This is a genomic window from Cellulomonas sp. zg-ZUI22 (assembly GCF_017353535.1).
GTDB lineage: Bacteria > Actinomycetota > Actinomycetes > Actinomycetales > Cellulomonadaceae > Cellulomonas > Cellulomonas wangleii.
The window spans coordinates 1-112,238 of sequence record NZ_JAFMUZ010000001.1 but is presented as its reverse complement, the minus strand read 5'-3'; the positions used below and the strand labels follow the sequence as shown (position 1 = coordinate 112,238).

The 112,238-nt window shown below is 75.2% G+C and carries 110 protein-coding genes, 1 tRNA gene, 1 pseudogene and 2 riboswitches; of the genes and pseudogenes, 70 read left to right on the top strand and 42 right to left on the bottom strand.

The window, feature by feature from the left end; translation table 11 throughout:
- The first annotated feature begins 71 nt into the window (after positions 1–71).
- The 5 genes from J1G43_RS00560 (at position 72) to J1G43_RS00540 (ending at position 5,571) form a co-directional block, all read left to right on the top strand.
- A tRNA-Gly gene (locus tag J1G43_RS00560) sits at positions 72–145 on the top strand.
- Positions 146–458: 313 nt separating this feature from the next.
- A complete protein-coding gene (locus J1G43_RS00555; RefSeq protein WP_207377732.1) occupies positions 459–1,142 on the top strand; it encodes a hypothetical protein in 684 nt (227 codons plus the stop codon).
- Positions 1,143–1,370: 228 nt separating this feature from the next.
- Positions 1,371–1,928: a hypothetical protein gene (locus J1G43_RS00550; RefSeq protein WP_207377731.1), complete on the top strand. Its 558-nt coding sequence runs from the start codon at positions 1,371–1,373 to the stop codon at positions 1,926–1,928.
- A 140-nt stretch (positions 1,929–2,068) separates the two neighbouring features.
- Positions 2,069–4,648 carry a circularly permuted type 2 ATP-grasp protein gene (locus J1G43_RS00545; protein ID WP_207340183.1) on the top strand — a complete coding sequence of 860 codons (2,580 nt, stop codon included), beginning with the start codon at positions 2,069–2,071 and terminating at the stop codon, positions 4,646–4,648.
- Positions 4,645–5,571: a transglutaminase family protein gene (locus tag J1G43_RS00540; protein ID WP_207377730.1), complete on the top strand. Its 927-nt coding sequence runs from the start codon at positions 4,645–4,647 to the stop codon at positions 5,569–5,571. Before J1G43_RS00545 ends, J1G43_RS00540 begins: the two co-directional genes overlap by 4 nt.
- A gap of 34 nt (positions 5,572–5,605) precedes the next feature.
- On the opposite strand, the gene J1G43_RS00535 is transcribed toward J1G43_RS00540, so the two are convergent.
- From J1G43_RS00535 to J1G43_RS00525, 3 genes are all read right to left on the bottom strand, one after another.
- Entirely contained in the window at positions 5,606–6,508 is a 903-nt protein-coding gene (locus J1G43_RS00535; protein WP_207340185.1) for a hypothetical protein, read from the bottom strand.
- 73 nt (positions 6,509–6,581) lie between these two features.
- Positions 6,582–7,142 carry a DinB family protein gene (locus J1G43_RS00530; RefSeq protein ID WP_207340186.1) on the bottom strand — a complete coding sequence of 187 codons (561 nt, stop codon included), beginning with the start codon at positions 7,140–7,142 and terminating at the stop codon, positions 6,582–6,584.
- Positions 7,143–7,557: 415 nt separating this feature from the next.
- On the bottom strand, positions 7,558–8,880 hold the full coding sequence (locus tag J1G43_RS00525; protein WP_207340187.1) for a GAF domain-containing protein: 1,323 nt from the start codon (positions 8,878–8,880) through the stop codon (positions 7,558–7,560).
- A gap of 151 nt (positions 8,881–9,031) precedes the next feature.
- Here J1G43_RS00525 and J1G43_RS00520 point away from each other — a divergent pair, with 151 nt between their 5' ends.
- The 4 genes from J1G43_RS00520 (at position 9,032) to J1G43_RS00505 (ending at position 14,480) form a co-directional block, all read left to right on the top strand.
- Positions 9,032–9,637 (top strand): TetR/AcrR family transcriptional regulator, encoded by a 606-nt coding sequence (locus J1G43_RS00520; RefSeq protein WP_207340188.1) that lies wholly within the window; start codon positions 9,032–9,034, stop codon positions 9,635–9,637.
- 290 nt (positions 9,638–9,927) lie between these two features.
- Positions 9,928–10,956 carry an RNA methyltransferase gene (locus J1G43_RS00515; RefSeq protein WP_307859427.1) on the top strand — a complete coding sequence of 343 codons (1,029 nt, stop codon included), beginning with the start codon at positions 9,928–9,930 and terminating at the stop codon, positions 10,954–10,956.
- A gap of 224 nt (positions 10,957–11,180) precedes the next feature.
- Positions 11,181–12,269, top strand: a complete 1,089-nt coding sequence (locus J1G43_RS00510; protein WP_207369615.1) for a lytic polysaccharide monooxygenase — start codon at positions 11,181–11,183, stop codon at positions 12,267–12,269.
- 291 nt (positions 12,270–12,560) lie between these two features.
- Positions 12,561–14,480, top strand: coding sequence for an NHL domain-containing thioredoxin family protein (locus J1G43_RS00505; protein WP_207377729.1), 1,920 nt, complete (start codon positions 12,561–12,563; stop codon positions 14,478–14,480).
- 123 nt (positions 14,481–14,603) lie between these two features.
- Here the strand turns inward: J1G43_RS00505 and J1G43_RS00500 are convergent, their stop codons facing one another.
- Complete coding sequence (locus J1G43_RS00500) at positions 14,604–16,061, bottom strand: diguanylate cyclase (protein ID WP_242635254.1); 1,458 nt, start codon at positions 16,059–16,061, stop codon at positions 14,604–14,606.
- A gap of 269 nt (positions 16,062–16,330) precedes the next feature.
- On the opposite strand from J1G43_RS00500, the gene J1G43_RS00495 reads away from it, so the two are divergent.
- Entirely contained in the window at positions 16,331–17,518 is a 1,188-nt protein-coding gene (locus J1G43_RS00495) for a lytic polysaccharide monooxygenase (RefSeq protein WP_207377727.1), read from the top strand.
- Positions 17,519–17,751: 233 nt separating this feature from the next.
- Here the strand turns inward: J1G43_RS00495 and J1G43_RS00490 are convergent, their stop codons facing one another.
- From J1G43_RS00490 to J1G43_RS00480, 3 genes are all read right to left on the bottom strand, one after another.
- The gene (locus J1G43_RS00490; protein ID WP_242635520.1) at positions 17,752–17,979 is read right to left on the bottom strand and encodes a hypothetical protein; all 228 of its coding nucleotides are present in this window, start codon (positions 17,977–17,979) and stop codon (positions 17,752–17,754) included.
- A gap of 44 nt (positions 17,980–18,023) precedes the next feature.
- Positions 18,024–19,193 (bottom strand): hypothetical protein, encoded by a 1,170-nt coding sequence (locus tag J1G43_RS18815; protein WP_242635180.1) that lies wholly within the window; start codon positions 19,191–19,193, stop codon positions 18,024–18,026.
- A gap of 187 nt (positions 19,194–19,380) precedes the next feature.
- Entirely contained in the window at positions 19,381–19,608 is a 228-nt protein-coding gene (locus tag J1G43_RS00480; protein ID WP_207340194.1) for a DUF6458 family protein, read from the bottom strand.
- 234 nt (positions 19,609–19,842) lie between these two features.
- On the opposite strand from J1G43_RS00480, the gene J1G43_RS00475 reads away from it, so the two are divergent.
- A complete protein-coding gene (locus tag J1G43_RS00475) occupies positions 19,843–20,304 on the top strand; it encodes a hypothetical protein (RefSeq protein ID WP_207340195.1) in 462 nt (153 codons plus the stop codon).
- Positions 20,305–20,375: 71 nt separating this feature from the next.
- A complete protein-coding gene (locus tag J1G43_RS00470) occupies positions 20,376–20,927 on the top strand; it encodes an NUDIX hydrolase (RefSeq protein WP_207340196.1) in 552 nt (183 codons plus the stop codon).
- 61 nt (positions 20,928–20,988) lie between these two features.
- Here J1G43_RS00470 and J1G43_RS00465 read toward each other — a convergent pair whose 3' ends face one another.
- Entirely contained in the window at positions 20,989–23,373 is a 2,385-nt protein-coding gene (locus J1G43_RS00465) for a beta-glucosidase (protein ID WP_242635179.1), read from the bottom strand.
- Positions 23,370–24,425 carry a LacI family DNA-binding transcriptional regulator gene (locus J1G43_RS00460; protein WP_207340197.1) on the bottom strand — a complete coding sequence of 352 codons (1,056 nt, stop codon included), beginning with the start codon at positions 24,423–24,425 and terminating at the stop codon, positions 23,370–23,372. The genes J1G43_RS00465 and J1G43_RS00460 overlap by 4 nt, the downstream gene beginning before the upstream one ends.
- Positions 24,426–24,616: 191 nt before the next feature.
- Between J1G43_RS00460 and J1G43_RS00455 the strand changes: the two genes are divergently transcribed.
- The 10 genes from J1G43_RS00455 to J1G43_RS00410 all read left to right on the top strand — a co-directional run bounded on the left by J1G43_RS00455 (position 24,617) and on the right by J1G43_RS00410 (position 34,281).
- Entirely contained in the window at positions 24,617–25,945 is a 1,329-nt protein-coding gene (locus J1G43_RS00455) for an ABC transporter substrate-binding protein (RefSeq protein WP_207369609.1), read from the top strand.
- Positions 25,942–26,889: a carbohydrate ABC transporter permease gene (locus J1G43_RS00450; RefSeq protein ID WP_207369608.1), complete on the top strand. Its 948-nt coding sequence runs from the start codon at positions 25,942–25,944 to the stop codon at positions 26,887–26,889. Before J1G43_RS00455 ends, J1G43_RS00450 begins: the two co-directional genes overlap by 4 nt.
- The gene (locus J1G43_RS00445; protein WP_207340200.1) at positions 26,889–27,770 is read left to right on the top strand and encodes a carbohydrate ABC transporter permease; all 882 of its coding nucleotides are present in this window, start codon (positions 26,889–26,891) and stop codon (positions 27,768–27,770) included. The genes J1G43_RS00450 and J1G43_RS00445 overlap by 1 nt, the downstream gene beginning before the upstream one ends.
- Positions 27,771–27,811: 41 nt before the next feature.
- Entirely contained in the window at positions 27,812–28,771 is a 960-nt protein-coding gene (locus tag J1G43_RS00440) for a sugar phosphate isomerase/epimerase (RefSeq protein ID WP_207369607.1), read from the top strand.
- Positions 28,768–29,655, top strand: a complete 888-nt coding sequence (locus tag J1G43_RS00435; RefSeq protein WP_207340202.1) for an NAD(P)-dependent oxidoreductase — start codon at positions 28,768–28,770, stop codon at positions 29,653–29,655. Before J1G43_RS00440 ends, J1G43_RS00435 begins: the two co-directional genes overlap by 4 nt.
- Positions 29,649–31,415, top strand: a complete 1,767-nt coding sequence (locus J1G43_RS00430; protein ID WP_307859426.1) for a dihydroxyacetone kinase family protein — start codon at positions 29,649–29,651, stop codon at positions 31,413–31,415. Before J1G43_RS00435 ends, J1G43_RS00430 begins: the two co-directional genes overlap by 7 nt.
- The gene (locus J1G43_RS00425; protein ID WP_207377726.1) at positions 31,412–31,921 is read left to right on the top strand and encodes a ribose-5-phosphate isomerase; all 510 of its coding nucleotides are present in this window, start codon (positions 31,412–31,414) and stop codon (positions 31,919–31,921) included. The genes J1G43_RS00430 and J1G43_RS00425 overlap by 4 nt, the downstream gene beginning before the upstream one ends.
- A 177-nt stretch (positions 31,922–32,098) precedes the next feature.
- Positions 32,099–32,171: riboswitch (guanidine-III (ykkC-III) riboswitch) on the top strand.
- A gap of 12 nt (positions 32,172–32,183) precedes the next feature.
- Positions 32,184–32,513 (top strand): multidrug efflux SMR transporter, encoded by a 330-nt coding sequence (locus tag J1G43_RS00420; RefSeq protein WP_249670685.1) that lies wholly within the window; start codon positions 32,184–32,186, stop codon positions 32,511–32,513.
- Positions 32,514–32,645: 132 nt separating this feature from the next.
- Positions 32,646–33,356, top strand: coding sequence for a YqjF family protein (locus tag J1G43_RS00415; RefSeq protein WP_207369605.1), 711 nt, complete (start codon positions 32,646–32,648; stop codon positions 33,354–33,356).
- A gap of 535 nt (positions 33,357–33,891) precedes the next feature.
- The gene (locus J1G43_RS00410) at positions 33,892–34,281 is read left to right on the top strand and encodes a hypothetical protein (protein ID WP_207340207.1); all 390 of its coding nucleotides are present in this window, start codon (positions 33,892–33,894) and stop codon (positions 34,279–34,281) included.
- 222 nt (positions 34,282–34,503) lie between these two features.
- Here J1G43_RS00410 and J1G43_RS00405 read toward each other — a convergent pair whose 3' ends face one another.
- Positions 34,504–34,734, bottom strand: a complete 231-nt coding sequence (locus tag J1G43_RS00405) for a hypothetical protein (RefSeq protein ID WP_207340209.1) — start codon at positions 34,732–34,734, stop codon at positions 34,504–34,506.
- A 91-nt stretch (positions 34,735–34,825) separates the two neighbouring features.
- On the bottom strand, positions 34,826–36,682 hold the full coding sequence (locus J1G43_RS00400) for an ABC transporter ATP-binding protein (protein ID WP_207378243.1): 1,857 nt from the start codon (positions 36,680–36,682) through the stop codon (positions 34,826–34,828).
- Between the two features lie 288 nt (positions 36,683–36,970).
- Here J1G43_RS00400 and J1G43_RS00395 point away from each other — a divergent pair, with 288 nt between their 5' ends.
- The 7 genes and pseudogenes from J1G43_RS00395 to J1G43_RS19750 form a co-directional block, all read left to right on the top strand.
- A complete protein-coding gene (locus J1G43_RS00395; RefSeq protein WP_207340309.1) occupies positions 36,971–38,413 on the top strand; it encodes an MFS transporter in 1,443 nt (480 codons plus the stop codon).
- A 57-nt stretch (positions 38,414–38,470) separates the two neighbouring features.
- The gene (locus tag J1G43_RS18810) at positions 38,471–38,989 is read left to right on the top strand and encodes a MarR family winged helix-turn-helix transcriptional regulator (protein WP_207340210.1); all 519 of its coding nucleotides are present in this window, start codon (positions 38,471–38,473) and stop codon (positions 38,987–38,989) included.
- A gap of 36 nt (positions 38,990–39,025) precedes the next feature.
- Entirely contained in the window at positions 39,026–39,805 is a 780-nt protein-coding gene (locus tag J1G43_RS00385; RefSeq protein ID WP_207340211.1) for a MerR family transcriptional regulator, read from the top strand.
- A gap of 79 nt (positions 39,806–39,884) precedes the next feature.
- Positions 39,885–40,454: a small multidrug efflux protein gene (locus J1G43_RS00380; RefSeq protein WP_207340212.1), complete on the top strand. Its 570-nt coding sequence runs from the start codon at positions 39,885–39,887 to the stop codon at positions 40,452–40,454.
- 105 nt (positions 40,455–40,559) lie between these two features.
- Positions 40,560–41,204 carry a hypothetical protein gene (locus tag J1G43_RS00375; protein ID WP_207340213.1) on the top strand — a complete coding sequence of 215 codons (645 nt, stop codon included), beginning with the start codon at positions 40,560–40,562 and terminating at the stop codon, positions 41,202–41,204.
- Positions 41,205–41,272: 68 nt separating this feature from the next.
- Positions 41,273–41,725, top strand: coding sequence for a VOC family protein (locus tag J1G43_RS00370; protein ID WP_207340214.1), 453 nt, complete (start codon positions 41,273–41,275; stop codon positions 41,723–41,725).
- 215 nt (positions 41,726–41,940) lie between these two features.
- Positions 41,941–42,282, top strand: a pseudogene (locus tag J1G43_RS19750) (serine hydrolase); the annotation flags it as partial.
- 26 nt (positions 42,283–42,308) lie between these two features.
- On the opposite strand, the gene J1G43_RS00360 reads toward J1G43_RS19750, so the two are convergent.
- Positions 42,309–43,190, bottom strand: a complete 882-nt coding sequence (locus tag J1G43_RS00360; protein WP_207377725.1) for an alpha/beta hydrolase — start codon at positions 43,188–43,190, stop codon at positions 42,309–42,311.
- Positions 43,191–43,327: 137 nt separating this feature from the next.
- On the opposite strand from J1G43_RS00360, the gene J1G43_RS00355 reads away from it, so the two are divergent.
- Positions 43,328–44,440, top strand: a complete 1,113-nt coding sequence (locus tag J1G43_RS00355; protein ID WP_207377724.1) for a DNA glycosylase AlkZ-like family protein — start codon at positions 43,328–43,330, stop codon at positions 44,438–44,440.
- Between the two features lie 97 nt (positions 44,441–44,537).
- Here J1G43_RS00355 and J1G43_RS00350 read toward each other — a convergent pair whose 3' ends face one another.
- Both J1G43_RS00350 and J1G43_RS00345 read right to left on the bottom strand, forming a co-directional pair.
- Positions 44,538–45,401, bottom strand: a complete 864-nt coding sequence (locus J1G43_RS00350) for a metal-dependent hydrolase (protein ID WP_242635178.1) — start codon at positions 45,399–45,401, stop codon at positions 44,538–44,540.
- A gap of 281 nt (positions 45,402–45,682) precedes the next feature.
- Positions 45,683–46,057 carry a helix-turn-helix transcriptional regulator gene (locus J1G43_RS00345; RefSeq protein WP_207377723.1) on the bottom strand — a complete coding sequence of 125 codons (375 nt, stop codon included), beginning with the start codon at positions 46,055–46,057 and terminating at the stop codon, positions 45,683–45,685.
- A gap of 100 nt (positions 46,058–46,157) precedes the next feature.
- Between J1G43_RS00345 and arsM the strand changes: the two genes are divergently transcribed.
- On the top strand, positions 46,158–46,943 hold the full coding sequence (gene arsM / locus J1G43_RS00340) for an arsenite methyltransferase (protein ID WP_207340219.1): 786 nt from the start codon (positions 46,158–46,160) through the stop codon (positions 46,941–46,943).
- Positions 46,944–47,057: 114 nt separating this feature from the next.
- Here the strand turns inward: arsM and J1G43_RS00335 are convergent, their stop codons facing one another.
- From J1G43_RS00335 to J1G43_RS00320, 4 genes are all read right to left on the bottom strand, one after another.
- Positions 47,058–47,477, bottom strand: a complete 420-nt coding sequence (locus J1G43_RS00335; protein WP_207340220.1) for an arsenate reductase ArsC — start codon at positions 47,475–47,477, stop codon at positions 47,058–47,060.
- A gap of 16 nt (positions 47,478–47,493) precedes the next feature.
- Entirely contained in the window at positions 47,494–48,510 is a 1,017-nt protein-coding gene (locus J1G43_RS00330; protein WP_207377722.1) for a metalloregulator ArsR/SmtB family transcription factor, read from the bottom strand.
- On the bottom strand, positions 48,507–49,604 hold the full coding sequence (gene arsB, locus J1G43_RS00325; protein WP_207340222.1) for an ACR3 family arsenite efflux transporter: 1,098 nt from the start codon (positions 49,602–49,604) through the stop codon (positions 48,507–48,509). The genes J1G43_RS00330 and arsB overlap by 4 nt, the downstream gene beginning before the upstream one ends.
- 115 nt (positions 49,605–49,719) lie before the next feature.
- Positions 49,720–50,202, bottom strand: a complete 483-nt coding sequence (locus J1G43_RS00320; RefSeq protein WP_207369592.1) for a hypothetical protein — start codon at positions 50,200–50,202, stop codon at positions 49,720–49,722.
- 138 nt (positions 50,203–50,340) lie between these two features.
- Here J1G43_RS00320 and J1G43_RS00315 point away from each other — a divergent pair, with 138 nt between their 5' ends.
- On the top strand, positions 50,341–51,108 hold the full coding sequence (locus J1G43_RS00315) for an alpha/beta hydrolase family protein (protein ID WP_207377721.1): 768 nt from the start codon (positions 50,341–50,343) through the stop codon (positions 51,106–51,108).
- 176 nt (positions 51,109–51,284) lie between these two features.
- On the opposite strand, the gene J1G43_RS00310 is transcribed toward J1G43_RS00315, so the two are convergent.
- Complete coding sequence (locus J1G43_RS00310) at positions 51,285–52,025, bottom strand: alpha/beta fold hydrolase (protein WP_242635177.1); 741 nt, start codon at positions 52,023–52,025, stop codon at positions 51,285–51,287.
- A gap of 90 nt (positions 52,026–52,115) precedes the next feature.
- Here J1G43_RS00310 and J1G43_RS00305 point away from each other — a divergent pair, with 90 nt between their 5' ends.
- The 10 genes from J1G43_RS00305 (at position 52,116) to J1G43_RS00260 (ending at position 63,661) form a co-directional block, all read left to right on the top strand.
- Positions 52,116–53,087: a YafY family protein gene (locus J1G43_RS00305; protein WP_207377720.1), complete on the top strand. Its 972-nt coding sequence runs from the start codon at positions 52,116–52,118 to the stop codon at positions 53,085–53,087.
- Positions 53,088–53,294: 207 nt separating this feature from the next.
- Positions 53,295–54,749 (top strand): aspartate aminotransferase family protein, encoded by a 1,455-nt coding sequence (locus J1G43_RS00300; protein ID WP_207377719.1) that lies wholly within the window; start codon positions 53,295–53,297, stop codon positions 54,747–54,749.
- Entirely contained in the window at positions 54,746–56,104 is a 1,359-nt protein-coding gene (locus J1G43_RS00295) for a lysine N(6)-hydroxylase/L-ornithine N(5)-oxygenase family protein (RefSeq protein ID WP_207377718.1), read from the top strand. Before J1G43_RS00300 ends, J1G43_RS00295 begins: the two co-directional genes overlap by 4 nt.
- The gene (locus tag J1G43_RS00290; RefSeq protein WP_207377717.1) at positions 56,101–56,808 is read left to right on the top strand and encodes a GNAT family N-acetyltransferase; all 708 of its coding nucleotides are present in this window, start codon (positions 56,101–56,103) and stop codon (positions 56,806–56,808) included. Before J1G43_RS00295 ends, J1G43_RS00290 begins: the two co-directional genes overlap by 4 nt.
- Positions 56,805–58,757 carry an IucA/IucC family siderophore biosynthesis protein gene (locus J1G43_RS00285; protein WP_207377716.1) on the top strand — a complete coding sequence of 651 codons (1,953 nt, stop codon included), beginning with the start codon at positions 56,805–56,807 and terminating at the stop codon, positions 58,755–58,757. Before J1G43_RS00290 ends, J1G43_RS00285 begins: the two co-directional genes overlap by 4 nt.
- Before the next feature lies 1 nt (position 58,758).
- Complete coding sequence (locus J1G43_RS00280; protein ID WP_207377715.1) at positions 58,759–60,969, top strand: penicillin acylase family protein; 2,211 nt, start codon at positions 58,759–58,761, stop codon at positions 60,967–60,969.
- A complete protein-coding gene (locus tag J1G43_RS00275; RefSeq protein ID WP_207369584.1) occupies positions 60,960–61,544 on the top strand; it encodes a GNAT family N-acetyltransferase in 585 nt (194 codons plus the stop codon). The genes J1G43_RS00280 and J1G43_RS00275 overlap by 10 nt, the downstream gene beginning before the upstream one ends.
- A gap of 90 nt (positions 61,545–61,634) precedes the next feature.
- Positions 61,635–62,243 (top strand): hypothetical protein, encoded by a 609-nt coding sequence (locus J1G43_RS00270; protein WP_207369583.1) that lies wholly within the window; start codon positions 61,635–61,637, stop codon positions 62,241–62,243.
- A gap of 198 nt (positions 62,244–62,441) precedes the next feature.
- On the top strand, positions 62,442–62,690 hold the full coding sequence (locus tag J1G43_RS00265; protein ID WP_207340233.1) for a hypothetical protein: 249 nt from the start codon (positions 62,442–62,444) through the stop codon (positions 62,688–62,690).
- Positions 62,687–63,661: an SRPBCC family protein gene (locus tag J1G43_RS00260; protein WP_207340234.1), complete on the top strand. Its 975-nt coding sequence runs from the start codon at positions 62,687–62,689 to the stop codon at positions 63,659–63,661. The genes J1G43_RS00265 and J1G43_RS00260 overlap by 4 nt, the downstream gene beginning before the upstream one ends.
- A gap of 46 nt (positions 63,662–63,707) precedes the next feature.
- Here the strand turns inward: J1G43_RS00260 and J1G43_RS00255 are convergent, their stop codons facing one another.
- Entirely contained in the window at positions 63,708–63,878 is a 171-nt protein-coding gene (locus J1G43_RS00255) for a LuxR C-terminal-related transcriptional regulator (RefSeq protein ID WP_307859425.1), read from the bottom strand.
- A 37-nt stretch (positions 63,879–63,915) separates the two neighbouring features.
- Here J1G43_RS00255 and J1G43_RS00250 point away from each other — a divergent pair, with 37 nt between their 5' ends.
- The 3 genes from J1G43_RS00250 (at position 63,916) to J1G43_RS00240 (ending at position 66,808) form a co-directional block, all read left to right on the top strand.
- Positions 63,916–64,626: an ABC transporter permease gene (locus J1G43_RS00250; RefSeq protein WP_207377714.1), complete on the top strand. Its 711-nt coding sequence runs from the start codon at positions 63,916–63,918 to the stop codon at positions 64,624–64,626.
- Between the two features lie 210 nt (positions 64,627–64,836).
- On the top strand, positions 64,837–65,397 hold the full coding sequence (locus J1G43_RS00245; RefSeq protein WP_207377713.1) for an RNA polymerase sigma factor: 561 nt from the start codon (positions 64,837–64,839) through the stop codon (positions 65,395–65,397).
- Entirely contained in the window at positions 65,387–66,808 is a 1,422-nt protein-coding gene (locus tag J1G43_RS00240) for a hypothetical protein (RefSeq protein WP_207377712.1), read from the top strand. The genes J1G43_RS00245 and J1G43_RS00240 overlap by 11 nt, the downstream gene beginning before the upstream one ends.
- A 45-nt stretch (positions 66,809–66,853) precedes the next feature.
- Here the strand turns inward: J1G43_RS00240 and J1G43_RS00235 are convergent, their stop codons facing one another.
- Positions 66,854–69,118, bottom strand: a complete 2,265-nt coding sequence (locus J1G43_RS00235) for a (Fe-S)-binding protein (RefSeq protein ID WP_207377711.1) — start codon at positions 69,116–69,118, stop codon at positions 66,854–66,856.
- Between the two features lie 461 nt (positions 69,119–69,579).
- On the opposite strand from J1G43_RS00235, the gene J1G43_RS00230 reads away from it, so the two are divergent.
- The 6 genes from J1G43_RS00230 to mnhG are packed head-to-tail and all read left to right on the top strand — an operon-like array spanning position 69,580 to position 76,306.
- Positions 69,580–72,708, top strand: a complete 3,129-nt coding sequence (locus J1G43_RS00230; protein WP_207340236.1) for a Na+/H+ antiporter subunit A — start codon at positions 69,580–69,582, stop codon at positions 72,706–72,708.
- A gap of 11 nt (positions 72,709–72,719) precedes the next feature.
- Positions 72,720–73,247 carry a Na(+)/H(+) antiporter subunit C gene (locus J1G43_RS00225; RefSeq protein ID WP_207378240.1) on the top strand — a complete coding sequence of 176 codons (528 nt, stop codon included), beginning with the start codon at positions 72,720–72,722 and terminating at the stop codon, positions 73,245–73,247.
- Positions 73,244–74,845, top strand: a complete 1,602-nt coding sequence (locus tag J1G43_RS00220; RefSeq protein WP_207340237.1) for a Na+/H+ antiporter subunit D — start codon at positions 73,244–73,246, stop codon at positions 74,843–74,845. Before J1G43_RS00225 ends, J1G43_RS00220 begins: the two co-directional genes overlap by 4 nt.
- Positions 74,842–75,417 carry a Na+/H+ antiporter subunit E gene (locus tag J1G43_RS00215; protein ID WP_207340238.1) on the top strand — a complete coding sequence of 192 codons (576 nt, stop codon included), beginning with the start codon at positions 74,842–74,844 and terminating at the stop codon, positions 75,415–75,417. The genes J1G43_RS00220 and J1G43_RS00215 overlap by 4 nt, the downstream gene beginning before the upstream one ends.
- On the top strand, positions 75,414–75,926 hold the full coding sequence (locus tag J1G43_RS00210; RefSeq protein WP_207340239.1) for a monovalent cation/H+ antiporter complex subunit F: 513 nt from the start codon (positions 75,414–75,416) through the stop codon (positions 75,924–75,926). The genes J1G43_RS00215 and J1G43_RS00210 overlap by 4 nt, the downstream gene beginning before the upstream one ends.
- On the top strand, positions 75,923–76,306 hold the full coding sequence (mnhG, locus tag J1G43_RS00205) for a monovalent cation/H(+) antiporter subunit G (RefSeq protein WP_207340240.1): 384 nt from the start codon (positions 75,923–75,925) through the stop codon (positions 76,304–76,306). The genes J1G43_RS00210 and mnhG overlap by 4 nt, the downstream gene beginning before the upstream one ends.
- 27 nt (positions 76,307–76,333) lie before the next feature.
- On the opposite strand, the gene J1G43_RS00200 is transcribed toward mnhG, so the two are convergent.
- The gene (locus J1G43_RS00200; RefSeq protein ID WP_207340241.1) at positions 76,334–76,606 is read right to left on the bottom strand and encodes a DUF4235 domain-containing protein; all 273 of its coding nucleotides are present in this window, start codon (positions 76,604–76,606) and stop codon (positions 76,334–76,336) included.
- 76 nt (positions 76,607–76,682) lie between these two features.
- Positions 76,683–76,804: riboswitch (TPP riboswitch) on the top strand.
- A 79-nt stretch (positions 76,805–76,883) separates the two neighbouring features.
- Here J1G43_RS00200 and J1G43_RS00195 point away from each other — a divergent pair.
- From J1G43_RS00195 to J1G43_RS00180, 4 genes are read left to right on the top strand one after another with little or no spacing between them, the layout of a single operon-like run.
- Positions 76,884–78,026 (top strand): thiamine ABC transporter substrate binding subunit, encoded by a 1,143-nt coding sequence (locus J1G43_RS00195; RefSeq protein ID WP_207377710.1) that lies wholly within the window; start codon positions 76,884–76,886, stop codon positions 78,024–78,026.
- Positions 78,027–78,028: 2 nt separating this feature from the next.
- Entirely contained in the window at positions 78,029–79,804 is a 1,776-nt protein-coding gene (locus J1G43_RS00190) for an iron ABC transporter permease (protein WP_207377709.1), read from the top strand.
- Complete coding sequence (locus J1G43_RS00185) at positions 79,801–80,871, top strand: ABC transporter ATP-binding protein (protein ID WP_207377708.1); 1,071 nt, start codon at positions 79,801–79,803, stop codon at positions 80,869–80,871. The genes J1G43_RS00190 and J1G43_RS00185 overlap by 4 nt, the downstream gene beginning before the upstream one ends.
- Before the next feature lie 57 nt (positions 80,872–80,928).
- Positions 80,929–81,675: a hypothetical protein gene (locus J1G43_RS00180; protein WP_207369572.1), complete on the top strand. Its 747-nt coding sequence runs from the start codon at positions 80,929–80,931 to the stop codon at positions 81,673–81,675.
- Positions 81,676–81,678: 3 nt separating this feature from the next.
- Here J1G43_RS00180 and J1G43_RS00175 read toward each other — a convergent pair whose 3' ends face one another.
- Positions 81,679–82,782: a GNAT family N-acetyltransferase gene (locus tag J1G43_RS00175; RefSeq protein WP_207377707.1), complete on the bottom strand. Its 1,104-nt coding sequence runs from the start codon at positions 82,780–82,782 to the stop codon at positions 81,679–81,681.
- Positions 82,783–82,862: 80 nt separating this feature from the next.
- Between J1G43_RS00175 and J1G43_RS00170 the strand changes: the two genes are divergently transcribed.
- Positions 82,863–83,519, top strand: coding sequence for a hypothetical protein (locus J1G43_RS00170; RefSeq protein WP_207377706.1), 657 nt, complete (start codon positions 82,863–82,865; stop codon positions 83,517–83,519).
- A gap of 40 nt (positions 83,520–83,559) precedes the next feature.
- Here J1G43_RS00170 and J1G43_RS00165 read toward each other — a convergent pair whose 3' ends face one another.
- The gene (locus J1G43_RS00165; RefSeq protein ID WP_207369569.1) at positions 83,560–84,018 is read right to left on the bottom strand and encodes a hypothetical protein; all 459 of its coding nucleotides are present in this window, start codon (positions 84,016–84,018) and stop codon (positions 83,560–83,562) included.
- A complete protein-coding gene (locus J1G43_RS00160; protein ID WP_207340249.1) occupies positions 84,009–84,590 on the bottom strand; it encodes an RNA polymerase sigma factor in 582 nt (193 codons plus the stop codon). The genes J1G43_RS00165 and J1G43_RS00160 overlap by 10 nt, the downstream gene beginning before the upstream one ends.
- A gap of 197 nt (positions 84,591–84,787) precedes the next feature.
- Between J1G43_RS00160 and J1G43_RS00155 the strand changes: the two genes are divergently transcribed.
- The 6 genes from J1G43_RS00155 (at position 84,788) to J1G43_RS00130 (ending at position 87,713) form a co-directional block, all read left to right on the top strand.
- Positions 84,788–85,294 (top strand): Asp23/Gls24 family envelope stress response protein, encoded by a 507-nt coding sequence (locus J1G43_RS00155; RefSeq protein ID WP_207340250.1) that lies wholly within the window; start codon positions 84,788–84,790, stop codon positions 85,292–85,294.
- The gene (locus tag J1G43_RS00150; protein WP_207340251.1) at positions 85,291–85,857 is read left to right on the top strand and encodes a hypothetical protein; all 567 of its coding nucleotides are present in this window, start codon (positions 85,291–85,293) and stop codon (positions 85,855–85,857) included. The genes J1G43_RS00155 and J1G43_RS00150 overlap by 4 nt, the downstream gene beginning before the upstream one ends.
- 72 nt (positions 85,858–85,929) lie before the next feature.
- A complete protein-coding gene (locus J1G43_RS00145) occupies positions 85,930–86,106 on the top strand; it encodes a DUF2273 domain-containing protein (RefSeq protein WP_207340252.1) in 177 nt (58 codons plus the stop codon).
- Complete coding sequence (locus J1G43_RS00140) at positions 86,099–86,488, top strand: Asp23/Gls24 family envelope stress response protein (protein ID WP_207340253.1); 390 nt, start codon at positions 86,099–86,101, stop codon at positions 86,486–86,488. The genes J1G43_RS00145 and J1G43_RS00140 overlap by 8 nt, the downstream gene beginning before the upstream one ends.
- Positions 86,485–87,135: a DUF6286 domain-containing protein gene (locus J1G43_RS19495; RefSeq protein WP_207369567.1), complete on the top strand. Its 651-nt coding sequence runs from the start codon at positions 86,485–86,487 to the stop codon at positions 87,133–87,135. Before J1G43_RS00140 ends, J1G43_RS19495 begins: the two co-directional genes overlap by 4 nt.
- Positions 87,132–87,713, top strand: a complete 582-nt coding sequence (locus J1G43_RS00130; RefSeq protein WP_207340255.1) for a hypothetical protein — start codon at positions 87,132–87,134, stop codon at positions 87,711–87,713. The genes J1G43_RS19495 and J1G43_RS00130 overlap by 4 nt, the downstream gene beginning before the upstream one ends.
- Positions 87,714–87,788: 75 nt before the next feature.
- Here J1G43_RS00130 and J1G43_RS00125 read toward each other — a convergent pair whose 3' ends face one another.
- The 5 genes from J1G43_RS00125 to J1G43_RS00105 form a co-directional block, all read right to left on the bottom strand.
- Positions 87,789–89,132 (bottom strand): DUF6596 domain-containing protein, encoded by a 1,344-nt coding sequence (locus tag J1G43_RS00125; protein WP_207377705.1) that lies wholly within the window; start codon positions 89,130–89,132, stop codon positions 87,789–87,791.
- Positions 89,129–89,470, bottom strand: a complete 342-nt coding sequence (locus J1G43_RS00120) for a YciI family protein (protein WP_207340257.1) — start codon at positions 89,468–89,470, stop codon at positions 89,129–89,131. Before J1G43_RS00120 ends, J1G43_RS00125 begins: the two co-directional genes overlap by 4 nt.
- Entirely contained in the window at positions 89,467–89,862 is a 396-nt protein-coding gene (locus tag J1G43_RS00115; protein ID WP_207377704.1) for a YciI family protein, read from the bottom strand. The genes J1G43_RS00120 and J1G43_RS00115 overlap by 4 nt, the downstream gene beginning before the upstream one ends.
- Positions 89,863–89,944: 82 nt before the next feature.
- Positions 89,945–90,709 (bottom strand): YciI family protein, encoded by a 765-nt coding sequence (locus J1G43_RS00110; protein WP_207377703.1) that lies wholly within the window; start codon positions 90,707–90,709, stop codon positions 89,945–89,947.
- 58 nt (positions 90,710–90,767) lie between these two features.
- Positions 90,768–92,354, bottom strand: coding sequence for an MDR family MFS transporter (locus tag J1G43_RS00105; protein WP_207369563.1), 1,587 nt, complete (start codon positions 92,352–92,354; stop codon positions 90,768–90,770).
- Positions 92,355–92,589: 235 nt separating this feature from the next.
- Between J1G43_RS00105 and J1G43_RS00100 the strand changes: the two genes are divergently transcribed.
- A complete protein-coding gene (locus tag J1G43_RS00100; protein WP_207340261.1) occupies positions 92,590–93,174 on the top strand; it encodes a type 1 glutamine amidotransferase domain-containing protein in 585 nt (194 codons plus the stop codon).
- 44 nt (positions 93,175–93,218) lie between these two features.
- A complete protein-coding gene (locus tag J1G43_RS00095) occupies positions 93,219–93,722 on the top strand; it encodes an NUDIX domain-containing protein (protein WP_207369562.1) in 504 nt (167 codons plus the stop codon).
- A gap of 52 nt (positions 93,723–93,774) precedes the next feature.
- On the opposite strand, the gene J1G43_RS00090 is transcribed toward J1G43_RS00095, so the two are convergent.
- From J1G43_RS00090 to J1G43_RS00080, 3 genes are read right to left on the bottom strand one after another with little or no spacing between them, the layout of a single operon-like run.
- Positions 93,775–94,284, bottom strand: coding sequence for a GNAT family N-acetyltransferase (locus tag J1G43_RS00090; protein WP_207377702.1), 510 nt, complete (start codon positions 94,282–94,284; stop codon positions 93,775–93,777).
- Positions 94,285–94,332: 48 nt separating this feature from the next.
- A complete protein-coding gene (locus tag J1G43_RS00085; RefSeq protein WP_207369560.1) occupies positions 94,333–94,932 on the bottom strand; it encodes a YdeI family protein in 600 nt (199 codons plus the stop codon).
- A 29-nt stretch (positions 94,933–94,961) separates the two neighbouring features.
- Entirely contained in the window at positions 94,962–95,534 is a 573-nt protein-coding gene (locus J1G43_RS00080) for a DinB family protein (protein WP_207340265.1), read from the bottom strand.
- A gap of 112 nt (positions 95,535–95,646) precedes the next feature.
- Between J1G43_RS00080 and J1G43_RS00075 the strand changes: the two genes are divergently transcribed.
- The 3 genes from J1G43_RS00075 to J1G43_RS19485 all read left to right on the top strand — a co-directional run bounded on the left by J1G43_RS00075 (position 95,647) and on the right by J1G43_RS19485 (position 100,050).
- Positions 95,647–96,279, top strand: coding sequence for a maleylpyruvate isomerase N-terminal domain-containing protein (locus J1G43_RS00075; RefSeq protein ID WP_207377701.1), 633 nt, complete (start codon positions 95,647–95,649; stop codon positions 96,277–96,279).
- Positions 96,280–96,376: 97 nt separating this feature from the next.
- On the top strand, positions 96,377–98,266 hold the full coding sequence (locus tag J1G43_RS19490; RefSeq protein WP_207377700.1) for an ABC transporter ATP-binding protein: 1,890 nt from the start codon (positions 96,377–96,379) through the stop codon (positions 98,264–98,266).
- The gene (locus J1G43_RS19485; protein ID WP_207369557.1) at positions 98,263–100,050 is read left to right on the top strand and encodes an ABC transporter ATP-binding protein; all 1,788 of its coding nucleotides are present in this window, start codon (positions 98,263–98,265) and stop codon (positions 100,048–100,050) included. The genes J1G43_RS19490 and J1G43_RS19485 overlap by 4 nt, the downstream gene beginning before the upstream one ends.
- A gap of 64 nt (positions 100,051–100,114) precedes the next feature.
- Here the strand turns inward: J1G43_RS19485 and J1G43_RS00060 are convergent, their stop codons facing one another.
- Positions 100,115–101,878, bottom strand: a complete 1,764-nt coding sequence (locus J1G43_RS00060) for a bifunctional diguanylate cyclase/phosphodiesterase (protein WP_207377699.1) — start codon at positions 101,876–101,878, stop codon at positions 100,115–100,117.
- A 104-nt stretch (positions 101,879–101,982) separates the two neighbouring features.
- Positions 101,983–102,789 (bottom strand): SDR family oxidoreductase, encoded by an 807-nt coding sequence (locus tag J1G43_RS00055; RefSeq protein WP_207377698.1) that lies wholly within the window; start codon positions 102,787–102,789, stop codon positions 101,983–101,985.
- Positions 102,790–102,978: 189 nt separating this feature from the next.
- On the opposite strand from J1G43_RS00055, the gene J1G43_RS00050 reads away from it, so the two are divergent.
- From J1G43_RS00050 to J1G43_RS00040, 3 genes are read left to right on the top strand one after another with little or no spacing between them, the layout of a single operon-like run.
- A complete protein-coding gene (locus J1G43_RS00050; RefSeq protein WP_207340271.1) occupies positions 102,979–103,518 on the top strand; it encodes a universal stress protein in 540 nt (179 codons plus the stop codon).
- On the top strand, positions 103,506–104,009 hold the full coding sequence (locus tag J1G43_RS00045) for a CrcB family protein (protein WP_307859424.1): 504 nt from the start codon (positions 103,506–103,508) through the stop codon (positions 104,007–104,009). The genes J1G43_RS00050 and J1G43_RS00045 overlap by 13 nt, the downstream gene beginning before the upstream one ends.
- The gene (locus J1G43_RS00040) at positions 104,006–104,368 is read left to right on the top strand and encodes a CrcB family protein (RefSeq protein ID WP_207340272.1); all 363 of its coding nucleotides are present in this window, start codon (positions 104,006–104,008) and stop codon (positions 104,366–104,368) included. The genes J1G43_RS00045 and J1G43_RS00040 overlap by 4 nt, the downstream gene beginning before the upstream one ends.
- A gap of 219 nt (positions 104,369–104,587) precedes the next feature.
- On the opposite strand, the gene J1G43_RS00035 is transcribed toward J1G43_RS00040, so the two are convergent.
- The 7 genes from J1G43_RS00035 to J1G43_RS19285 form a co-directional block, all read right to left on the bottom strand.
- Positions 104,588–105,916 carry a cellulose binding domain-containing protein gene (locus J1G43_RS00035; protein ID WP_207377697.1) on the bottom strand — a complete coding sequence of 443 codons (1,329 nt, stop codon included), beginning with the start codon at positions 105,914–105,916 and terminating at the stop codon, positions 104,588–104,590.
- A 136-nt stretch (positions 105,917–106,052) separates the two neighbouring features.
- A complete protein-coding gene (locus tag J1G43_RS19295; RefSeq protein ID WP_307859423.1) occupies positions 106,053–106,661 on the bottom strand; it encodes a class I SAM-dependent methyltransferase in 609 nt (202 codons plus the stop codon).
- Positions 106,658–107,122, bottom strand: a complete 465-nt coding sequence (locus J1G43_RS00025) for a GNAT family N-acetyltransferase (protein WP_207377696.1) — start codon at positions 107,120–107,122, stop codon at positions 106,658–106,660. The genes J1G43_RS19295 and J1G43_RS00025 overlap by 4 nt, the downstream gene beginning before the upstream one ends.
- Positions 107,123–107,195: 73 nt before the next feature.
- Positions 107,196–107,825, bottom strand: a complete 630-nt coding sequence (locus J1G43_RS00020) for an FMN-binding negative transcriptional regulator (RefSeq protein WP_207340275.1) — start codon at positions 107,823–107,825, stop codon at positions 107,196–107,198.
- A 78-nt stretch (positions 107,826–107,903) separates the two neighbouring features.
- Entirely contained in the window at positions 107,904–108,704 is an 801-nt protein-coding gene (locus tag J1G43_RS00015) for a class I SAM-dependent methyltransferase (RefSeq protein WP_207340276.1), read from the bottom strand.
- A 224-nt stretch (positions 108,705–108,928) separates the two neighbouring features.
- Positions 108,929–110,974: a glycoside hydrolase family 11 protein gene (locus J1G43_RS19290; protein ID WP_207377695.1), complete on the bottom strand. Its 2,046-nt coding sequence runs from the start codon at positions 110,972–110,974 to the stop codon at positions 108,929–108,931.
- Positions 110,975–111,312: 338 nt separating this feature from the next.
- A partial coding sequence (locus tag J1G43_RS19285; RefSeq protein WP_207377694.1) for a glycoside hydrolase family 11 protein occupies positions 111,313–112,238 on the bottom strand: 926 nt, incomplete at its 5' end.

The following is a 112,238-nucleotide window of genomic DNA, read 5'->3' as shown; positions in this document are numbered from 1 at the left end:
CGGCCGGCGGGTTGAAGAACCACGCCCGGTACCGGGTAGGATCGACGCCGCAGCGCCCGTGAGGGCGGCTGGCGGGTGTAGTTCAATGGTAGAACATCAGCTTCCCAAGCTGATAGCGCGGGTTCGATTCCCGTCACCCGCTCCACGCGAGGCCAGGCCCGGCGCACAGCCCGGACCTGGCCTTCGTCGTCCCGCGGGCCGTGCGCGCCCCGCCGCCTGCCCCGCGTGGGCAGCGCGGGTGAGAGGCCGATGTGAAAGCGCTGGTCATAAGCGTTTAGGCACCCTGACGGCGTCAGCCGCCGCGCTAGTTTCCGCACCGTCGACGCATGCGGAGCGTCGCGTCCCCCGTCGTCTCACCGGTGAGTCGCGCGCGCCCGCGCGCCCTCCCGACGGTGGGGGTCGTCCTGGCGCCCCGGCACGGCCGGCGGTCGCCTCCGCCGAACCCAGGGAGACACTGCGTGACCACCGAAGGACGTCGACTGCCGAGAGCGCTCCCACCGACCGTCGCCGCGGTCCCCACCCCCCGCTCGGGCACCCGCGCGGTGACCCCGGGGCTGCCCCTCGCCCTCGAGTCGCCCGCGGAGGAGCCCGAGCGGCGCAGCCGGTCCGTCCTCGCGGTCGGGGCGGTGCTCCTGGTCGTCACGGTCGCCGCGCTCGTCGTGGCCTTCCGGATCATCGTGCCGGCGGCACCCGCGGCCGCGCCGGCGCCGGAGCTCGTCGACACCGGCGTGACCGAGGTGCAGGAGCGTCCGGGGACGGTCGTGGGCTACGGCCAGGAGTACACCTACGGCGACGGCCTGGGCGTGGTCGTCGGGTACCCGCAGGTCTACGAGCCCAGCGACAACGCGACCGGGTTCGAGGGCGGCTCCCCGGTCAAGGCGCAGGTCGTCGTCACCAACTCGACGGGGGAGTCGTTCCGGCCCAACACCATCCAGGTGAGCGCCACCTCGGGCGGGCAGCCCGTGGCGGGGATCTGGGACCCGGACCAGGGTGTCGGGCTCACCGGCCCCGACGTCAACGTGCCCCCCGGCGGCATGATCAGCTTCGAGGTGGCGTTCGCCGTGCCGGACGGCGGCGACCTGCGTCTCGAGATCGTCCCGGCGCTCTACGGGTACGGGGCGATGGTCGTGGAGGCGCTCTAGCCGGTGCGGTGGTCCCCCCGGCGTCCGTCCGGAGGAACGTGCCCGCGATCCCGCCCCGTGGGAGCGCGACCATGCTACGTTGGCCGCGCCCTTCGGGAGTTGCGCGGTGCAGACCGTCGCGCCCCCGGCACCGCCGCACCGGGTCGTGGTCACGCCGCACGTCGCGGCGGCCGGTGCGTGCTGACCGCGCGCCGGGGCCGCCCCGGTCCTGGACTCCAGGAGCACCGCGTGACCCTCACCCCCCCGTCCGCCCGTCCCGCCCGCGCAGCCCGGCCGCGCCGCCTCCACCGGGCCGTGGTGGGCCTCGCGGCCGCGACACTGCTGGTCGCACCGGGCTGCGCCGCCGGCGCCAGCGCGGACGCCGGCCCGACGACCGCCACCGCCCACGCGGGTGCCGAGGTCACCTTCGGGACCCCGTTCGAGTACGCGGACGGCCTGCTCGTGGACGTCACGGCCCCGGCCCGGTTCACACCCACGGCGCAGGCGGAGTGGGACCGTGCCGTGCCGGGCGTGCTCGTGCGCGTGCGCGTCTCGATCACCAACGGCACCGACGCGGAGTTCCGGCCCAACACGCTGATCGCCACGGCCGTCTCCGGCGGGCAGGACGCCGTCGCGGTCCTCGACCCGGGATCGCAGATCGGCCAGACCGGTCCGGACGCCGCGGTGCCCGCCGGCGGCTCCGTCGCGTTCCCGCTGGCGTTCCTGGTCCAGGACCCCGCGGACGTCCGGTTGACCGTCGAGCCCGCGCTCGGCGGCTACGAGCCGCTGGTCCTCACCGTCGGCTGACCGTCGCACCGGGTCGGGGCGGACATGGCAGGGGCGGCCGACGTGTCCGGTGCGCGCGCCGCGGTGCGCCCTGTGCGCCACCGAGGGGCGCACCGGCCGCGTGCCGGGCGTCACGCCCCCCGGTGCGTCAGACTGCCCGGGTGACCGACCTGCTCTCGTCGCCGCGCCTGCTGGGCGACGGGACGACGATCGCGCACCGGCCCGACTGGGCGTGGCTGCCGCCCGGCGCCGCGCCGACCGACGCGGACCTGGCGCGCGCCGGCCGACAGGCCGAGCAGCTGCTCGCCGGGCACGGCGTCACGTACGGTGCCGACCGCCTCGACACCGACCACCACTGGCGGCTCGACCCCCTGCCCGTGGTGGTGGACGAGCGGGAGTGGGCGCGGCTCGACGCCGCGCTCGTGCAGCGGGCCGAGCTGCTCGACGCGGTGCTGCACGACCTGTACGGGGCCCGGCGGCTGCTGGACGACCGCGTGCTGCCGCCGACGGCCGTGCTGTCGCACCCCGGGTTCCTGCGGCCGGTCGACGGGCTGCGCCTGCCGGGCGGTCGCGAGCTCGTCCTGACCGCCACCGACCTGGTCCGCGACGCGTCCGGTGAGTGGTGCGTCCTCGCGGACCGCACGCAGGCACCGTCGGGTGCGGGGTACGCGATGGAGGACCGCCGTGTCGTCGCGCAGGTGCTCGCGCCCGTGTACCGCCAGGCGTCGATCGCCCGGCTCGGTCCGTTCTTCCACGCGCTGCGCAAGGCGCTGGTCGAGGTCGCCCCGCCCACCGCCGGCGACGCGCCGCGCGCAGTGCTGCTCTCGCCCGGGCCGGGCAGCGAGACCGCGTTCGACCAGGCGTACCTCGCCTCCATGCTCGGACTGCCGCTGGTCGAGGGCAGCGACCTGGTGGTGCGCGCGGGCCGGTTGTTCCTGCAGGGGATCGACGGGCTCGAGCCCGTGGACGTCGTGCTGCGGCGGGTCGACGCGGAGTGGTGCGACTCGCTGGAGCTGCGCGCCGGGTCGCGCCTGGGCGTGCCGGGGTTCGTGCACGCGCTGCGCCGCGGCACCGTGAGCGTCGTGAACCCGCTCGGGGCGTCGGTGCTGGAGAACCCGGCGCTGCTGGGCTACCTGCCGCGGCTCGCGCGTGCCGTGCTCGACCAGGACCTGACGCTGGCGTCGGCGCCGACCTGGTGGTGCGGCGAGGAGCGGGCGCTGCGCCACGTGCTCGGCCGCCTGGACCGCCTGGTGGTCAAGCCGACCGTGCACGGGCCGCGCACGACCACCGTGCTGGGCTGGACCCTGTCCGCCGCCGAGCGCGAGGAGCTGGCCGCGCGCATCACCGCCGAGCCGTGGCGCTGGGTGGGGCAGGAGCCGGTGGGTCCGGTCCTGGCGGACGAGGACGGCCCGCGAGCCGCGGTCATGCGGACCTTCGCGGTCGCGCACGCGGGCACGTACACCGTCATGGCCGGGGGCCTCGCGCGCGTGGCCGACGACGACCAGGTCGTCACCTCGTCCGCCGGGGCGTCCGCCAAGGACGTGTGGGTGCTGGCCTCGCAGCCGGCCGAGCCGGACGCCACCGTGCGGGAGGACGTCGCCGGGGCCGGCGGCCGTGCCGTGGGCTACGGCATCTCGCCGCGCGCCGCCGAGAACCTCTACTGGATGGGCCGGTACGCCGAGCGCGCGGAGGACGGCGTGCGCGTGCTGCGCGCGGTGGCCGACCGCTGGGACGACTACCACCGCACGCCGGGCAGCGCGGGCGGCCGCGCGCTCGAGGTGCTGCTGACGGCGCTCACACCGGCCGCGCTGGCCGACGGAGCGCAGGCAGCACCCGCGTCCGACGTCGACCCCGCCCACGTCGTGCCGAGCCCGCCGGCGCTGCGTGACCTGCTGCTCGACCAGGGCACCCCCGGCTCCGTCGCCCGGGCCGTGCGCCGCCTCGGGGCGTCCGCTGCCACGGTGCGCGACCAGCTCTCGACCGACACCTTCGGGCCCCTCGCCCGCATCGAGCGCACGCTGCGCGACGAGCGGACGCGGGTGCGGGCACGTCAGCAGCCGGGCGGCGGCCTCGACGTCGGCCCCGTGCCGCCCGGGTCGGTCACCGCCGGGCTGCGTCCCACGCTCGACCGGGTGCTGGAGAGCCTGCTCGCGATCTCCGGGATCGCGGCCGAGGGCCTCACGCGGGACGTCGGCTGGCACCTGCTCGACGCCGGCCGCCGGCTGGAGCGTGCCCAGCGGCTGGTCGCGATGCTGCAGGCCACGCTCGTGGTGCGGCGCCCCGGTGACGTCGAGGACCTGCTGCTGGAGTCGGTGCTGCTGGCCGCCGAGTCCGCCATCACGTACCGGCGCCGGCACCAGGGTGGTGCCGACGTCGCGAGCGTGCTCGACCTGCTGGTGCACGACCGCACCAACCCGCGCTCGCTGGCGTTCGCTCTCGACCGGCTGCTCGCCGACCTCGAGGCCGTGCCCGCTCCCCGCTCCGCCGCGCAGCGCGACCACCTGCTGCACGGTGTGGCGGGCCTGGTGGCCGAGCTGGACACCGTCGCCGTCGGCAACGAGGTGTCCGAGGACGGGCGGCGCGTGCGGCTGGCCGACGCGCTCGGCTCGATGCTGTGGCGGCTGCGGGAGGCGTCCGACGAGATCGAGCGCGTGCACTTCGTCCGGCCCGCGCCCAGCCGTGCCCTGGACGACCTGTGGGGGTCGACCTACGGCGACCCGGGCGAGGGGGGTGAGCGGTGAGCGTCCGTACGTACGACCTGGTGCACCGCACGACGTACGAGTACGCGCAGCCCGTCACGGACTCCTACGGCCGCACGACGCTGACGCCGCGGGACCTGCCGGACCAGCGCGTGCTGGCGACGTCGCTCACGGTGGACCCCGAGCCGGCCGACACCGGCGAGCACGTCGACTGGTTCGGCAACACGACCACCTACTTCGGTGTGACGCGCCCGCACACACGGCTGGTCGTCACGGCCCGTTCGACGCTCGAGGTCAGCCGCACGGTCCCGCCGCGCGCGGAGCTGCCCGACGTCGGGTGGCGTGCCGTCGCGCGCGCCGTCACCGCGGGCGACCTGGGGCTGCTGCGCACCGACGCCGCGGGCCTGGTGGCGCTGCGCGAGGCCGTCCTGCCGTCGGCGCACGTCACGTTCGTCGACGAGGTGCGCCAGTGGGGGGCCCCGTCGTTCGCCGACGAGCGCCCGCTGGCGGACGTCGTGACGGACCTGGTGCACCGCGTCCGCGCCGAGCTGACCTACCGGTCCGGGTCCACCACGGTGAGCACCACGCAGGCGCAGCTGCTCGCGCAGGGCGCGGGCGTGTGCCAGGACTTCGCGCACCTGATGATCGCGGCGCTGCGCGTCCACGGCGTGCCCGCGCGGTACGCGTCCGGGTACATCGAGACCCGTCCCCGCCCCGGGCGGCCCAAGCTGCGGGGCGCCGACGCGTCCCACGCGTGGGTGTCGGTGTGGTTGCCGGGGCACGGCTGGCTCGACGCCGACCCGACCAACGACCAGCTCGTCGACGACCGGTACGTCGTGCTCGGCTGGGGTCGCGACTACCACGACGTGCCGCCGCTGCGTGGCGTGATCTTCACCGAGGGCGGCGGTGCGACGCCGCGCGTCGAGGTGGACCTGGTGCCGGCCGGTTCCGAGCCGTTCGCCTGACCGGCGTCCTCCGACGCTGGTCCCGGACCGCCGGTCAGCGTGCCCGAGCGCGCGCGTCGAGCTCCTCGTGCGGGACCACGAACCCGCCGGCGTCGACGACCGTGCCGCCGGCTGCCCGCCACAGCGTCGCCACGACGCGCGCGATGCTCGGCGTGACGCGCTGCCGGGCGATGACGTGCAGCGGCGAGGGGTGCGCCTGGTCCAGCTCGTGCGGGTCGTGCGGCTGCCACGTCACGCGGTACGCCCACGGGCCGTGCTCGCGCCAGTCGAGCGTCGACAGCACGACGGGGACGTCCCGGGAGCGTGAGCAGCCGAGCTGCAGCGTGCCGTCGTACTCGTAGGTGGCGGTCAGCGCGAAGCCCTCGCCGGCACCACCCGGCGCCGGCGGCGTGAGCCGGCTGCCCGCCAGTGCGGGCCGCACCAGGGGCAGGACGTCCGCGGTGCTCAGCGGCACGGCGGACCACAGCGTCAGGTCCACGGCGGACGCCGGGTCGGGCACCACGGTGCGGTCGCGCGCCGCGGGCAGGATGCCGCCGGCGGTGCGCCGCGCCACCGCCGTGGCCCAGCCCGTCACCAGGTCGGGCGGGAGCGTCGCCCCGGGCACGGGGGACGCCGGCAGCGCGTAGAGGTCGCTGTCCTGCGGCGGCAGGGTGAGCGCCCGTGCCTCGGCCGCGTCGACGGGGTACGGGCCGACGACCTCGACCGAGCCGTCCAGGCTCAGGGCGCCGGCCGTGCGGACGGGTGCGACCGCGATGCCGCGGAACCGCGCACCGGTCATCGGCCGGGCGGCGGCCGCCTGCGCCGCGGAGACCGGCTCGCGCGCCCAGAGCGCCGAGGGGAACCAGGCGCGGGCCAGTGGCAGGAGGTCCGTGCCCCGGGGGACCGCGAGGACGTGGCTGCCGTCGAGGGCCGCGAGAACCGCGGACGGTCCGGTCATGGCCGGACAGTAGCGGGCGAATGCTGCAGGCGTGTTTCGGCGGTCGCCCGCCCGGGGATCCCGCGGCGAGGGGTCAGGCGCGCACGTCGTGCAGGTGGTGCACGACGTCGTGCAGGAAGTACTGGCCGAGCGTGCGGACGGTGAACTCCGACCCGTTGCTGCGCCGGCCGGTGCGCTCCCACGCGTCACCGCCGACCGCGTCGAACCGGTCGGCCGTCACCGCGGCGGCGGCGGCGAGCTCCTCGGCCACGACCACGGGGTCCTGCAGGTCGTAGCGGTCGTCGAGCGCCGTCGCGTCCTGGTCCCAGTTGTCGAACGGCGGGTCGTCGTGGTCGAGCATCAGCTGCACCCGCTCGCCGAACAGCCGCATGACGTCCCGCACGTGGGCGCCGTACTCCAGCGGCGACCACACGTCCGCCGCGGGTCGCACGTGCGCGTCGTCGCGGTGCAGCGCGGAGACCCACCGCGGCACGAGGTCGCGGACCGTGCCGCCGATGCCCGCGGGCTCGACGTCGGAGGCGGCGAACCCGCACTCCGGGCACCGCTCGCGCAGCACCCAGGTCCAGTCCTTGCCGTCCGGCGCGATCGCGGGCGGCAGGGTCGTGCCGGGCTCGGGATGGTGGTCGGTGTCCACGACCGCCACGCTAGCGGCACCCCACGAGGGTGGGAACCGCCCGGTTCGTCACGTGGATGCCCGTCGTCCCGACCGGTGATGGTCGGGCGACGCGCCCCCTCCCGCGCGCCGCCCGACCGGGCATCGGGGGCGACGGGCTCCCACGAGAGGCGTCGCCGTCGATGCCACCGGCGCCGACGTTAGCCGGACGACCGTTGCACGACCGTTGCACGACGAGATCCGTCACGGCGCGCGCCACGACGACCCGGCAGGGGGCGGACCCGCTCGTCAGCGGGGGTGCGCCGGGGATCGGTGCACCCGATCTCACAACCGCTTCGACGGCGCTGTGAGGGGGTCGTGACGCGGGACGACGACGAAATCCGTCGTGCGTGGCTGCGGGGCGCGGCGCCGGGCGGGTCGGCGGCGGGCGCCGTGCTCAGCGCAGGGTGCGGTTGAGCTGCGCGAGGCGGGTGTGGGCGCGCAGGTGGGCCGCCGACCCGATGGGCGCCACGCGCGCGAGCGTCTGCCACGCCTCCCAGTCGTCCGCGCCGGGGTCGCTCGCCGTCCAGCGCGCGACGAGACCCGGGTCGCCCGACGCGAGCGTGGCGGCGCGCACCTCGTCCTGCACCGTCGCCCGCACGCGCTCGACGCCCGGCGCGGTGGACCGCGGCAGCACCGAGCCGGCGTAGGCGCTCAGGGCGCCCGCGACGTCCCCGATCGCGAGCGCGTCCCGTACGGCGTCGACGTCGGTACGCAGCGGCGCGGTGAGCCGGTAGGGCCGGGACTCGGACAGCAGCGGCCCGACCAGGCGCCGCAGTCGCGAGATCTCGGCGCGCACCGTGACCTCGGACAGCTCGGACTCCGACAGCAGCACCGCCAGCTCGTCCCCGCGCAGCCCGGCGGGGTGCTCGGCGAGCAGCAGGAGGATCTCCGCGTGGCGGCAGGTCAGGCGGCGGCGGCCCGCGGGCGTGTGCAGCGTGCCGCCCTGGGTGCCGAGCACGGCCAGGCGTGCGCCGGGCGGTGCGCCCGCGCCGGCGGTGAGCGTGGCCTCCACGGCCGCGACCGTCGCGCGCACGAGCGCCAGGGCCATCCACGAGGCGGCGTCGTCGCGGCCCGTGACGTCCAGCACTCCCAGCAGCCGCCCCTCCGGGTCGTGCACCGGCACCGCGGCGCAGCTCCACGGGTGCACGACGCGGGCCCAGTGCTCGGTGCCCAGCACCTGCAGCGGCCGCCGGGTGGCCAGCGCGGTGCCGAGCGCGTTGGTGCCCACGGCGTCCTCCCGCCACGCGGCGCCCTCGACGAACCCGACGCCGTCGAGCTCGCGGCGCACCGCACGGTCGCCGTCGACCCACAGCAGCCGGCCCGACTCGTCGCTCAGGGCGGCGACCCAGTCCGGGCCGGGCTCCACCAGCAGCCGACGCACCGTGGGCACCGCACCCGACAGGGGGTGGGTGCTGCGCAGCTCGGCCAGGTCGGACCCCGCGACGTCGACGGGTGGCGTCGGCAGCTCCGGGTCGACGCCCACGCGACGGCTGCGGCGCCAGGAGTCGGCCACGACCGGCCGCACCTGGCGGCCGGGGTCGTCGCCGGAGACCACGAACCGCTCGTGGGCCGCCCGCACCACCGAGACGCGGCGCGTGCCGTGCTCGTCGAGGTGCCAGTCCCCGGGACGCTCCGCGGGGATGGGACCCGGCACGGCCGTGGCGCGCGCGCGACCCGCAGGAGGGCCCTCCTGCGGGTGGTGGGCGTGTCGGCTCATCGCGTTCGGGCTCTCGTCGGGCGGGGTCGTCCAGGTGACGCTGAGGCATTGTAGGCGAAAGCGACGAACCGTCGTGAGCAATGTCACACTTTGGCCCGTGTCACCCCTCTTCCCGGACGGTCTTCCTGACAGGATGTGTCAGGATGTCAGCATGCCGAAGATCATCGGGGCCTCGCTGCACGAGCACCGCGAGCAGACACGCCGCCGGCTGTTCGAGGCACTGTCGACGCTCATGAACGAGCGGGGCTTCGACGCGATCACCCTGGCCGACATCGCCGCCGCGGCGGGCGTGGGACGGACCGCCGTCTACAACCACTTCCCCGACAAGGAGGCGCTGCTCCTCGGTTTCATCACCCACGAGACCGAGCAGTACGCGGCCGGCCTGCAGGCGTCCCTCGACGACATCGACGACCCCGTGGACCAGCTGCGCGCCTACGTGCGGGCCCAGGCCTCGCTGACGCGGGTCTACCACGTCGCCCCCGGGCCGGAGCTGCGTTCCGTGCTCTCGCGCGGCGCCCAGCAGCGCGTGCGCGAGCACGTCCTCGTGGTCGAGCAGATCCTGCGCCGCATCCTCGCCGCCGGCATCGCCTCCGGCGCGTTCCCGGACCAGGACCTCGACACGACCGTCCCGCTCGTCAACGCGTGCCTGACCGGCCGGGGCCTGCCCGACGGCGGGCCGGAGCGCGAGCACGCGATCGCGCAGACCGAGGCGTTCGTGCTGCGCGCCGTCGGTGCGCGCGCCGCGGTGCCGGTCTGAGCGGGCAGCGGGGCCGCCGCGCCGGGGGGCGTGACGCGGCCGGACGCGGTGGTGCCGGGGCAGCCCGGGACGGTGGCGGCGGGCGCGGTGCTGCCGGTCGGGACGGTGGGGGAGCGCGCGCCGGCACCGGGCGTCCCGGCGCGAGCCGTTCCGGCACCGGTCGTGGCGGTCGCGCCACCGGTCGCGGGGACCGCGGGCCGTACGGGGACCGTCGTCCCGCGCGCGGCGCGGCCCCGGCACGCGAGCCGCTGACGTCGGTCGAGCTCACCTACCTGCCCGGCCTGCGGGACGTGCTCGCCGCCGAGGTCGCCGAGGCGCTGCCCGGCGCCCGCGGTCTGCGCGACGTCCCGGACCGGGACGACGCCCTCGCACTGGGCCTGCCCGGACCGCTCGCCGCGGTGACCGCGCTGCGCACCGCGGTCGCCGCGTGGGTCGTCGTGCACCTCGACGTGCCGCGTCCCCGGTCCTTCACCAGCCCCGAGCACCTGACCCGGATCGTCGACGCCGTGTACGCGTCGCTGCGTGTCGCCGGCTCGTCGACCTTCCGGTTCGAGGCGGCCGGTGCGGACTCCGCGGTCTTCGCGCGGCTCGCGGGTCTGCTGCACGAGGCGACCGGGCTGCGGCACGACCCGGAGGCGGGCGACCTGGTGGTGCGCGTGCGTCGCGGGCCGCGGCGGGGCGACGTCGACCCGGGGTGGGACGTGCTGGTCCGTGTCGGTCCCCGTCCGCTGTCCGCGCGCACGTGGCGCGTCGCCGACTTCCCCGGGGCGGCCAACGCGACGATCGCGGCGGCTGTCGCGCGCCTGGCCGGTGTGCACGACCAGGACCGGGTCCTGAACCTGATGGCGGGCTCGGGCACGCTGCTGGTCGAGCGGCTGCTCGTCGGTCCGGCGGCGGCGGCGGCGGCCGTCGACCTCGACCCGGCGGCGCTCGACGCCGCGCGCGCCAACCTCGAGGCGGCGCGGCTGCTGACGCGCCCGCCCCGTCCGGTCCTGCTGCGGGCCGACGCCACGGACGCGGCGGCGCTGCTGGACGTCGTCGGCGAGCCGCTCGGCGGTGCGGCCGACGTGGTCCTGGCCGACCCGCCGTGGGGCACGCTGCACGGCTCCCACGCCGACGCCCCCCGGCTCCACGCGGGCCTCCTGCGGGCCGCGCACGCCGTGAGCGCGCCCGGTGCCCGGCTGGTGGTGCTGACGCACGAGGTCAAGGTGATGGACCGGGTGGTGCGCGAGGCCCCGGACCTGTGGACGCCGCGCTCGGTGACGCGTGTCTACGCCAAGGGACACCATCCCCGCATCCACGTCCTCGACCGTCGGTGACCGGGTCGCGGCGGCCCCGGTGACGGGGTCGCCGGGCCGTCGGCGCTGCCCTCGCCTGGGACGCACGTCCTGCTGAAACGCTTAGCACTCTCGCGCTGCGCAGGGTGAGGCCGCACGGTGGTCGAGCCCTCGTGGCGCCCTGTCGTCCTCGGATCGCATCGTTGCGATCCGCCCGGGCGAGCGCGGACGGGGCTCCGTCGTCACCGACCCCCCAGGAGACATGCATGTCCATCCTCACCCGGAGCAGCAGCCGGTTCGGCCGGCTCGCCCGGCTCGCCCTCGCCGTCCCCCTGGCGGTCGCGGCCACCGGCCTCGTCGCCACGTCCGCGTCCGCCCACGGGTCGGTCACCGACCCGGCGTCCCGCAACTACAGCTGCTACGACCGGTGGGGCGACGACCACCTCAACCCGGCCATGGCGCAGCAGGACCCCATGTGCTGGCAGGCGTTCCAGGCCAACCCCAACACCATGTGGAACTGGAACGGTCTGTACCGTGAGGGCGTCGCCGGCCGGCACGAGGCCGTGATCCCCAACGGCCAGCTCTGCTCCGGCGGCAAGACGCAGAACGGTCTGTACGCGTCGCTCGACACCCCGGGCCCCTGGACGATGACGAACGTCCCCACGTCGTTCACGCTGACGCTCACCGACGGTGCCAAGCACGGCGCGGACTACATGCGCATCTACGTCTCGAAGGCGGGCTTCGACCCGACGACGGAGGCGCTCGGCTGGGACGACCTCGACCTCGTCAAGGAGACCGGGCGCTACGGCACCACGGGCCTGTACCAGACCGACGTGAACCTGGCGGGCCGCTCCGGCCGCGCCGTCCTGTTCACCATCTGGCAGGCCAGCCACCTCGACCAGCCGTACTACCTGTGCTCGGACATCAACATCGGTGGTGGCGGCGGCAACCCCGGCCCGACGCCCACGCCGACCCCGTCGGTGACGCCCACGCCGACCCCGTCCGTGACGCCCACGCCGACCCCGTCGGTCACGCCGACCCCGACGCCGTCCGTCACCCCCGCGCCCACCACGGCACCCGGCGGGGCGTGCACGGCCACGGTCAAGGCGGCCAACACGTGGTCGGGCGGCTGGCAGGGTGAGGTCGTCGTGACCGCCGGTTCGGCCGCGATCAGCGGCTGGAAGGTCACGGTCGGCGGCGCGACGATCACGCAGGCGTGGAGCAGCACGCACAGCGGCGGCGTCCTGACGAACGCCGACTGGAACGGCTCCCTGAGCGCCGGCGCCAGCACCACGGCCGGCTTCATCGCCTCGGGCGCCCCCGGCTCGCTGACGGCTACCTGCACGACGGCCTGACGCATCCCCCCGCCGGCACGCGCCGGCGGCAGCACGACCCCGCGGGGGCACGACCCGCGGGCGGCACGGCCTGACGGCCGGGCACAGCCACCCCTCCGGCTGCGCCCGGCCGTCGCACGTCCGGGGTCGGCCGACGGGCTGTCGGGCTCCCTGGACGACCACCGGTCGGTGGGGGACGGTCGACAGGGGGTCGACGTGCTTCCCCAGTGGTCTGCGGGTGCGTCGGGCGGGCCGGTGACCAGCTGGTGGCGGGTGCCTTGCGCGCCGGTGCGCGTCGGGGAGGATGTGCGCGTGACGTCGACCGCTGCCCCCCGTCTGCCCCGTGTGCGCGCGTCCGAGCTGGTCGGACGCGGCTGGCTCAACACCGGGGGCAAGGACGTGACCCTCGCCGACCTGCGCGGCAAGGTCGTCGTCCTCGACTTCTGGACGTTCTGCTGCATCAACTGCCTGCACGTCCTGGACGAGCTGCGGGAGATCGAGCAGCGGCACCGCGACGTGCTGGTGATCATCGGCGTGCACTCGCCCAAGTTCGTGCACGAGGCCGACCCCGTGGCGCTCGCGGCCGCCGTCGAGCGGTACGAGGTGCACCACCCGGTGCTCGACGACCCGGACCTGGTGACGTGGCAGGCGTTCACAGCGCGGGCGTGGCCGACGCTCGTCGTCATCGACCCCGAGGGGTACGTCGTCGCGCAGATGGCCGGCGAGGGGCACGCGCACGCCGTCGAGACGCTGGTGCGCGAGCTGGTCTCCGAGCACGAGGCGAAGGGCACGCTGCACCGCGGCGACGGCCCGTACGTCGCGCCGACGCCGCAGCCGACGACGCTGCGGTTCCCCGCCAAGGCGCTCGAGCTGCCGGGCGGCACGTTCCTCGTCGCCGACGCCGGGCACCACGCGCTCACCGAGGTCGCGGCGGACGGCGAGACGCTCGTGCGGCGCATCGGGTCCGGCGAGCGCGGGCTCGTCGACGGCGGGCCGGACGGGGCGCGCTTCAGCGAGCCCAACGGCCTGTGCCTCGTGCCGGGCGAGCTGCGTGAGCGGCTGGGCTACGACGTGCTCGTCGCCGACACCGTCAACCACGCGCTGCGCGGCGTGCGCCTCGCCGACGGGCACGTCACGACCGTCGCCGGCACCGGCGAGCAGTACATGGTCGGAGCGGTCGACAACGTCGCACCGTTCGAGGGCGGCCCCGCGCACCCGGCCGAGCAGGGCGTCGGCGACCGGTGGCCGGCGCGGCAGGTCAAGCTGTCCTCCCCGTGGGACGTCACGTGGTCGCAGCCGCTGGCCGCCTTCGTCGTCGCCATGGCCGGCAACCACACGCTGTGGTCCTTCGACCCGGAGCAGGGGTCGATCACGCGCCTCGCCGGCACGATGAACGAGGGGCTCGTGGACGGCGCGCCGGCGCAGGCGTGGTTCGCGCAGCCGTCGGGGCTGTCGGTCGACGCCGCCGGCCGCATCTGGCTCGCCGACGCCGAGACGTCCGCGCTGCGCTGGGTCGACCCGGCGGACGCGTCGGCCACGTCCGTCGTCGGGACGGGCCTGTTCGACTTCGGCCACCGCGACGGGGCGGCCGACCAGGCGCTCCTCCAGCACCCGCTGGGTGTCGCGGCGCTGCCGGACGGCTCCGTGCTGGTCGCCGACACCTACAACGGCGCGCTGCGGCGGTGGGAGCCGGGCGAGGGGGACGCTCCGGGCACCGTGACCACGCTCGCGACCGACCTCGCCGAGCCCAGCGGGCTCGTCCTGCCCGCGGGCGACACCGACCACGTGCTCGTCGTCGAGTCCGCGGCCCACCGCCTCACGCGCGTGCCGCTGCCCGCCGGTGCGGGCACGCAGGTCGACGGCGGCGCGCACCGCACGCAGCGCCCGGTGACCGAGATCGGCGCGGACGTCGCGCTCGAGGTGGTGTTCCACCCGGCAGCCGGGCAGAAGCTCGACGACCGCTGGGGCCCGTCGACGTCGCTGCAGGTCTCGGCCACGCCGCCCGCGCTGCTGCTCGACGGCGGCGGGGACGACGTCGCGCTCACCCGCACGCTGCGCCTCGACCCGGCGGTCGGCGAGGGCGTCCTGCACGTGACCGCCCGCGCCGCGAGCTGCGACGCCGACCCGGCGATCGAGCACCCGGCCTGCCACCTGGCCGCCCAGGACTGGGGTGTGCCCGTGCGCGTGGTGGCGGGCGCCCCGGAGTCGCTGACCCTGCCGCTGCACGGCTGAACGGCTGCACGGCCGACCCCGCGGCCACGGCCGCACGGCTGACCCTGCCGAGGCAGGTCACGGCTCCGACGACGCGGTTCCGACGGCGCGGTTCCGACGGCGCGGCCCCAGGCGCGCGGGGTCTCAGTCCGTGCCGACGCTCTCGGGCGTGCCGGCGCCGTCGACGGCGATCGCGACGAGCGCGCGCAGCGCCGTCTGCACCTGCCGGCCGGTCGACGCCGCGGCGGCGACCGCCACCTCGACGACCCACTCGTCGCGCTCGACCGTCAGCAGGCGCGTCTCGGACGCGTCGGCGGGGCTGCCGCCGCGGGCGACGGTCGTGAACCTCTGCGACCCGGGCATGCGCTCGCGGACGGCCCACGAGTCGCCGCCCAGCGTCTCGGTCGCCGCCGCCGCGAACGCGCAGAGTCGCGGGACCACTGCCGGGGCCGCGGCGCCGATCGCCACGGCGCCGCCGGCGGTGAGCCGCTCGACGGCCTGCACCGGGTCGGAGATGGGCGGGGTGGTGCGGGCGCGGGCCCGTGCCCGGCGTCGCTTGGCCTGGTACTGCGCCTGGTCGGCGCGCCGGAAGAGGTGCCGGGCCTCGACCGAGCCCATGACGGCCGTCGACGCGACCCCGTAGGAGATCGCGGCGCCGTGCGGCAGCGGGAACTTCGCCACCGTGGTGGCCATGGCCGTCGCGACCACCTCGCGCGGCTGGGAGACCGTGACCAGGCAGAACTCGTCCCCGCCGATCCGCGCGGCGGTGGCGCCCGGGATCGCGTCGGCGGCGCGCCGCAGGACGTCGGCCACGGCCCGCAGCAGGTCGTCGCCCGCGTCGTGCCCCAGCTCGTCGTTGACGCGCTTGAGGCCGTCCACGTCGCACATGACCACGCACGTCTCGCGCCCCGACGCCAGCGCCGCCTCGGCGGCCTGGTCGGCCGTGCGCCGGTTGGCCAGACCGGTCAGCGGGTCGTCGGCGACGATGTGGCGCATCTGCTGCTCGAGGTCCACCCGGGCGATCGCCCCGGCGGCGAGCGCGGCCAGCACCTCGGCGGTCGCCACGTCGTCGACGTGGAAGAGCGGGGAGTCGAAGTCACGGACGACCGTGATCTGGCCCCACACGGCGTCGTTGACGACGACCGGCGCGGTCAGGGCGGACGCGGCGCCGACCTCCCGCAGCATCTCGACCTCGACGCGGTCGCCCGCCGACGTGTCACCGGGGCGCACGGAGCGACCGTGCGCGTCGAACGCGTGGGCCACCCAGCTCTCGCGGTTGCGCAGCAGGGCGCGCAGCGCCGGACGGTCGTCGGCCCGGTAGGTGGTGCTGAGGAACTGGTGCCAGCGCGGGTCGTTGCTCGGGGGGTCGAGGTGGACGACGCGGCTGGTCTCCTGGGTGATCCGGGCGACCGCGCAGGCGTCGGCACCCAGCACGTCGACGGCAGCCTGGGCGGCCGCCTCGACGACCTCCTCGACCCGGCGGCAGGCGTCGAACCGGTGCGCGGCCACGGCGAGGCCACGCACGCCACCGAGGTCGGCGGCCGACAGGCCACCCCGGTGCGCACCCTTCGCCGTCGCGGCCCTACGCGTCACGGAGCCCATCATCGGGCCTGCGCCCCCCTTCCGCCGAGCACGGTCCGTGAGAGGTCCGTGAGATCACTCGTCCGCGCCGTCGTCCCCCCTCGCCGGGAGGCGGCGCCGCCGCGACGTCCTCGAGGGGCACGGGCAGCCGTGGGACGAGTGTCCCACGTGCTGGAAACGTTTCAGAGGGTTGTCGCCCCGGCCGCGGGTCCGCACCCTGAACGCCACACCGCACCGTTCGGTGCCCGCCCCCCGCGGCGACCTACGCCGCTCGCGTGAGAGGGACCTCCATGCCCCGCACCCTGTCCACACGCCGCGTGCTCGGGGGTACGGCCGCCACCGCGCTCGTGGCCGCGGCGCTCGTCGCCGTGCCGACCGCCGCACAGGCGCACGGCGGACTGACCAACCCGCCGACGCGGACCTACGTCTGCTACACCGACGGCCTGGCCGGCGGTCAGGCCGCAGGCGAGGCGGGCAACATGAAGCCCACGAACCCCGCCTGCGTCAACGCCTTCAACGACAGCAACTACTCGTTCTACAACTGGTTCGGCAACCTGCTCGGGACCATCGACGGCCGCCACGAGACCATCGCCGACGGCAAGGTCTGCGGCCCGGACTCCCGGTTCGCCGCGTACAACACCCCGTCCTCGGCCTGGCCGACGACGCGCGTGACGCCCGGCCAGACCATGACGTTCCAGTACGCGGCCGTCGCGCGGCACCCCGGGTACTTCACCACCTGGATCACCAAGGACGGCTGGAACCAGAACGAGCCGATCGGGTGGGACGACCTCGAGCCCGCGCCGTTCGACCGGGTCCAGGACCCGCCGCTGCGCGAGGGCGGCCCCGCCGGCCCCGAGTACTGGTGGAACGTGAAGCTGCCGTCGAACAAGAGCGGCAAGCACGTCCTGTTCAACATCTGGGAGCGCACCGACAGCCCGGAGTCGTTCTACAACTGCGTGGACGTCGACTTCGGCGGCGGCGGCTCGATCCCCACCCCCACGCCCACGGCCACGCGGACCCCGACGCCGAGCCCGACGCCGACCCCCACCCGGACCCCGACGCCGACGCCGTCCGTGACGCCGACCCCCACCCCCACGCCGTCCGTGACGCCGACCCCCACCCCCACGCCGTCCGTGACCCCCACGCCGACGGTCCCCGCGGACTCGGTGTGCGAGGTCGAGGTGGACGTCACCAACGCCTGGCAGGGCGGGTTCCAGGGCAACGTGACGGTCTTCAACGCCACGATGGAGCAGGTCGACGGCTGGGAGGTGAGCTGGGAGTTCACCAACGGGGAGACCGTCCAGCAGGCGTGGAGCTCCACGACCACGCAGTCCGGCTCGACGGTGACGGCGCGCAACGTGGCCTGGAACTCGACGATCGGTCACCACAACGCGGTGTCGTTCGGGTTCATCGGCTCCGGGACGCCCCAGGCCGTGAGCGACGCGACGCTGAACGGCAACCCGTGCATCGTCCGCTGACGACCGTCCGCTGACACCGTCCGACCGACGACCGTCGGCCGGGCTGCGACACCGACGCGTCCGCACCCTCCGGGGTGCGGGCGCGTCGTCGCGCTGCGGACCCCCCGGCGCCGGACGGCGCTCCGGCCCGGCGCGGTCGCGGCGCGTCACCCCGTGCCGGGCAGGCCCCGTCCCTGGGTCGGGCGTGCGCGTTCCCTCCGACCGGTCCGCCCGAGGACGTGGTCCCGCGGGCGTCAGCGCCGCGCCGTGACCGGCCCCGTCGCGCGGACGTGCACGCTCACGCCGTGCACGCTCGACGGCACGCCCAGCCGTCTGGCGGACGCGTCGTCCCCCAGGACGCGGACCAGGACGCCGTAGCCGTCCGCCTCGGGGGCGATCCCGACCGCCGCCACCCCGTCCCGGCCGGCCAGGGCGGCCTTGATCTCGTCCTTGGCCCGGCGGGCCTCGTCGAGGTCGGCCACTGCACACCTCCCGCGCCGGTCGGGCGCGCGGCCCGCGGCCTGCATCAGGCGAGCAGGGTCGCGTCGAGCGCCTCGAGGACGGCATCGATCGGGTTGACGTACGTCAACCCGCGACCATTGTCACCCCCGGTCTCCGACCCGGCAAAGAGCAGTCCCAGGGCGACCCCGTCCTGGCGGTAGACCAGCGAGCCGGAGTCGCCCCCGCGGGAGAACGGCAGGCGTCCGGCGCCCTCGATCTCGATCTGGTCGTCGAACCGCAGGTTGCCCAGCTCCTCGCCGTAGCCGACGACCACGTCGTCGAGCTCGATCGCCGTGACCACACCGGTCGTGACGGCCGTGGTCCGCCCGATCTTGCCGACGGTCTCCCCGCCGAGCGCCCGGGCCGTGCGGGTGATGCGACCCACCGGGTAGGTGGGGTCGACGTCCTGCTCGTCGAGCAGGGCGACGGCCGCGTCGACCACCGCGGTGCACCCCGCCGTGAGCGGGACGGCGCGCGCGAGCGTCCCGACGCGGTCGCCGGGCGGCCGGCCACCGTCCGCCGGGCCGGGCTGCAGGACCGTGTCACCCGGGCGGGCCGCCGGCGAGCCCGCGAGCACGTGGTAGTTCGACAGCGCGTGCACCACGCCCCCGACCAGCACGAACGCCCCGAGAGTGCCCGCCGTGACGTCGACGTGCGCGATGGACACCCCCGGGCGCAGCGGGCGCACGCGGCCGGTCTCGCCGAGCGCCTGCGCCGTGACCACAGGCGGTCGGGGACCCGGCACGGCGGGTGCGTCCCCGCCGGTGGCCGCACCCAGGTCGGTCCCGATCCGGGTGCCGCCGAGGTCCGTCCCCGGGCCGGTGCCCAGGGTCACGCCGGGCTCGGTGCCGACGCCGCTGCCGACACCGCTGCCGGGTGAGCTCTCGGTGCCGTCCGTGTCCCCGCTCCCGGGGGTGTCCCCCAGCGGACGGATGCGGCCGGTGCGCCGCACGTCGACGGTGGTGCCCACCTGGCCGACCTCGTCGGCGACGCGGCGCGCGAGCTCGCGGACCCCCGGCACGTCCAGCCGGTAGCGCAGCGCGACACCGTACCGGCCGTCGCCGCGCGCCGCGAGGCCGACGGACAGCGGGGCCACGTGCACCCCGCTGGTCGACGCCCGGGCGTCCTTCGCGATCAGCTCGCGTGCCACCGTCAGGGCGTGCGCCTTGGCCTGCCGTGCCTCGTCCCGGTCCATGCGGTCCCCTCCGTCGTCGCCCCCTGCTGACGCCCGCGGTACGGCTGCGGGCGGGCGCCCATTGTGTCCGGGTGGTCCGACATGCGCCCCTCGTGCCCGCAGCACGGACGCAGCACGGGTGCACGCACGCCGACGCCCCGCCCGGGTGGACCGGACGGGGCGTGGCTCGCGGTGCTGCGTCAGGCCGTCAGGCCGTCGGGGGGAGCGGGGGCTCCTCGCGGTGCTCGACGACCTGCCGGTGGGTCGTGTTGGTGCGCTGGGAGTTGAGCGCCACCGCCAGGATCAGCGCGAGGGCGCCGGCACCCATGCAGATGTACCCGATGACCGTGAGGTCGATGCCCTCGATCCGGTCGGAGACCCCGAACGAGAGGATCGCCCCGATCACCAGGAGTGCGATACCGCCACCGATGCCCATGTCGCTCCTTCGTCGTGCCCGGTGCGGACCACGGTGGCCCGCCTGGCAGGCGAGTCTGGTGCCGTCGGGCGGGTCCCGCACGTCGAACGCCCGACGCGACCCGGACGGGTGTCCTGCAGGAGCTCGCCCGGACGGGCGCCCCCAGCGGCCCCGGGTGCGCCGGGGCCCGGTGGGGACGGTCCCGCCGCACGCCGCCGAGATGCCGGTGCACCGCGGTCCCGGTAGACACGTCCCATGGGTGTTCTCGTGCGGTCCGTCGCTCTCGGTCTCGCGGCGGGCGGTCGTTCCGCGGTCGCCGTCGCCGTCCCCGTGCACGCCGCCACGCGCGGTCACCACGGCCCGGCGGCACGCGCGCTGCGCGGCCTGACCACCGTCGCCGTGCTCGGCGAGATGGTCACCGACAAGCTCCCGGCCACCCCCAGCCGCCTGGTGCCCGTGCAGATCGGCGGGCGCATCGTCGCCGGCGCGACCGGGGCCGCCGCGCTGGCGGTCGTCGACCGCCGGGGGCCCGGTGCCGTGCTGGTCGCCGTGCTCGCGGGCGGAGCGGGTGCGTTCGCGGGGTCGGTGGGCGGGGCGTCGTGGCGGCAGTGGGCGGCCGAGCAGGGCCCGGACGTGCTGCGCCCGGACGTGCGTGCGGCGCTCGTGGAGGACGCGCTCGTGCTGGTCACGGCCCGCACGCTCGCCCACGGTCGCTGAGCGGGGAGTCGGGCCGCGGAGCCCGACCTCCGGACCACGGGCCTCGGCCTCGGGTCCCCTACGGTGACGTCATGCCCTGGCAGACCGTCACCTCGCGCGTCGTCCACCGCAACCCCTGGATCACGGTGCGGGAGGACGACGTCGTCGCACCCGACGGCCGGCCCGCGCGGTACGGCGTGGTCGAGGTGCGGCCGTCGGTGTTCGTCGTCGCGCTGACCGACGACGACGAGGTCGTGCTGGTGACCACGGACCGGTACACGGTCGGACCCGGCTCGGTGGAGGTCCCCGCGGGTGGCACGGACGGTCAGGAGCCGCTGGTCGCGGCGCAGCGCGAGCTGGCGGAGGAGGCCGGTCTCACGGCGCGGGAGTGGACGGCCGTCGGTGAGGTCGACGCCCTCAACGGCGTCGCCCGGGCCGTCGAGCACGTGTTCGTGGCCCGCGGCCTGACGCCCGTGGCCGAGCCGGCTGCGACCGCGCGCGAGCAGGCCGCGGAGGGGATCACCGCCGTGCGGACGGTGCCGTTCGGTGAGGTGCTGGCGATGATCCGCCGCGGTGAGCTGCGGGACGCGGAGACGGTGACGGCCGTCGCGCTCGCGGCGCTGCACCTGGGCCGGCTCACCTGAGACCGACCCGGGGGCGCACGGTGCGGTCGCACCGCACGCCCCCGGGCCGCTCGGGGCGTCCTCAGGCCAGCGGGGTCACCACGGCGGTGCTGCGCAGCGCGCGGTCCGCACCGGGGTACCGGCGCGGGCCGGTGAGCTCGACCTGCGCGCTGAGCACGTCGCCCTCGCTGGAGCCGCCCACCTGCACGCCGACCGTGCCCGGGTCGACGACGCGGCGCAGGTCCACGCCCGTGTACGACGTCAGGTCGGCGGGCACGGCGAACGTGACGCGGGCCGCGGCGCCCGGCTCGAGCGGCACGCGCGCGTACCCGGCGAGCTGCTTGACGGGCCGCGCGACGTCGGCGACGGGGTCGGACAGGTAGAGCTGCACGACCTCGGTGCCCGCCCGCTCGCCGGTGTTGGTGACGGTCACGGCGACGTCGAACGCGCCGTCCGTCGGCACACCGCACGAGGTGACGCGCAGGTCGTCGTACGCGAACGTCGTGTACGACAGCCCGTGGCCGAACGGGAACGCCGGACCCGGGTCGAGGTTGCTGATCTTGTCGAGCCGACGGGTCAGCGGTGCGCCCAGGTAGGTCTGCGGGCCGCCGCCCGGGTCGCGCGGCACCTGCACGGGCAGCCGGCCCGACGGTGTGACGCGGCCGCTGAGCACCCCGGCGATCGCGCCGGCGCCCTCCTCGCCCGGCATGAACGCCTGCACCACCGCCGCGGCGCGGTCGAGGAACGCGCCCAGCGCGTAGGGGCGCCCCGAGACGACCACGAGGACGACGGGCGTCCCGGTGGCCAGGACGGCCTCGACCAGGTCGTGCTGGACGCCCGGCAGCCGCAGGTCGCTCACGTCGCAGCCCTCGCCGGACGTGCCGCGGCCGAACATGCCGGCGCGGTCACCGACCGTCAGCAGGACCACGTCGGCGTCGCGCGCGGCCGCGACGGCGGCGTCGAACCCGGTGCGGTCGTCGTCGACCACGGCGCACCCGGGCTCGTGCACGACCTCGACGCCGTCGAGCTCGGCGCGCAGGGCGTCCAGCAGCGACGGGACCTCCACGCCCATGCCGAGCTCGGGGTGCCGGGGCAGCACGTGGATCGGGTAGGAGTAGCACCCGAGCAGCACGCCGGGGTCGGCGGCGGACGGGCCCACCACCGCGACGCGCCGTGTCGTGCGCCCGTCGAGCGGCAGGACGCCCGCCGGGTTGGCCAGCAGCACCACCGACTCCTCGGCCAGGCGCCGCGCGAGGTCCCGGTTGCCGGGGGCGTCCAGGTCGATCGGGTCGTCGTCGGGGGCCCCGCCCGGGGGCGTGCCGTCCGCGGCGGGGGCGTCGAGCAGGCCCAGCTCGGCCTTCTGCCGCAGCACCCGGCGCACCGCGCGGTCGACGACCGCCTCGTCCAGCCCGCCGTCGGCCACCAGCGGGCCCAGCAGGCCGAAGCACATGGTGTTGGGCAGCTCGACGTCCATGCCGGCACGCAGCGAGCGGGCGCCCGCGTCCGCGGCGTCGGCGGCCGTCCCGTGCGCGGTGGCCAGGAACGCGACCGCCCAGTAGTCGGACACCACGGTGCCCTCGAAGCCCCACGTGTCGCGCAGCAGGTCGGTGAGCAGCGCCGACGACGCCGCGACCGGCTCGCCGTCGAGGTCGGCGTAGGAGTTCATGACCGAGCGGGCGCCGCCCTCGCGCACCGCCATCTCGAACGGCGGCAGCAGCACGTCGGCGAGCTCGCGCGGTCCGACGGACACCGGCGCGTGGTTGCGTCCGCCGCGTGAGGCGGAGTACCCGACGAAGTGCTTGAGCGTCGCGACGACGCCCTGCTCCTCCATGCCCCGCACGTACGCGGTCGCGATGGTCGCCACGGCGTACGGGTCCTCGCCGACGGTCTCCTCGACGCGGCCCCAGCGGTAGTCGCGGACCACGTCGAGCACCGGGGCGAGGCCCTGGTGGACGCCGAGACGACGCAGGTCCCGCCCGATGGCCGCGCCGACCTCGTGGACCAGGTCCGGGTCGAACGCGGCGCCCCACGCCAGCGGCGCCGGGTACACGGTCGCGCCGTACGACGTGACGCCCGTGAGGCACTCCTCGTGGGCGATGGCCGGCAGCCCCAGCCGGTGGTTCGCGACGAGCTCGCGCTGCGTGCGCGCGAGCTTGGCCCGGCCCTCGTCGGCCGGGACCGGGTCGGTGCCCAGCACGCGGGTCAGGTGGCCCAGCCCGTGCCGCGAGGCGGTGGCGAAGTCGGGTCGACGCGCGCCGAACGTGTCCTGCATCGGTGCGACGACCTCATCCGCGCCGCGCCGGTCGAACCAGTGGCTGCCGAGCTGGGCGAGCTTCTCCTCGAGGGTCATGGCCGCCAGCAGCAGCTCGACGCGCTCGGGCGTCGGACGGGTCGTGTCGTGCCACGGGTGCGTGGTGGTGCCGGTCGTGCCGGTGGTGCCGGTGGTGCCGGTGGTGCTCGTGCTCAACGTGGTCCTTCCCGAGGCGCCGGCGGCTGTGCCGGCGGGGCGGTGGAGTCGCGGACGACGAGGGACGTCGCCAGCTCGATGTGGTGCGAGTCGGGCATGCGGCCGGCGTCCATGGCCAGGACCGTGCGCAGCGCGACGCGCCCGATGTCCCGCAGCGGCTGGTGCACGGTGGTCAGCGGCGGGTTGGTCCAGGCGGCGACGTAGGTGTCGTCGTAGCCGACGACGGACAGGTCGCGCGGCACCACCAGACCGAGGCGGCGCGCAGCCTCGAGGACCCCCAGGGCCTGGGCGTCGCTGCTGGCCAGGAGGGCGGTGGGCGGGTCGGCGCGACGCAGCAGGTCGTCAGCGGCGCGCAGCGCGGCGTCGTGGTCGAACGCGACGTGCCGCACCAGCGCGGGGTCCAGGGTGACGCCCGCCGCCTGGCAGGCGGAGCGGAAGCCGTCGACACGCGCGACGGCGCTGATGGACGCCTCGGGGCCCGCGACGACGCCGATGCGGGTGTGCCCCAGGCCCAGCAGGTGCTCACCGGCGGTGCGCCCGCCGGTCCAGTTGGTCGAGCCGACCGAGACCAGCTCGGGAGTCGTCAGGTGCAGCGGGTCGATGACGACCACGGGCAGCCGCGCACGGGCGATGCTGTCGTACGTGGTGTCGGTGACCTGCGCCGTCACGACGATCGCGCCGGTGCGGCGTGCCGAGATCAGCCGCCGCGTCCAGCTGGACGGCGGCTCGGGCCGGTCGCCCCCGCCGCGCCGTACGCGCGAGACGGTGACGTCGACGTCCACCTCCTCGGCGGCGAGGGTGACGCCGCGCAGCACCTCCATCGCGTACGGGCTGTCGAGCTTGTCGACCATGAACTCGACCGTGCGCCGGGTTTCGGCGTGTCGCGCCCCGGGGGTGCGGTAGCCGAGCTCGGCGACCGCGGCCTCGACGCGCTCACGGGTGGCCGGTGCCACGTCGGTGTGCCGGTTGACGACCTTGGAGACGGTCGCGATCGACACGCCGGCGCGCTCGGCGACGGCGGTGAGCGTCGGGCGTCGTGCGGTTGCGGGCATGTGCCCCCCCTTCACGGTTCAGGCCGAACGTAACCGTCCCCGACCGAAAACTTCAAGGTGACCGTTGATCCGTTTCAGCGGTGCCGGTGGGTGAGATCGGCGCGTTGACACGGGCGACGGGCGAAACCTACGGTGAAAGCGTCGCCCCCCAGGGCGAAAAGTTTTCGACGAGGAGAACTGGAGTCTCAACGATGAGTTCCACCATTGCGCGGCGGGTGCGCGCGACCGCCGCCGTCGTCGGCGTCGCCCTCGCCCTGGCGGCCTGCGGATCCGGTACGACGCCCCAGCTCGGTGACGGCGGCACCGCCGCCCCCGGCGGCAGCGGCGACGCCGCGATCGTCTGGGGTCTCGAGGGCGGTCAGTCGGAGTCGTACCTCGCCGCGGTCGACCGCTGGAACGAGGAGCACCCCGACCGCCCCATCGAGCTGCAGATGTTCGGCAACCAGGGCTACAAGGACAAGCTCCGCATCGCCCTCGGTGCCGGCCAGGGCCCCGACCTGATGTTCAGCTGGGGCGGCGCGGCGCTGAAGACGTACGTCGACGCCGGCTACGTCGAGCCCATCGAGGACCCCGCGATCACCGACCGGTACCTGCCGTCGGTGCTCGACACCGTGACGTTCGACGGCAAGGTCTACGGGGCCGCGATCAACAACATCCAGCCCGTCGTCATCCTCTACAACGACGCGGTCTTCCGGCAGGTCGGCGCCGAGCCGCCCACGACCTGGGACGAGCTGCTCGACCTCGTGCCCGTGTTCGAGGAGGAGGGCATCGCCCCGATCGCCCTCGCCGGCCAGTCCAAGTGGCCGCAGCTGCCCTACCTGGGGTACCTCGTCGACCGCATCGGCGGGCCTGAGGTGTTCGACGCGATCGTGGCGAACGAGCCCGACGCGTGGTCCCACCCGGCGGTCACGCAGGCGCTCACCGAGATCCAGACCCTCGTGGAGGCCGGCGGCTTCGTCGACGACTACGCGTCGATCGCCTACGAGACCGGCGCGGCCGACGCGCTGCTCTACACCGGGCGCGCCGCGATGATGGTCGTCCTGTCGCAGGCGTACTCCAACATCAAGACCGCCGCACCGGACTTCGTGGAGTCCGGCGACCTCAAGGCCGTCCCCTTCCCCGCCTACGACGGCGGTGCCGGGGACCCGGCCAACCTGGTGGGCAACCCGTCGAACTTCTGGTCCGTCAACGCCTCGGCGAGCGACGAGCACAAGGAGACGGTGCTGGCGTTCCTCGCCGAGCAGGTGATGAACGAGGAGTACATCGGCGAGATCCTCGACCGGTCCGCGGTCCCGGGCGTCACCACCGCGCGCGACCAGATCACCGAGCGCGAGGACACGTTCGCCGAGATGGTCGTCGACCTCACCGAGGCCGCACCGCACTTCCAGCTCTCCTGGGACCAGGCGATCAGCCCGTCGCAGGCCGAGCAGCTCACGACCCACCTCGACCGCGTGTTCCTGCTGCAGACCACGCCGGAGGAGTTCGTGTCGGCGATGAACGCGACGCTGGACGCGAAGTGACGACCACCCTCCCTGCCGTCCCCGCGGGTGCCGCCGGCACCCGCGGGGGCGGTGCCCCCGCGCGGCGACGCAGCGAGCGGCAGCCGGTCTCGGCGTGGCTGCTCGCACCCGCACTGATCCTGTTCGGCGGGTTCGCGCTCGTCCCCCTCGGCGGCGCCGTCGCGCTGTCGTTCACCTCGTGGAACGGGCTGGGCACACCCGCCTGGCTCGGCCTCGACAACTGGGGCGCGGTCCTCACCGACCACGTCACCTGGCTCACCCTGTGGATCACGCTGCAGGTGATGGTCGGCACCTGGCTCGTCCAGACGCCGCTGAGCCTCCTGCTGGGCGTCTACCTGGCGCCGCGCGGCCGGTGGCGGGCGTGGATGGCCGCGGTGTACTTCATCGCCCTGCTGATGTCGTCGTCCGCCGTCGCGCTGGTGTTCAAGAACCTGCTGGACCCGAACTTCGGTCTCGCGGGGCCGGCCGGCCCGGGGTTCCTGCGGCACAGCTGGCTCGGTGACCCGAACACCGTGCTCATCGCCGTGATCCTCATCATCGCGTGGCACTTCGTGCCGCTGCACACGCTGCTGTACCAGGCGGGCGCGCGGCAGATCCCCGGCTCGCTGTACGAGGCGGCGCAGCTCGACGGCGCGGGCACCGTGCGCCGGTTCTTCTCGATCACGATGCCGCAGCTGAGGTACACGATCGTCACGTCGTCGACGCTCATGCTCGTGGGTTCGCTGACGTACTTCGACCTCGTCTTCGTGCTCACCGCCGGCGGCCCGGGCTACGCGACGCGGCTGCTGCCGCTGCACATGTACCTCACCGGCTTCACCGCCACCGAGATGGGCCGGGCCAGCGCGATCGCCACCATCCTCGCCGTCGTCGGCCTGGCGCTGTCCCTCGGCCTGACACGCCTGTCCGGCTTCACCCGGATGCAGAGCCAGCAGGAGGGCATGTGATGGTCACCACCGAGGCCGTGCGCCCCGCCACCTCCACCGCGGAGGCCCCGCCGCGCCGCCGCGACCGGATCCGCCCCAACCTGCCCGCCGGCGTCGGCTCGCTGCTGTGGCTCTCCGTCGTCATCGTGCCCGTGTACTGGGTGGTGGTGACGAGCCTGCGCACGCAGCAGCACTTCTTCACCGACCACCCGCTGGGGCTGCCCACCGAGCCGACGCTCGACAGCTACCGCCAGGTCATCGACAGCGGGTTCGACCGCTACCTGCTCAACTCGGTGGTCGTCACCGTGGGCGCCGTCGCCCTGACCATCGTCGTCGCGCTGCTCGCGGCGTACACGATCACGCGCAACACCTCGCGGTTCGTGGCCCGGTCGTTCTCGCTGTTCCTGCTGGGTCTGGCGATCCCGCTGCAGGCCGCGATCGTCCCGATCTTCTACATGATCACCAAGATGGGGCTGTACGACACGCTCCTGGCGCTCGTGCTCCCCACCGCGGCGTTCGCGGTGCCGATCACCGTGATCATCCTGGTGAACTTCCTGCGGGACATCCCCAAGGAGCTGTTCGAGTCGATGCGCGTGGACGGCGCGGGGGAGTGGCAGGTGCTCACCCGCCTCGTGCTGCCGCTGAGCCGCCCCGCCATCGCGACGGTCGCCATCTACGACGGCCTCAACGCGTGGAACGGCTTCCTCTTCCCCCTCGTGCTCACCCAGAGCCCCGAGCAGCGCGTGCTGCCGCTCGCGCTGTGGGCGTTCCAGGGCGAGCTCACCATCAACGTCCCCGCCGTCATGGCCGCCGTCGTACTGTCGGCCCTGCCGATCTTCCTGCTGTACGTCATCGGACGTCGTCAGCTCGTCGCCGGCCTCACCGCCGGCTTCGGCAAGTGACGACGCCCACCGTCCCGACAACCGAAGAAGGTCCGTCCACGATGTCCGACACCCGCCTCACCAGCGACCGGTGGCCGATCGCCGCCGCGATGCTCCCGTTCCCCGCCTCGCAGGACGCCCCGGCCGACACCTGGGTCGACCACCTCGCCCAGGTGGCGTACGAGGGGTTCACGGAGGTCGACCTCACCGACTCCTGGATCCAGCCGGGCGACCTGTCGCCGGCGCGCATCGAGGAGCTGCGCGAGGCGCTGGCGACCGTCGGGCTGGACCCGATCGCGCTGTCCGCGATCCGCCGCTCGGTGATCGACCCCGAGACGGGCGACGAGAACCTCGCGTACTCGCACCGCACGATCGACGCGGCGGCCGCGCTCGGCACCAAGATCGTCAGCGTCGGGCTGCACCGCCCGCTGCTGCCGGCGCAGCGCGAGGTGCTGTGGTTCTGGACCGAGGAGGGGCCGGCCGACTCGACCGACCCCGAGACGTGGGCGCTCGCGGTCTCCCGGCTGCGCGAGCTCGGCGAGCACGCCGCCTCGGTCGGCGTCGAGCTGTCGCTCGAGATGTACGAGGACACCCTGCTCGGGACCGCCGAGTCGGCCGTCCGCCTCGTGAAGGACATCGACCACCCGAGCGTCGGCCTCAACCCCGACCTCGGCAACCTCATCCGCCTGCACCGGCCCATCGAGGACTTCCAGGCGGCCGTCGCCGCGTGCCTGCCGGTGTCGAACTACTGGCACGTGAAGAGCTACTTCCGCGACGAGGACCGCAGCACCGGGTCGTACGTCGCGCTGCCCGCCCCCATGGAGATGGGCATGGTGAGCTACCGCACCGCCATCCGCACCGCCGTCGACGCCGGGTTCACCGGGCCGTTCTGCGTCGAGCACTACGGCGGCGACGGGCTGTCGGTGTCCGCGCGCAACGCGCGGTACATCCGCCGCATGCTCGCGGTGGCGACGGGCGAGGCGCGCGAGCAGGTCCTGCGCAACGCGGCGGCCGCCCGATGAGCGCCCGGGTCGCGGTCCTCGGGCTCGGGGCCATGGGGCTGCCCATGGCCACCGCGCTCGCGCGGACGTTCGACGTGGTCGCGTTCGACATCGCCCCCGAGCGCGTCGCGCTCGCCGTGGAGGCGGGCGCCACCGGCGCGGCGACGGTCGCGGAGGCGTGCGCCGGGACCGACGTCGTCGTCGTGGGGGTGCGGGACGGGGCCCAGCTCGACGCGCTCGTGCTCGGCGAGGGCGGGGTCGCGGACTCGCTGGCCGCCGGCGCCGTCGTGGTCGTGACGTCGACGGTGGGGGAGGCCGCGGTCGTGTCGGTCGCCGCAGCGCTCGCCGCGCGCGGCATCCTCACGGTCGACGCGCCCGTGTCCGGCGGCCCCGTGCGCGCCGGCAACGGCGACCTGCTCATCATGGTCGGCGCGGACGACGCGGCCCTCGCGGCCGCGCAGCCCGTGCTCGACGCGATGTCCTCGTCGCTCACCGTCGTGGGCGGCATCGGCGCAGGTCAGCAGCTCAAGACCGTCAACCAGCTGCTGTGCGGCATCCACACGGCCGCGGCGTCCGAGGCGCTGGCCCTCGCGCACCGCATGGGCCTCGACCTCGACGCGTGCATCGAGGTGCTCGGCCAGGGCGCGGCGGCGTCGTTCATGCTCGCCGACCGCGGCCCGCGCATCGCCGCGCAGCTGCGCGGCGAGACCCCGCCGCTGCGCTCGCGCCTCGACGTCATCGGCAAGGACATGGGGATCGTCGGGGACCTGACGCGGCAGCTGAAGGTCGCCACGCCCGTCGCCGCGGCCGCCGAGCAGCTCTACCGCACGGTGTCCGCCGCCGGCCACGACGCGTCCGACGACTCGGTCGTCGCGACGATGCTGGCCAAGGAGCGGACGTGGTGAGGCCCCTGGCCGACGACCCGGCACGGTTCGTCGACGACGCGCTGGACGGGTTCGTCGACCTGTACGCCGACCAGGTGCGGCGCGTGCCCGGCGGTGTCGTGCGGGCCACGCCCGCGCCGGCGTCCGAGGTCGCGGTCGTCGTCGGCGGCGGGTCGGGGCACTACCCGGCGTTCTGCGGCCTGGTCGGCCCCGGCTACGCGCACGGCGCGGTCGTCGGCAACGTGTTCACGTCGCCGTCGACGGCCGACGCGGTGTCGGTCGGCGCGGCGGCCGCGGGTGACGCGGGCGTGCTCCTGCTCACCGGCAACTACGCCGGCGACGTCATGAACTTCACGCTCGCCCGCGACGAGCTGCGCTCGCGCGGCATCCCCGCGGAGTTCCTCGTCGTGACCGACGACGTCGCGTCCGCACCGGCCGACGAGGCGCACCGCCGCCGCGGCATCGCGGGCGACCACGTCGTGTTCAAGGTCGCCGGGGCGGCCGCCGCGGAGGGCCTGTCGTTCGACGAGGTCGTCGCCGCGGCCCGCCACGCCAACGACCGCACCCGCACGCTGGGCGTCGCGTTCGACGGCTGCACGCTGCCCGGTGCCGAGCAGCCCCTGTTCACCGTGCCCGAGGGCACGGTCGGGCTGGGCGTCGGCATCCACGGCGAGCCGGGGATCGGCGAGATGCCCGCGTGCACCGCGAGCGAGCTCGCCGCCCTCCTGGTCGAGCGGCTCCTGAGCGAGAAGCCCACCGACGCGGGTCCGCGCGTGGGCGTCGTGCTCAACGGGCTCGGCCGCACCAAGTACGAGGAGCTGTTCGTCCTCTGGCGCGCCGTGCGCCCGCTGCTCGACGCCGCGGGGCTCCAGGCCGTGCAGCCGGACGTCGGCGAGCTCGTCACGAGCCTCGACATGTCGGGCTGCTCGCTGACGCTCGTGTGGCTCGACGACGACCTCGAGCGCTGGTGGTGCGCGCCCGCGCACACCCCGGCCTACCGGCGGGGTCAGGCCGGGGTCACCGGCACCACGGCCACGCCGCCCTCGGCGCCGGCTGCGGAGCGGACGGAATCGGCCACGACCACGCCGTCGCAGGACGCGGCCCGGGTCCTCGACCCCACGGACGCGGCCGAGGCGCAGATCGTCGTCGCGGCGCTGGCGCGCGTCCGCGAGGTCCTCACGGAGCTCGAGCCCGAGCTGGGCCGGCTGGACGCCGTCGCCGGCGACGGTGACCACGGCCGCGGCATGCTCCGCGGTGCGGGCGCCGCGGCGGACGCTGCCGCAGCAGCCGCCGACGCGGGCCACGGAGCGGTCGCGTGCCTGCGGGACGCGGGCCGCGCCTGGGCCGACCGCGCCGGTGGCACCTCCGGCGTCCTGTGGGGCGCGGGCATCGGCGCCGTCGCGCACGCGCTCGCCGCCCGACCGGTGGCGGACCCGTCCGCACGGGTGGCCGCGGCCGCCCGCGCAGGCGTCGCCGCCGTCGTCACGCTGGGTGGCGCGCAGCCGGGCGACAAGACCATGGTCGACGCCGCCGAGCCGTTCGCCGCCGCGCTCGAGCAGGCCGCGGGTGCGGGCCAGGCGCCCGCAGCGGCGTGGGACGCGGCGATCGAGGCCGCACGCACCGCGGCGCAGGCCACCGCGGACCTGCGTCCGCGCCTCGGCCGCGCACGTCCGCTCGCCGAGCGCAGCGTGGGCACGCCCGACCCCGGAGCCGTGTCGTTCGCCGCGATCGTGGCGGCCGTCCGGTCGACCGTGGTACCCGAGGGAGAGGAGACGTCATGAGCGTCGCGAGGATCGTGGTCGGTGCCGACGAGGCCGGCCTGACGTACAAGGACGCGCTCGCCGACCTGCTGCGCGCCGACCCGCGCGTCGAGGTCGTCGAGGACGTCGGCGTGCACGCCGACGACGACACCGCGTACCCGCACGTGGCGGTGGCGGCGGCCCGCAAGGTCGCCGAGGGCGCGGCCGACCGGGCCCTGCTGGTGTGCGGCACCGGCCTGGGCATGGCGATCGCCGCCAACAAGGTGCCCGGCGTCCGCGCGGTGACGGCGCACGACACCTTCTCGGTGCAGCGCTCCGTGCTGTCCAACGACGCGCAGGTGCTCTGCCTGGGACAGCGCGTCATCGGCCTGGAGCTCGCGAAGGTGCTGGTCCGCGAGTGGCTGGACCACGAGTTCGACACGACGTCGGCGTCCGCCGCCAAGGTCGACGTGATCCGCGGGTACGAGGCCGAGGGTGCGACGGCGCCGGACGCCGCTGCGGCCGAGAGCGGCACCGAGGGCTGCTGACCGAAGGACCCGGGCGTAGGAGCGGGAGGGGACTCCTGCGCCCGGGGTCCCGGTGGCCGGCGACGCCGTGAGGTCGGCGACGCCCTGGCCGTGAGGCCGGCGTCGCCACCCGCGTGCGGTCGGCGACGCCCTCGTGGCGGCGAGGGTCCCGCCTGCTGCGTGGCGTGCGAGCATGGGTCCGGGCCCGACTCATCGCACGGGCCCCCGGACGAGGGGCGCCGTACCCGGAGAGCGACAAGACGGCAGCCGCCGGAGGTCTGCCGTGTCCACCACGTCCGTCGCCTGGATCGTGCTCGTCGTGTCCGGGCTGTTCGAGGCCGTCTGGGCCACCGCCCTCGGCCGCTCCGAGGGGTTCACCCGGCTCGGCCCGACGGTCGTCTTCGGCCTCGGGCTGCTCGTGTCCATGGGCGGCCTGGCCTACGCGATGCGTGAGCTGCCCACCGGCACGTCGTACGCCGTGTGGGTCGGGATCGGCGCGTCCGTGACCGTCGCGTTCGCGATGGTGACGGGTGCCGAGCCCGCGAGCCTGGTGAAGATCCTGCTCATCCTCGGGATCGTCGGGTGCGTCATCGGGCTGAAGCTCGTGCACTGACGCCGAGCCGCAGCGCACCCGCGGCTCGTCGTGCCGCCGCCGCCGCGCCGCGCGACGATGGGGCGGGACGACGGCCGGCGACCGACGGGTGGTACCGATGGACGCGGCGCGGGGCGCACGGCGGGGCACGCGGTGAGCGGCCGGCTGCCCGACGCGCCCATCCGGGTGCCCGTCGCGCTCATGCGGTGGGAGACCCTCACCTTCGTCCACTGGGCGTACCCTCCGCAGGTCGTGGCCGCGCACCTGCCGCCGGGGCTGGAGCCGCAGGTCCTCGACGGCGCCGCGTGGGTGGGGATCACCCCGTTCGTCATGCGGGACCCGCGTGTCCCGGGGCTGCCGACCCCGCCGGCGTGGTCGCGGTTCGTCGAGGTGAACGTCCGCACCTACGTGCGCCACCCGGCGAGCGGCACCGACGGCCTGTGGTTCCTCCGGCTGCTGTGCACGCGGCCGGCCGTCGTGGTGGGCCTGCGCGCGGCGGGGGTGCCGTACCGGATGGCGTCGGGACGCGTCGAGGACGGCGGCGACGCGACGCGCTACCGCGCCCGCGGCCGGGACGGCGGCATGCTCGACCTGCGCGTGGTGCCCGGTGCGCGGCTGGCCCCCGACCCCTGGCTGGTGTCGGTCACGGGCAGGTGGAACGCCTACGGGCGCCGCGCGGGACGCCTGTGGCGGGCACCTGTCGCGCACCCGCCGTGGCCCCTGCACGCTGCGACGGTCGAGCGGCTCGAGACCGACCTGCCGCAGGTGTGCGGGCTGCCCGCGCCGTCCGGGGCGCCGCACGTGGTGTGGTCGCCCGGCGTCGACGTGCGCGCCGGTGCGCCGCGGCTGCTGCCGCGCACGTGAGCGACTCGATGATCAACGTGTTCGACGCCACCGGGGTGATCACCCCGCAGGAGGAGGTCCATGGCGAACGGGAGGACGAGCGCCCGCGGGGGTTCACCGCGGTCCTGCTCTACGTCCTGGTGCCGCTGATGACGGTGGCGTCTCTACGCCGCACTGAACGGTCACGCCACGCACCCGAGGGTCGTCGTCGGTGCGTTCGTGGGTGTGCTGGTCACCGGGGGTGTGGTGTTCAAGCTGCTGACGTCGTGGCGAAGGTAGGGGGCGTGTGGACATCACGACGGGGGCGTGTACGACGTGCGCGTCAGGCCCGCGTGGAGGCCGTCACGGCGTCTGGGCTACCGCCCTGACCGGTCCGAGGGGTCACTCGTCCGGGACCGTCGCGTTCGCGATGGCGACGCGTACCACGCCCGCGAGCCGGGTGAGGATCCTGCTCATCCTCGGGATCGCGGCCTGCGTGGTCGGGCTGGAGCTCGTCCACTGACGTGGGAGTCTTCAGCGGACCACATTCTGATCACCAGGGCACTGTCGAGGTGGCATGGGCACGTACTGGGACCTTGACGCTCTCAGGGATCTCTACCTGGAGGACAGCTGGATCCTGGACGTCGTCGCGCGGCCGGGCATCGTCGAGCTGACCGCGGACTTCGTGCTTCTGGAGTCCCATCCGCTGTACCGCACGCCCGCGGCCGGAGAGCAGTACTGCTATCAGCGCGGCACTCTGCGCTTCGCCGGCGTTCGGTCCCTCAGCTGGGAGCACCAAAGTGAGGTCTGCCCGGCTGTGGATGCCACTGGCGAGCGGGACTACGGTTCGATCGACACATTGGACCGGTCGGCCGACACCTTCACCCTGATCGGCGACTTCGGCCGCATGGTGATCGACGCACCCGAGCCTTCGGTCGAGCTGCGCAGCGGACGTCGGGGGCCTTGAGCGGCGTGAAGATCCTGCTCGTCCTCAGGGGCCTCGCCTGCGTGGCCGGGCTGTGACCCGTCCACTGACGGCCGCGCGCACGCCCCGTCGACGAGTGCCATGTCCTGCTCCCAGTCGGGGTCTTGCAGACCGGGGAACACCGCGGCGAGGTCACGTACGGGATCGCTCGCACCGACGAAGAGCGATGATCCCGGCGAGCGGTCATGCGAGGCCGTCTGCCGTTCACGAGGACGTCAACGGGATGTCCACCCGGACGTCGGTCGGCGGGCCCTCCCCGAGGAGGCGCAGGCGGGGCGATGTCGCGGACGCCTGGGTGAACACCTCCAGGGGCGCACCGTCGGCCGCCTCGTTCGCCCACTCGAGCACCTCGAGGACGTCTCTGGCATCGACGATCGTCCACTCGTCGACAGCCCAGGCCGCGTGCGGTGACCCGAGAGGGCTCCAGAGGCGCACGATGTAGACGTCGGGTTCCTCGGCCTCCGAGAGGTCGACGGGCAGCAGGGGTGGCTCTCATGGTGCACGTACCGCCGGCCCGTCCGGCGGGTCAGGCCACCGCCGCCGGCGCGAACTGCGTTCGGTACAGGTCCGCGTACAGCCCGCCGCGCGCCAGCAGCTCGGCGTGGGTGCCGGTCTCGACGACCTGCCCGGCGTCGACGACGACGATGAGGTCCGCCTGCCGCACGGTCGACAGCCGGTGCGCGATGACCAGGGACGTCCGCCCGACCAGCGCCTCGTCGAGGGCGGCCTGGACGGCGGCCTCGGACTCGGAGTCCAGGTGCGCGGTGGCCTCGTCGAGCACGACGACGTCGGGGGCCTTGAGCAGCAGGCGTGCGATCGCGAGGCGCTGCCGCTCACCGCCGGACAGGCGGTAGCCGCGGTCGCCGACGACGGTCTCGATGCCCTCGGGCAGGGACGCGACGAGGTTCCACACGTGCGCGCCGCGCAGGGCCTGCTCGATGTCGTCGTCGGTCGCGTCGGGACGCGCGAAGCGCAGGTTGCCCGCGATGGTGTCGTGGAAGAGGTGCGCCTCCTGGCTGACGACGCCGACCGTGTCGCGCAGGGATGCGGCGGTGACGTCGCGCAGGTCCTGCCCGGCGATGCGCACGGCGCCGCGCGTCGGGTCGTACATGCGCGTGACGAGCTGCGAGATCGTCGTCTTGCCGGCACCCGACGGCCCGACGAGTGCGACCATCGCCCCGGCGGGCACCTGGAACGTGATGTCACGCAGCGTGTCGGCCACCGGGTCCCGGCTCAGCGTCGCCACCGACTCCAGGGAGGCCAGCGAGACCTCGTCGGCGGACGGGTAGCGGAACCCGACGTGGTCGAGCTCGAGGGTCGCGCCGTGCGCCGCCACGGCCGCGCGCAGGTCCGTCGCGTCGGGCTTCTCGCTGACGGTGGGCTCGAGGTCGAGCACCTCCAGGACGCGCTCGAACGACACGAGGGCCGTCATGACGTCGACCTGCACGTTCGACATGGCCGTCAGCGGGCCGTACAGGCGGCCGAGGTACGCGGCGAGGGCGACGACGACACCGACGGTGAGCTCGCCCCGGATCGCGAGCAGGCCGCCGACGCCGTAGACGACGGCCGTGGCGATCGCCGCCACCGTGGTCAGGCCGATGCGGAACCACGTCGAGTACAGGGCGCGCTTGACGCCGATGTCCCGCACGCGGGCCGTCTGCTCGGCGTAGGCCGCGGACTCCCGGGCGGGGTCGCCGAAGACCTTGACGAGGTGCGCGCCGGCGACGTTGAACCGCTCGGTCATGGTCTGGGACGCGTCGGCGTTGAGCTCGTAGGACTCGCGCGTGATCCCGGCGATCCTGCGTCCGAACCACCGCGCGGGCAGCACGAACACCGGCACGAGGACGAGCGAGAGCAGCGTGAGCTGCCACGACATCGACAGCATCGCGGCGAGCACGAAGACGATGGTCAGGGAGTTGCTGACGACGTTGGACAGCGTCGCGGTGAAGGCCTGCTGCGCGCCCAGCACGTCGCCGTTGAGGCGCTGGACGAGCGCGCCGGTCTTCGCGCGGCTGAAGAAGGCCAGCGGCATGCGCTGCACGTGGTCGAAGACCGCCGTGCGCAGGTCGTGGATGAGGCCCTCGCCGATGCGGGCGGACACCCAGCGCTCGCCGACGCCGAGCGCGGCGGACACGACGGCGAGCGCGGCGACGACGGCGGCGATGCCGACGACGAGGCGGGTGTCACCGGCGGCGATACCGTCGTCGATGAGCCGCTGGAACAGCCAGGGGGTGGCGGCGCCGGCGGCGGCGCCGAGCGCGATGAGGACGAGGAAGACCGCGAGCTGGGCGCGGTACGGGCGGGCGAAGGTGAGGATGCGGCGCAGGGTGCCGGGGGCGAGGCGCTGGCGCGCGACGTCACGGTCCTGGCTGAAGCCACGCATCCCACGGCCGCCGGGGACGGGTCCGGGGTGGGTCAAGAGGACCTCCAGGGGTCGGAGGGCGGGGGTCGATCCGCGCAACATGCTGAGGTTACCTCACCATGAGCAATAGTCACCTCTCAGGTATTCCGTCGCCGTCCGGCCACCCGCATCCTGAGGATGTACGGGATCGGCACCGCCGAGGCGCCGGTACCCCGACGACTTCTGCGGCCGGCGACGGTCGACCCCGGCAGACGTCACCCGCCCAGGAGGTCTCCCGTGCCCGACGACGGCAGCTCCCCGCCGACCGCGATGCGCACCTTCGCCCACCTGCTCGCCAACACCGCGGTGGCCAACCTCACGACGAACTACCTGTGGTGGGCCCTCACGTTCTGGGCGTACCTCGAGACCCGCTCCGTGCTGGCCACCGGCCTCATCGGCGGGGCGTACATGCTCGCCGTCTCGTTCAGCGCCGTCTTCTTCGGCAGCTTCGTCGACCACCACCGCAAACTCGTCGTCATGCGGGCCTCGACGGTGTTCTCGTTGCTCGCGTTCTCGCTCGCCGGCGGGGTCTTCCTGCTCGTGCCGGAACGGACGCTTCTCGACCTCGGCGCGCCGTGGTTCTGGGTCTTCGCGGGCATCATCCTCATCGGTGCGGTCGTCGAGCACATGCGCAACCTCGCGCTGTCGACGAGCGTGACGATCCTCGTCCCGGACGAGGACCGCGCGCGGGCGAACGGCCTGGTCGGCACCGTGCAGGGGATCTCGTTCATCGCGACGAGCGTCGTCAGCGGCCTGTCGATCGCGCTGCTGGGCATGGGCGGCACCGTCGTCGTCGTCCTCGGCCTCCTCGTGCTGACGATCGCGCACCTGATGGTCGTGCGCTTCCCCGGTGACCGGGTCGCCGCCGCGACGGAGGGGACGGGTCGCGCGGCGATCGACCTGCGCGGGTCGATCGCCGTCGTGCGGGCCGCGCAGGGCCTGTTCGCGCTCATCGTGTTCGCGACCTTCAACAACCTCATCGGCGGCATCTACATGGCGCTCATGGACCCCTACGGGCTGGAGCTGTTCTCGGTCGAGATGTGGGGGTTCATGCTCGCGCTCGGCTCGACCGGCTTCCTCGTCGGTGGTGCGGTGGTGGCGGCCCGGGGCCTGGGGCGCAACCCGATGCGGACGATGCTGCTCGTCGTCGTCGTCATGGGGGTGCTGGGGGCGACGTTCACCGTCCGGGAGTCGGCGGTGCTGTACGTCGCCGGGCTCTTCCTCTACATGTGCCTCATCCCCGTCGTCGAGGCCACCGAGCAGACGGTGCTGCAACGGGTAGTGCCGTTCGAGCGGCAGGGCCGGGTGTTCGGCCTGGCGATGGCGCTGGAGAGCGCCGCCGCGCCGGTGGCGGCGTTCCTCGTGGCGCCCCTCGCCGAGGTGTGGATCCTGCCGTACGCACGCTCGGACGCGGGCCGGGAGGCACTGCGCCCGCTGCTCGGCGAGGGCGAGGCCCGCGGCATCGGGCTCGTGTTCCTCGTCGGCGGTCTGACGATGGCGCTCGTCGCCGCGCTCGGGCTCCGCTCACGGGCGTACCGGACGATCTCGCGGACGTACCGGGAGGCAGCGCCGCAGGACCCGGGGGACCCGGACGGCTCCGGTGGGGAAGGGGCCCCGGTCGGCGCGGCGTCGGTGGCCGGTGCCTCCGAGGAACGTGACGGCGAGGGCGGGCGGCCGGTGGTCCAGGAGGCCGCCCTGCCGAACGACCGCTGAGCGTGCCTCACCGTGAGTGATGGTCACCTCTCGAGGGTTCCCCGGTAACCTCGAGGCGTGACGGACGACGCGCAGGAACCGGACGGCGACCAGCCGCGCCCGGGTGACTGCGCGCCCCCCGCGGGCACCGCGGGACGGCCCCGACCCGACCGGAACCGTCCCTCCGAGCCGTCCGAGGAGCTCCTCGAGCTCCTGCACGACGTGCTGCGCACGGTCCGCCGGGACGCCGCCGAACGGCTCGGCGACGACATCACGCCCGGTCAGCTGCGCCTGCTGCGCACCCTCGACCGGTGCGACCGCCCGCAGCGCCTCGGCGAGCTGGCCGTCGCCCTCGACGTCGCGCCCCGCTCCGTGACCTCGAAGGTCGACCAGGCCGAGCAGGACGGCTGGGTCCGGCGCGTCCCCGACCCCGACGACCGGCGCGCGACGCTCGTCGACCTCACCGACGCCGGCCACGACCTGCTCGACCGCATGTCCGCACGCCGCCACGAGGGTGCCCGCGCGCGGCTCGAGGTGCTCGACGCCGACGAGCAGCGCACGCTGCTGGACCTGCTGCGGCGGGTCGCCCGCGACTGACAGACTTCGGCACCGCCGGCAGACGAGGAGCGCCCCATGGCCTGGAGCACCAGCGAGCTTGCCGACCTGGCGGGGACGACCGTCAACACGATCCGGCACTACCACCGGCTCGGCCTGCTCGCCGAGCCCGACCGCCGGTACAACGGGTACAAGAAGTACGGCGTGCCGCACCTGGTGCGCCTGCTGCGGATCCGGCGCCTCGCCGAGCTGGGCGTGCCGCTCTCCGAGGTCGACCGCGTGGCCGACAGCGCGGGCACGGCGGATCGGCTGCGCGAGGTGGACGCCGACCTCGCCGCGAAGATCGAGCAGCTGCAGCAGGCGCGGGGCGAGATCGCCGCGATCCTCAGCAACAACGCGCCGCCCGACGTGCCCGCGGGGTTCGCGTCGGTGGCGGAGCACCTCTCGGAGGTCGACAGGTCGGTCATCCACATCTACTCCAAGCTCTACGACGAGAGCGCGCTGGCCGACCTGCGGGACATGGTCGCCGAGGACGCCGAGGCCGGCGACGACGGCAAGGAGCTCGACGCGCTGCCCCCCGACGCGGACGAGCCGACGCGCCAGCGTCTCGCCGAGACGATCGCGCAGGGCATCGCGCGCAACCTCGTCGACTACCCGTGGCTCAGCGACCCGGCCGGGCACCTGGCGACGAGCGGGCGCGTCGCGCAGGAGACGTTCGTCGAGGCCGTGACGGCGCTGTACAACCCGGCGCAGCGGGACGTGCTGACACGCGCCGCCGTCCTCGGGCACCAGATCGCGCAGGAGGTCCTGGCGGCGCGCGGCGACGCCGACGGGGAGGGGTCGCCACCCACCCCTTGACCCTGTTCCGAGAACACGGTGTCTCCTCGGGTCGTGATCGAGAACCGCTCGATCCGTGACTCGCACAGGAGACGACATCATGACCTCGTTGCAGGAGCTCATCGTCAGGTTCCAGGAGCTCGTGGCCCAGGTGCCCGAGTTCTTCCAGCCCTTCATCGTCGCGCTCGCCGGCGCCATCCCATTCGTCGAGGGGGAGCTCGGCGCGATGGTCGGGCTCGTCGGAGGGCTGCATCCGGCCGTCGCGGGCGTCGCCGCCGCCACCGGCAACTTCCTGTCCGTGGCCCTCGTGGTCGCGTTCACCGCACGGGCCCGCACGGCCGTCGTCCACCGGACGCGCGTGAAGGCGACCGTCGGCGGCCCGGCCACCCCGGACATCCAGGCGGTCGACGGGTTCGCCGAACCGGAGCCCGCCCAGCCGCTCTCGAAGGGGCGCCAGCGCGTCCTCACGTGGCTCAACCGCTTCGGCGTCCCCGGGGCGAGCATCCTCGGTCCGTTCGCGATCCCGACGCAGTTCACCGCGGCGATCCTCGTCGCCGGCGGGAGCCCCCGCCGCTGGGTCCTGCTCTGGCAGGCCGTGGCCATCGTGCTGTGGACGACCCTGACCACGGTGGGGCTCTGGCTCGCGCTCACCCACGTCGTGGGGGTCTGACGACATGAGACCCCGGATCGGGAACTCGCAGCGATGTCGCCGTCGCGGCCCCTGTGGCCGCGGCGGCACCCGCACACCCGAACCGGAGGACAACGAGGAGGACCCATGACACGCAGGACCGCGACGGTGCAGCCCGGCGACGGGCACGCGCTGACGCCCTACCGCCCCTGGCAGCTGCTCACCCGCTCCCTGTTCCACCTGCACCTGACTGACCCGGCCGGTGCACCGCGCACCTGGTCCGTCGACGTCCGGCACGGCGGTGACGACGACGGCGAGGTGCGGGCCGAGCTCTACCTCGACGGTCTGCGCCACGCCACGGCGACGCTCCCCGCGGCCTTCCCGGTGCCGGACGGCGCGATCGAGGTCGCGACCAGCGGGTACGGGCTGCGGCGCATCCACCACGTGCGGCACGACGGGTCGGTGCGGCAGCTCGTGCCCGACCCGGCCTCGGCCGAGGGGTGGCGTGCCCGCCTGGACCGGAACCACCCGGCGCTGAGCCGCGCGCTGGCGCTCGCGTCGGTGAGCGTGCTGCTCGTCGCGCTCGTGCTGGGCGCCCCGCAGATCGTCGAGCAGCTCACCGCGATCCCGCCCGTCGCGCAGGTCATCGGCCCGTGGACCGGCCCGTTCCGCCTGCCGGAGACGGCGAACATCGCGCTCGTGGTCGCCACGATCGCCGCGAGCACCGAGCGCGCGCTGCGGCTGCGCTACAGCCGGATCCTCGACGGCGGGTTCTTCAGCGGCGGCGAGTAGCGACCGGGAGGTGACCACGGCCCGCCGGGTCGGGTGCGGATGCCGCACCCCGGTGCCAGCATCGGGCCATGAGCGACGACACCTTCGGCACGATCCCGCCCGGTGAGCACGTCTCCAGCGGGGCGCCTCGCCTGCGCGCCACGTCGATCAGCATCAGCACACCGCGTCCGCACGAGGCCGCGCGGTTCTACGCGCGGCTGCTCGGCGGGCGGATCACGCACCTCGACGAGGCGGCGCCCGACGACCCGCTCGGCATCAGCTGGGCCCAGGTCCAGCCCTTGCCGGGGGACGTGGGCATGACGATCAACCTCGAGCACGAGCGTGAGTGGAGCCCACCGGTGTGGCCCGCGCGCCCCGGCGAGCAGCGCTCGACCCAGCACCTGGACATCCAGGTCGACGACCTGCCCGCCGCCGTCGCGTGGGCGCTGGAGTGCGGCGCGCGCGAGGCGTCACCGCAGCCGCAGGACGAGGTGCGCGTCATGCTCGACCCGGACGGCCACCCGTTCTGCCTGTTCCTGTGAGCGAACCGACGCGTCGTCCGCCGACGCGTCGCGGCGTGCTGGGGATCGGCCTCGTCGCCGCCCTCGCGGCCGCGTGAGCCCCGGCCCGTCCCGACGCGGGCAGGACGCCGCCGCCCACGCGCGCGCCCACCGCGTCGGCGGCCCCCACGCCGCCGTCGTCGCTCGACCTCACCGCCGCGCTTGCGGACGTCGAGGCGCGCCACGGCGTACGGCTCGGGCTGCACGCGCTGGACACCGCGCAGGGCCGGACCGTCAGCCACCGCGCGGACGAGCGGTTCGCGTTCTGTTCGACGTTCAAGCCGCTCGCGGCGGTCGCCGTGCTCGCGTCCCGGGGCGTCGGCGGGATGGACGAGATCGTGCCGGTCACCGCGGACGACCTGGTGACGTACTCGCCGGTCGCCGAGACGCGCGTCGGTGCCGGCATGTCATGGCGCGAGCTGGGCGACGCGGCCGGCCGGTACAGCGACAACACCGCGGGCAACCTGCTGCTGCGCGGCGCCGGAGGGCCGGAGGGCCTGACGGCCTGGCTGCGGGGCGTCGGCAACGACGTCACGCGCAGCGACCGCTGGGGGGGTGGCGGCGCTCAGCGCCCGAGGCGGTCGGCGAGGAACCGGCCGGCGCGGTCGAGGGCGAGGTCCGCCTCCTCCAGCCGTCCGGCGAAGTGCTGGAAGACGTGCGGCGCCCCGGCGACGACCTCCAGCACGACGTCGACGTGCGCCGAGGCGGCGCGTGCCGCGAGCCGGGTCGCGTCGTCGAGGAGCACCTCGTGGGAGCCCACCTGCACGAGCAGCGGCGGCAGTCCGTGCAGGTCGGCGTGCAGAGGGCTCGCGGTGGGATCGGACGGGTCGGCGCCCCCGAGGTAGAGGGCGGCGATCTGCGCGATCCCCGCCGCATCGAAGATCGGGTCCAGCGCCTCATGGGTGCGCAGGCTCTCGCCGGTCAGCGTGAGGTCGACCCACGGCGACATCGCGACGACGGCGGCCGGTAGCGGCAGGCCGGCGTCCCGCGCGCGCAGCAGGACGGCCAGGGCCAGGCCGGCGCCGGCGGAGTCGCCGGCCATGGCGAGGCGCTCCGGCGGGTCCTGGTCGAGCAGCGCCCGGTAGGCGGCCAGTCCGTCGTCGACCGCCGCCGGGAACACCGCCTCGGGCGCCAGCCGGTAGTCGAGCGAGACGGCGCTCGTCCCCGCGCGCCGGGCGAGGGCGGTGGCCAGCGCGAGCCCGGAGCGCGCCGAGCCGATCGAGTAGCCGCCCCCGTGCAGGTAGAGCAGCGTGCCTGCCGTCGTCGTCGGAGGTTCCGCCCTCAGGCCGGGGACGCCGCCGACCGTCACGGGAGTCACCGTGACGTCAGGTGCGGCGGGTCGCGCGCAGTAGGCCTCGAACCCCGCCCGCTGCTCCGCGAGGGACGCGGCCGCCGCGTCCCCGCCGCGCAGCTCGCGGTCGATCTCGAGGAGCTGGTTCTCGGACATGCCGCCCCCGGACGTCGTTCCGATCTGTCCGTCCGACCGTACGTGCGGGCACCGACACGAGCTGCCAGCGGGCCCGGAACAGCAGCGCCGGCACCCGGCACTTCCGTCGAGCCCGGGCCTGCGGCACGCTGATCGATATGCGCGACGACGAGTCGGTGGGAACCGTGACGCGAGCCCAGGCCCTCGCGTGGCGGTTGGGGCGCCACGGGCTGGTCCCGCCCGGGGGGTCCACGGCCGAGGACGTCGTCGGTGGGCTCGTCGCGCTCCCCGCGCAGTCCGACGTCGACCTCGCGGTGCGGACGCGGCAGGCGGCGCCCGCGGAGGGGGAGGTCGCCGCGGCGCTCGCGGACGGCCGGCTGATCCGGACGTTCACCTTCCGCGGCAGCGTGCACGTCATGACGCCGGACGACGCCGCGGTGCACCTGGCGGTCCGGGGCTCCGGGCGGCAGTGGGAGCTGCGGAGCTGGCGCGAGCACTACGGCCTCGAGCCGCAGGACTGGCCGGCCTTCCGTGCGACCGTCCGCGAGGTCCTGGACGACGGCCCGCTCACGCACGACGAGCTGGTCGCGGCGCTCACCGCGCGGCCCGCCTACCGGCACCTCGGGCCGGCGGTCGAGGGCGGGGCGTGGGCGCTGCTGAAGGCGCTCGCCTGGCAGGGTGACCTCTGCCTGGGACCCACCCGCGACCGTCGGACGACGCTGCAGACGCTCGCGCACGTCCCCGGGTGGTCGGGCATCCCGGACCTCGACGACGCCGGGCCCCGCGCGGTGGAGGCGTACGTCCGCGCGTACGGCCCGACGACGCCCGACGGCCTGCAGTACTGGCTCGGGAACGGGCTGAGCGCGGGACGACGGCTGGCGCGGTGGACGGCCGACGTCGGGGACCGGCTCACCACCGTGCAGGTCGGCGGCCGCGACGCGCTGGTGCTGCGCGAGGACGTCGACGACCTGCTCGCCGCCGAGCCGACCGATGCGGTGCGGCTGCTGCCCGGGTACGACCAGTGGGTGCTCGGCCCCGGCACGGCGGACCGCGACGTCGTCCCTCCCGCGTGGCGGACCGCGGCGACCCGCGGGACGCCGCTGGTGGTCGTCGGCGGCGTGGTCGTCGGGACGTGGGCCGAGCGCGACGGCGACCTGACCGTGCGGTGGGCGCACGAGGGCCCGGCGGCCCGGCGCGCGCTCGACGACGGCGTCGACCGGCTGGCGGTGGGCCTCGGTCGTCCGCTGCGGGTCACCGTCGAGGCGGGGTAGCGCGAGCGGGCCGACCTGCCAGGGACGGCGGGTCGGCCCCCGGGTGCGGTGTCACGGGCGCCCACTGTCGACGGTGGCGCCGGTGGCCGCAGGCCCGTCAGCCCGGGAGCGGCGCCGTGCCGATGACCGCGGCCGTCGCGACCACGGCACCGGCGAGCTCGACGACACGGCCGAGGACCGCGTCCGCGTCGTAGCCCAGCGAGGTCAGGGTGCCGGCGGCCACCGCGGTGGTGACCCCGTACGTCGCGTACAGCCCGACCGGTACGACCATCAGCCACTCGCGCCACGACCCGGCCGACCCCAGCACGGGCAGTGCGACGTTGCCGCCCGAGCGCCACACGTCGCGCAGCACCGGGGTGCGTCGCCACCAGCGCGGCGGGCGCGGCTCCCACGGCCACAGCAGCGGCACCCCGCCCGTGGTGAGCAGGTCCCCGACGACGTGCACGCTCGCCCCGAGCCCGACGGCCACCGGCAGCCACGTCCACTCCGTCGGCGCGGCGACGGTGACGAACCCGGCCAGGGCGAGGGCCAGCGCCCACGCGTGCAGGCGTCGGTTCCCCCCGAGCCGCAGCGCCTGCGCCGCGAACGCCACCAGCAGCAGCGACAGCACCCCGGCCCCGAGCGCGAGCTCGCCCAGCGCCTCGGTGTCGACGGTCAGGTGCCCGGCCGCCCACGCGACACCGGTGAGCACCGCGACGCCCAGCAGCGAGTGCGTGCCGTTGCGGTGCCCGCCCGCGACGGCGCCGACGGCGTCGCACACCCACTGCGAGACCGGCGGCAGCGAGTTCGCGATCGTCGCGTCGTGGTGGTCGGCGTCCGGGGCGAGCGCGGCACCCGCGCACACGAGCGCGCCGGCCACGACGCCCAGCGGCGACACCGGGTACCACCCGAGGGTGTACGGCGCGGTCGACGCGACCGCGACCCACGCGGCCGCCCCGCACGCGGCGTGGTGCGCCCCCATCATCGTGCGGCCGGTCCCGTCGCGTCCGTGCGGCGGGGCGGGACGGTGGCGGCGAGCACGCGGACCTCCGGTGCAGGTCAAGGGGGTGGGTGACGCCCCACCTCAGCCGTTCGGGTGACCAGCGTCAAACGCCCGGTGTGTCCCACCGGGGCGTGTCCCACACCGGCACGCTGCCACGCCCGGCGGGTGCGGCCACCGTGCACGCCTCGGGTCGCGCCCGGCCTCCTGGGTCGCGGACTACGTCGTCGGTGACGTCGGGAGCGCGGACCGGTGCAGCGTCGTCATGCGTCGACCGCGTCGAGCAGGTGCGCACCGAGGTGGGCGGTGAGCGCCCGGACCGCGTCGGGGACGAGGGTGTAGTACGACCAGACCCCGCGCTTCTCCCGGGTGACGAAGCCGGCGTCGGTGAGCACCCTGAGGTGGTGGGACACCGTCGGCTGCGACAGCCCGACCGGCTCGGTGAGGTCGCACACGCACGCCTCGCCGCCGTCGTGGGCGGCGATGAGCGACAGCAGCCGCAGACGCGCCGGGTCGGCCAGGGCCTTGAGCGTGCGGGCGGTGCGCTCGGCGTCCTCGGTGCTCATCGTCGAGCCGGTGGCGGGGCTGCAGCAGCCCGTCGACGCGGTCGAGGTCACCGGGAGCAGGTCGAGAGCCATGCAGGCATCATGCGCCACGCATTGACGCCTGTCGATGTTGACAGCCGTCGATGCCTGGTCCACTCTCGGGTATCGACGGGCATCAATATGAGGAGAAGTGATGGCACAGGACATCCGGGAGCAGGTCCGGGCGCGCTACGCGCTGGCAGCCGTGCAGGGCAGCGGGGACGCGGGCTGCTGCGGCGGGGACCCGGTCGGGGGGTGCGGGCCGACGGACGGGCCGACGGACCTGGTGATCGACGAGCGGTTCGGCGCCGCGCTGTACGGGGCGCAGGACGCGGCGGCGGTGCCGGCCGAGGCGCTGGCGGCGTCCCTGGGCTGCGGCAACCCGCTGATGGTCGCCGAGCTGCGCGAGGGTGAGCGGGTGCTCGACCTGGGCTCGGGCGGCGGGATCGACGTGCTGCTGTCCGCCCGGCGGGTCGGAGCGACCGGGTTCGCCTACGGCGTCGACATGACCGACGAGATGCTGGACCTGGCCCGCGCCAACGCGGCCAAGGCCGGTGCGACGAACGTGGAGTTCCGCAAGGGCACGATCGAGGACCTCCCGCTGGACGACGCGACGGTCGACGTCGTCATCTCCAACTGCGTGGTGAACCTGTCCCCGGACAAGCCGGCGGTGCTGGCCGAGGCGTTCCGGGTGCTGGTGCCCGGCGGCCGGTTCGGGATCTCGGACGTCGTCGCCGAGGACCATCTCACTCCCGAGCAGCGCGCCGAGCGCGGGTCCTACGTCGGGTGCATCGCCGGGGCGCTGTCGCGCACCGAGTACCTCGAGGGCCTGGCGGCGGCGGGGTTCGTCGACGCCGAGGTCGAGTTCACCCACACCGTGGCCGACGGCATGCACGGCGCGATCGTGCGCGCCCGCAAGCCCGCACCCCAGGACGCGTGATCGACGGCGGTTCACCAGCGCGAGCCGCCCCCGGGCGTGGCCGGTCCCGCTGCCCGGCGCGAACCGGACGCGAGGGCCGCACCCACCCGGGGTGCGGCCTTCGCCGCGTCCGCGTCAGGCGGTGACGGGCTCCACGCCGAGCTCGGCGAGCAGGGCCAGGACGCGGCCGCGGATCTCGTCGCGGATCGGGCGGACCGCCTCGATGCCCTGGCCGGCCGGGTCGGCCAGGGCCCAGTCCTCGTACCGCGTGCCGGGGAAGATCGGGCAGACGTCGCCGCAGCCCATGGTGACGACGACGTCGGACGCCTCGACCGCGTCGGCGGTGAGGACCTTGGGGCGCTCGGCCCGGATGTCGATGCCCTCCTCGAGCATCGCCTCCACGGCGACCGGGTTGATCTTCTCGGCGGGCAGGGACCCGGCGGAGCGGACCTCGACGGCCCCGCCGGACAGGTGCCGCAGGTACCCCGCAGCCATCTGGGAGCGGCCGGCGTTGTGCACGCAGACGAACAGGGCGGACGGCTTGGTGTCGCTCATCGGGTCTCCACGGGGGTCACGTGCTGGGCAGGGTCAGGTCGGGCAGCAGGTCGGTGAGCAGCGCGCGGACGCGCCGGTCGATCTCGTCGCGGATCGCGCGGACGCCGGCCTCGGAGGCGAGGGCCGGGTCGCCGACGACCCAGTCCTCGTACCGCTTGCCGGGCAGGACCGGGCAGGTGTCGCCGCAGCCCATGGTGATGACGACGTCCGCCGCCCGGACGGCGTCGTCGGTCAAGGGCTTGGGGAACGCGTCGTCGTCCGCGCCGAGCTCGGCCAGCAGCGGGCGGACCGCGGCGTGCACGTCCGCGGCGGGCGTCGACCCGGCGGAGCGGACGGTGACGGCGTCGCCGGCGTGGTGGCGCAGCAGGGCGGCGGCGAGCTGGGAGCGGCCCGCGTTGGCGACGCACACGAACAGCACCTGCGGGCGGGTGCCCGCGGCGTCCAGCGACCGGGCGGTGTCGGTCAGCCGCTGGCGGGCGAAGCGCTCGGCGTTGACGACCAGGTGCGAGCGGAGCGCCGAGGACCGGGCCAGAGCGGTGTAGGACTCGCGGACCACGCTGAGCACCGCCCCGGGGTCGCGGTCGGGGAAGGTCGCGGCGAGCCGGTCGGCGATCCGCACCAGGGCGCCCTCGGCGTCGGTGAGCCCGGCCAGCGGCACCCCGGTCGCGGCCTGCGCCGCGGCCGGGGCGAAGGAGTCCAGCAGCGTGGTGACCGCACCGCGCAGCGCCGGCTGCACCCGGTAGTACACCCAGGTCCCGCGGCGCTCGGACGTCAGCAGGCCGACGTCCTTGAGCAGCCTGAGGTGGTGGGACACCGTCGGCTGGGAGACGTCGGCGACCGTGGCCAGGTCGCACACGCACGCCTCACCGGTCGGCGTGGCGGCGATGAGCGACAGCATCCGCAGGCGCAGCGGGTCACCCAGCGCCTTGAGGGTGGCGGCGACGTGCGCCGCGGCGTCGGCTCCCATCGCGCGGTCGGCGGGCGAGGTCTGCGGTGTGCAGCGACCGCCCGCGGTGACGTCGGTCGTCGTCATGAGCGTGCCTCCTGCGGCTCGGCGGCGGAGGGGGAGGTCGGGGAGGGCGGGAACCAGCGGTCCCGCGCCCAGAGGCTGACGTAGACCAGCGCGACCAGGACCGGGACCTCGATCAGCGGACCGACCACACCGGCCAGCGCCTGGCCCGAGGTCGCACCGAACGTCCCGATCGCCACCGCGATCGCGAGCTCGAAGTTGTTGCCCGCGGCGGTGAACGCCAGCGTCGTCGACCGCGCGTAGCCCAGCCCGAGGCCACGCCCGGCGGCCAGGCCCACGGCCCACATGACCCCGAAGTAGACCAGCAGCGGCAGCGCGATCCGGGCGACGTCGAGCGGTCGCGACGTGACGGCCTCACCCTGCAGGGCGAACAGCAGCACGATCGTGAACAGCAGCCCGTACAGCGCCCACGGACCCACCCGCGGGACGAACCGCTCCTCGTACCAGTCGCGCCCGCGCGCCCGCTCACCGATCCACCGGGAGGCGAAGCCGGCGAGCAGCGGGATGCCGAGGAACACGGCGACGTTGACCGCGATCTGCCCGACGGAGACGTCCAGGCCCGCGGAGTCCAGACCCAGCCAGCCCGGCAGCACCGTGAGGTAGAACCAGCCCAGCAGCGAGAACGCCACCACCTGGAACACCGAGTTGACCGCGACCAGCACCGCGGCGGCCTCACGGTCGCCGCAGGCGAGGTCGTTCCAGATCACGACCATCGCGATGCACCGTGCGAGGCCCACGACGATCAGCCCGGTGCGGTACTCGGGCAGGTCGGGCAGCAGCAGCCAGGCGAGCGCGAACATCAGCGCCGGCCCGACGACCCAGTTCAGCGCGAGCGAGCTCACCAGCAGGCGCCTGTCACCCGTCACCGCGGCGACCCGGTCGTAGCGGACCTTCGCGAGCACCGGGTACATCATCACGAGCAGCCCGAGCGCGATCGGCAGGGAGATGCCCCCGACCTCGAGGCGTGCGAGCCCGTCACCGAGAGCGGGGACGAACCTGCCCAGCACCAGGCCGGCGACCATGGCCGTCCCGATCCAGGCCGGCAGCCAGCGGTCGAGCATCGAGAGGCGCGGCCTCCCGTCGGCTTGGTTCGACATGGCTCTATATTGACAGAGATCAAACCAACGCCGCGCGAACGCGGGATGACGAGTCGTCGTCCCGTGTGCGCACCGCGGCCGGGTCAGCGGACCCGGGCGAGCCGGCGGCGGTCGGCTACCGCGCTGCGCGGGCGGGTGCGGACCGGCGCGCGGCCAGCACCACCGCGGCGACGGCGGCGCAGGACGCGACGCCCGCGACGACGCGCAGCGCGACACCCGTCGACGAGTGCACGCCACCGGACACCCCGAGCTCGTCGGCCACGGTCATGCCCGTCGAGAACGTCACGACGAACCCGACCGGTCCTCCCAGTGCGAGCAGGACCAGGTAGGCGGCGGCCACCGCGCGGGCGGGCGGGCGCAGCCGTGCGACCAGCACCACGCCGACGGCCGGCAGCAGGACGCCGAGCGCCACCGCGACGAGCACGAGCGTCCGCGCGGACCGCCAGTCGCTCCCGGCCAGCGCGTGCTCCAGCTCGGCGGGGGTGAGCCAGGGGGCCGCGGCCCGCGGGTCGAGCACCAGGGCGTCGACGCCGAGCAGGACGGCGTAGCCGGCGACGAGCACGCTGCCGGCCAGCGCGATCACGGTCCGAGCAGCCACGCCCGGCACGGTAGGCGCGACCGCGCCGTCGGGGCGTCCTCCCGTGGTCGGACGCCTCGTCCGCGGCACGCGCGGAGCTCCCGGGCTACGGTCGGACCAGGCCCACACGAGGACCAGGCCACGGAAGGACCACCGGCGATGGCGCTGCTGACCTGTCACTTCTTCTCCGAGGCGCTCGGGGTGAGCACGGCCGCGACCGTGCTGCTGCCCGAGTCGGCGCGCGGTCAGATCGGCATGGGTGGCGCCGACGTCGAGGGCCCACCGCCAGTGCTGTACCTGCTGCACGGGCTCTCGGACGACGAGACGATCTGGACGCGCCGCACCTCGATCGAGCGGTACGTCGCCGAGCGCGGGCTCGCGGTCGTCATGCCGCGTGGTGGGCGGTCGATGTACGCGGACGAGGTGCACGGCGGCGGGTACTGGACGTTCCTGTCGCATGAGCTGCCGCGGGCCGTGCAGCAGTTCTTCCGTGTCTCCGACCGCCGCGAGGACACGTTCGTCGCCGGCCTGTCGATGGGTGGGTACGGCGCGTTCAAGTGGGCGCTGCGCGAGCCGTGGCGGTTCGCGGCGGCGGCGAGCCTGTCGGGGGCGCTGGTCGTCGGCGGGGAGCGGGCGCGGTTCGTGCGCGACGAGCTCGTGCCGCACGTGTGGGGCGGCGACGACCCCGCCGGCACGGACGACGACCTGCTCGCCCTGCTCGACCGCGCCGACCCGGCCACGCTGCCCGCGCTGTACGCGACGTGCGGGGCGCAGGACGAGCTGCTGGACACGCAGCACGCGTTCGTCGAGCGGGCTGCGGCGCGGGGCGTCGACGTCGAGGCGCACGTGCACCCGGGTGACCACGACTGGGAGTTCTGGGACGAGCACATCGTGAACGTGCTCGACTGGCTCCCGCTGCGGCGGTGAGCGGGAGGCGCCTGCTGCCGCGGGGGCCCCTGGCGCTCGGCGGCCGGCTCAGATCAGCTCCAGCACCGGTCGGGCTCTCGGGCTCGTCGACGGCGCGAACCCCGTGAGGTGAACACGCCGCCGAGGTCGGTGCGCTCGCCAGCAGGCCGACGTAGGCCGGGCCCAGCCCGGCCCGCCTACCCGGCGACCGACCCCAGCACCTCGGCGAGCTCCGCCGGCCGGCTCACCATCGGCCAGTGCCACGTCGGCAGCTCGACGTACGTCCAGTCGCCGTCGACCATGTGCGCGAGCGCCGGCACGTGCTGGCCCATCTCGCGCATCTGCTCGACGCCGAAGGTGCACAGCACCCCGGTGCGGGGCAGCCGCTCCCACGCGCCCGTCAGCGCGACCGGCTCGGTGGCGGTCCGCCAGGGCTGGGGCTGCGAGCCCGCGACGAGCGTGGCGACCGTCGCGTCGTCGACCTCCGGCACGTCGGCGGCGAGCGCGGCCCACGGCGGCGGCGGGAGCCTCCAGCCGTCGCCGTCGGTCATGACGACGCGCTCGTTGGCCGCGCGAGCCTCCGGCCCGTCGAAGTCGGCCTGGGCCGTGCCGTCCGGCAGCGGGCCCGTGTCGACGTACACCAGGCGGGCCACGCGCTCCGGCGCGCGGTCGGCGGCGCCGGTGATGACGGGCCCGCCGTAGCTGTGCCCGACGAGCACGACATCGTGCAGGTCGTGCTCCTCCAGGAGGCGCACGACGTCGTCGACGTGGGTCGTCAGGTCGGTCTCGGGAGTGGCGAGGTGGGCGCGCTCGCCCATGCCGGTGAGGTCGACGGCGTGCACGGCGTGGCCCTGCTCCCGCAGCGAGTCCGCGACGCTGCGCCAGGCCGAGGCGCCGAGCCAGAAGCCGGGGACGAGGACGTAGGTGGTGGTGCTCATGGCCACGACGCTACGGTTGATTGTGGACAGGATCCGCCCGGTATGCAGAACGCGCCCGACGGGACACCGCCCGCGGTGCGGAGGAGGCTCGTGACCCGCCCGACCGCTCGCGTCCTCGCGATGCTCGAGCTGCTCCAGACGGGCAGGCAGCGCACGGTCGCCGACCTCGCCGCCGCGCTCGGGGTCGACGAGCGCACCGTCCGCCGCTACGCCGAGCACCTGGCCGACCTCGGCATCCCCGTCGAGTCGCAGCGGGGCCGGTACGGCGGGTACCGGCTCGCGCCCGGCCACAAGCTGCCGCCGCTGATGCTCACGGACGACGAGGCCGTGGCCGTGGTCCTGGGTCTCACGCTCGCGGAGCGTGCGGGCCTCGCCACCACCGGCAGCGTGGCGGCGGCCGGCGCGCTGGCCAAGGTGACGCGCGTCCTGCCGCGGGCCCTGAGCGGACGGATCGAGAGCCTGCTGTCGACCGCGCAGTTCACGGCGCCGGTCCGTGCCGCCGTGCCCGCCGGCACGGACACGCTCCTGCGTCTGGCCTCCGCCGCGCAGGCGCGCCGCACCGTCGCCATCGCGTACACCGCCTGGGACGGCCGGGAGTCGCGGCGCGAGCTCGACGTCTACGGCGTGGTCCTGCACTCCGGCCGCTGGTACGTCACCGGGCTCGACCACGGTCGCGGCGAGGTGCGGACGTTCCGCCTGGACCGCATCGCCTCGGTCGAGCAGGCCGACGGCTCCTACGACGTGCCTGCCGACTTCGACGCCGGTGAGCGCGTGGTGGCGGGCATCGGGGCGGTGCCGTGGTCGCACGAGGTCGCCGTCGTGCTGCGGACCACCCTGGCGCAGGCGCGCGAGCAGCTGCCGCCCAGCGTCGGGCGCCTGAGCGAGCACGCCGACGGTGTCCTGCTCGAGGCGCGCGCCGAGCGCCTCGACGGCATGGCTCGCATGCTCGCCGGGCTGGGTGGGGACTTCGAGGTCATCACCCCGGACGGTCTGCGCGACGAGGTCGCGGCACTGGCAGACCGCCTGCGGGCCGCCGCGGGACGCCGGGTGGCGCGTCCCTGAGTGGGGCCGCGGTCCCGGCGACGAGGCGCTGACCTGGACGGATGTCCACCGGGTGAGCCCGTGCCGACGTCGGCCCGGACGTGGGGCGCCCGGCGGACCGACCCTTGACGAATCCTCCTGTTCGCGTAGGTTAGGCGAGCCTCACTTAGGTGCGCCTCACAAACGCGGGCGATCCGTCGCGCGTGTCCGTCCAGGGGGAGTAGACGCGTGCACGAGCTGCTGTCCGCCGCGAGCGCCGACGCCTACGTCGACGCGCTGCGCGGCACCGTCGACCGGGTCGCGACCCGGTTCCGCACCACCACCCAGCCGTTCTCCGGTGCGAGCCGCGAGCACCTCCAGGTGCTCGTCGACGCGGTCGACCTCGACGGCCCCGGCTGCGGCACGCCCGCGGCGCTGCGGGAGGTCGACGAGCTGTTCGCACAGCACGCGGTCTGGTTCCACGACCCTGCCTACACCGCCCACCTCAACTGCCCGGTCGCGCTGCCCGCGGTCGCGGCCGAGGCCGTGCTCGCGGCGGTCAACCCCAGCGTCGACACGTACGACCAGTCGACCGTCGGCACGCTCATGGAGCGCCGGCTCGTCGCGTGGACCGCGGGACGCGTCGGGTTCGTCGCCGGGGGCGGGGTCTTCACGTCGGGCGGGACGCAGTCGAACCTGCAGGCGCTGCTGGTCGCCCGCGAGCACGCCCTCGCGACCCGGCCCGGGGCGGTGCTCGCGGACCTCGTCGTCCTCGCGTCGGCGTCCAGCCACTTCTCGGTGCAACGGTCCGCGCGCCTCCTGGGTCTCGCGCACGACGCGGTCCGCCTGGTGCCCGTCGACGAGCGCGGCCGCATGCGCCCCGACGCCCTGGCGATCGCGCTGCGGCACGTCGAGCGCGACGGCCGCCACCCCATGGCCGTCGTCGCCACCGCGGGCACCACCGACCGCGGCTGCGTCGACCCGCTCGCTGCCGTCGCGGACGTCTGCGACGCCGCCGACGTGTGGCTCCACGTCGACGCCGCGTACGGGTGCGGTCTGCTCGTCAGCCGCACGCGCCGGCACCTGCTCGACGGTGTCGAGCGCGCCCGCTCGGTGACCGTCGACTTCCACAAGGCGTTCTTCCAGCCGGTGTCGTCCTCCGCGCTGCTCGTGCGGCACGCGGCGGACCTGCGGCTCGTCGCGCACCACAACGACTACCTCAACCCCGCGGGCGAGGACGAGCCGAACCAGGTCGACGTGTCGCTGCAGACCACCCGCCGGTTCGACGCCCTCAAGCTGTGGGCGACGCTGCGCGCGCTCGGGCCGGACCGGCTGGGGGCGATGGTCGACGCGACCATCGACCTGACGGCCGCCGTGCACGACGTCGTCGACGCCGACCCCGACCTGCGGCTGCTGTCGCCCACCGACCTGTCGACCGTGCTGTTCCGCTACCAGCCCTCCGGCCTCGACGACGCCCGCGCGGACGCGCTGGTCGGGCGGGTGCGCCGGGTCCTGTTCGACTCCGGACGTGCCCTGGTCGCCCGCACCACGCTCGACGGCCGCCCGTGCCTCAAGCTCACGCTGCTCAACCCGGCGACCACGGTCGACGACGTCCGCGGCGTCCTGGACCTCGTGCGGCAGACCGCCGCCGCGCTCCTCGAGGGCGAGGAGCTGCTCCGCCAGGACGAGGCGGTGGCCCGGTGACCGCGCGCGCGACCGTCCGTCCCGACGCCCCCGTGCACGACGTCGTCGGCGTCGGGATCGGCCCGTTCAACCTGGGCCTGGCCGCGCTCGCGGACCCCCTCGACCTCGACACCGTCTTCCTCGACCGCGCCGCGGAGTTCCGCTGGCACCCCGGCATGATGCTCGACGGCGCGACGATCCAGGTGCCGTTCCTCGCGGACCTCGTGACGATGGCCGACCCGACCAGCCGGTACTCGTTCCTCGCGTGGCTCAAGGCCACCGGGCGGCTGTACCCGTTCTACATCCGCGAGAGCTTCTACCCGCTGCGCGCGGAGTACGACGCGTACTGCCGCTGGGTCGCGCAGCAGCTGCCGTCCCTGCGCTGGGGGAGGAACGTGACGGCCGTCGAGGGCGACCCGCACGACGACGACCTCTACGTCGTGCACGCCCGCACCGCCGACGGCGTCGAGTCCTACCGCACGCGCCACGTCGTGCTCGGCGTCGGGACGCAACCCGTGGTGCCCGCTGCCCTGCGCGATCTCGACGGGCCGGTGGTCCACTCGTCGCAGTACCTGCCGCACCGCGACCGGCTGCGCACGGCCGGGTCGGTCACGGTCGTCGGGTCCGGGCAGTCCGCGGCGGAGATCTACCGCGACCTGCTCGACGCGACCGGCCCCGGCGGTCCGCGCCTGGACTGGGTGACGCGCTCGCCGCGGTTCTTCCCGATGGAGTACACGAAGCTGACGCTGGAGATGACGTCGCCGGAGTACACCGACCACTTCCACGCCCTGCCCACGGCCCAGCGCGACCGGCTCTCGCGCGAGCAGCGTGGCCTGTCCAAGGGGATCAGTGCTTCCCTCGTCGACGACATCTACGACACCCTCTACCGCATGAGCGCCGCCGGGCCCGTGCCGACGACCCTGCTGACCGACACCGAGGTGCGCGGGGCGGTGTGGGACGGGGAGCGCTACGTGCTGCGGCTGCACCACGCACAGCTCGGCGTCGAGCACGAGCGCACCACCGAGGCCCTCGTGCTGGCCACCGGCTACGCCGCGCAGGTCCCCGACGTCGTCGCACCCATCGCCGAGCGCCTCGACCACGACGAGCACGGGCGTCTCGCGGTCGCGCGGGACTACTCGGTCGACGGCGGCCGCCGCCGCGTGTTCGTCCAGAACGGCGAGGAGCACACGCACGGAGTGACGGCGCCGGACCTGGGCTTCGGTGCGTGGCGGTCGTCCACGATCCTCGCCGCTGTGTGCGGCCGCGAGGTGTATCCGCGTGAGACGCGCATCGCGTTCCAGGACTTCGGGGTGCCCCGGGACGGCAGCCCGGCGCCGGCCGGGACCGTCGGTGCGCTCGCCGGGACGGGCGCATGAGCACGCCACGCTCGCTGCCGACCGAGCCGCTGTCGGCCCCGACGGTCCGCGACGAGGCGTGGCGACGCATCGGGCCCGTCCGCCTCGACCGCGTGGTCCCCGAGCGCGACGCCCTCACGCTGCACCACTGGCTCACGCACCCCGCGTCGGCGTTCTGGCAGATGACCGAGCTGGGCCTCGACGAGGTCCTGGCGTACCAGCAGCGGCTCGCCGCGTCGACCGACGAGCACGCGTGGATCGGCCGCGTCGACGGCCGCCCCACGTTCATGGTCGAGACGTACGACCCGTCGCGCGTGCTGCTCAAGGGCCTGTACCGCGCCCGCGCCGGCGACGTCGGAATGCACCTGCTGGTGGCGCCGCCGCAGGGCGCGCCGTTGCACGGCCTGACCGACGCCGTCATGGCGGCGACCATGCGCTTCTGCTTCGAGACGTTGCGCGCCCAGCGGGTCGTCGTCGAGCCGGACGTGCGCAACACCGCCATCGCCGTGAAGAACGCGGCGGCGGGGTTCCGCGTGGTCCGGGAGATCGACCTGCCGGGCAAGCGGGCCGCGCTGTCGGTGTGCACGCGGGAGGACTTCGCCGCGAGCCGCCTCGGCAGCCGCCCGCGCCGCACGACCGCTCCAGGCCCCACCGGCCCGGGCGCCACGGTGCGCGGCACGCCGGTCGTCCCCGGCGCCCGCACCGCGCGGGAGGACGGGCGATGACGACCCGCACCGCACCCGCACCCCGCCCCGCACCCGCCGCCCGCCCCGCACCCGCCGCCCGCACCGCACCCGCCGCCCGCACCGACCCCGCCCCGCACCCCGCCGACCACCTGACGCCCGAGCACCTGGCCGCCGCGCAGCGGCACCTGGTCACCAAGGCGCTGGCGGAGTTCGCGCACGAGCGTCTGCTCGCCCCGGCGCGCGACCGTGCGGCCGGCCCGGACGCGTACGTCGTCGGGCTCGACACGCCGGCGGGAGAGGTCGCCTACCGGTTCCGCGCGCGACGCCTCGCGCTGGAGCACTGGGTGATCGACCAGGGGACGCTCACCCGACAGGTCGCGGGCGCCCCGGCCGACCTCGACGTGCTCGACCTGGTGCTCGAGCTGCAGCCCTTGCTGGGCATCGGCGACGACCTGCTCGCCGTGTACCTGGAGGAGCTGTCCGCGACGCTCGCGAGCGCCGCGTACCGGCGTGCGCACGGCGGCCCGACCAGCGCCGAGCTGCTGCACGCCGACCTGGCGACCGTCGAGCAGGCCATGACCGAGGGGCACCCGTCGTTCGTGGCGAACAACGGGCGGATCGGCTTCGGCGTCACCGAGCACGACGCCTACGCCCCCGAGGCGGGCCGGCCCGTCCGCCTGGTGTGGCTCGCCGCGCGGCGCGCGCTCAGCCACGTCGCCACCGGCGCGGGGCTCACGGAGGACGCGCTGTACCGGCACGAGCTCGACGCCCCCACCCGCGCGCGCTTCGAGGCGCGGCTGCGGGTGCTGGGCCTCGACCCCGCCGACTACCGGTACCTGCCCGTGCACCCGTGGCAGTGGGAGCACCGCGTGGCCGTGACCTTCGCCCCCGACGTCGCGCGCCGCGACCTCGTCCTGCTGGGGGAGTCCGACGACACCTACCGCGCGCAGCAGTCGATCCGCACGTTCCTCAACACCGACCGCCCGGACCGGCACTACGTGAAGACGGCCCTCGCGATCCAGAACATGGGGTTCCTGCGCGGGCTGTCACCGGCGTACATGCGCGCGACGCCCGCGATCAACGACTGGGTCGCGGACCTCGTGGACACCGACCCGGAGCTCGTCGGGTGCGGCGTCCGCGTCCTGCGCGAGCGCGCGTCCGTCGGGTACACGGGCGACGTCTACCACCGCACGCCGCAGCCCAACGCGCACCGCAAGATGCTCGCGGCGCTGTGGCGCGAGCAGCCGTTCGCGTACCTCGCCCCCGGGCAGCGCGCGACGACGATGGCCGCGCTGCTGCACCGCGACGCCGCGGGCGACGCGTTCGCGACGGCGGCCGTCCGCGCGTCCGGGCTCGACCCGGCCGACTGGCTGCGCGCCTACCTGCGCGTCTACCTGCGCCCGCTCGTGCACTGCGTGCGCGCCCACGACCTGGCGTTCATGCCGCACGGCGAGAACGTGCTGCTCGTGTGGCAGGACCACGTGCCCGTCGGTGCGCTCCTGAAGGACATCGGCGAGGAGGTCGCGGTCCTGTCCGACCGCCCGCTGCCGACCGAGGTGCAGCGCGTCCGGGCCGTCGTCGACGACGACGAGAAGGCGCTGGCGATCTTCACGGACGTGCTCGACGGCGTGCTGCGGCACCTCGCCGCGGTCCTCGTCACCGACGGCGTGCTCACCGAGGGCACGTTCTGGGGCGTCGTCGCCGAGACGATCGACGCCCATGCCGCGGACCACCCCGACCTGCCGTCGGGCGTCGACCTGCGCGTCCCGCGGTTCGCGCACTCCTGCCTCAACCGGCTGCAGCTGCGCAACACGCTGCAGATGGTCGACCTGGCCGACCAGTCGTCGTCGCTCGTCTACGCCGGGACGCTGGCCAACCCGGTCGCACGCGGTGCCGTCGCCGGGCACGACGACGACCGGACGGGTGAGGCGGGCGGGCCGACCGCCGAGGCGCCCGCCGCCGCGCGCGCGACCCGCGAGACTGCCTGACGTGACGTTCGAGGTCTTCCGCGACGCGTGGGGCGTGCCGCACGTCCGCGCGTCCGACGAGCTCGCGCTCGCGTACGGCCAGGGCTGGGTGACGGCCCGCGACCGCACGTGGCAGGTGCAGACGGACCGGTGGCGCGCCGAGGCCCGGCTGGCGGAGCACATCGGTGACGGCGGCATCGCGTGGGACGTCGTCGCGCACCGCCTGGGGCTGCCGGACCTGGCGCAGCGTGCGTACGCCGCGCTCGGCGACGACGACCGTGCGTGGGTCGACGCGTACACCGCCGGGGTCGACGCCGGCCTCGCGTCGGCACCGCGGCCGGTCGAGGTCGACGAGCTCGACCGCGTGCTCGGCGGCAGCACGCCGGACGACCCGTGGCCGGCGTGGGCGCCGCTCGGGATCTTCCTCGCCGACCACGCGCTGTTCTCGACGTTCCCGCGGGTGCTGTGGCACGACCACGTCGTGCGGGCCGCGCGGTACGCGCCGAACACCGGGCTCGCCGACGTCGACCCGCTCGACCTCGTGCGGCTCTTCGACCCGGCGTCCGACGGGCCGACCAGCGGCTCCAACGCCTGGGCCCTGCACGGCTCGCGCACAGACTCCGGGGCGCCGCTGCTCGCGGGCGACCCGCACCGCGTCCTCGAGCTGCCCGGCCCCTACCAGCAGATCCGTCTGGCGTGCCCGGAGTACGACGTGCTCGGTCTGGCGTTCCCCGGCGTCCCCGGGCTGCCGCACTTCGGCCACACCGGGGACGCCGCGTGGGGCATCACCAACGCCGTCGCGCACGCCACCGAGGTGTACCGCGAGCTGCTGCTGACCCGCGACGACGGCCGCTGGGAGGCGATCGGCCCGCACGGCGTGGAGCCCGTCGCCTCCCGCGCCGTGCAGGTGCGGGTGCGCGGCGGGGAGCCGCTGACGGTCGACGTCATGGAGACCGCCCGGGGGCCCGTCGTGGTGCGGGGCATGCCGCCGGGACGTCCCGTCGACCAGGACGGCGTCGTCACCGGGGCCCTGCCGCGCGCCGGGCTCGAGGAGGCGCGGTCCGTGCGGCTGCAGGCGCAGGTGGACGCCGACCTGGGGTTCGGGTGCCTGCGCCCGCTGCTGCGCGCCCGCACCGCGCACGACGTCGCCGCCGCGCTCGCGGGCTGGGTCGACCCCGTCAACCGCGTCCTGGCCGCCGACTCGGCCGGGACGGTGCTGACGTTCGACGCGGGCCGCGTGGCCGACCGCACCCCGGACGACCGCCTGCTGTCGCTGCACGCGTGGGACCCCGCGCACGCCCCGCGCCCGTGGCGCGCCCCGGCCGCGCCACGCGAGGTCACGGACGTCGCCGTCGACGCGAACGAGCGACCGGCCGCCGCGGACCGTGACCACGGCAGCGTCTACGCACCGGACCGCGCGGCGCGCATCGCCCACCTGCTCGCGGCACGCCCCGTGTGGGGCGTCGACGACCTGGGCGACGTCCACGGCGACACGCACTGGGCCGGCGCCGGACGGCTGCTGCGGTACGCCGCCGACCTCGACGACCTCAGCCCGCCGGCCGCCGCGGCCCGGGACCGGCTGCTCGCGTGGGACCTGCACCTGGACGCCGACTCCGCCGAGGCGGCCCTGCTCGCCGACCTGCGCGCCGCCCTGGTCGCGCGTCTCGTCGAGGAGCCCGCCCTCCGCGCGCTCGACGTCCCGCACCACGCCGGCCCCGCGTTCGACGCGTGGTTCGGCCTGCGCGGGCGCGTCGGGTCGGCGCTCACCGCGCTGCTCGGCCGCGCCGACCTGGGCATCGACGGCCCCGCGCACGTGCGCGCCGCGCTGGAGGAGGTCGCCGCCCGCGCGGACGGCGGGCCCTGGGGCGCCCGGCACACCGTGCTCCCGGCGCACGTGCTGGCCGACGTCCCGGGGGCGACCGTGCCGTCCGTCCCCGCGCTGCCGCTGGGTGGCGACCAGGACACCGTGCGGTGCACCGGGTCCGTGCCGGGCGTGACGGACCGCGCGTTCCGCGGGTCGGTCGCACGGTGGGTGTGGGACCTGGGCGACCGGTCGCGCAGCCGCTGGGGCGTGCCGTTCGGCAGCAGCGGCGACCCGCGCAGCCCGCACTTCGCGGACCAGCACGCGACGTGGGCGGACGCGCGCACCGTCGAGGTCGTCACCGACTGGGCGCTGCTGACGCCCGAGCCGCTGCCGGGGGAGCGGGAGCCGGGACGGGTGCGGTGGGCCTGACGACGGCGTGGGCCGGGCTGGCCGGCGGGTCCGTGGTCGACGAGCGGACCGTCGACGGCCTCGGCGTGCTGACCACCGCGGTGCTCGACCTGGACGCCGACGTGCCCCTGCTGCACGCGTGGTGCACGGCACGCGGCACCGCGTTCTGGGGGCTGGGGGGCCTGAGCGTGGACGAGCTGCGGGAGACCTACGCGGTCGTCGACGCGATGACGCACCACCACGCGCTCCTCGTGCGCGTCGACGGCACGTCGGTCGCGCTCGTGCAGGCGTACGAGCCCGCGCTCGACCCCGTGGGTGAGGTGTACGACGTGCAGCCCGGCGACCTCGGCGCGCACCTGCTCATCGGTGCCCGACCCCCGCGGTCGGTCGCGGGCTACGCACCACGCGTCGTCCGGGAGATGACCCGGGTGCTCGTGGACCGCACCGGGGCGACGCGGATCGTCGGGGAGCCCGACGCACGCAACGTGGCTATGCTGCGCGTGCTGGAGCGGGCCGGCTTCACCCTCGGCCCGGAGGTCGACCTACCGACGAAGCGCGCGCGCCTGGCGTTCTGCTCGGTCCAGGACGAACCCTGACGTGTCGACGACGCACCGCGCGCGAGCCTGGCGCGTCGAGCGCCGCCGCGGCGTGCCACCTGCTCGAACCGGAGGGAGCTCGGGGACCACATGGACACGTCGCACCCGGCCAGGACGGTCACGCGGCTCGTGGTGGCCGTCTGCGTCGGGGCGCTCGCGGCGTACGGCGTGATGCGCGCCTTCCCCGGCCTCTCCCTGTTCGACGCCGGCGCCGAGGACCGTGACGCCCAGATCGTCAGCTCGATCACCCGCGAGGAGCAGGTCGTGCTCCTGAGCCTGGGGATCGAGGGCATCGCCGAGCAGACCGAGCAGGGCTCGTTCCTGGGCGTGGACGTCCCCGGGACCGGACGGTCGTCGTTCGTGCAGTACGGCTTCAACGCCAAGCTGGGCATCGAGGGCAGTGACGTGAGGATCGCCCGGGCCGGTGAGGACGAGCTCGTCATCTCCGTCCCGGAGTTCATCTTCATCGGGCACGACGACGAGAGCTTCCGGACCGTCGTCGAGGACAACGGCGTCCTGAGCTGGGTGACCCCGGAGATCGACACCGTGGAGATGGTCAACACCATCCTCGACGAGGGTGCGCAGGGCCGGTACATCGAGGAGAACGAGGACGTCCTCGAGGACCAGGCCAGGGCGTTCTACACGGCGATCGTCACGAGCATCGACCCGACGACCTCGTTGAGGTTCGAGTTCCGCTGACGTCGTCCCACCACGCCAGGACGCGGGCGGGTCCGCGGCCACGTCCGGCGGTGCCGTCCGGCGTGGTGCCGTCCGCCGCGGTGTCCGCCGTCGCCCGCGCGTGCGTCGCGACCCGTCGTTCAGCACTGGCCCGCCCGCTGACCCGGCCGCTGGCAACCTTGGTTGACAGAGTCCGGGCAGCAACCTAGGTTGACAACCGTGAAGCAGCCCGAGATCGCCTCCGTCGCCGGCGACACGTCCGACCCGTTGCGCGGACTGCGCGCCGTGTCCTCCCTGCGCGTGCTCGTCGACTCCTACGAGCTGCGCCAGGTGGAGGCGGCCCTCCGCGCCGGCATGAGCTGGCAGGAGATCGCCGACGCCCTCGGCGTCACCCGGCAGGCCGTGCACAAGAAGTACGCCAAGCGCATCGATCCGACCATCGACGTCCCCCGGAGGAACCGCACATGAGCCGCGTCAACGATGCCCTGTCCCGCTGGCAGCAGACGGTGACGGCGGCGCAGGAGGAGGCCCACCGCGTCGGCCACGCCGAGGTCGACCTCGACCACCTCGTCGTCGCGCTCGCCGCCATCGGCGGTCCGGCGGGGGAGAGCCTGCGCGCCGCCGGGGTGAGCCTCGACGCGGCCCGGCGCGCCGCCGCCAGGGTCCATGCCGACCGGCTCGCCGGTGCGGGCGTCGCCGTCACCCCGACGCCGCCGCGGGCGCTGGACGTGGTCGCCGCGCCCTCGCTGCCGCTCTCACCGCGCGTCGAACGTCTGATCCGCCGGATGAGCGAGCTCTCGGCCGACGACCGGGCGCTCCTGCGCATCCTCGTCGACGAGCCGAGCGGTCTCGTCGTCGAGATGCTCGCGGCGCTGGACGTCGTTCCCGACGCGGTGCGCGCTGCGGCGGACGCGTGGCGGCCCGCCCCGACGCCGAGCGACCCGCTCTACGCCGACGACCCCGCGTGGTCGCCGTGGCGCACGCTCACGTGCGACGGCTGGGTACCCGCGGCGCCCGAGCGGGTGTGGGCGCTGCTCGCCGACCCCGCCCGCCGCACCGAGTGGGACCCCTGGTACAGCACCGTGACCCAGCGGCCGGACGGGTCCCTGCTGTGCGTGCTGCGCAGCGAGGAGGACGGCGGCAAGCGCGTCCCGGCGGACATGCGCCGCCAGCTGCTCACGGTCGTCACCCGCGACGAGGGCCGGCTCGTGGAGTGGGAGATCGCGCGCCCCGACCGCGACGGCGGCGCCGCGATCCAGCGCCTGGCCGTCGCGCTCAGCCCGTCCGGCGCCGGCACGCGCCTCGACGTCACGGTGCGCTGGCTGCCCCGCCACGGGTGGCGTCGGCTCGTCGGCTGGGTGCTGCGGCCCGTCGGCCGGTGGATGTACCGGCAGATGGTGCTCCAGAAGCTCGGCAGCATCTCGCGCGCGCTGCGCTGAACCCTTCGACGAGCGGGCGGGCCGGCGCGCGGCACGTCCCGCGCCGTCAGGGGCCGAGCAGACCCAGGTCGAGAGCGCGCAGCACCGCCCGCGTCCGGTCCCGCACACCGAGCTTGAGCAGCACCGCCGAGACGTGGTTCTTCACGGTGCCCGGGGCGAGGTGCAGCGTCTGCGCGATCTCCCGGTTCGACCAGCCCGCGGCGAGCAACCGCAGCACGTCGAGCTCCCGCGCGGTCAGCGGCTCGGGGTTCTCGATGCCGTCGGCCCCGGCGGCGCCGTCCAGCAGGGCGCCGGTCGAGCAGCGCGCGCAGCAGCCGGTCGGTGACGGCCGGCTGCCACAGCCGCTCGCCGGCGGCGACCCGGCGGACGGCGTCGTCTCGCTCGCGCTGTTCACGTTCGGGGAGAACGTCGCCAAGGACCGGGGCCGCGGCTGGCTGCGGACCCTGCGGGCGACGCCGTTCCCCACGGCGGCGTACCTGGGCGGTACGTCCCTGACCGCGGCGGTGCACGCGCTGCTGATCGTGGCCGGCACGGGCCTGCTCGCGGCCCTGGCCGGCGGCGTGCGGCTCGACGTGGGCCGGTGGGCGGCGTTCGCCGGGATCATGACGGCCGGCGTGCTGGTGTTCAGCACCCTCGGCTTCGCGATCGCCTACCTCGCGCGGCCGCGCGCGGCCACCGTCATGGCGAACCTGCTGTTCCTGCCGCTGGCGTTCGCGTCGGGCTTCTTCTTCCCGCTGTCGGAGCTGCCGGCCGTCATCGGGGACGTCGCGCCGTACCTGCCGACCTTCCACTTCGGCCAGCTCGCGTACCGGGCCGTCATGCCGGCGTCCGACGTCGCGGTGTTCACCGGCGCGGCCACGCAGCCCGTCGCGCTGCACGTCGTTTGGGTGGTGGGCAGCGCGGTGCTGCTGGGCGCGGTCGCCCTGCTGGCGGCGCGCCGCGAGGTGGTCACCCGTCGCGGCTGACGGGCCCGCCTCACCGCGGCCGAGCACGGCACTCGACCACCGAGCGCGGTACCTCGGGCCGCCCGTCGACGCGGGGCCACGCGCCGCCGGCACGTCACCCGTCCGGACCACGTGTGCACCTGGGTGTCCACTCACCCACAACCTGGGCGCCCGCTGTGTCGTTGTGGTGGTAGATGACGGTGACCGGAGGGTGGTCGGGATGGTGGAGACGTGAGCCGGGCGTGGGCGCCCATGCTCGAGCAGCTGGTGCAGGAGCGGTACGGCGCCCTGGTCGCGTACGCGACCATCCTCACCGGCGACCGCGCGCAGGCGCAGGACGTGCTGCACGACGCCCTCGTGAGCACCTTCTCCGCGCGGGCGTCGTTCGGCTCCGTCCCGCAGGCCGAGGCGTACGTCCGGCGGGCCGTGGCCTCGCGGTTCGTCGACCAGGCCCGACGGGCCGTGCGTGAGCGCGCCGCGGTCGAGCGGTCGGCGCACGTCGCGCCGGCCACGGTCGAGCTGCAGTCGGACGTGCTGGACCGTGACGTGGCCGCCGCACTCGGCGGGCTCTCACCGCAGCAGCGCGCGTGCGTCGTGCTCCGTCACCTCGACGACCTGTCGGTGGCGCAGACCGCGCGGCTGCTGGGCGTGAGCGAGGGGGCGGTCAAGCGCTACGTCTCCGACGGCGTCGCGACGCTCGACGCGCTGCTGGGGACACGCACCGTGGCCCGCGACGGGGAGCAGGTGCCCGTGCGGCTCGTCGAGAAGGAAGGGGAGCGCCGTGCACGATGACCTGACCACACGCATCGAGGGTGCGCTGCGCGTCCAGACGGAGCACGAGTCGCGCCACGGCGTCAGCCCGGCCGACATCGCCGCGCTGACGGCTCGCGTCCGCGGCGCGCGACGTCGCCGCACGGCGGGGCACGCGGCCCTGGCCGCCGCCGTCGTCGTCGTCGTGGGTGCCGGCGCCGTGTTCGGGCTGCAGGACCGGCCCGTGCCGCAGCCCGCGCACACGCCCACACCCGTGCCCACCTCCGAGGCGACCCCTGCCCCCTCCGCGACCGCGGTGCCGACGCCCGTCCCGGAGCCCAGCGCACCGGCGCTCGAACCGGTGAACCTGCCGGGCCTGCCGGCGATGTACCGGGCTCCCGAGGGCCTGCTCGAGCAGACCGGCCCTGGGTGGTTCCTCGTCAGGTACGCGTCGGGGCTGTACGAGCCGGTGCCGGGTGACGGGGAGCGGGTCTCCCTCGCGGTCTCGGCACCGACCGGGGAGCTGTACCACCTGCTCGACCTCGCCGAGCGGCGGGCGATCCCCGTGCGGTGGGAACGACCGGACGTCGCACGCGTCGCCTTCGGCAGCGGTGGGGCGGGCTGGCTCGACCTGCGCACGGGCGAGGTCACGAGCGACGACCGCCTGCCCGCCGAGGTCCAGTGGCTCGGGTCCACCGCCGACGGTGAGGTGTGGGCGCGGTGGTGGGGTGCCGCGTCCCCGATGCTGTACGTGCTGCCGGCGCAGGGCCCGGCACGGGAGCTCGAGGTGCCGCTGATCTCCGGTGTGCTCTCCCCGGACGGCCGGACCGTCGTCGGCGATCGCGGCGACCTCTCGTTGGCCGCCGTCGACCTCCGGACGGGGGACGTGACGGTGCTCGCGCTGCCCGCGGGCCAGCAGTGCACGTCCACGGGCTGGCTCGACAGCACGGGCGTGCTCGCGTCGTGCGTGGACCCGCAGCCGGCTGACTCCACCTCGATGTGGTACCACGACGAGCACGGCGGCCAGGTGGTGCGCCTCGACGCGGCGGGCGGCCTTCCCCGGACCCTGCAGGCGATCGACAGCGACGGACCGGTGCCGTGGCGGGGGTCGCACGTGCGTGACGGGGTCGTCGTCCACATCGGGGCGCCGTTGGTCTCGGGCTCGGGCGACTGCTACGACTTCTGCTACGGCGGCGCCTACCAGTGGATCGACGGCCGTGGTTCCGTGGAGGTCCCGCTGTCACCCGAGATGGTCGACACCGTGTGCGGGGTCCAGCCGGGCCGCGACGGGCTCCTGCTGTGGACCGGTGACGTCTGCTACGAGGAGACGACCGGCGGTCAGTGGTGGCGCGTCGACGACGCGACGGGTGCCGTCCGTCTGGTCGCACCGGCCGTCGAGTCCGACCTGAGGCTCGGGGCGATGCCTCAGCTCGTGGAGCGCGTCGTCCCGTGACCCGGGGGTGCGGCGGCCGGTGACACCCCCGGTGGGTGCCGCCGATCAGGGACGGGGCGCCAGCCGGTCCCGCAGCAGCACGGCGATGTCGGCGACCTCCGGGACGCCGACCTGCGGGCGGACGTCGGCGGGTCGGCGCGGCCCGGCAGGCTCCTCGGTGCCGGTCGCGGCCGCGTCGCCCGGCGCCGGCCGGTCCGCGTCGGTCCCCGCTCGCGCGTGCGCCGCGACCCCGTCGTTCAGCATGACCGTGCAGAACGGGCACGCGGTGGCGATGGCGGACGCGCCCGTGGCGACGGCCTCGGCCGCCCGCACCGTGCCGATGCGCTCGCCGATCGTCTCCTCCATCCACATGCGCGCCCCGCCGGCGCCGCAGCAGAAGGACGTCTCGCGGTTGCGCGGCATCTCGGCGACCGTGACCCCGGCGGCGGCGAGCAGCTCACGCGGGGGCTCGTAGACCTGGTTGTGCCGGCCGAGGTAGCACGGGTCGTGGTACGTCACCGTGGTGCCCGTGCCGTCGTCACCGGTACCCGGCGCGAAGCGCAGGCGCCCCTCGGTGACCAGCGTGTCGAGCAGCTGCGTGTGGTGCAGGACCTCGTACCGCCCGCCCATCGTGGGGTACTCGCGGGAGATCGTGTTGAAGCAGTGCGCGCACGTCACGACGATCCGCTGCGCGCCGACCTCGTTCAGCGTCTCGACGTTCTGCGCGGCGAGCATCTGGTAGAGCGCCTCGTTGCCGGCGCGGCGGGCCGGGTCGCCCGTGCAGGTCTCGCCGTCGCCCAGCACCGCGAACCTGACGTCGGCAGCGTGCAGCAGCTCGGCGACCGCCCGCGTGGTCTTCTTGGCGCGGTCCTCGAAGGCGCCGGCGCAGCCCACCCAGAACAGCCAGTCGACGTCGGCCGCGGACTCGACGTCCACGCCGACGACCGGCACGTCGAAGTCCAGGCCCTTGGCCCAGTCGAGGCGCTGCCGCGCGGGCAGGCCCCACGGGTTGCCGCGCCGCTCCATCTTGGTGAACGTGCCGCCCAGCTCCGCCGGGAAGGCCGACTCCATGAGCGTCTGGTAGCGGCGGATGTCGACGATCGTGTCGACGTGCTCGATGTCCACCGGGCACTGCTGCACGCACGCCCCGCACGTGGTGCACGACCACAGCACGTCGGGGTCGATGACGCCGGACGCGACGAGGTCCACGCCCAGGTGCGGGTCGGCCTTCGCGTCGTCCGACGCCCCCGCGGCCCGCGCCGCCCGCACGTAGGGCGCGGTCGCGGCGGCCTGGTCGCGCAGCGCGAGCATGACGAGCTTCGGGTTCAGCGGCTTGCCCGTGGCCCACGCCGGGCACTGGTCCTGGCAGCGGCCGCACTCGGTGCACGTCGCGGCGTCGAGCAGGCCCTTCCACGGCAGGTCCTCGACCGCGCCGACGCCCAGGCGCAGGTCCTCGGGCAGGTCGTCGACCGCCGTCAGGTCCAGGGGCTCGCCGGCCGCGTCACGCAGCGGCACCAGTGGGCCGAGCGCCGGCGTCCCGTCCGGCTCGCGCCGGGCGTACACGTTGACGACCGCGAGGAACCGGTGCCACGCCACCCCCATGGTCGGCAACGAGCCGACGACGACGAACCACGCCATCGACACGAGGATCTTGACCAGCGCGACGACGAGCACGGCCGTCTCGAGCGTCGCGGGTGCCACGGGGACCCACGACGCGCCGAACCACGCGGTCAGGGGGAAGTGCAGGGCCGTCGCCCACGCCTCGCCGTCCTGCACGCCGAGCGCGTACTCCAGCCCGCGCAGCACCAGGACCGCCAGCACCACCAGCAGGATCGTCGCCTCGACGACGTACGCCCACGCCTGGTTCGACCCGAAGAACCGCGACCGGCGCTGCTCGCCCTCCGGCTCGGACGCGCGCGGCCGGATGCGCTGCCGCAGCACGATCAGGTACCCGATGCCCAGCAGCCCCAGCCACGCGAACGCCTCGACCGCCCACTCCAGCGGCGCCCAGTGGCCGACGAGCGGCAGCCCGTAGCGGGGGTCCACGAGCTGCCCGTACCCCGTCAGCAGCGTCACCACCAGCACCGGGAACGACACCATGACGACCCAGTGCGCGGCCCGGACGACCGGCCGCTGCTGGAACCGGCCGTGGCCCAGCACCTCACGCACGAGGGTCGCCAGGCGCTGCCCCGCCGGCGCCCAGCGCCCGGGCAGCGGGCGACCCGTGCGCACGGTCCGCACGATGACGACGACACCCCGGGTGAACACCGCCACCCCGACGACCGTCGCCACCGCCGCCAGGACGACCGCGACCACCTGCGCTCCGCTCACCCGGCCAACCTAGCCGCCGTCGCGCCCGCCGTACGGCGCGTCCCGCCGCGGCGACCCCCGGGCCGCCGCCCCGGCCGCGCGGCGGCTCGCGGCCCGCGGGTCGACGCGCTGCGGTCCGGGGGCGCGGCGGCGCACCGCCACCCCGCCCGACCTGCCCGTTTCGTGGCGTGACATGGGCCACGTCGGTCGTCGGGGCCGTCCCGGGCACGGGGACCACGGCGGACCGTTGGTAAGATCAACGGGTCCCCCGCACCCCTCACGACGCGCCTGACCAGCGCCGCCCTGCGCCTGCCGGACGAGCTGGTCGCCACGCGCCGTGGGTGGTCGCACCTCTCCAGCCAGGGACGTGACCGTCCCGCGCAGGTGGGGTCGGACAGCGTCCCCCGGTCGTCGCCGACGACGTCCGGTCACATCGACAAGACCCGACCGACCCACCGCCCCCGACACGGACGGAGCCGGACGTGCTGCTGCTGCTGACGGTCCACCTCGCAGCGGCCCTCGTCGCGCCCGCGCTGTTCCGCCTCTGGGGGCGCAAGGCGTTCTGGGCGCTGGCCCTGGCGCCCGCGTCGGCCGCGGTCTGGGCGCTGGGCTGGACCAGCGAGGTGCAGGCGGGCCGCGGGCCCTCGCAGGTCGTCGAGTGGATCCCCGCGCTGGGGCTGGAGCTGAGCTTCCGGCTCGACACCCTGTCGTGGCTGATGACCCTGGTCGTCGGGGGCGTCGGCGCGCTCGTCCTCGTGTACTGCGCCGCCTACTTCTCGCCCACCGCGTCCGGCCTGGGCCGGTTCGGCGGGGTCTTCACCGCGTTCGCGGGGTCGATGCTCGGCCTGGTCACGGCCGACGACATGCTGCTGATGTTCGTGTTCTGGGAGCTGACGACGGTGACGTCGTACCTGCTCATCGGGCACTACGCCGACCGCAAGGCGTCCCGGCGCGCCGCCATGCAGGCGATCATCGTCACCACCGCGGGCGGGCTCGCCATGCTGGTGGGCGTCGTGATCCTGGGTCACGCCGCCGGCACGTACTCGCTGTCCGGGCTGATGGCCGACCCGCCGGCGGCCTCCACCGCTGTCGTGGCCGCCGTCGCGTGCCTGCTGGCCGGCGCGGCCACCAAGTCCGCGCTCATCCCGTTCCACTTCTGGCTGCCCGCCGCCATGGCCGCGCCGACGCCCGTCAGCGCGTACCTGCACGCCGCCGCGATGGTGAAGGCCGGCGTCTACCTGGTCGCGCGGTTCGCGCCCGCGTACGCGGAGCTGCCGGTGTGGCGCTGGACGATCGTGGTGCTGGGCGCCGGCACGCTCGTCCTCGGCGGGTACCGCGCGCTGCGGCAGCACGACCTCAAGCTGATCCTCGCGTTCGGCACGGTCAGCCAGCTCGGGCTCATCGTGCTGCTCGTCGGCCTCGGCACGCAGGCCACGGCCCTGGCCGGCCTGGCGATGCTCGGTGCGCACGCCATGTTCAAGGCGACGCTGTTCCTCGTGGTCGGCACGGTCGACGTCGCGTGCGGCACCCGTGACCTACGGCGCCTGTCCGGTGTGGGGCGCGCCCTGCCCTGGACGGCCGCGGCCGGCGGCCTGGCCACCGCCTCGATGATCGGCCTGCCGCCGTTCGCCGGGTACGTCGCCAAGGAGGCGGGCCTCGAGGGCGTCGCGCACCTCGAGGACGGCACGCTGGGCTGGATCGTCCTGGCCGCGGTGGTCGTCGGCTCGGCGCTGACCGTCGCCTACGGCCTGCGGCTGTGGTGGGGCGCGTTCGCGACCAAGGGCGCCCTGGTCCCGCAGTCCAAGACCCAGGACTCCGAGGGTGTCGCCACGACCACGTCGCTCGCCGCGGGCGGCGACGAGTCGGTGGCACCCGCCCCCGTCACGCGCCCGTCGTTCCTCCTCACCGCGCCCGCGCTGGTCCTGTCCTTCCTCGGCCTGGCGGTCGCGCTGCTGCCGCACCTCGGGGAGCAGCTGCTCGAGCCCTACGCGGCCACGTACCCGCTGGGCGAGCCCGGCCACCTGCTGCTGTGGGGCGGGTTCGGCCTGGTGCTCTGGCTCACGGTCGGCATCCTCGGGGCGGGCGGGCTGCTGTTCCTCGCACGCGACAAGGTGGAGCGCTGGCAGGCGCGTGTCCCGCACCTGCTCGAGGCGGACCTCACGTACCGCCGCTTCATGCGCAAGCTCGACGACTTCGCCGCGGACGTCACCGCGATCACCCAGCGCGGGTCGCTGCCGCTGTACCTCGGCATCATCCTCACCACCTGGGTCGTCGCCGTCGGCGGTGCGCTGCTGACCGGCACGTCGTGGCCGCAGGAGGTGCGCCCCTGGGACTACGCGGCCCAGACGGTGTTCGCGGCGGCCTCGATCGTCGCGGCGATCCTGGTCGCCCGCGCGCGTCGCCGCCTCAAGGCCGTCATCCTGGCCGGCATCAGCGGTTACGCCATCGCCGGCATGTTCCTGCTCTACGGCGCCCCGGACCTCGCGGTCACGCAGGTGCTGGTCGAGACGGTCACGCTCGTCGTCTTCGTGCTGGTGCTGCGCCGCCTGCCCCCGTACTTCTCGGACCGGCCGCTGGCCACGTCCCGCTGGGTCCGGCTCGCGCTGGCCCTCGCGGTCGGGCTCGTCGTCGCCGGGGTCGCCCTGGTCGCCCCGTCGGCACGCGTGCACGCGCCGGTCTCCGCGGACTTCGCCACCGAGGCCTACGAGTTCGGCGGCGGCAAGAACATCGTCAACGTCACGCTCGTCGACATCCGCGCGTGGGACACGATGGGCGAGATCTCGGTGCTGCTCGTCGCGGCCACCGGTGTCGCCTCCCTGGTGTTCCTGTCCGCCCGCGGCGGGCGCATCTTCCGGGAGCGCGAGGCCCCGGCGGACCGCTCGGTGTGGGGCGGGTCGCCCGACCCGATGGCGTCGCTGCGCCGCCCGCAGGCCGACGCCGACGCGGACACGCCGCCCCCCTCGCGCGGCAGCGCCCCCGTGGGCGGGTCACGCGCCCGGGAGTGGCTGCGCGCCGGACGCACCGTCGCCCCCCAGCGCCGCTCGGTGATCTTCGAGGTCGTCGTGCGCCTGCTGTTCCACACGATGATCGTGTACTCGGCGTTCCTGCTGTTCAGCGGGCACAACCAGCCCGGCGGCGGGTTCGCGGCCGGTCTGGTCACGGGCATCGCGCTGGCCGTGCGGTACCTCGCGGGCGGGCGCTACGAGCTCGGTGAGGCCGCGCCGGTGCAGCCCGGTGTGCTGCTGGGCACGGGCCTGTTCCTGTCCGCCGGCGCCGGCCTGGCCGCGCTGGTCGTCGGCGGCAACGTGCTGGAGTCCTGGATCCTCGAGTTCCAGCTGCCGATCTGGGGCGACGTCAAGCTCGTCACCAGCCTGTTCTTCGACGTGGGGGTGTACCTGGTGGTCGTCGGCCTGGTGCTCGACATCCTGCGCAGCCTGGGTGCCGAGATCGACCGGCGGGCCGAGTCCGGCGAGGACGACGTGCCGGACCACGCCGTCAGCGGCGACGACCAGCTCGTGCTGCTGCGCGGGCTCAACGCCTCCGGGTACGACCCGGTGGAGCGGCGCTCGGACGACTTCTCCGGCGGACCGGGCGCGGGGGGTGCCGCGTGACCGACATCGTCATGAGCCCCAACATCGTCTTCGTCGTGACGATCGCCGCGCTGTTCACGGTCGGCGTGTACCTGGTCCTCGAGCGCAGCCTCACGCGCATCCTGCTGGGCATCATCCTGCTCGGGAACGGCACGAACCTGCTGATCCTCGTCGCCGGTGGGGCCGCCGGGGCGCCCCCGATCATCGGGGTCGCGTCCGACCGCCCCATGAGCGACCCGCTGCCGCAGGCGCTGATCCTCACGGCCATCGTCATCACGCTCGGGCTGACGGCGTTCCTGCTGGCCATGGCGTACCGGTCGTGGCAGCTGCACCGCCACGACGAGGTGCAGGACGACGTCGAGGACCGGCGCATCGCCCGCCTCGCGGCGCGTGACGAACGCGCCTTCGAGGACGACGACACCGAGTCCGAGGGCGAGACGCTCGACGAGGAGGCCGCCGCCGCCCGCGACGAGATGGACGAGGGAGAGGCCTTCGACGGGGCGCCCGCCGAACGGCCGCCGCCGGCCACCAGCCACACGCACGGGGAGGAGGGACGATGACCGACTGGAGCTGGCTCGTCCCCCTGCCCGTGGTCCTGCCGCTGTCGGCGGCGGGCCTGGCGCTCGCGCTCTACCGCAGGCCCCGGCTGCAGCGCATCGTCTCGCTCGTGACCCTGGCGCTCGTCGCCGTGGTGTCCGGTGCGCTGCTCGTGCTGGCCGACTCGGGGCCGGTCGTCGTGGAGGTCGGGGACTGGGCGGCGCCGGTGGGCATCAGCCTCGTCGCCGACCGCCTGTCGGCCCTCATGCTCACGGTCTCGTCCGTGGTGATCCTCTGCGTCCTGGTGTACTCGCTGGCGCAGGGCCGGGAGGACGGGGAGCGGTTCGCCCCCATCTCGATCTTCCACCCCACGTACCTGGTGCTGTCGGCGGGCGTCGCCAACGCGTTCCTGTCGGGCGACCTGTTCAACATCTACGTCGGCTTCGAGATCCTGCTCGCCGCGTCGTACGTGCTCATCACGCTGTCGGGCACCACCGAGCGCATCCGCGCGGGCACCATCTACGTGGTCGTCGCGATCCTGTCGTCGGTGCTCTTCCTCGTCGCGATCGCGGCGGTGTACGCGGCGACGGGCACCGTGAACCTCGCGCAGCTCGCGCTGCGCCTGCCGGAGGTCGACCCCGGCGTGCGCACCATGCTGCAGGCGATGCTGCTGCTGGCCTTCGGCATCAAGGCGGCCGTGTTCCCGCTGTCGTCCTGGCTGCCGGACTCCTACCCGACCGCGCCCGCGCCGGTCACGGCCGTGTTCGCGGGCCTGCTGACCAAGGTCGGCGTCTACGCGATCATCCGCACCCAGACCCTGCTGTTCCCCGGCGGGCAGCTCGACGACATCCTCATGGGCGTCGCCCTGGCCACGATGCTCGTGGGCATCCTGGGGGCGGTCGCGCAGGACGACGTCAAACGTCTGCTCTCGTTCACCCTCGTCAGCCACATCGGCTACATGGTGTTCGGGGTCGCGCTGGGCAGCGTGCTCGGCTGGACCGCGGCCATCTACTACGTCGTGCACCACATCACCGTGCAGACGGCCCTGTTCCTCGTCGTCGGCCTGATCGAACGCTTCGGCGGGACCACGTCGCTCGACCGGCTGGGCGGGCTCGCCAAGATGACGCCGGTGCTGGCCGTGCTGTTCTTCGTGCCCGCGATGAACCTCGGCGGCATCCCGCCGTTCTCCGGGTTCCTCGGCAAGGTCGGGCTGCTCGAGGCGGGTGTCGCGCTCGGGACCCCGCTGGGGTACGCCCTGGTCGTCGGGTCGGTCGTCACCTCGCTGCTCACCCTGTACGCGCTGATCAAGGCGTGGAACAAGGCGTTCTGGCAGAGCCCGCCGGAGGAGCTGCCGGCCAACCACGTGCCCGCGCACATGGTGGTCCCCACGGCGACCCTGGTCGTCGTCAGCCTGGCGCTCACCGTCTTCGCCGGACCGCTGTACGCGTACACGGGCCGGGCCGCCCAGACCCTCGCGGACCGCTCGCCGTACATCGAGGCGGTGCTGCCCGACGGGGAGCGCGGCGAGGGCGAGTCGCAGCGCGCGGCCGAGGACTCGGAGGTCGACGAGGACGTGGTGCCCGCGACGCAGGACGCCGAGAGCGGCGGGGGTGACCGGTGAGCCTGCACCCGCGCCGCGCCGGCTGGCGCTTCCAGTGGGCCACCGTGCTGTGGCTCACCGTCGTGTGGGTCCTGCTGTGGGGCCAGGTCACCTGGGGCAACGTCGTCAACGGCGTGCTGCTGGGCCTGCTGGTCACCGCCGGCCTGCGCATGACGCGCGTCGAGTTCCGCGGCCGCGTCCACCCCGTCGGGCTGCTCGTGCTGCTGGGCCGGTTCGCGCTCGACCTGGTCCGCGCGTCGTTCGAGGTCAGCCTGGTCGCGCTGCGGCCGCGGCACACCCCGCGCGGTGCGGTGATCTGCGTGCAGCTGCGCAGCCACTCGGACCTGTACCTCACGCTGACCGCCGAGCTCGTCTCGCTGGTCCCCGGCTCGATCATCGTCGAGGCGCACCGACTCACGGGGCGGCTGTACGTGCACGTCCTGGACGTCGAGACCAGCGGTGGTGTCGAGAAGGCGCGGCAGAACGTGCTCGACCAGGAGGCGCGGCTGCTGCGCGCGCTCGCGTCCGACGAGGAGCTCGCGGAGGCGGGGCTGCAGCGCTCGCGCCGCGCGGGGGAGGTGACGTCCCGGTGAACGTGTTCGACGTCGTCGTCGGCGTCTGCGGCGTCCTGCTGACGCTCGGTGCGCTGCTCGCGATCGTGCGGGCCGAGAAGGGCCCGTCGATGCTCGACCGCACGGTCGCGCTCGACATCGTCGTCACGACGATGATCGCCGCGATCGCCCTGTACGCGGCCTACTACCGGCGCGCCGACGTCGTTCCGCTGCTCGTGGTGCTGTCCCTCGTGGGCTTCGTCGGGTCGGTCACCGTCGCGCGGTTCGCCGCCGTCGAGCCCGAGGGCGAGGGGCGGGTGCGCACGCGCGAGGAGGTCGCCGCCGAGGAGGCCGAGAAGCGCCGCCTCGAGCAGGAGGAGGAGCAGGCGCGCCGCCGCCGGCGTCGCGCCGCCGAGGACGCCGCCGCGGACGGGGCGGGCGCGCGCGAGCCCGCGGTCCACGAGGCCGTGGCCCCGAGCGCCCGCGAGACCGTCGAGAAGGAACCGGACCCCGAGCACCACGGCGGCCCGGCCGACGAGGAGACGCGATGAGCCAGGACACGTGGGGCACCGTGGCGGACGTCGCCTCGATCGTCTGCCTGCTGGGCGGCGCGTTCTTCGCGTTCGCCGCCGGGGTCGGCGCCCTGCGCTTCCCCGACCTGCTGTCGCGCATGCACGCCGGCACGAAGCCGCAGGTGCTCGGGCTGATCCTCGTGCTGATCGGCCTGGCGCTGCGCCTGCGCGAGGGCGGGGCCGTGTGGGCCCTGGTGCTCGTCGCGATCTTCCAGATGCTCACCGCACCCGTCGCCGCGCACATGGTCGGCCGGGCGGGCTTCCGCACCGGCAAGGTCCGCAACGACCTGCTGGTGGTCGACGAGCTGTCCCGCGACCTCGGGGAGACGCGCCCCGGCCGGACGCCCGGGGACGACTGAGCGGTCCCCGGGCGTCGCAGCAGCGGGTCAGCGCCGGGCGGCGCGCCCGGCGAGCTTCGCGGCGCCGCGCGTCGCCAGCACGCGCGACAGCGAGATCGCGGCACCGCTGATCGCCGCCGCGGTCGCGACCTCGCCGAACTTGATGTCGGGCTCCGTGGAGTCCGGCGACGGCGGCTTGTGCCCCTTGGTCCTGGTCCAGACCGCGTCGATCAGCTTCTGGACCGCCCACGCGGCGACGAGGGTGACCCCCGCGCCCACGATCTTCGCGGTCATCGACTGCTTGTTCCCGTCGTCCGACATGTTCTCCTCCGTCGTCGTCGCCTGCAGGGACGCTACCCGGGATCCGGCCGGCGCACAGGTCGGGGCTAGGATCGTCCGCGAACGACAGGGGAGCGTCGGTCGCCGGTGACGGTGGCAGGACGCTGAGAGTGCGGACCACCGCAGACCCTCGAACCTGATCCGGGTGATACCGGCGTAGGGAGTCGGGCTTGTCTCTCCTCCCGTGGTGTCGTCCGTGCGGCGAGCGCCGTGGGACGGCGGCGCGGGACCCCTCCGACGACGACGGAGGACCACACGCATGACCACCCCCCGGGCGCGCAGCCCTCAGCACGGCAGCCCTCAGCACGGCACGACCCGGCGCCGCACCACCCCGGCCCGGCGCGCGGCGGCGGGCCTCGTCGCCACCGCCGGCCTCGTCGCGCTGACGGCCTGCTCCGCCGTCGGCAGTGGCGCGGCGGACGACCCGACGGACGGCGCCGGCACCGTCACGCTGGTGACGCACGAGTCCTTCGCGCTGTCCGACGGTCTGCTCGAGCAGTTCGAGGAGGAGTCGGGGCTGCGCGTCGAGGTGGTGCAGCAGGCCGACGCGGGCGCCCTGGTGAACCAGCTCGTGCTCACCAAGGACGCCCCGCTGGGCGACCTGGTGTTCGGCATCGACAACGCGTTCGCGTCGCGCGCGCTCGACGAGGGCGTCCTGGTGCCGGCCGAGCTCACGGCCCCGGCGGCGCAGGACGCCGCCGCGTACGCGGTGCCCGGCGACGACGCCGGAGCGCTGACCGCGGTGGACCTCGGTGACGTCTGCCTCAACGTCGACACGGCCTGGTTCGCGGAGCGCGGCGTCCCGGAGCCCACGACGCTCGAGTCGCTGCTGGACCCGGCGTACCGCGACCTCGTCGTGGTGCCGGACCCCGTCACGTCGTCCCCGGGGCTGGCGTTCCTGCTCGCCACCGTCGGGGCGTTCGGCGAGGACGGCTGGGCGGACTACTGGGCGGGCCTGCGGGACAACGGCCTGCAGGTGGCCGACGGGTGGTCCGAGGCGTACTACACCGACTTCACCGCCGGCGGCGGCGACGGCCCGCGGCCCGTCGTGCTGTCCTACGCGTCGTCGCCGCCGTTCACGGTGCCCGACGGTGCCGACGCCCCGACCACCCGCGCGCTGCTCGACACGTGCTTCCGCCAGGTGGAGTACGCGGGTGTGCTGGCGGGTGCCGCCAACCCGGAGGGTGCCGCGGCGCTGCTCGACTTCCTGCTCTCGGACGACGTCCAGGCGGACATCCCGGGGTCGATGTACATGTACCCCGTGAGCTCGACGGTCGAGCTGCCGCAGGAGTGGGCCGCGTGGGCCCCGCTGGCCGACGACCCGTTCGAGGTCGCACCCGCCGACGTCACCGCGCACCGCGAGCAGTGGCTCGCCACGTGGTCCGACACGGTGATCGGCTGACCGTGCCCGTCCCCGCCGCGGCGCTCGCCGTCGACCCCGCCGACCCGCACCCGGGCCCCCGCCCCGGTGCCGGGCCGGCGGGTGGCGGCGCGCCGCGGCGACGCGGACCGCGCACCGGGTGGGGCGTCCGCGTGGCGTGGGCCGTGGCGGCCGGTCTGCCTCTGCTCTTCCTCGCGGTGTTCTTCGTGTGGCCCGTCGCGGAGATCGTCGGGCGGGGGTTCGTCGCCGACGGGCGCCTCGACCTGACCGGGTTCGGTGACGTGCTCACCCGCCCGCGGACGTGGCGCGTGGTCGGGCAGACGCTCGCGCAGGCCGGGCTGGGGACCCTGGGCGCCGTGCTGCTGGGCGTGCCGGGCGCGTACCTGCTGTACCGCTGCCGGTTCCCCGGGCGCGGGGCGCTGCGCGCGTTCGTCACGGTGCCGTTCGTGCTGCCCACGGTCGTGGTCGGCGTCGCCTTCCGCTCGCTGCTGGTGGACGGCGGCCTGCTGGGCGGGCTGGGCCTGGACGGCTCGTTCGCGGCGATCGTCCTGGCGCTGGTGTTCTTCAACTACGCGGTGGTGGTGCGCACCGTCGGCGGCCTGTGGGAGCGGCTCGACCCGCGAGCCGAGCAGGCGGCCCGGGCACTCGGTGCCTCGCCGTGGCGCGTGCTGCGGACGGTGACGCTGCCGGCGCTGGGCCCCGCGATCGCCTCCGCGGCGTCCCTGGTGTTCCTGTTCTGCGCGACCGCGTTCGGCACGGTCCTGGTGCTGGGCGGGCGCCGGTACGGCACGGTCGAGACCGAGATCTGGATCCAGACCACGCAGTTCCTCGACCTGCGTGCCGCCGCCGTGCTGTCCGTCGTGCAGCTCGTCGTGGTCGTGGCGGCGCTCGCCCTGGCCGGGCGCGCCCGCGCCCGCACCGAGGCGGCCCCCACCCTCGGCGGTACCGCGGCGGACGCCCGCCCCGTGCGGCTGCGCGACCCGATCGACGCCGTCGCGGTCGCCGTCACTGCGCTCACCGTCGCCGGGCTGCTCGCGCTGCCGCTGGTGCACCTCGTCGTGCGCTCGCTGCGCACCCCGCGCGGTTGGGGCCTGGACAACTACGCCGCACTGGCCGTGCCGCAGGACACGCTGGCCGTCAGCGCGTGGCAGGCCGCCGGGACGTCGGTGCGCACCGCCGTCGACGCCACCGTGCTCGCCCTGGTGGTCGGCGGGCTCGTGGCCCTGCTCGTGTCGCGCCGCCCGCGGCGCACCGCCGCCCGCCGGGCCGTCGCCGGGCTGGACGCGCTGTTCATGCTGCCGCTCGGGGTGTCGGCCGTGACCGTCGGCTTCGGGTTCCTGGTGTCGATGGACGCACCGCTGGGGCTGCCCGTGGACCTGCGGACCAGCCCCGTGCTGGTCGCGGTGGCGCAGGCCGTCGTCGCCGTGCCCCTGGTGGTGCGCACCGTGCTGCCCGTGCTGCGTGCCGTGGACCCGCGGCAGCGTGAGGTCGCCGCGACCCTGGGTGCCGCACCCGGACGGGTGCTGCGGACGGTGGACCTGGCGGTCGCGCTGCGGGCCGTCGGGCTGGCGCTCGGGTTCGCGTTCGCCGCGTCGCTGGGGGAGTTCGGTGCCACGTCGTTCCTGGCGCGGCCGCAGGACCCGACGCTGCCCGTCGTGATCTTCCGGCTGCTGGGGCGCCCCGGGGCCGAGAACTACGGCGCCGCACTGGCGGCGTCGGTGCTGCTCGCCGCCCTGACGGCGAGCATCGTGGCGGTGTGCGAGCGGCTGCGCCGCCCCGGGACCGGAGGTGCGTGGTGAGCGACGGGCTGCAGGTCGCGGAGGTCGTCGTGCGGTACCCCGGGGCGGCGTCCGCGGCCGTCGCGGGGGTGGACCTGAGCGTGCCGACCGGGGAGGTCGTCGCGCTGCTGGGACCCTCCGGCTGCGGCAAGTCCTCGCTGCTGCGCGCGGTGGCGGGGCTCGAGCCGCTGTCCGGGGGTGACGTGGCCTGGGACGGCGTCTCGGTGGTGGACGTCCCGGTGCACCGGCGCGGGTTCGGCCTGCTGTTCCAGGACGGCCAGCTCTTCGCGCACCGCGACGTCACGGGCAACGTCGCGTACGGGCTGCCGGCCACGGTGCGGCGGGACCGTGCCGCCCGCGAGGCCCGGGTGGCCGAGCTGCTCGACCTCGTCGGGCTGCCCGGCACGCAGCGCCGCGCCGTGGGCACGCTGTCCGGCGGTGAGCGGCAGCGGGTCGCGCTCGCGCGCGCGCTCGCCCCCCGGCCCCGGCTGCTGCTGCTCGACGAGCCGCTGTCCGCACTGGACCGTGCGCTGCGCGAGCGCCTCGCCGCGGACCTGCGCGCGGTGCTGACGGCGACCGCGACGACGGCCCTGTTCGTCACGCACGACCAGGACGAGGCGTTCGCGGTGGCCGACCGGGTGGCCGTCATGGCCGCGGGCCGGCTGCTGCAGGTCGCCGCGCCCGCCGAGCTGTGGGCGCGGCCCGCGTCCCGGGACGTCGCGCGGTTCCTCGGCTATGAGGCGTTCGTGGCCGTGCCCGGCCCCGGTACCGGCGCGCCGCCGGCCGTGCGGGCCCTCGTCTCCGCGGTCGACGCGGCGGGGACGGCGCCGGTGCGCGCCGGGGGTGTGCTGGCGCTGGCGGCCGGGGCGTTCGTCGTCGCGCCCGACGTCGGGGGTGACGCGCGCACCGCCGACGTCACCGGCACCGTGCACGCGCTGCGCTCGCGCCGCGGACGCACCGAGGTCGTGGTCGACGTCGACGGCGTCGGACGCGTCAGCGCGCTCGCACCGGCGGGGTGGACGTGCCCCCCGGGGGTGCGTGTCGCCCTGCACGCCGACGCCGCTGCGGTCGCCGGGCTCCCGGGCTAACGTCGGAGCCACCGGGCACCGCAGCCCGGCGCACCGAGAGCAACGAGGTGGCCGCCCATGGAGCTCCAGCCGCGTGAGGTCGTGTCGGTCGACGTCCACGCCCCCGCCGACACCGTCTGGGAGCACCTGCGGGACCCGCGCCTGATCCGGCGGTGGTTCGGCTGGGACTATGACGGCCTGGACGCGGAGATCGCCCAGATCTTCCGCGACGAGGCGCGGGAGCACCACCACGGTGGCTCCACGCGCTCCCTGCTGTGGCCCCACCACGACCGGATGACCGTGACCGCGCTGGACGACGCGCGCTCCCGGGTGAGCGTCACGCGCCGCAGCCACGACGGCCTGTCGACGTTCGACGGGGTCTTCGACGAGATGGACGAGGGCTGGATCCAGTTCGTCCACCAGCTGGCGTTCGCGCTCGACGTGCACCCCGGGGAGGACCGCGTCACCCTGCTGGCGCACGGCCTGGACGCCGGCGACCGCCACGACCCCCTGCTGTTCCGCGCCGGGCTGCACGGTGTGCGGGGCCTGCCGGTGCGGGCGCACGTGGAGGCCGCCCGGCCCGACGGGTCGCGCGTGGGCGGCACGCTCGTCTACAAGTCGGAGCACCAGGTGGGCATCCACCTGCACGGCATCGCCGAGTCGCTGCTCGTGCTGCTCATCAGGCCGCCCGTCGAGCGCCCGCCGCACGGCACCGTCGACGTCACGATGTCCACCTACGGCCTCGACGACGCGGTGATGGCCGAGGCGCGGCGTCGCTGGGACGGCTGGTGGTCGGTCGCCCCGCAGCCCGCCGCAGGCGCGTGAGCGTCAGAGCGTCGTCTGCCAGACCCCGGAGCCGCCGGCCGGTCGGAAGCCCAGCGCCACGTTGATGGCGAGCATCCAGCGGTTCTCCTCGGCGTTCCACGTGCTGATGCGCCTGACCGACGGCCGGCGGCGGGCCAGCTCCTGCAGCTGCACGGCCTTGACGAGCATGCCCAGGCGGTGGCCGCGGTGCTCGCGCTGCACCAGGGTGTCCTCCTGCCACACGAACTCGTCGGTGTGCGACGGTGCCAGCAGCTGGGAGTAGGCGACGAGGCGGCCGGTGGGCACGTGCTCGACGGCCGTGGTCAGCAGCTGCTCGCCCCGCTCCAGGGTCTCCGCGTCCTCGCTGCGCACCCGCGCCGCGTCCCAGGCCTCCTGGCCCACGTCCAGACCGGCGGTCGGCTCGTCGGTGCTCATGCTGGTGCGCAGCGCGGCGAGCTGGTCGGCCCACGCGTCGGGTGTCGCGTCCTGCCAGGTGACGGTCCGGTAGTCGGGTCCCGCGACCGCGGCGGCAGCAGCCCGGTGCGCCTCGACGGCGTCCGGGTCGAGCGGCAGCTCCAGCCGCGAGTGGCGGGCCACCTGCTCGAGCCGCCAGCCGCGCGCCAGCGCGAACCGCACCGCGGGGTCGTCGCGCGACAGCAGGCCCGAGCCGGTCGGGGCGCCCAGGGCGCCCGGGCCGGGCGACGGCTCGACGTCCTGCTCGGTCTCCGCCATGAGGTGCGTGCGGCCCTCCGCGCGGGCGGCGTCGAGCACCGCCGCGTGCAGCGCGGCACCCACGCCGCGGCCCCGGTGCGCCGGGCGGACGGAGACGCCGAGCCACCCGGTGTGCGTGTTGTCCGTCTGCGGCAGGTCCAGGCCGGCCGTGCCCAGCACGCGGGCCGGGTCAGGGGCGTCGGTGGTGTCGTCGACCGCGAGGACCCGCAGCCGTCGCGTGTACTCGCCGTGGCGCAGCAGCGACAGGGCGCGCGGTGCGGTGATCGCGAAGTCGTCCGTGCCCCACGTCGCGCGGATCGTCTCGTTGCGCACCTCGACCATCCCGTGCAGGAGCCATGCGTCGGGGGCGTCGAGGGACTCGGGCACGGGCATCTCGCGCAGGGACCAGGTCGTCATGCGTCCAGCATCCGCACACCGGCGTCCCGTGTCGACGTCTTTGCGCAGGTGGGGCGACCGGTGGGGCGTAACCTGCGACCGTGCCGTGGTGGGAGGTCGTGGGCTGGGTCGGGTCGGTGCTCGTCGTCCTGTCGCTGATGCAGGCCCGCGTGTGGCGGTTCCGCGTGATGAACCTGGTCGGAGCCGTGCTGGCCACCGCGTACAACGCGGTCTTCGGCATCTGGGCGTTCGCCGCGATGAACGGGGCGATCGCGGTCATCGACGTGTACTGGCTGTGGCGCCTGGGCCGCGAGCGCGGCGACGAGGCCGTGTACGCGGTGGTCGAGGTGGCCCCGGACGACGCGTACCTGCGGCACGTGCTCGCGGTGCACGCGGCGGACGTCGCGCGGCACCGCACGGCACCGGCCCCGGGCGTCGAGGACGCGGGCCCGGTCGGCGACGGACCGGGCGTCGACCTCGCGTTCCTCGTCGTGCGCGGCGACGAGACGGTCGGTGTCGTCCTGGTGCGCGACGCCGGTGACGGCACGGGCGTCGTCGTGCTCGACTGGGTGACGCCGCGGTTCCGTGACTTCACGCCGGGGGAGTTCGTGTACCGGCACTCGGACGTCTTCGCCGCGCACGGTCTGCGGCGGCTGGTCGTGCCGACCACCCCGCCCGGGTCGGTGCGCTACCTGGAGCGCGTCGGCTTCCGACAGATGGACGGGCGCGTCTGGGAGCGCCCGGTCGACGTGCGCTGACGCACGCGTCACCCGCGCCGCGCGCTCCGGCCGGTGCGTCTCAGGTCCGGTGCACGTCGGTGACCAGCACGTCCACCGTGACGACCGCACCGGGCAGGTCGGGGTCACCGAGGACGTCGCGCAGGTGGTGCAGCACCGCGCGGCGGACGTCGGCCGCCAGCGGGGCGAGCGGCTGCAGGTAGGCGGCCGAGACCTCGACCAGCGCCTCCTCGAGGGCGTCGTCGGCACCGGTGCGGAACATGACGCGCCGCACCCGCAGCCGCCGGTCGGGCTCCAGCAGGGCGCGCACCGACGTGCGCAGCGCGCCCGCGGTGACGGTGTACGCGCCGCGGGGGTGCCGGCCCCGCACGGGCTGGGTGGGCCGCACGGCGGCGAGGGCCGAGGCGAGCAGCCGCGGGGCGACGGCCACCCAGCCGGCGTCGGTGTGCGTGCGCAGCTGCGCCGTGGCCAGGGCGAGCAGGTCGTCGCCCGGAGGTGGTGCGTCGTCGTTCATCGCCATGCGGCGAACCTCCTGCTCAGCGTGTGGCGGGCGCGCTCGAGCGCGCCGCGCACCGCCGCGTGGCTGGTGCGCAGCGCGTGCGCGGCGTCGGCGTAGGACAGGCCCTCGACCTCGACCAGCAGCCAGACCGCGCGCTGCGGCCCCGGCAGGTCCAGCAGCGCACGGTCGAGCGCGGCCCGCAGGTCGGTGGCCAGCAGCCGCTCGACCGGATCGTCCCCAGGGGCGGCGCGGTCGGCCGCGGGACCCTGGTCGGGGTCGTCGACCGGGGACGGGACGTGGGCGCGGCGGCGGGCGGCGCGGCGCACGCAGTTGGTCTGGATGCCGAACAACCAGGTGCGCACGCCCGCCTCACCGCGGTACCCCTCGGCGCCGAGCCATGCGGCCGTCAGTGCGTCCTGCACCGCGTCCTCGGCGTCCTGGGCGGAGGGCAGCAGCCGCCGCGCGTACCGGTAGAGCGACGGACCGTGGCGCTCGACGAGCAGCGCGAACGCGGCGTGGTCGCCCAGTGCGGCGCGCTCGAGCAGCACGGCGTCGGGGCTCGCCGACGGCGCGACGTCGGCGGCGGGGGCCACGGGACCGCCGGCCGGGGGTGCCGGTCCGGCCGCGGGCGCAGCGACGGCACCGAGCGTAACGTGATCTACGTCACACCCGTCCGACCGTGACGTCCCTGCGCGAGGAGGCACTCACCCAGTGTCGGCGTGACCCTGCCGGCCGGCATCCGCGGCGTCCCGCACCGACGGGCCGCCGCACCACCGCACGAGGAGCACCCATGAGCGAGCAGACCACCACCCCGGCCGTCGTCACCGAGAACCGCGCCTCGCGCGTCGGCAACAGCGGCACCTCGGGCCCGTCCCGCACCGGGGGCGGCAGCACACCGCTGCAGACCGAGTACGGCACCACCAGCATCGCCGACGGCGTCGTCGCGAAGATCGCCGGCATCGCCGCAGCGGACGTCGCGGGCGTGCACTCGCTCGGCGGCGGCGCGGCGCGCGCGTTCAGCGCGATCCGCGAGCGCATCCCCGGCGGCACCACCAACCACGCACAGGGCATCAGCGTCGAGGTGGGCGAGCGTGAGGCCGCCATCGACGTCGACCTCGTGGCCGAGTACGGCGTCTCCGTCGTGGACCTCGCCGAGGGGGTCCGTCGCAACATCATCACGTCCGTGGAGCGCATGACCGGTCTGCACGTCATCGAGGTGAACATCAGCGTCAACGACGTCCACCTGCCGCAGGACGACCCGCAGCCCGAGCCGGCGCCCGAGCCGCGCGTGGCATGAGCACCGACCAGCCGGACGACGAGGAGCCCGTCGTCGTCGCGGTGCGGGAGGAGACGATCGTGGTCGTCGCGCCGCAGGGCGCGGGGCCGCAGGACGTCGACGTGGTGGACGTCGAGCCCGTCGCCGACCCTGCGGACGTGGCGGCGCAGGCCGTGCCACCTCCCGTGCCCGCGCTGCCCCTGCCCCCGGTCGCGGTGGGTGGCGCAGCGGCCCCGCCGGTCCCGGGCCCGACGCCGTCACCGTCCCCGGGCCCGTCACCGACCGCGCCGGTCCCGCCACCGCGCCCGCCCGACCCCGCCGAGCGGGCCGCCGCTGCCGCGCTCGCGGTGCCGGGGGTCGCGGGGCTGTACGGCGGGGCGTTCGGGGAGATCGCCACGCACCTGCCGGGACGGCGGGTGGCGGGCGTCCGCAGCCGCCGCACCCCGGACGGCGCCCGCACCGAGGTCCACGTCGTCGCCCGGCTCGGCGGTGACCTGCGCGAGCTCGCCGCGACCGTGCACCAGCGGGTGCACGACGCCGTGGGCGGGCAGGTGCACGTCGTGGTCGACGACCTGGCCCCCTGAGTCCTGGCGGCCCGTGGCGGTCGCCCCCCCACGCCCGTCCGATGGCCGCACGTCCCGAACCGAGGAGCACCCATGTCCCTGTCCCTGGCCGGTCTGCTGACCGGTCTGCTGCTGGCCCTCGCGGCGATCATCGGCGGTTTCAACGGCTTCCTGCTCGCCGTGGTGCTCGGCGCCGTCGGGTGGGTGGTGGGCGCCGTCGTCGAGGGCCGGATCGACCTGGCCGCCCTGACGGGGGGCCGTCGTGGCTGACACGGCGCCGCCGGGTGCCGCCGCACCCGCGGACGTCGCCGAGGACCCGGCGCGACGCGGTGCGCTCGACGTGGCGGACCGGGTCGTGCAGAAGGTCGCGGTGGCGGCCGCCGCCCGGGTGCCCGGCGTCGCGAGCACGTCGTCCGGCCTGCTCGGGCGGGACCTGCCCGCCGCGACCGCGCGGACGCGCGGGACGCGTGCGCAGGTCGAGGTGGACGTCGCCATCGCCTGGCCCGCATCGGCCGTCACGACCGCGCGCCGGGTACGGGAGGCGGTCGGTGACGCGGTGACGCGGTTCGCGGGGGTGCGGACCGATCGCGTCGACGTCCGGGTCGTGGCGGTCACCGACCCCGCACGCGTCGTCACGGAGCGTGTGCGGTGAGCGCGACGGCCGACTCGCGACGTGCCCGTGCACGCCGGCGGGCCGAGGACCCGGCTCCGACGTCGTGGCCGCCGGTGACGGAGGTCCCGGCCGCGGCCGCCCCCGACCCGGTCCCGCTCGCGGCACCGCGGCCCGCGGGCGCCGTGGCGTGGGTGGGCGTCGTGCTCGCGCTGGTCGCCCTGGGCCTCGCGGTCGTGCTGGTGCACGACGGGCTCGTGGCGCTGCGCGTGCTCGACGGCGGCTCGTGGGTGCTCAGTGCCGCGGACGCCGTCGGCGACATCCGGCCGACCTGGGAGGTCGCGCTGATCGGGGTGCTCGTCGGTCTGGTCGGGCTGCGCCTCGTGGTCATCGCGCTGCGCCGTCGCCGTCGCCCGGGGCTGCCGCTCGCCGCGGGCGGGGGGCAGTACCTGCTGGGTCAGGACGTGGCGAGGCTCGCGTCCGGGGCCGCCGCCCAGGTCGACGGGGTCCTCGAGGTCACGAGCACCTGGGGCCGGCGGGCCGTGACGGTCCGGGCGACGACCGACGGCGGGCCCGGGCTCGAGGGCCTGATCCGGGCCGCCGTGTCCGAGCGGCTCTCGGCCCTTGCGAAGGCGCCGCGGGTCGTGGTCCGCACGCGACGCAGCACCGACCCGGGGGGTGTCCGGTGACGCGCGGCGTGCGGGCCGTGAACCGGGCGGCTGCGCTGCTCGTCGGGCTCGTGCTGCTCGCGGCCGGGGTGGCGGCCGTGCTGTGGTGGTCCGGGCTGCTCGGTGACTGGTGGTCGCGGACGCCCAGCGCGCTGGACGCCGGGCGGGCCGACGAGGTGGTGGACCGGTCGTGGTTCGGCGGTGTGGCGACGGTCAGCGGTGTGCTGCTCGGACTGCTCGCGCTGTGGTGGCTGCTGGCGCACCTGCGCACCCCGCGTGTCCGCACGCTCGCTCTCAGCGGGTCGGACGGGTCGGGCCGGCTCACCCTGGACGCCGCGGCGCTGGCCGGGCACGTCGCGCAGGAGGCGCGGCGGCTGCCGGGGGTCGTCGGGGCGCGCGCGCAGCTCGACCGGGAGCGCGGCCGGGACGTGCTGGTCAGCACGCTGCAGGTCGACCCGCAGGCGGACCTGCCCGAGCTCGGGAAGGACGTCGCCGCGCTGGTCATGCGCGCGCGGGACGTCGGTGGGTTGCGCGGCATGTCCGCACGGACCCACCTGGCCGTCCGGCGCCGGGCGCGCGAGGGACCGCGCGTGCGGTGACCCCGCACGGGGCCACGCGCCGCACCCCGCGGCGGGGGAGACGCAGGACCGGGGCGGGGGGCCGGGCCGGTCCCGTCAGCCGCGGTGCCCCGGGTCGCGGGCCTGCCCGTCGGCGAGGTCGCGGGCCTGCGCGAGCCGCGTCTCCAGGTGGTGGCGCTCGGCGGTGTCCGGCACGAGGGCGAGCGCCCGCTCGAGCGCGTCGACCGCCTGCCGGCCCCGGCCGGCGCGCAGCAGCAGCTCGCCGCGCACAGCGGGCAGCCGGTGATGGTGCGCGAGGGCGTCGCCCAGGCCGTCGAGCACCGCGAGCCCCGCCTCCGGGCCGGCGGCCTCCGCCACGGCCACGGCCCGCGCGAGACGCACCACCGGGGAGCCCGTGCGGGTCTCGAGCACGGCGTAGAGGCGCGCCACCACGTCCCACCGGGTGTCCGCGGCGGTCGGTGCGGTGGCGTGCTCGGCCGCCGCGAGCGCCTGCAGCCGGTGGTCCTCCGCCAGGCCGTCCAGCGGGGGCAGGGCTCTGAGCAGGCCCACCGCCTCGGCGATGTCGTCGTGGTGCCAGCGGCTGCGGTCCTGGTCGGGCAGCAGCACCAGGCGGCCGTCGTCGTCCAGCCGCGCGTCGCGGCGCGAGTGCTGCAGCAGCATCAGGGCGAGCAGGGCGTGCACCCGCGGCGACCCGCCCAGCAGCCGGTCCAGCTCGCGCGTCAGGCGCACGGCCTCGTCGGCCAGGTCCACGCGCAGCCCACCGGGCACGTCGGCGGGCTGGTACCCGGCGGTGAACAGCAGGTAGAGCACGGTGCTCACCGCGTCGAGCCGTTCCGCGAGCTGCCCGGGCGGCGGCACGACGAACGGCACGCCCGTCGCGGCCAGCCGCTTCTTGGCCCGGGTCAGGCGCGCGGACATCGCGGTGTGCTGCACCAGCTGCAGCCGCGCGATGTCGGCCGTCCCCAGCCCCACGACGAACCGCAGCGTCATGGCCACCCGGTCGGCCGGGGCGAGGGCCGGGTGGCAGCACGCCAGGACCAGGCGCAGCTGCTCGTCGGCGACGTGCGCGCCGGGGTCGTGCGTCGCGGCCGCCAGCGCGCGCATCTCGTCGTCGACCACCATGAGCGGCTCCTTGCGCCGGTGGACCGCCTGCGACCGCAGCCGGTCCAGCACCCGCCGGCGCGCGGCCGTCAGCAGCCACGCACCGGGGTTGGCCGGCACGCCGTCGCGCGGCCAGGTGCGGGCGGCGGCCTCGAACGCGTCGCCCGCGGCGTCCTCGGCCAGGTCGGGGCTGCCGAACTGCGCGACGAGCAGCGCGACGACGTGCGACCAGTGCGCGCGCCACGCGTCGCCCAGGGCGTGCGGGACGTCGCCCGCCGCCGGCCCGCCGGCCGGTGGTCCGGCAGGCGGGTGCGGCGGCGGGGTCGGACCAGGCGTCACGGCTCCACGCACTCCCGGATCTCGTGCGTCGTCTCCGGCAGCAGCCGCACCAGGCCCTCGAGCGTGGGCACGTCCGGCGCCTCGACCAGGTAGAAGCCGCCGAGCTGCTCGGTGGTCTCCGCGAACGGCCCGTCGGTGACCTCGGTGGCGTCGCCGACGTGCCGCACGGTGCGGGCGTGCGCCACCCCGGCGAGCGCCTCGCACGCGAGGATCGTCACGCCGACGCCCGGCGCCTCCCGCGCGAACGCCTCGTGACCCCGGAAGTACCGGGCGCGGCCCTCGGCGTCCGCGCTGCGGTACGTCTCCTCGTCCTCGTAGACGAGGACGACGAGCTTCACGACGCCACCGACGCGGCGTCGGCGGTCGGTGCCGCCTGCGCGTCCTGCCCGCCCACGGGGCGCAGCTCGATGGTCCCGGGGTCGTTCTCCAGCAGTCCGGCGGCCAGGTGCAGCAGACCGTCCGGGTCGGCCGTGCGGATCAGGTAGAACCCGCCGAGCTGCTCGGTGAGCTCCGCGAACGGGCCGTCGCTCAGCTCCGGCCCGTCCGCACCGACGCGCAGCAGGCGTCCGGCGGTCGGGCTCGCCAGCTCCTCACCCCCGAGGATCTCGTGGCCGTGCGCGGCGCAGTCGGCGGCGAACCGCTCGTGCGCCGCGTAGGACGCACCCAGGTCGAGGCAGGCGTCGGGGTCGCCCCACAGCAGCAGGGTCCAGGTGCGCGGTGTGCTCGTCATCGTGCGACCTCCGTCGTCGGGGGCACCCACTGTGCCCGCTCGTCTCCATGACGCGCGAGCAGGTGCGGATTCGACAGCGCCGTCATCCTGCGACCGGCGCCGCGTCGTGCACCATGCCGCGCACCTCGACCGTGCCGCGGCCCTCGGCCTCGACGAGCGGCGCGGCGAGCCGCAGCAGCGCGTCCGGGTCGTGCGTCCGCACCAGGTAGTACCCGCCCAGCTGCTCGGTGGTCTCGGTGTACGGGCCGTCGCAGAGGACCGGCTGCCCGACGGGGGTCATGCGGACCAACCGCGCCGCGGTGTGCGGCCCGAGCTCCTCACCGCCGACCACCCGGTGCCCCTGCTGCTCGCACGCGGTCACGAACGCGTCGTGGGCGGCGAACACCGCGTCGAGGTCGAACGCCCCGGCGGGGTCGCCCCGCAGCAGCACGAGGTGCAGGGGAGCGTCACCTGAGGCGGTGGGGCCCTCGGCCGCCCCGTCGTCGTGCAGCACCTCCGGGCGCAGCTCGAGGGTGCCGCCGTCGTGGGTGACCAGCGGTGCGGCGAGCCGCAGCAGGCCCTCGGGGTCCGCGGTGCGGATCCGGTAGAGGCCGCCGAGCTGCTCGGTGGTCTCGGCGTACGGACCGTCGGTCAGCCTCCCGCCGACGGTCAGCGTCCGCGCGGTCGCCGCGTCGGCGAGCTCCTTGGCCAGCAGGACCTCGTGGCCCTGCGCGGCGCAGTCGGCCTCGAACTTCTCGTGCGCCGCGTACGCGGCCCGGGGGTCGAGCAGCGCGTCGGGGTCGCCCCACAGCAGCATCAGGTACGTCGTCGGCGTCGTCATGGTGTCCTCCAGCGCGTTCTCGGGCACCCACTGTGCCCGGCACGCCCACGACGCGCGAGGACCACCGGATTCGACACCCCGCGCGCTACTCCACCCGTGCCATCCCGCGGGCCTCCAGCCCCGACTTGTCGGACAGCGCGACCTCCTTCATGAGGAACGCGATCACGAAGCCCAGCACGGCGAGCGGCACCAGGTACCAGAACGCCGGCGCGAGGGCCTGGGAGTACGCGTCGACGACGGCCTCGCGCAGCGCCGCCGGAAGCTCGCGCACCGCGTCCGGGGTGAGGGACTGCGCACCGAACCCCTGCGGCACGTCCCCGGGCGGCGCCTCGCGCAGCGCGTCACCCAGTTGCGTCCCCAGGCGGGCGGTGAAGACGGTGGAGAACACGCTGGTGCCGACGGCCGCGCCGATCTCCCGCAGGAAGTTGTTGGTCGACGTCGCGACGCCCACCAGGTCGGGGGACACCGAGTTCTGCACCGCGATGACGATCGTCTGCATCACGAACCCGAGGCCGAGCCCGAGGACGAAGATCATGGCGCCGAACGTCACCATCGAGATGTCGGCCGTCAGCTGCGTGAGCCAGGCCAGTCCGATCGCCGCGACCGCCATGCCGATGATCGGGAACGGCTTGTACCGCCCGCGCTGCGTGATGAGGAAACCCGAGCCGAGCGCCGTGATCATCAGGCCCACGGTCATCGGCAGCATCATCAGCCCCGCGTCCGTCGCGGTGGAGCCGCGCGCCATCTGCAGGAACGTCGGCAGGAACGACAGCGCCGCGAACATCGTCATGCCGAACAGCAGGGCGATGGTCACCGAGACGGTGAACGTGCGGCTGCGGAACAGGTGCAGGGGGATCAGGGGGTCGGCCGCGCGGGACTCCGCCACCAGGAAGGCGATCAGCGCGACGACGGTCACCACCACCAGGCCCCACAGCGCCGGGTTGCTCCAGTCGTACCGGCGGTCGGACGAGATCGTGCTCCAGCTGGTCAGGAAGACGATCCCCGAGGTCGTCAGGGTCAGCAGCACGGCGCCGAGGACGTCGAGGCGGGTCGTCGCCCGGCGCGTGGGCAGCCGCAGCCGGAACCACGCGATGCCCAGCGCCACCAGGGCGACGGGCACGTTGAGCCAGAAGCACCACCGCCAGCCCGGGCCGTCCGTGAACCAGCCGCCCAGCAGCGGGCCGATCACCGTGGCCACACCGAACACCGCGCCGATCGGCCCCATGAACTTGCCGCGGTCACGGGCGGAGACGATGTCGGCGATGATCGCCTGGCTGAGGATGACCAGGCCGCCGGCGCCCAGGCCCTGCAGGGACCGCCACACCACCAGCTCCGTGAAGGACCCGGCGAGCGCCGAGCCCGTCGACCCGACGAGGAACAGCACCAGCGCGACGAGGAACGGGGTCCGCCGACCCCACAGGTCGCCGACCTTGCCGTACACGGGCATCACGACGGCGATCGCCAGCAGGTACGCGGTGACGATCCAGCCCTCACGGTCGGCCGCGCCCAGGTCGCCGACGATGGTGGGCAGCGCCGTGCTCACCACGGACTGGTCCAGGGCGGACAGGAACATGGCGGCGAGCAGGGCGCTGAAGATGACGTAGACCGTGCCCCGGGACAGCACGAACTCCGGTTCGCCCGTGCCCGTCGGGGGGTGCGTGGTGCCGCTCATGGGCGTGTCCTGCCTGCGCGTCGGGACGCGGCGTCCACCGACCGTGCGGTGCGGCGTCGCGGGTGAGCACTGACGGGGCGCGCGGCCGGCAGTCGCACCCCCCTCGTCGAGTGTGCGTGCGGCACGTCGAGGGCGCACGGCGTGCGGGCGGCTCCGGGTGCGGGCGCCGTGGCGCGTGCCTACGGTGGCAGACGCCCGGCCACCCCGGGCGCACCCCACTCCCGAGGAGGCACCCATGTCCGACGCGGACCTCAGCGGCCGCCGCGTGCTGGCCGTCGTCACCAACTACGGCGTGGAGCAGGACGAGCTCGTCGTGCCCGTGGAGCACCTGCGCGGCGCCGGCGCGACCGTCGACGTCGCCGCCGTCGACGACGCCCCGATCGAGACGCTCGTCGGCGACAAGGACCCCGGACGCACGGTCCAGCCGACCCTCACCCTCGGCACGGTCGACCCCGACGCCTACGACCTCCTGCTGATCCCCGGGGGCACCCTCAACGCCGACAGCCTGCGCCTGCAGGACGAGGCCGTGAGCATGGTCAAGACCTTCGCGTCCTCGGGGCGGCCCGTCGCCGCCATCTGCCACGGGCCGTGGCTGCTGGTCGAGGCCGGCCTCGTCGGCGGCAAGCGCCTGACGTCGTATCCCTCGCTCACCACGGACGTGCGCAACGCCGGGGGCACCTGGGTCGACGCGGAGGTCGTCAGCGACGACGCGGCGGGCTTCACGCTGGTCACGTCGCGCACCCCTGAGGACCTGGACGCGTTCCTGCGCGAGGTCGACGCGGCGCTCGTGTCCCGCGGCGCCGGGGTGCTCGCCTCCTGACCGCCCCGACCCGCCCACCACCGACCAGGACGGCAGGTGCGCCCGTGCCCGTGACCAGCGCGGGGCTGCTGCTGCACCACGGCCGCGGCGCGTCGGCGCACGTGCTGATCGCCCACATGGGCGGCCCCTTCTGGGCGCGCAAGGACGAGCGGGCGTGGTCGGTGCCCAAGGGCGTCGTCGAGCCGGGTGAGGACGTCGAGGCCGCAGCACGCCGGGAGTTCCGCGAGGAGCTGGGCGTGCCGCCCCCGGACCTGCCGACCGTGGACCTGGGAGCGTTCCGCTACACCTCCGGCAAGGTCGTGCACGTGCTGGCGGTCGAGGTGCCGGCGGCGCTCGTCGGTTCGCCCGACGACCCTGCGTGCCCCGACCTGACGACCCGCCCCGGCATCAGCACCGCGCAGGTCGAGTGGCCCCCGCGCTCCGGGCGGCGCCTCGCCGTCCCCGAGGTCGACCGGGCCGCGTGGTTCCCGGTCGAGCAGGCCCGGCCGTTGCTGGTGGCCGGTCAGCAGCCGGTGCTCGACGCCCTGCTGGCGGCCACGGGGCCATGAGCCGGTGACCGCCCGGCGCCGCTGCGGCGGTGCCGAGCCGTCCGGCGTGCGCTCAGGCGTCGGGCGGCGGCGCCGCGGGGTCGTCGGGCGACGCGCCGGGGGTCCGCAGGAGCGCCATGTACGTCCCGGGCTCCACCGGGGCGAACCCGAACCGCTGGTACAGGCCGTGCGCGTCGGCGGTGGCCAGGACGACCCGGGGAAGGTCCATGGCCTCCAGGTGCGCGACGGTGCCGGCGACGAGCGCCGTGCCGATCCCGTTGCCGCGCTCCGCCTCGTCGACGAACACGTCGCACAGCCACGCGAAGGCCGCCCCGTCGGTGACGACACGGGCGAACGCGACCTGCCGCCCCGTCGCCCGCTCGAGGACGCCGAAGCACAGCGACCCGTCGATCGCGGCGTCCTGCACCGCGCGGGTGCGCCCGCGCGCCCAGTAGGAGCGCTCGGACAACCAGCGGTGCACCGTCGCGCGGTCGACGTCGGCCCGGTCGGACGTGAACCGGTAGCGGGTGGTGTCGAGGCCGGGGGCGTCCTGCGGGCCGGGCGTCGTCGCGTCGGTCGTCACCGGCGGGACGCTACCGGCCGGTGGGCGCCCGCGGGGCCGTCACCGGCGTCAGAGACCGTCCGGCCGCCGCTTCTGCGGCCCTGGCGTGCGGCCGTGCGCGAGGTCCTCGACGAACGTCGCGATGCGGCGGGCGCGGGTCTCGGGCCGTTTGGCCTCGCCCACGCGGTACAGGATCGAGTAGCGGTTGCCCGACGTCAGCACGTCGAACCAGGCGCGGGCCGCCGGGACGGCGTCGAGCGCGGCCGCGAGGTCGTCCGGCACCTCGATCGTGGCAGGCCCCCGGTAGGCCGCGTCCCAGCGCCCGTCGGAACGCGCGGCGGCCACCTGCGCGCGGCCCGCGTCGTGCATGCGGCCCTCGGCCTCGAGCCGCGCCACGCGCTCCACGTTGACCGCCGACCAGGCGCTGCGCGGGCGCCGCGGCGTCATCCGCTGGAACGAGCTGTGCTCGTCGCGGCGGCGGGCCTGGCCGTCGATCCAGCCGAAGCACAGCGCCTCCTCGACCGCCTGCACGTACGTCAGCGTCGTGACGTCGCCGCCCTTCTTGTGCAGGACGAGCCAGACCCCGGTGGGGTCCGTGTGGTGCTCCGCGAGCCACGCACGCCACGCGCTCGCGTCGGGGAGCAGCAGCTCCGGCAGGTCGTCGGCCACGGCACCATGCTGCCGCGCGCCACCGACACTCACTCGCCGGTGACGCCGTCGACCGACTCGCGCAGCAGGTCGGCGTGCCCGTTGTGGCGGGCGTACTCCTCGATCATGTGGACGAGGATCCAGCGCAGGGAGATCGCCTGCCCGCTGTGCCGCTGCCGGCGCCGCGCCGCCTGGTCCAGGCCCCCGGCGGCCAGCGCGGCCTCGACCGTGCGCTGCGAGCGCGCCACGGCCGCGTCCCACAGCGCCCGCAGCTCCTCCGGGGAGTCCTGCGCGGCGCTCGTGAGCTCCCAGTCGTGGTCCACGTCCCAGGGCGCCGACGCCCACGGCTCGAGCTGCTCGTCGAGCCAGACGTGCGAGAACCAGTTGTCCTCGACCATCGCCAGGTGCTTCAGCAGCCCGCCGAGCGTCAGGGTCGAGGGCGGCAGGGTGCGGCGCAGCGCGTCGGCGTCCAGGCCGTCGACCTTGAGCAGCAGCGTGCGGCGGTGGTAGTCGAGGAAGCCCAGCAGGGTCTGCGCCTCGTCCCCCGCGAGCGGCGGGTCGGTGCGCTGGGGCGTCAGGCGCTCGGGCGTCAGGCGGGCGGGGGCGACGGCGTCGTGGTCCATGGCCGGGAGCATGGCAGGGCCCTGCGTCCCGGGTCGCGCGAATTCTCCGCGCCCGGGGGCATGGGCGCCGTCCGGCCTTCCGACGTGCCGCACCCGCTGCCACACTGCCCGGATGACGCCCCGCGACGACGCGTTCCTCTCGGCCGCGGACACGGCCCTCGCCCTGGTCGACCGGCCCGAGGTCGCGGCACGGTGGCCCGAGCCCAGCGCCCTGCCGCGGATGAGCGTCGGTGCGCTCGCGGTCCACCTGGGCAACCAGGTGGTGCGCGTGGCGCAGGTCCTCGCGCTGGAGCCCGGCGACCTGCCGGTCCTGGCGGACGCCGACGAGCACTACGCCCGCTCCGCCTGGCCGACGGCCGCTCCGGAGGACCCGGTCAACGACCGCAGCGCCGACGGGCAGGCCGCCGCCGCGGGCCCGCAGGCGCTGCACGACCGGGTGGCCGCGCAGCGTGAGGTCGTGCGCCGGGTGCTGACCGACGGCACCGCGCCCGACGTCGTGCCCGTCCCGTGGGCGGGGTGGGCCATGCGGCGCGAGGACTTCCTGCTGACCCGGCTGCTGGAGGTCGTCGTGCACGCCGACGACCTGGCGGTCAGCGTCGACGTCGCCACCCCCACGTTCCCCCCGGAGGTCTTCGACCCCGTCCGTGACCTGCTGGTCCGGCTCGCGGTCGCCCGGCACGGCCAGGCGCGCGTGGTCGCCGCCCTCACCCGCCGCGAGCGCGCCCTGCCGATCACCGCGTTCTGACCTCGCGGGGGAAGGGAGGACGCGAAGGTGTTGTCGGGCGGGGGGTCGGGGCCCTAGGTTCGCGTGCGGCGGGGGCCGTCCGAGGGCAGGGGTGCACGTGACGACGACCGACGAGGTCCGACCGACGCTCCGCGGGCTGGGGCGCCGGTGGCGCCAGCGCCGCGAGGCGGCCGCGCACCTGCGGCGGCTGCTGCCGTACGCCGGGCGCGGCCTGGTGGCGGTCACGCTCGCGGTGCACGTGGTGGCCGGCGCCGCGTCCGTGGCGTTCATGGCGGGGACGGGGTACGCGCTGCAGCGCGTCGTGACGGGGGAGCCGGCGACGCCCTGGCTGGCGACCGCGCTCGTGGCGTTCGTCGTGCAGCAGCTGCTCGCGCCCGTGCAGCTCGTCCTGTCCCGCAAGGTGCAGCGCCGGGTCGACGCGGCCTGCATCGAGCGGCTGACGTCGTTCGCGTTCCACGGCGCGACGCTCGCCGGGCTGGAGCGACCCGACGTCGCCGACCGGCTGGCGCAGGCCGAGGAGGCGTTCGAGCAGTGGACGCTCACGCCCGGGGCGGCGCTCGAGGGCGCGCTGGCCCTGACGGCCCGGTACGTGCAGCTGGTCGGTGCGGTCACGCTGCTGGCCGTGGTGGTCGGGCCGTGGCCCGCGCTCGCGGCGCTCGTGGTGGCGCTGGTCGCGCGCCTCGGGCAGACGGAGGGGTTCTTCCGGTGGGGCGGGCTGATCCGGTCGTTCGGTCCGCTGCGGCGGCGCGTCACGTACGTCCGGGAGCTGGCGACCGGGACCCGGGCGGCCAAGGAGATCCGCGTGCTGGGCCTCGCCGGCTGGCTGGAGGACCGGTACGTCGCGGAGAACCGCGCGGTGCTCGACCCGACGTGGCGACTGCGCCGCCAGGTCTACGGCGTGCCCTTCGCCGTGTACGCGCTGGTCGCCGCGGTGGGCTCGGTGGTGGCGCTCCTGCTCGTCGCGCGCACCGGCGCGGACGTCGCCGCCGTGAGCATCGCCGTGCAGGCCGTCGCCCTGTGCGGCCGGTTCGGCGTGATCTTCCCCGAGTCGGACGTCAAGCTCGTCTACGGCCGCGGCGCGTGGGAGGCCATGCTCGAGCTCGAGGACGCCGCCCGGCGCACCGGCACCCCCGTCGGCGGCGGGCAGGTGGTCCGCCCGGACCGGGAGATCGCGCTGCGCGACGTGCGCTTCGGCTACCGCCCGGACCGGCCGGTCCTCGACGGTCTCGACCTCGAGCTGCCCGTCGGCACGTCCACGGCCCTGGTGGGTGTCAACGGCGCCGGCAAGACGACGCTCGTCAAGGTGCTGACCGGCATGTACACCCCCGACGCGGGGTCCGTCCTGGTCGACGGCACGGACCTGCGCGGCGTGGACCCCGAGGCGTGGCAGCGGACGTTCGCGGCGACGTTCCAGGACTTCCTGCGGTACGAGCTGACGCTGCGTGAGAACGTGGCCATGGGCGCGATCGGCCACCTGGACGATGACGCCGGGGTGACGGCCGAGCTGCGGCGCGTGGGCCTGGGGGCGTGGCTGGACGGGTTGCCGCAGGGCCTCGACACCCCGCTGACGCGTGCCGTGCCGGGCGGCCGCGACCTGTCCGGCGGGCAGTGGCAGCGCGTCGCGCTGGCCCGCTCGCTGTTCGCGGTGCGCCACGGCGCCGGTGTGCTGGTGCTCGACGAGCCCACCGCGCAGCTCGACGCCCGCGGCGAGGCGGAGTTCTACGACACGTTCCTCGACCTGACCCGCGGCGTGACGAGCCTGGTGATCTCGCACCGGTTCTCCACCGTGCGCCGTGCCGACCGGATCGTCGTGCTCGACGGGGGCCGGGTCACCGAGGCGGGCACGCACGACTCGCTCGTCGCCCGCGGTGGCGACTACGCCCGGATGTTCGAGGTGCAGGCCCGGCGGTTCGCCGCGGCCGGCGCCGCCCCACCCGGGTCCGCGGCGGGCGGCCTGCACGCCCGCACCGAGGGGGAGACCCCGTGACCGACGTCCTGTTCTGCCTCGGCCGGTTGCTGGCGATCGCGTGGCGGCTCGACCGCCGCCGGCTGCTCGTCGGAGGCGGCCTGCTGCTCGCCGGGTCGGTGGCCACGCCCCTGGTCGCGGTCGCCGCCGGGCGCGTCGTGGACGCGGTGCTCGACGGCGCCGGGACGGCCGCCACCGTCTGGGCGCTGGTCGCCGGCCTCGCGCTGACCGGCGAGCTCATGCTCGGGCACTTCGCGCACCTGTCGTACTTCGCGCTCGCGGAGCTGACCGAGGAGCGGTTCAACCGCGACCTCGTCCGCCTCGTCAACGGCACCGACCACCTCGACCGCACGGACGACCCGGCCTTCGCCGACCGGGTCGACCTGCTGCGCCAGGACGTCATGCAGATGCGTGCGACGGTGCAGTCCGGGCTGCAGCTGGGTGCGACCGCCGTGCAGGTGCTGCTCACCGCCGTCGTCTTGAGCACCGTGTCCCCGTGGCTGCTGCTGCTGGCGGTCGTGGCGGTCGTGCCCGTGCTGCTGGGCCGTCGCGCCGAGACCGACCTCGAGCAGGTGCGCGAGCAGCAGTCGCCGACGACCCGGGGCATCCGGCACCTGCGCCGGCTGGCCACGAGCCCCGCGTCGCAGAAGGAGATCCGCCTCAGCGGCGGTGCCGACTTCCTGCTCGCCCGGCAGCGGGCGCTGCTGGAGCGGTACGACGACGCGATGACCCGGGCCGACGTGCGCTACGCGCTGCTGCGCACCGGGGGCCAGTTGGTCTTCGGGCTGGGCTACGTCGCCGCCGTGCTCGGGGTCTTCCTGCTCGCGTCGCAGGGCCGGGCGACCGCCGGCCAGGTGGTGCTGACGGTCACCCTGGCCACGCAGCTCAGCGTGCAGATGTCGACCGGCATCGCGCTGCTCGGCTCGGTGCACCGCGCCGCCGTCGGGCTGCGCCGCTTCCTCGCCTTCGAGGCGGAGGTCGCGGGCGACGTCGCACCGGCGACCGGCGTGCCGGCCCCCGCGCGCACGGTCGACGGCATCCGGCTGGAGGGCGTGACGTTCCGCTACCCCGACGCCGACGTCGACGCGCTGGCGGACGTCGACCTGCACCTGCCGGCCGGGACGTCGGTGGCGCTCGTCGGCGAGAACGGCGCCGGCAAGAGCACGCTGCTCAAGCTCCTGACGGGCCTGTACCGGCCCACGGCGGGCCGGGTCGTGGTCGAGGACGTCGACCTGGCCGACGTCGAGCCGGCGGCCTGGCGCGCGCGCACCGCCGCGCTGTTCCAGGACCTCGCACGCGTCGAGCTCTCGCTGCAGCACAGCGTGGGGATCGGGCGCCTGGCCGACGTGGACTCCCCGGCCGCCGTCTCCGCGGCGGTGGCCCGTGCGGGCGTCGCGCAGGTCGCGGACGACGTCGGCCACGACGGCGTGCTCGGGACGGGCTACGCCGACGGCCGGGACCTGTCCGGCGGGCAGTGGCAGGGCGTCGGGTTCGCCCGCACGCTCATGCGGACCGACCCGCTGCTGCTGGTGCTGGACGAGCCGGCGTCGGCGCTCGACGCGCTGGCCGAGCAGCGGCTGGTCGACGCGTACCGCACGGTCGCGGCCGACGTCGCGGCACGCGTCGGCGGCGTCACGCTGTTCGTCACGCACCGGATGTCCACCGTGCGCCTGGCGGACCGCATCGTCGTCCTGGAGGGCGGCCGCGTGGTCGAGCAGGGCACGCACGACGAGCTCGTGGCCGCGGCCGGCCGCTACGCCACGCTGTGGGCGCTGCAGTCCCGCGCGTACGCGACGGACGACTGACCGCCGGCCACGTCAGGTCGCGAGGGGGTCGCGACCGGGTCGCGTCGGGCCCGGGGTGGTCGCGTCACGCCCGTGGCGGGGGTGCGCTGCCGGAGGGCGGGACGAGGTGCCCCCACGGCACGCGCGCGAGCTCCGCGACGGGCTGCGGCGGGGCGAACCGGTAGCCCTGCGCGGCGCGGCACCCGAGCTCCTGCAGCAGGCTCGCCTGCTCCGCGGTCTCGACGCCCTCCGCGACGACGACGATGTCGAGTTCCTCGCACAGGTGCAGCAGCTCACGCACCAGCACCTGGCGCCGTGGTGACGTGGTCAGCGTCGTGAGGAACGCACGGTCGAGTTTGAGGAGGTCCGCCGGCAGCTCGTCGAGCCGGCTGAGGGACGAGAAGCCGGTGCCGAAGTCGTCGATCGCGATGCGCACGCCGTGCTCGCGCAGCGTCGTCAGCGCACGCTGCGCGGCGGGCCCGGACGCCTCCACGACGCTCTCCGTCACCTCGAGCACGAGCCGGTCGGCCGGCCGCCCGGCGTCCTGCAGGACCCGCAGGACGCGGTCCGCGTAGCCCTGCCCGACGAGCTCGTGCCCCGACACGTTGACGCCCAGCAGCACCTGCCGCCCCCACGCCGTCTCGAGCACCCGCCCGTCGGCGCAGGCGAGGGCGAGCACCGCAGCCCCGAGGTCGTCGATGAGGCCGCCGTCCTCCGCGGCGGTCACGAAGTCCGCGGGCGGCACCCGCCCCAGGCGGGGGTGGTCCCACCGGGCCAGCGCCTCCACCCCGGTCACCGCCCCGGAGGCCAGGTCGACCACGGGCTGCAGCTCGACGTGCAGCGCGCGTGCCGCGAGCGCGGCGGCGAGGTCGTCGACCAGCCGGTGGGGCTGGCGCTCCGAGAGGACGGTGCGGCCCCGGCCCGCGGCCTTGGCCGCGTACAGCGCCGCGTCGGTGCGGCGCAGCACCTCGGCGGCCGTCTCGCCCTCCGCGTGCTCGGCGACGCCGCAGGACGCGGCGGTCGGTGCGGCGGCGCACAGCCGGTCCGCCAGGGTGACCGCCTCCTCGCCCGTCCGTCCCGGCAGCAGCACCGCGAACTCGTCGCCGCCGCGGCGGCCCAGCACCATGCCAGGGACGTCGAGCCCGCGCCACGCGTCCGCGGCGCCGCGCAGCAGCTCGTCGCCCACCGCGTGCCCGTGCTCGTCGTTGACGCGCTTGAAGTGGTCGAGGTCGAGCAGCACCAGCGACAGCGGCATGCCCCGGCGCTCGTGCCGGTCGATCGCCTGCTCGAGGGCCGCGTCCCACGCGCGGCGGTCGGGCAGTCCCGTCAGCGCGTCGACGCCGGCGGTGGACGCGTGCTGCCCCAGCACGCCCACGACGCCGGCCACCCCGCACCACAGCGCGACGTACGACGCGCAGACCAGGACCGGCAGGTCGTGCACCACCAGCAGCGGCACCACCTGCCACGCGGAGGCGAACCCGACGACCGCCCACGCGTCGCGGCGTCGGAGGAACAGGGTCGACTCGACCCCCAGCAGCATGGCGAGCGACGCGGACGCCAGCGCCAGCGTCGGCGTGGGCGCGAGCGCGGTGCCGACGCCGAGCGCCGCCGCACCGACGAGCAGGGTGGCCCCCAGCGTGCGCCGCGGGATGTGCGGACGGACCACGAGCAGGACCGTGCCCGTGAGCGCCGCCGCGACCGCGACGGCCAGCAGCATCCCGCCGCGCGGGTCCCCGCTGCGCACCACGTCGACGGCCAGGAGCGCCGCCGCGCCGCCGCCGACGAGGAACAGCCCCGCGGTGGTGCGCACGACGACGTCGGCCGTGCCGGTGAGCGTCGTCGGGGCCATCCGCCCACCCTCGGCCCGCGCGGCGCCCGTGTCCAGATTTGGGGGGTTTTGCCCATCGAGCGGGTGGCAGGATCACCCGCTCGCCGCGCGTGACGGGCGGCGCCTCACCAGCGGCGGAAGCCGCCCTCCGTGGACAGCACCTGGCCGACGACCCAGCGGCCCGCGTCGGACACCAGCCACGCGATGAGCCGTGCCGGGTCGTCCGGCTCGCCGAACCGGCCGCCGGGGAAGTGCGCGAGGACCGCCTCGAGGACCTCCGGCGGCCGGTCGGCGGTGTCGACGTCGAGGTAGCCGGTGTTCACCGGGCCGGGGTTCACGGTGTTGAGGACGATGCCCCGCCCGATCAGGTCGTCCGCGACCGACGCCGTCAGCCCGGCCAGCGCCGCCTTGGACGCGGCGTAGGCGATCTCGGACGGCATGGCTCCCAGCAGCTGGCCCGACGTCATCCACACCACCCGGCCGCCCGGACGCCCGTCGTGCTGGTCCGCGAACGCCTGGGTCGCCAGGATCGTCGCGCGGGTGTTGACCGCCCAGTGGGCGTCGAGCATCTCGGGGGTCTGCTGCGCAAGCGGGCCGTCATGGCCGCTGCGCGCGTGGTTGCAGACCAGCACGTCCAGGTGCCCCAGCGCGTCCGCGGCCCGGTCGACCAGCTCCCGGCCCGCCGTGGGTGCCGCCAGGTCCAGGCTCGTCGCGGCCAGCCGCGCACCCGGCACGAGCTGCTCGCGCAGCCCGGCCAGCACCGCGTCGACGTCGTCCGCACCCCACGGCTGCTCCGCGTCGTGCGGCGCCCAGTGCTGGACGAACACGCTCGCCCCCGCCCGCGCCAGGCGTGACGCGACCGCGTACCCGATGCCCCGGCGGCGGCTCACCCCGGTGACCACGGCCGTCCGTCCCTGCAGGTCCTCGCTCATGGTCGCCGACCGTAGGGGCCGCGCCCCGCGCAGGCCAGGGGATTGCGCACCTGCCGGTCCGATCCCGCCTCGCGGCGGGTCGTCCCCGCTACCCTGACGTGCGGGGGGCGGACGCGCGCACCCTCGGCGCGGCCGACGGCCGTGCGCCGCGAGACGCACACGCCGGGCCCGGCCCGCGGAAGGGTGGCCATGCAGACCGGTGCCGTGCCCCAGCCCGCCCTCGAGCGGATGGTCGAACCCACCGGGCACCCCCTGGTCGTGGGCGTCGTCCCCGGGCAGGACCCGCTGGTCGTGCGGACCGCCGCGGCGTGGGCGCGCGCGGTCGGCGCCCCGCACCTGCACCTGGCCTACGTCGACGTGACCCGGTACGTGGTGCAGGAGTACCCGGACGGGTCCGTCGCGCACATGTCGATCCGGCCCGCCGGTGCGGACGACGCCTGGCGGCGCACGCGCGACGAGCTGCGCGCGCACGCCGCCGAGCACCTGACCGGGCAGGACGTCGTCTGGCGCGTGCACTACCTGGCGGGTCGTCCCGACCGCGCCCTCACGCACCTGGCCCGGGCGGTCGACGCGTCGGCGTTCGTCGTGGGCAGCGGGTCCGGGCGGCTGCGCGAGCTGGTCGACGGGTCGATCGCGCTGCGCCTGGCCCACCACCAGCACCGGCCCGTGCTCACGGTGCCGTTGCGCGTCGTGGACTGGAAGGACCCGCGCGCCCCGTGGCAGCGGTGACACCGGCGGCGCCTGCGGGTGTCCCGGTCCCCGCGCCGCCGACCCACGCGCCGCCGACCCCAGGTGCGGTCGCCCTGGTCGCCGCCGGGGGCAGCGTCGGCGTGCTGGTCCGGGCCGCCCTGGCCCAGGCCGTGCCAGCGGCGCCCGGCGGGTGGCCCTGGACGACGTGGGCGGTCAACGTGGTCGGCTCGCTGCTGCTCGGCGTGCTGCTGGGCGTGCTGCAGCGCGGCCCCGACGCGGGGCGCCGACGGGCGGTACGGCTGGGCGTGGGCACCGGTGTGCTCGGCGGGTTCACGACGTACAGCACGTTCGCCGTGGAGGCGCAGACGCTGGTCGCCGGCGGGCACGTCGTCGGGGTCGCGTACGCGCTCGTGAGCGTCGTGGCGGGCGTGGCGGCGGCCGCCGCGGGTCTGGTGCTCACGGGCCGACGCACGCGGTCGGCCGGCGCGCCGGCCGGCGCACCGGGCACCGGCGGGCGGGGCGACGCGTGATCGTCGTGCTCGCGCTCGCGGGTGGTCTCGGCGCGGCCGCGCGGTTCGTCGTCGACACCGCGGTGGCCCGCCGTGCCCGGACGTCCGTGCCCGTGGGGACGGCCGTCGTCAACGTGACCGCCTGCCTGCTGCTGGGGCTGCTCACCGGCTGGGCGCTGGGCCGCCCCGGCCGGGACGGCCTGCTCGCGGTGCTCGGCACGGGCCTGCTGGGCGGCTACTCCACGTTCAGCACCGCGAGCGTGGAGGCTGCGCGGCTGCTGCTGGCGGGCCGCCGGTCGGCGGCCGTGCTGCACGCGCTGGGCATGCTGCTGGCCTGTGTCGGGGCCGCGGCGGCGGGCGTCGCGCTGACGGCGCCCTGACCTGCCCTGACGTGCCCTGACGTGCCCTGACGTGCGACGGTCGCGGGGAGCGGCCGCGCTGCGTGCGCAGCACGGGCCGGTCCCCGCGACCGTGGTCGGACGTGCTGTCGGCGGGCCGCGCCGCGTCACCAGGTCGGCGCGACCCGCCGCGCCCCGGACACCGGGGCCGGATCCCGCCCGGCAGTCGCGGAAGCGCCGGGCGGGCCGTGCGGTGGGACGTCAGGACGTGGTGCAGCTCAGCGTCGGGCTGGACGGGCTGCCGGTGGCGATGAACCCGAAGGTCGTGGTCCCGCCGGCCGGGAGCGAGCCGTTCCAGGCGGCGTTGCGGACCACCACGAGGTCGCCCTGCGGGGCGAGCGTGCCGCTCCACAGCTGCTCGACGCGCTCGCCGGCGGTCCGCCAGCTCACGCTCCAGCCGCTGGTCGCGGCACCGGTACGCACGGTGACCTCACCCTGGAACCCGCCGGGCCAGCTGTTGACGGTGGTGTACGTCGCGGTGCAGGCACCCGCCGGCGGCGGCGTCGTGGGGCCGGGCGTCGGTGTGGTCGTCGGGCCGGGGGTCGGGGTGACCGTCGGCGTCGGCGTGGGGGTGGGCGTCGGGGTGACCGTCGGCGTGGGCGTCGGCGTCGGGGTGGGCGTCGACGTCGTCGAGCGCAGCGACGTGAAGAACTGCCAGATCTCGCCCGGCACGTGCGACTGCTGCTTGCCGCGGTCGACGGCGGCCCACTGGTGGTCGCTGTCGTTGGCGATCCACACGACGGGGTAGCCCTCGCGGCACTGGTACGTGGTCTTGGTGTGCGCCTGGCCGCTGTTGCCGACGGGCTCGGGTGCGTTCTGCGCCTGGCAGCCGTTGTTCCGCAGCGCACGGTCCCGCAGGGCGCGACCCTGCGAGATGTTGAGGACGCTGTCGACGACGCCGTGCGAGCCGAGGTACGCGATGGGCTGCGTGCCGCCCTCGCAGCCGGACAGCTGCGCGCCGTTGAGCACGGCGACGGCGCGGAAGACGTCGGCGCGGGCGCAGGCCAGCGCGTTGCTCATGCCGCCGCCGTAGCTGAACCCGGTGGAGAAACGCTGCGTGGTGTCGACGCACAGGGCGGCCTCGACGGTCCGCAGGATGTCGTCGATGAACGTGACGTCACGCCCGCCGGAGTTGGGCCACGCGTTGTCGATGCCCTGGGGCGCGACGAAGATCGTGCTGTTGTTCGCCAGCGGCTTCAGGCCGTAGAAGTTCTCGTTGACGACGTCCTGGGACGTGCCGTGCCACCAGTGGATCCCGAGAACGAGGCGGTACGCCTTGTTCGGGTCGTAGTTGGCGGGCACGTCGAGCCGGAACTGGCGGGACTGCCCGCTGCTGGTGATGGTGTGGTTGCCGGTGGACAGGCGCGGGGCGCTGCCGCAGCCGGCGGTGACGGCGGCCGGGAGGGCGCCGCCCGGGGCGGCGGGCGCGGGCAGGGCCGTCGCCGGTCCGGCGATGCCGCCGAGGACGAGTGCCGCGGCGCAGGCCGCGAGCACGGCCCTCAGCCGTGTGGTCGGGGTTCGCAGTCGCACGGGGGTTCCTCCCTGCCGGTGCGTCGGCGACGTTGCCGGACGCGCGTGGCCATGGGGTCGGTGAACGTTCACGGGTCCGGCGAATGTAGCGATACAGCACGCGGGGGAGCAGTGTCCGAAACGGTTCGGAGACCTCTCAGTCGGTGACCGGTTCCTTCGTCCACACCACCGCGTACCGCCACAGCGGCAGCCGCCGCCAGCGCGCGCCCGGCAGCACCTCCCGCACGATCTCCCGCACCTCCGCGTAGGTGTGCGGGGGCGGCCAGAGCGTCGGTGCGGTGTGCTCCCAGTAGGTCCGGGTGCGGCGCAGAACCTGGTGCTGCGCGACCCCGGCCACCTCCCACGGCGCGTCCCGCCAGCCGACCGACCGGGCCATGCCGACGTCGACGAGCACGCCGCCCGGTGCGACCAGCGTCGAGAGGCGTCGCAGGGCGTCGGCGAGGTCGGGCAGGTGGTGCAGGACCGCGACGGACGCGACGGCGTCGAACGCCCCGGCCGGGAACGGTGCCTCCAGGGCGTCGCCGTGCATCCACGCGATGTCGTCGCCCGCCGCCCGGGCGCGGGTCAGCACGTCCGCGTCCAGGTCGATGCCGACCACGTGCGGCACGCGTCGGCGCAGGTCCGCGGCCAGCAGCCCGTCACCCGTGCCCACGTCGAGCGCCGTGCGCGCGTGCGCCGGGACCGCGTCGAGGACGAGCGGGTGGTAGTGGAGGTTGTGGTTCCACCTGTCCTGCGGCGCGCTCACGATGCCGCTCCCACGACGGAGAACCCCGGGGCGTACGCCGTGAACGCGGTCTTGGTCCGCGACGTCAGCCCGCACGCCCGGTAGAAGGCGTGGACGTCCTCGCCGGTGGCTGCCGTCTGCAGCATGACCTTGTAGCAGCCGACGTCCCACGCGCGCTGCAGTGCGTCGCCGACCAGACGCCGTCCGTGACCGCGCCGCTGCACGGTCGCGTCGACGGCGACGTTCTCGACGACCGCCCAGGGTCGTCCCCCGCGCGAGAGATTGGGCACGACGACCAGGCAGGCCGTCGCGACGACGACCCCCTCGTGCTCGAGGACCAGCACGTCGGTGCCCGGGGCGTCGATGATGCGCTGCAGGATGCCGCGGGCCTCTGCCGGCGCGACGGGTGGCTCGTCGGGGTGGAGCGTCTCGTACAGGCGCTGGACGGCAGGGAGGTCAGCAAGGGTTGCGGCGCGGAGCACGGCCCGAACGTACCGAAGCGGACAGGTCGGACACCACGCGTTGCTCGATCGACCTCTCGCGGCCGGGGTGGTGTCAGGTGCGGGGGGTGTGGGTGCGCATCGCGTGCGCGACGGCGGACGCCTGGGCGTCGTCCTGCGTGGCCAGGCCGGCGACGACGCCCGCGTGGTCCGCGGCCGAGCGGTTCTGGCTGAGCTTCGCCTTGGCCTCGACGCGCTCGACCAGGAGCTCGATGCCGACGATCGCCCGCAGCTGCTTCTCGACGAAGACCTCGGGGGCGTCCGTGACCTGCCAGCGGTCCGGCCGGCCGGTCTCGTGGCGGTCCGTGAGCGCCGAGACCGCGTCGTGCAGCCATGCCGGGTCCGTGTGCACACGGGCTCGGCCGGTGAGGTGCACGGCCGAGTAGTTCCACGTCGGGACCACGCGGCCGTGCTCCGCCTTGCTCGGGTACCAGGACGGGGACACGTAGGCCTGCGGTCCGGTGACGACCGCCAGGGCGGGTGCGTCGTCGCCGATGGTCCGCCACTGCGGGTTCGCGCGCGCCATGTGGAGCACCAGCCGGTCGCCGTCCCAGACCACCGGCAGCAGCGTCGAGGTCGGGTAGCCGTCGGGTCCGACGGTCACCAGCTCGGCGCTGCCGGCCGCGGCGACGAGCCCACGGATCTCGGTGGCGTCCTCGACGGCGTTGAACACGGGGACGTACATCACTGGTCCTCTCGGCGGCTGCGCACGACGCTAGCGGACGGCGACCCGCACGTCCGGTGCGTCCGAGCCGACGCCCGGTCAGCGGGTGGCGACGCCGAGCAGGTGGCTGGAGACGTCGGCGGCCTCGCGCTCACCCTCGGCCTGTCGCGCGAGGAGCAGGGCGGCCTCGACCGCGTCGTCGTGGGGACGGGAGAGCTCGAGCGCGATGCTGCCGGGACCCTCGACACCCGTCACCCACGGGTCGCGGAAACCTGCGGCGGCCAGCTCGTCGGCCAGCTCGTCGGCGGTGTGGAAGTGGCCGCCGGGGAACTCGCCCTCCGGGTTGCGGATCTCGTCGGCCACGTCGCCGGTCTCCAGGAGCCGGACCAGCGCCTGTGCGGGCAGGTCGGTGAAGCGGCGTCGCAGGACGGCGTCGAGCGCGGCGATCGTCCGCGAGATGGCCACGGCGAACACGCGTCCGTCCGGACGCAGCACGCGGGCCGCCTCCCGCAGCGCGAGCAGCCGGTCCTCGCGCGTCACCAGGTGGTACAGCGGACCCGCCAGCAGGACGGCGTCGAACGACCCGTCGGCGACGGTCAGCGCCCGGGCGTCGCCCACCTCGGCCGTGAACGTGCCGACGGTGCGCGCGGCCTCCACGTGGGACGGCACCGGGTCGACGAGGGTGACCGCGTGCCCGGCGGCGGCGAGCCACGTCGCGTGCGCCCCGGCTCCACCACCCACGTCGAGCACGCGGGAGCCCGGCTCCAGGCGGGCGGACACCAGCTCGCGGACGCGTGCGAGCTCGGCGCGGCCGACCGCGCCGGTGGTCAGTCGCGCGGCCTCGTGGAAGTCCCCGCCGTAGTAGCGCTGGATGCGCGCGTCGAGCGTCCGCTGGTCCATCCGCCGACCGTAGCGACGGCGGGGAGCAGGGTCCCGGTGTTTTCGACCGTCGGGCAGGGCGCGTGGGGCTGGGTGCCGCGCTCGCGTCACAGGGCCGCTCACGCGGTGGGCCACAGCCCGACTCCGGTGGCCACTGGTCGGTCGGGGGAGCTGGCCGGGCCGAGGGCCGGGACGCGGACCGGGCCGCCCTCCCTGGGGGAGGACGGCCCGGTGGGGTGGCGTCGTCAGCGAGCCGTGCAGGTGGCCGACGGGGTGCTGCTGTTGCCGCCGGAGTAGTACGTCACGCCGAAGCTGTTGTTGCCTGCCGAGGTGAAGGTGTTGCCCGAGCGGGTGGCGTTCCAGGAGCTCTGGATCGACTGGCCCGAGCCGGGGTTGACGGTGACCGACCAGCTCGACGCGCCGGACACGGTGTAGGTGACGTTGAAGCGGTCGGACCAGGACTCGGCCTTCGTCGCCGTCACGGTGCACGTGCCGCCGGTGTTGCCACCGGTGTTGCCACCGGTGTTGCCGCCCGTGTCACCGCCGGTGTTCCCACCGGTCGTCGTCGGGGCGACCGCCCGGCCCGTCGACGCCGAGATGTGCCCGGTGCACAGGTTGCGCGACGCCAGGTCCTGCAGGATGCCGGGCAGCGCCTGCACGGTGGCCGCCGGCCAGTCGTGCATGAGGATCGTCTGGCCGTTCGTCAGGCGCGAGGCGGCCTGCCGGATGCTCGACGACGAGGCGTTGTTCCAGTCGTTCGAGTCGACGTCCCACGTCACGACGCGCAGGCCGAGACCCGCAGCGACGTTGTTGACCGTGCCGTTGACCTCGCCGTACGGCGGTCGGAAGACCGTCGGCGTGACGCCGGCGGTGCTCTGGATCGCCTGCTGCGTGCGCGACAGCTGCGACTGGACGTCGCTCTGGCTCATGTTCACCAGGTGCGGGTGGTCCCAGCTGTGGTTGCCGATCTGCAGGCCGGCGTTCTTGTAGGCCTGCATGAGGGAGGGGTTGTTCTGCGCGTTCGAGCCGGTCGGGAAGACGGTGGCGGTCGCGTTGGCGGCCCGCAGCGCGCTGATGATCTGGTTCGTCGTGCCGGTGTTGGGGCCGTCGTCGAACGTCAGGGCGACGTAGCCGGCGGAGCAGCTCTGGGGCGTGCCGCCACCGGTGTTGCCACCCGTGTTGCCACCGGTGTTCCCTCCGGTGTTCCCTCCGGTGTTCCCACCCGTGTCGCCACCGGTGTTCCCCCCGGTGCTGCCCCCGGCCGCCGTGCAGGTGGCCGACGGGGTGCTGCTGTTGCCGCCGGAGTAGTACGTCACGCCGAAGCTGTTGTTGCCTGCCGAGGTGAAGGTGTTGCCCGAGCGGGTGGCGTTCCACGAGCTCTGGATCGACTGGCCCGAGCCGGGGTTGACGGTGACCGACCAGCTCGACGCGCCGGAGACGGTGTAGGTGACGTTGAAGCGGTCGGACCAGGACTCGGCCTTCGTCGCCGTGACCGTGCAGCCGCTGGACGTCCCGCCGCCGGTGTTCCCCCCGGTGTTGCCGCCCGTGTTGCCGCCCCCGTTGTTGCCGCCGCCGGCGGTGCCCTCGGAGACCGTGATGTTCGACGAGCCGGAGGACTGGTAGCCCTCGGTGGCCATGATCTGGTAGTTCTGCCGGCCGAGCTGCATGCCCTTGGACGCCCACGCGTCGAAGTGGTTCTGGGCGGTGATGGTGCCGCCGACGCGCTTGGACTGCCGCACGGACCAGAACTGCTTGAACGTGGAGCTGTTGCCCTCGATCGACGGGGCGTTCACGCGGGTCGTCTCGTAGATGTCGTAGGTGCCGCCGTCGGAGGTGACGGTGCCCTTGAACGTGCCGGTCGGGCGGTAGGTGCCCCACGAGTCGACGATGTAGTACTCGACGAGCGGTCCGTTGGTCCACCCGTACAGCGTCAGGTAGGCGTTGCCCGAGGGGTTGAACTGGCCGGAGTAGGACACGGCGCGGCCGGTGCCGGTCTGCCAGCCCTTGCCGATGACGAAGTTGCCGGTGTTCTGCCACTGCGTCGTGTAGTTGCCGCCGTCGTTCATGCCGGAGGACACGGTGCCGGGGCTGTCGGTCCAGAACGAGAACCAGTAGCCGCCGCTGGTGCCGGTCTGGTTCGTGGTGATCGTGGCCGCCGTGGCGGGCGCGGCCGCGGCCACACCGCCGGCGGCGAGCACCGCGGTGGCGAGCGCGCCCAGCAGGGCGCGCGTCACGCGCCGGCCCCGCCGTCCGGGTCCGGCCGTGCGGGCCGTTCCGAGGGTGTCGAGCATCAGAGGCTCCTTCGTGCAGCACAGAGGTGAGATGGGGGCGGCAGGCGGGTGGAGGTGGTGCTCACCGGCGCGTCCCGGGTGCCGGCGGGCGACGCAGGTTGGGCGTCACAGGGCCCGGCATCCGTCAGTGTGGACCGGCAAAAGCGCAGGTGACAGGCATGAGTGCTCGCAAAACCGTTTAGGTTTCGATGCTCAGCCCGAAAGGGTGGCGGACCTTTCGAGGGACGACGGCGCCCGCCCCGGCGGCGAGGTGTGCTCGCGTCGGGACGGGCGTCGTCGTGCGTCGGGACCCGGGTCGGACCGCGGCGCGTGCCACGGTCCGACCCGGTGCGCCGGGCCTAGGAGCAGATGCCCCAGGGGATGTAGTTGGTGCCCGAGTTCTTGTAGTACGTGACGCCGAAGCTGTTCGAGCCCGACGGCGTGAACGTGTTGCCGCTGCGGTTGGCGCCCCACGAGCTCTGGACCGACTGGCCGGAGTTCGGGTAGACCGTCACGGACCAGCTCGACCGACCGGACACCGTGTAGGTGACGTTGAAGCGGTCGCCCCACTCCTCGCCCCGCGTCCAGCTCACCGTGCAGCCGTTGTTCGTGTTGCTGCCGCTGTTGTTGCCGCCGGTGTTCCCGCCGCCGTTGTTGCCGCCGCCGTTGTTGCCGCCGCCGTTGTTCCCGCCGCCGTTGTCGGCCGAGCCCGTGCCGACGGTGATGTTGGACGAGCCGGAGGACTGGTAGCCCTCGGTGGCCATGATCTGGTAGTTCTGCCGGCCGAGCTGCATGCCCTTGGACGCCCACGCGTCGAAGTGGTTCTGGGCGGTGATGGTGCCGCCGACGCGCTTGGACTGCCGCACGGACCAGAACTGCTTGAACGTGGAGCTGTTGCCCTCGATCGACGGGGCGTTCACGCGGGTCGTCTCGTAGATGTCGTAGGTGCCGCCGTCGGAGGTGACGGTGCCCTTGAACGTGCCGGTCGGGCGGTAGGTGCCCCACGAGTCGACGATGTAGTACTCGACGAGCGGTCCGTTGGTCCACCCGTACAGCGTCAGGTAGGCGTTGCCCGAGGGGTTGAACTGGCCGGAGTAGGACACGGCGCGGCCGGTGCCGGTCTGCCAGCCCTTGCCGATGACGAAGTTGCCGGTGTTCTGCCACTGCGTCGTGTAGTTGCCGCCGTCGTTCATGCCGGAGGACACGGTGCCGGGGCTGTCGGTCCAGAACGAGAACCAGTAGCCGCCGCTGGTGCCGGTCTGGTTCGTGGTGATCGTGGCCGCCG

What these genes read in the sequence shown, in the direction of transcription:
- J1G43_RS00535 (WP_207340185.1), bottom strand. Translation starts at nt 6,508, where the DNA reads ATGACCGGACCGTCCGCGGTTCTCGCGGCCCTCGACGGCAGCCACGTC.
- J1G43_RS00525 (WP_207340187.1), bottom strand. Translation starts at nt 8,880, where the DNA reads ATGAGCCGACACGCCCACCACCCGCAGGAGGGCCCTCCTGCGGGTCGC.
- J1G43_RS00520 (WP_207340188.1), top strand. Translation starts at nt 9,032, where the DNA reads ATGCCGAAGATCATCGGGGCCTCGCTGCACGAGCACCGCGAGCAGACA.
- J1G43_RS00510 (WP_207369615.1), top strand. Translation starts at nt 11,181, where the DNA reads ATGTCCATCCTCACCCGGAGCAGCAGCCGGTTCGGCCGGCTCGCCCGG.
- J1G43_RS00500 (WP_242635254.1), bottom strand. Translation starts at nt 16,061, where the DNA reads ATGGGCTCCGTGACGCGTAGGGCCGCGACGGCGAAGGGTGCGCACCGG.
- J1G43_RS00495 (WP_207377727.1), top strand. Translation starts at nt 16,331, where the DNA reads ATGCCCCGCACCCTGTCCACACGCCGCGTGCTCGGGGGTACGGCCGCC.
- J1G43_RS18815 (WP_242635180.1), bottom strand. Translation starts at nt 19,193, where the DNA reads ATGGACCGGGACGAGGCACGGCAGGCCAAGGCGCACGCCCTGACGGTG.
- J1G43_RS00480 (WP_207340194.1), bottom strand. Translation starts at nt 19,608, where the DNA reads ATGGGCATCGGTGGCGGTATCGCACTCCTGGTGATCGGGGCGATCCTC.
- J1G43_RS00475 (WP_207340195.1), top strand. Translation starts at nt 19,843, where the DNA reads ATGGGTGTTCTCGTGCGGTCCGTCGCTCTCGGTCTCGCGGCGGGCGGT.
- J1G43_RS00470 (WP_207340196.1), top strand. Translation starts at nt 20,376, where the DNA reads ATGCCCTGGCAGACCGTCACCTCGCGCGTCGTCCACCGCAACCCCTGG.
- J1G43_RS00460 (WP_207340197.1), bottom strand. Translation starts at nt 24,425, where the DNA reads ATGCCCGCAACCGCACGACGCCCGACGCTCACCGCCGTCGCCGAGCGC.
- J1G43_RS00455 (WP_207369609.1), top strand. Translation starts at nt 24,617, where the DNA reads ATGAGTTCCACCATTGCGCGGCGGGTGCGCGCGACCGCCGCCGTCGTC.
- J1G43_RS00445 (WP_207340200.1), top strand. Translation starts at nt 26,889, where the DNA reads ATGGTCACCACCGAGGCCGTGCGCCCCGCCACCTCCACCGCGGAGGCC.
- J1G43_RS00440 (WP_207369607.1), top strand. Translation starts at nt 27,812, where the DNA reads ATGTCCGACACCCGCCTCACCAGCGACCGGTGGCCGATCGCCGCCGCG.
- J1G43_RS00435 (WP_207340202.1), top strand. Translation starts at nt 28,768, where the DNA reads ATGAGCGCCCGGGTCGCGGTCCTCGGGCTCGGGGCCATGGGGCTGCCC.
- J1G43_RS00425 (WP_207377726.1), top strand. Translation starts at nt 31,412, where the DNA reads ATGAGCGTCGCGAGGATCGTGGTCGGTGCCGACGAGGCCGGCCTGACG.
- J1G43_RS00410 (WP_207340207.1), top strand. Translation starts at nt 33,892, where the DNA reads ATGGGCACGTACTGGGACCTTGACGCTCTCAGGGATCTCTACCTGGAG.
- J1G43_RS00400 (WP_207378243.1), bottom strand. Translation starts at nt 36,682, where the DNA reads ATGCGTGGCTTCAGCCAGGACCGTGACGTCGCGCGCCAGCGCCTCGCC.
- J1G43_RS00395 (WP_207340309.1), top strand. Translation starts at nt 36,971, where the DNA reads ATGCGCACCTTCGCCCACCTGCTCGCCAACACCGCGGTGGCCAACCTC.
- J1G43_RS00385 (WP_207340211.1), top strand. Translation starts at nt 39,026, where the DNA reads ATGGCCTGGAGCACCAGCGAGCTTGCCGACCTGGCGGGGACGACCGTC.
- J1G43_RS00380 (WP_207340212.1), top strand. Translation starts at nt 39,885, where the DNA reads ATGACCTCGTTGCAGGAGCTCATCGTCAGGTTCCAGGAGCTCGTGGCC.
- J1G43_RS00375 (WP_207340213.1), top strand. Translation starts at nt 40,560, where the DNA reads ATGACACGCAGGACCGCGACGGTGCAGCCCGGCGACGGGCACGCGCTG.
- J1G43_RS00370 (WP_207340214.1), top strand. Translation starts at nt 41,273, where the DNA reads ATGAGCGACGACACCTTCGGCACGATCCCGCCCGGTGAGCACGTCTCC.
- J1G43_RS00360 (WP_207377725.1), bottom strand. Translation starts at nt 43,190, where the DNA reads ATGTCCGAGAACCAGCTCCTCGAGATCGACCGCGAGCTGCGCGGCGGG.
- J1G43_RS00355 (WP_207377724.1), top strand. Translation starts at nt 43,328, where the DNA reads ATGCGCGACGACGAGTCGGTGGGAACCGTGACGCGAGCCCAGGCCCTC.
- J1G43_RS00350 (WP_242635178.1), bottom strand. Translation starts at nt 45,401, where the DNA reads ATGGGGGCGCACCACGCCGCGTGCGGGGCGGCCGCGTGGGTCGCGGTC.
- J1G43_RS00345 (WP_207377723.1), bottom strand. Translation starts at nt 46,057, where the DNA reads ATGGCTCTCGACCTGCTCCCGGTGACCTCGACCGCGTCGACGGGCTGC.
- arsM (WP_207340219.1), top strand. Translation starts at nt 46,158, where the DNA reads ATGGCACAGGACATCCGGGAGCAGGTCCGGGCGCGCTACGCGCTGGCA.
- J1G43_RS00335 (WP_207340220.1), bottom strand. Translation starts at nt 47,477, where the DNA reads ATGAGCGACACCAAGCCGTCCGCCCTGTTCGTCTGCGTGCACAACGCC.
- J1G43_RS00330 (WP_207377722.1), bottom strand. Translation starts at nt 48,510, where the DNA reads ATGACGACGACCGACGTCACCGCGGGCGGTCGCTGCACACCGCAGACC.
- arsB (WP_207340222.1), bottom strand. Translation starts at nt 49,604, where the DNA reads ATGTCGAACCAAGCCGACGGGAGGCCGCGCCTCTCGATGCTCGACCGC.
- J1G43_RS00315 (WP_207377721.1), top strand. Translation starts at nt 50,341, where the DNA reads ATGGCGCTGCTGACCTGTCACTTCTTCTCCGAGGCGCTCGGGGTGAGC.
- J1G43_RS00310 (WP_242635177.1), bottom strand. Translation starts at nt 52,025, where the DNA reads ATGAGCACCACCACCTACGTCCTCGTCCCCGGCTTCTGGCTCGGCGCC.
- J1G43_RS00290 (WP_207377717.1), top strand. Translation starts at nt 56,101, where the DNA reads ATGAGCACGCCACGCTCGCTGCCGACCGAGCCGCTGTCGGCCCCGACG.
- J1G43_RS00285 (WP_207377716.1), top strand. Translation starts at nt 56,805, where the DNA reads ATGACGACCCGCACCGCACCCGCACCCCGCCCCGCACCCGCCGCCCGC.
- J1G43_RS00270 (WP_207369583.1), top strand. Translation starts at nt 61,635, where the DNA reads ATGGACACGTCGCACCCGGCCAGGACGGTCACGCGGCTCGTGGTGGCC.
- J1G43_RS00260 (WP_207340234.1), top strand. Translation starts at nt 62,687, where the DNA reads ATGAGCCGCGTCAACGATGCCCTGTCCCGCTGGCAGCAGACGGTGACG.
- J1G43_RS00250 (WP_207377714.1), top strand. Translation starts at nt 63,916, where the DNA reads ATGCCGTCGGCCCCGGCGGCGCCGTCCAGCAGGGCGCCGGTCGAGCAG.
- J1G43_RS00225 (WP_207378240.1), top strand. Translation starts at nt 72,720, where the DNA reads ATGAGCCCCAACATCGTCTTCGTCGTGACGATCGCCGCGCTGTTCACG.
- J1G43_RS00220 (WP_207340237.1), top strand. Translation starts at nt 73,244, where the DNA reads ATGACCGACTGGAGCTGGCTCGTCCCCCTGCCCGTGGTCCTGCCGCTG.
- mnhG (WP_207340240.1), top strand. Translation starts at nt 75,923, where the DNA reads ATGAGCCAGGACACGTGGGGCACCGTGGCGGACGTCGCCTCGATCGTC.
- J1G43_RS00200 (WP_207340241.1), bottom strand. Translation starts at nt 76,606, where the DNA reads ATGTCGGACGACGGGAACAAGCAGTCGATGACCGCGAAGATCGTGGGC.
- J1G43_RS00195 (WP_207377710.1), top strand. Translation starts at nt 76,884, where the DNA reads ATGACCACCCCCCGGGCGCGCAGCCCTCAGCACGGCAGCCCTCAGCAC.
- J1G43_RS00180 (WP_207369572.1), top strand. Translation starts at nt 80,929, where the DNA reads ATGGAGCTCCAGCCGCGTGAGGTCGTGTCGGTCGACGTCCACGCCCCC.
- J1G43_RS00175 (WP_207377707.1), bottom strand. Translation starts at nt 82,782, where the DNA reads ATGACGACCTGGTCCCTGCGCGAGATGCCCGTGCCCGAGTCCCTCGAC.
- J1G43_RS00165 (WP_207369569.1), bottom strand. Translation starts at nt 84,018, where the DNA reads ATGGCGATGAACGACGACGCACCACCTCCGGGCGACGACCTGCTCGCC.
- J1G43_RS00155 (WP_207340250.1), top strand. Translation starts at nt 84,788, where the DNA reads ATGAGCGAGCAGACCACCACCCCGGCCGTCGTCACCGAGAACCGCGCC.
- J1G43_RS00150 (WP_207340251.1), top strand. Translation starts at nt 85,291, where the DNA reads ATGAGCACCGACCAGCCGGACGACGAGGAGCCCGTCGTCGTCGCGGTG.
- J1G43_RS00145 (WP_207340252.1), top strand. Translation starts at nt 85,930, where the DNA reads ATGTCCCTGTCCCTGGCCGGTCTGCTGACCGGTCTGCTGCTGGCCCTC.
- J1G43_RS00115 (WP_207377704.1), bottom strand. Translation starts at nt 89,862, where the DNA reads ATGACGAGCACACCGCGCACCTGGACCCTGCTGCTGTGGGGCGACCCC.
- J1G43_RS00105 (WP_207369563.1), bottom strand. Translation starts at nt 92,354, where the DNA reads ATGAGCGGCACCACGCACCCCCCGACGGGCACGGGCGAACCGGAGTTC.
- J1G43_RS00100 (WP_207340261.1), top strand. Translation starts at nt 92,590, where the DNA reads ATGTCCGACGCGGACCTCAGCGGCCGCCGCGTGCTGGCCGTCGTCACC.
- J1G43_RS00080 (WP_207340265.1), bottom strand. Translation starts at nt 95,534, where the DNA reads ATGGACCACGACGCCGTCGCCCCCGCCCGCCTGACGCCCGAGCGCCTG.
- J1G43_RS00075 (WP_207377701.1), top strand. Translation starts at nt 95,647, where the DNA reads ATGACGCCCCGCGACGACGCGTTCCTCTCGGCCGCGGACACGGCCCTC.
- J1G43_RS00060 (WP_207377699.1), bottom strand. Translation starts at nt 101,878, where the DNA reads ATGGCCCCGACGACGCTCACCGGCACGGCCGACGTCGTCGTGCGCACC.
- J1G43_RS00055 (WP_207377698.1), bottom strand. Translation starts at nt 102,789, where the DNA reads ATGAGCGAGGACCTGCAGGGACGGACGGCCGTGGTCACCGGGGTGAGC.
- J1G43_RS00050 (WP_207340271.1), top strand. Translation starts at nt 102,979, where the DNA reads ATGCAGACCGGTGCCGTGCCCCAGCCCGCCCTCGAGCGGATGGTCGAA.
- J1G43_RS00020 (WP_207340275.1), bottom strand. Translation starts at nt 107,825, where the DNA reads ATGTACGTCCCCGTGTTCAACGCCGTCGAGGACGCCACCGAGATCCGT.
- J1G43_RS00015 (WP_207340276.1), bottom strand. Translation starts at nt 108,704, where the DNA reads ATGGACCAGCGGACGCTCGACGCGCGCATCCAGCGCTACTACGGCGGG.
- J1G43_RS19290 (WP_207377695.1), bottom strand. Translation starts at nt 110,974, where the DNA reads ATGCTCGACACCCTCGGAACGGCCCGCACGGCCGGACCCGGACGGCGG.